This window comes from Amycolatopsis lexingtonensis, from assembly GCF_014873755.1.
Taxonomy (GTDB): domain Bacteria; phylum Actinomycetota; class Actinomycetes; order Mycobacteriales; family Pseudonocardiaceae; genus Amycolatopsis; species Amycolatopsis lexingtonensis.
In genome coordinates, this window is record NZ_JADBEG010000001.1 from 4275258 (window position 1) to 4388806 (window position 113549).

The 113549-nt window shown below is 71.7% G+C and carries 107 protein-coding genes and 1 pseudogene (2 of these 108 cut by a window edge); 40 read left to right on the forward strand and 68 right to left on the reverse strand.

All coding sequences use genetic code 11. The features are described 5' to 3' along the window. The 4 genes in view from H4696_RS18835 to H4696_RS18850 are tightly spaced (at most 8 nt apart) and all read right to left on the reverse strand, a layout consistent with a single transcriptional unit that may run on beyond the window. Window positions 1-873, reverse strand: the 5' portion of a protein-coding gene (locus H4696_RS18835; RefSeq protein ID WP_086858633.1) for a sulfotransferase family protein. Its footprint begins 285 nt before the window's first position; the window shows 873 of its 1158 coding nt (coding positions 1-873); the start codon lies at window positions 871-873; the stop codon falls past the left edge of the window. Between the two features lie 8 nt (window positions 874-881). After that, entirely contained in the window at window positions 882-1670 is a 789-nt protein-coding gene (locus tag H4696_RS18840; protein ID WP_086858634.1) for an SDR family oxidoreductase, read from the reverse strand. Next, window positions 1667-2857, reverse strand: a complete 1191-nt coding sequence (locus H4696_RS18845) for a hypothetical protein (protein WP_192782403.1) — start codon at window positions 2855-2857, stop codon at window positions 1667-1669. Before H4696_RS18845 ends, H4696_RS18840 begins: the two co-directional genes overlap by 4 nt. Beyond that, window positions 2854-3333 (reverse strand): nuclear transport factor 2 family protein, encoded by a 480-nt coding sequence (locus H4696_RS18850; RefSeq protein ID WP_169734929.1) that lies wholly within the window; start codon window positions 3331-3333, stop codon window positions 2854-2856. The genes H4696_RS18845 and H4696_RS18850 overlap by 4 nt, the downstream gene beginning before the upstream one ends. A 39-nt stretch (window positions 3334-3372) precedes the next feature. On the opposite strand from H4696_RS18850, the gene cysD reads away from it, so the two are divergent. After that, window positions 3373-4302, forward strand: coding sequence for a sulfate adenylyltransferase subunit CysD (gene cysD / locus H4696_RS18855; RefSeq protein WP_169734930.1), 930 nt, complete (start codon window positions 3373-3375; stop codon window positions 4300-4302). After that, window positions 4302-6110 (forward strand): adenylyl-sulfate kinase, encoded by a 1809-nt coding sequence (gene cysC / locus H4696_RS18860; protein WP_086858637.1) that lies wholly within the window; start codon window positions 4302-4304, stop codon window positions 6108-6110. The genes cysD and cysC overlap by 1 nt, the downstream gene beginning before the upstream one ends. Here the strand turns inward: cysC and H4696_RS18865 are convergent. The 4 genes and pseudogenes from H4696_RS18865 to H4696_RS18880 all read right to left on the reverse strand — a co-directional run bounded on the left by H4696_RS18865 (window position 6107) and on the right by H4696_RS18880 (window position 9266). Beyond that, window positions 6107-6811 (reverse strand): class I SAM-dependent methyltransferase, encoded by a 705-nt coding sequence (locus H4696_RS18865; protein ID WP_086858638.1) that lies wholly within the window; start codon window positions 6809-6811, stop codon window positions 6107-6109. The genes cysC and H4696_RS18865 overlap by 4 nt on opposite strands. Window positions 6812-6815: 4 nt before the next feature. Then, a pseudogene (locus H4696_RS18870) lies at window positions 6816-7461 on the reverse strand (response regulator). After that, window positions 7458-8681 (reverse strand): histidine kinase, encoded by a 1224-nt coding sequence (locus H4696_RS18875; protein WP_192782404.1) that lies wholly within the window; start codon window positions 8679-8681, stop codon window positions 7458-7460. The pseudogene H4696_RS18870 and the gene H4696_RS18875 overlap by 4 nt, the downstream one beginning before the upstream one ends. A 54-nt stretch (window positions 8682-8735) precedes the next feature. Continuing rightward, a complete protein-coding gene (locus H4696_RS18880) occupies window positions 8736-9266 on the reverse strand; it encodes a snapalysin family zinc-dependent metalloprotease (RefSeq protein WP_192782405.1) in 531 nt (176 codons plus the stop codon). A 169-nt stretch (window positions 9267-9435) separates the two neighbouring features. On the opposite strand from H4696_RS18880, the gene H4696_RS18885 reads away from it, so the two are divergent. Continuing rightward, complete coding sequence (locus tag H4696_RS18885) at window positions 9436-11355, forward strand: ABC1 kinase family protein (protein WP_086856747.1); 1920 nt, start codon at window positions 9436-9438, stop codon at window positions 11353-11355. Here H4696_RS18885 and lepB read toward each other — a convergent pair. Both lepB and H4696_RS18895 read right to left on the reverse strand, forming a co-directional pair. Beyond that, a complete protein-coding gene (gene lepB / locus H4696_RS18890) occupies window positions 11279-11974 on the reverse strand; it encodes a signal peptidase I (RefSeq protein WP_249026860.1) in 696 nt (231 codons plus the stop codon). The genes H4696_RS18885 and lepB overlap by 77 nt on opposite strands. 93 nt (window positions 11975-12067) lie before the next feature. Continuing rightward, window positions 12068-12400 carry a YnfA family protein gene (locus H4696_RS18895; RefSeq protein ID WP_086856745.1) on the reverse strand — a complete coding sequence of 111 codons (333 nt, stop codon included), beginning with the start codon at window positions 12398-12400 and terminating at the stop codon, window positions 12068-12070. 17 nt (window positions 12401-12417) lie between these two features. On the opposite strand from H4696_RS18895, the gene H4696_RS18900 reads away from it, so the two are divergent. After that, window positions 12418-13173, forward strand: coding sequence for a DUF4184 family protein (locus H4696_RS18900; protein WP_169734835.1), 756 nt, complete (start codon window positions 12418-12420; stop codon window positions 13171-13173). On the opposite strand, the gene H4696_RS18905 is transcribed toward H4696_RS18900, so the two are convergent. Genes H4696_RS18905 through H4696_RS18935 form a run of 7 tightly spaced genes read right to left on the reverse strand, consistent with a single transcriptional unit; the run spans window position 13163 to window position 19541 of the window. Further along, the gene (locus tag H4696_RS18905; protein WP_013224702.1) at window positions 13163-13564 is read right to left on the reverse strand and encodes a metal-sulfur cluster assembly factor; all 402 of its coding nucleotides are present in this window, start codon (window positions 13562-13564) and stop codon (window positions 13163-13165) included. The two genes, H4696_RS18900 and H4696_RS18905, sit on opposite strands and share 11 nt — an antisense overlap. Beyond that, window positions 13561-14010: a Fe-S cluster assembly sulfur transfer protein SufU gene (gene sufU, locus H4696_RS18910; protein WP_086856744.1), complete on the reverse strand. Its 450-nt coding sequence runs from the start codon at window positions 14008-14010 to the stop codon at window positions 13561-13563. Before sufU ends, H4696_RS18905 begins: the two co-directional genes overlap by 4 nt. Then, on the reverse strand, window positions 14007-15296 hold the full coding sequence (locus H4696_RS18915) for a cysteine desulfurase (protein ID WP_086856743.1): 1290 nt from the start codon (window positions 15294-15296) through the stop codon (window positions 14007-14009). Before H4696_RS18915 ends, sufU begins: the two co-directional genes overlap by 4 nt. Before the next feature lie 42 nt (window positions 15297-15338). Next, window positions 15339-16109 (reverse strand): Fe-S cluster assembly ATPase SufC, encoded by a 771-nt coding sequence (gene sufC / locus H4696_RS18920; RefSeq protein ID WP_086856742.1) that lies wholly within the window; start codon window positions 16107-16109, stop codon window positions 15339-15341. Window positions 16110-16141: 32 nt separating this feature from the next. Next, window positions 16142-17314 carry a Fe-S cluster assembly protein SufD gene (gene sufD / locus H4696_RS18925; protein WP_086856741.1) on the reverse strand — a complete coding sequence of 391 codons (1173 nt, stop codon included), beginning with the start codon at window positions 17312-17314 and terminating at the stop codon, window positions 16142-16144. 2 nt (window positions 17315-17316) lie between these two features. Beyond that, a complete protein-coding gene (gene sufB / locus H4696_RS18930) occupies window positions 17317-18765 on the reverse strand; it encodes a Fe-S cluster assembly protein SufB (RefSeq protein ID WP_086856740.1) in 1449 nt (482 codons plus the stop codon). Further along, window positions 18762-19541: a helix-turn-helix transcriptional regulator gene (locus H4696_RS18935; protein WP_192783044.1), complete on the reverse strand. Its 780-nt coding sequence runs from the start codon at window positions 19539-19541 to the stop codon at window positions 18762-18764. The genes sufB and H4696_RS18935 overlap by 4 nt, the downstream gene beginning before the upstream one ends. 165 nt (window positions 19542-19706) lie before the next feature. Between H4696_RS18935 and mptB the strand changes: the two genes are divergently transcribed. The 6 genes from mptB to H4696_RS18965 all read left to right on the forward strand — a co-directional run bounded on the left by mptB (window position 19707) and on the right by H4696_RS18965 (window position 25362). After that, window positions 19707-21332, forward strand: a complete 1626-nt coding sequence (gene mptB, locus H4696_RS18940) for a polyprenol phosphomannose-dependent alpha 1,6 mannosyltransferase MptB (RefSeq protein WP_086856738.1) — start codon at window positions 19707-19709, stop codon at window positions 21330-21332. Between the two features lie 6 nt (window positions 21333-21338). Beyond that, entirely contained in the window at window positions 21339-22265 is a 927-nt protein-coding gene (locus H4696_RS18945) for an ABC transporter ATP-binding protein (RefSeq protein WP_086856737.1), read from the forward strand. Further along, complete coding sequence (locus H4696_RS18950) at window positions 22262-23044, forward strand: ABC transporter permease (protein WP_086856736.1); 783 nt, start codon at window positions 22262-22264, stop codon at window positions 23042-23044. The genes H4696_RS18945 and H4696_RS18950 overlap by 4 nt, the downstream gene beginning before the upstream one ends. A gap of 93 nt (window positions 23045-23137) precedes the next feature. Beyond that, window positions 23138-23332 (forward strand): hypothetical protein, encoded by a 195-nt coding sequence (locus H4696_RS18955; protein WP_086856735.1) that lies wholly within the window; start codon window positions 23138-23140, stop codon window positions 23330-23332. A gap of 83 nt (window positions 23333-23415) precedes the next feature. Continuing rightward, entirely contained in the window at window positions 23416-24381 is a 966-nt protein-coding gene (locus H4696_RS18960) for a COX15/CtaA family protein (protein WP_086856734.1), read from the forward strand. Window positions 24382-24444: 63 nt separating this feature from the next. Further along, on the forward strand, window positions 24445-25362 hold the full coding sequence (locus tag H4696_RS18965; protein WP_086856733.1) for an acyl-CoA desaturase: 918 nt from the start codon (window positions 24445-24447) through the stop codon (window positions 25360-25362). A 555-nt stretch (window positions 25363-25917) separates the two neighbouring features. Here the strand turns inward: H4696_RS18965 and H4696_RS18970 are convergent. After that, entirely contained in the window at window positions 25918-27081 is a 1164-nt protein-coding gene (locus tag H4696_RS18970) for a hypothetical protein (RefSeq protein WP_225955740.1), read from the reverse strand. 100 nt (window positions 27082-27181) lie between these two features. Between H4696_RS18970 and H4696_RS18975 the strand changes: the two genes are divergently transcribed. Continuing rightward, window positions 27182-27358 (forward strand): hypothetical protein, encoded by a 177-nt coding sequence (locus H4696_RS18975; RefSeq protein ID WP_158104267.1) that lies wholly within the window; start codon window positions 27182-27184, stop codon window positions 27356-27358. Here the strand turns inward: H4696_RS18975 and H4696_RS18980 are convergent, their stop codons facing one another. Together H4696_RS18980 and H4696_RS18985 are read right to left on the reverse strand one after the other, a co-directional pair. Continuing rightward, window positions 27359-28219: an ATP-grasp domain-containing protein gene (locus H4696_RS18980; protein ID WP_086856732.1), complete on the reverse strand. Its 861-nt coding sequence runs from the start codon at window positions 28217-28219 to the stop codon at window positions 27359-27361. After that, a complete protein-coding gene (locus H4696_RS18985; RefSeq protein ID WP_249026859.1) occupies window positions 28216-28509 on the reverse strand; it encodes a hypothetical protein in 294 nt (97 codons plus the stop codon). Before H4696_RS18985 ends, H4696_RS18980 begins: the two co-directional genes overlap by 4 nt. Window positions 28510-28600: 91 nt before the next feature. Between H4696_RS18985 and H4696_RS18990 the strand changes: the two genes are divergently transcribed. Next, window positions 28601-29569, forward strand: coding sequence for a quinone oxidoreductase family protein (locus H4696_RS18990; protein ID WP_086856730.1), 969 nt, complete (start codon window positions 28601-28603; stop codon window positions 29567-29569). A gap of 62 nt (window positions 29570-29631) precedes the next feature. Here H4696_RS18990 and H4696_RS18995 read toward each other — a convergent pair whose 3' ends face one another. From H4696_RS18995 to H4696_RS19015, 5 genes are all read right to left on the reverse strand, one after another. Next, on the reverse strand, window positions 29632-30201 hold the full coding sequence (locus H4696_RS18995) for an FKBP-type peptidyl-prolyl cis-trans isomerase (RefSeq protein ID WP_086856729.1): 570 nt from the start codon (window positions 30199-30201) through the stop codon (window positions 29632-29634). Between the two features lie 10 nt (window positions 30202-30211). Further along, window positions 30212-32449 (reverse strand): HelD family protein, encoded by a 2238-nt coding sequence (locus H4696_RS19000; protein ID WP_192782406.1) that lies wholly within the window; start codon window positions 32447-32449, stop codon window positions 30212-30214. Between the two features lie 60 nt (window positions 32450-32509). Then, a complete protein-coding gene (locus H4696_RS50225; protein ID WP_225955741.1) occupies window positions 32510-33115 on the reverse strand; it encodes a hypothetical protein in 606 nt (201 codons plus the stop codon). Beyond that, window positions 33112-33522, reverse strand: coding sequence for a hypothetical protein (locus H4696_RS19010; protein ID WP_086856727.1), 411 nt, complete (start codon window positions 33520-33522; stop codon window positions 33112-33114). Before H4696_RS19010 ends, H4696_RS50225 begins: the two co-directional genes overlap by 4 nt. 77 nt (window positions 33523-33599) lie before the next feature. After that, a complete protein-coding gene (locus tag H4696_RS19015; protein WP_086856726.1) occupies window positions 33600-34580 on the reverse strand; it encodes a heme o synthase in 981 nt (326 codons plus the stop codon). A gap of 295 nt (window positions 34581-34875) precedes the next feature. Between H4696_RS19015 and tkt the strand changes: the two genes are divergently transcribed. The 6 genes from tkt to pgl are packed head-to-tail and all read left to right on the forward strand — an operon-like array spanning window position 34876 to window position 43027. Further along, window positions 34876-36975, forward strand: coding sequence for a transketolase (gene tkt / locus H4696_RS19020; RefSeq protein WP_086856725.1), 2100 nt, complete (start codon window positions 34876-34878; stop codon window positions 36973-36975). A 17-nt stretch (window positions 36976-36992) separates the two neighbouring features. Further along, entirely contained in the window at window positions 36993-38105 is a 1113-nt protein-coding gene (gene tal, locus H4696_RS19025; protein ID WP_086856724.1) for a transaldolase, read from the forward strand. Window positions 38106-38113: 8 nt separating this feature from the next. After that, window positions 38114-39736, forward strand: coding sequence for a glucose-6-phosphate isomerase (locus H4696_RS19030; RefSeq protein ID WP_086856723.1), 1623 nt, complete (start codon window positions 38114-38116; stop codon window positions 39734-39736). Continuing rightward, window positions 39733-41256 carry a glucose-6-phosphate dehydrogenase gene (zwf, locus tag H4696_RS19035; RefSeq protein ID WP_086856722.1) on the forward strand — a complete coding sequence of 508 codons (1524 nt, stop codon included), beginning with the start codon at window positions 39733-39735 and terminating at the stop codon, window positions 41254-41256. Before H4696_RS19030 ends, zwf begins: the two co-directional genes overlap by 4 nt. Beyond that, window positions 41253-42251: a glucose-6-phosphate dehydrogenase assembly protein OpcA gene (opcA, locus tag H4696_RS19040; protein ID WP_086856748.1), complete on the forward strand. Its 999-nt coding sequence runs from the start codon at window positions 41253-41255 to the stop codon at window positions 42249-42251. The genes zwf and opcA overlap by 4 nt, the downstream gene beginning before the upstream one ends. After that, on the forward strand, window positions 42248-43027 hold the full coding sequence (pgl, locus tag H4696_RS19045; RefSeq protein WP_086856721.1) for a 6-phosphogluconolactonase: 780 nt from the start codon (window positions 42248-42250) through the stop codon (window positions 43025-43027). Before opcA ends, pgl begins: the two co-directional genes overlap by 4 nt. A gap of 60 nt (window positions 43028-43087) precedes the next feature. Here the strand turns inward: pgl and H4696_RS19050 are convergent, their stop codons facing one another. Next, complete coding sequence (locus H4696_RS19050; protein WP_086856720.1) at window positions 43088-43651, reverse strand: TetR/AcrR family transcriptional regulator; 564 nt, start codon at window positions 43649-43651, stop codon at window positions 43088-43090. A gap of 125 nt (window positions 43652-43776) precedes the next feature. On the opposite strand from H4696_RS19050, the gene H4696_RS19055 reads away from it, so the two are divergent. Together H4696_RS19055 and H4696_RS19060 are read left to right on the forward strand one after the other, a co-directional pair. Further along, the gene (locus tag H4696_RS19055) at window positions 43777-44847 is read left to right on the forward strand and encodes an FAD-dependent oxidoreductase (RefSeq protein ID WP_086856719.1); all 1071 of its coding nucleotides are present in this window, start codon (window positions 43777-43779) and stop codon (window positions 44845-44847) included. A gap of 291 nt (window positions 44848-45138) precedes the next feature. Next, complete coding sequence (locus tag H4696_RS19060; RefSeq protein WP_192782407.1) at window positions 45139-46338, forward strand: sensor histidine kinase; 1200 nt, start codon at window positions 45139-45141, stop codon at window positions 46336-46338. A gap of 314 nt (window positions 46339-46652) precedes the next feature. Here the strand turns inward: H4696_RS19060 and H4696_RS19065 are convergent, their stop codons facing one another. From H4696_RS19065 to H4696_RS19090, 6 genes are all read right to left on the reverse strand, one after another. Continuing rightward, complete coding sequence (locus H4696_RS19065) at window positions 46653-46997, reverse strand: RNA polymerase-binding protein RbpA (RefSeq protein WP_086856717.1); 345 nt, start codon at window positions 46995-46997, stop codon at window positions 46653-46655. A gap of 104 nt (window positions 46998-47101) precedes the next feature. Next, complete coding sequence (gene secG / locus H4696_RS19070; RefSeq protein ID WP_003071471.1) at window positions 47102-47332, reverse strand: preprotein translocase subunit SecG; 231 nt, start codon at window positions 47330-47332, stop codon at window positions 47102-47104. A gap of 127 nt (window positions 47333-47459) precedes the next feature. Further along, the gene (tpiA, locus tag H4696_RS19075; protein ID WP_086856716.1) at window positions 47460-48245 is read right to left on the reverse strand and encodes a triose-phosphate isomerase; all 786 of its coding nucleotides are present in this window, start codon (window positions 48243-48245) and stop codon (window positions 47460-47462) included. Then, the gene (locus H4696_RS19080) at window positions 48245-49459 is read right to left on the reverse strand and encodes a phosphoglycerate kinase (RefSeq protein WP_192782408.1); all 1215 of its coding nucleotides are present in this window, start codon (window positions 49457-49459) and stop codon (window positions 48245-48247) included. The genes tpiA and H4696_RS19080 overlap by 1 nt, the downstream gene beginning before the upstream one ends. 5 nt (window positions 49460-49464) lie before the next feature. Next, a complete protein-coding gene (gene gap, locus H4696_RS19085) occupies window positions 49465-50466 on the reverse strand; it encodes a type I glyceraldehyde-3-phosphate dehydrogenase (RefSeq protein ID WP_086865673.1) in 1002 nt (333 codons plus the stop codon). Window positions 50467-51041: 575 nt separating this feature from the next. After that, a complete protein-coding gene (locus tag H4696_RS19090; protein ID WP_192782409.1) occupies window positions 51042-52223 on the reverse strand; it encodes a DNA glycosylase AlkZ-like family protein in 1182 nt (393 codons plus the stop codon). Window positions 52224-52294: 71 nt separating this feature from the next. Between H4696_RS19090 and H4696_RS19095 the strand changes: the two genes are divergently transcribed. After that, window positions 52295-52939 (forward strand): LysE family translocator, encoded by a 645-nt coding sequence (locus H4696_RS19095; RefSeq protein WP_192782410.1) that lies wholly within the window; start codon window positions 52295-52297, stop codon window positions 52937-52939. Here the strand turns inward: H4696_RS19095 and H4696_RS19100 are convergent. Genes H4696_RS19100 through H4696_RS19120 form a run of 5 tightly spaced genes read right to left on the reverse strand, consistent with a single transcriptional unit; the run spans window position 52920 to window position 60802 of the window. Next, a complete protein-coding gene (locus H4696_RS19100; protein WP_086865581.1) occupies window positions 52920-53246 on the reverse strand; it encodes an ArsR/SmtB family transcription factor in 327 nt (108 codons plus the stop codon). The two genes, H4696_RS19095 and H4696_RS19100, sit on opposite strands and share 20 nt — an antisense overlap. Continuing rightward, a complete protein-coding gene (locus H4696_RS19105) occupies window positions 53243-54034 on the reverse strand; it encodes a TIGR03620 family F420-dependent LLM class oxidoreductase (protein WP_192782411.1) in 792 nt (263 codons plus the stop codon). The genes H4696_RS19100 and H4696_RS19105 overlap by 4 nt, the downstream gene beginning before the upstream one ends. A 37-nt stretch (window positions 54035-54071) precedes the next feature. Next, window positions 54072-58532: a coiled-coil domain-containing protein gene (locus tag H4696_RS19110; RefSeq protein WP_086860825.1), complete on the reverse strand. Its 4461-nt coding sequence runs from the start codon at window positions 58530-58532 to the stop codon at window positions 54072-54074. A 10-nt stretch (window positions 58533-58542) separates the two neighbouring features. Beyond that, complete coding sequence (locus H4696_RS19115) at window positions 58543-59343, reverse strand: hypothetical protein (RefSeq protein ID WP_086860823.1); 801 nt, start codon at window positions 59341-59343, stop codon at window positions 58543-58545. Window position 59344: 1 nt separating this feature from the next. After that, the gene (locus tag H4696_RS19120; protein ID WP_086860821.1) at window positions 59345-60802 is read right to left on the reverse strand and encodes a hypothetical protein; all 1458 of its coding nucleotides are present in this window, start codon (window positions 60800-60802) and stop codon (window positions 59345-59347) included. A gap of 83 nt (window positions 60803-60885) precedes the next feature. Between H4696_RS19120 and H4696_RS19125 the strand changes: the two genes are divergently transcribed. The 3 genes from H4696_RS19125 to H4696_RS19135 all read left to right on the forward strand — a co-directional run bounded on the left by H4696_RS19125 (window position 60886) and on the right by H4696_RS19135 (window position 65038). Further along, window positions 60886-61323: a PPOX class F420-dependent oxidoreductase gene (locus H4696_RS19125; RefSeq protein WP_086860819.1), complete on the forward strand. Its 438-nt coding sequence runs from the start codon at window positions 60886-60888 to the stop codon at window positions 61321-61323. Between the two features lie 39 nt (window positions 61324-61362). Beyond that, window positions 61363-62178 carry a coproporphyrinogen III oxidase gene (locus H4696_RS19130; protein ID WP_086860817.1) on the forward strand — a complete coding sequence of 272 codons (816 nt, stop codon included), beginning with the start codon at window positions 61363-61365 and terminating at the stop codon, window positions 62176-62178. Window positions 62179-62473: 295 nt separating this feature from the next. Continuing rightward, window positions 62474-65038 (forward strand): PQQ-dependent sugar dehydrogenase, encoded by a 2565-nt coding sequence (locus H4696_RS19135; protein ID WP_086860815.1) that lies wholly within the window; start codon window positions 62474-62476, stop codon window positions 65036-65038. Between the two features lie 48 nt (window positions 65039-65086). On the opposite strand, the gene H4696_RS19140 is transcribed toward H4696_RS19135, so the two are convergent. Next, window positions 65087-65455: a hypothetical protein gene (locus tag H4696_RS19140; protein ID WP_086860813.1), complete on the reverse strand. Its 369-nt coding sequence runs from the start codon at window positions 65453-65455 to the stop codon at window positions 65087-65089. 162 nt (window positions 65456-65617) lie between these two features. On the opposite strand from H4696_RS19140, the gene H4696_RS19145 reads away from it, so the two are divergent. Further along, window positions 65618-66130 (forward strand): hypothetical protein, encoded by a 513-nt coding sequence (locus H4696_RS19145; protein WP_225955743.1) that lies wholly within the window; start codon window positions 65618-65620, stop codon window positions 66128-66130. Between the two features lie 327 nt (window positions 66131-66457). On the opposite strand, the gene H4696_RS19150 is transcribed toward H4696_RS19145, so the two are convergent. Then, the gene (locus H4696_RS19150) at window positions 66458-67066 is read right to left on the reverse strand and encodes a TetR/AcrR family transcriptional regulator (protein ID WP_249027127.1); all 609 of its coding nucleotides are present in this window, start codon (window positions 67064-67066) and stop codon (window positions 66458-66460) included. A gap of 70 nt (window positions 67067-67136) precedes the next feature. Between H4696_RS19150 and H4696_RS19155 the strand changes: the two genes are divergently transcribed. Then, complete coding sequence (locus tag H4696_RS19155) at window positions 67137-67997, forward strand: sterol desaturase family protein (RefSeq protein ID WP_086862989.1); 861 nt, start codon at window positions 67137-67139, stop codon at window positions 67995-67997. A gap of 3 nt (window positions 67998-68000) precedes the next feature. Here the strand turns inward: H4696_RS19155 and H4696_RS19160 are convergent, their stop codons facing one another. The 5 genes from H4696_RS19160 to uvrC all read right to left on the reverse strand — a co-directional run bounded on the left by H4696_RS19160 (window position 68001) and on the right by uvrC (window position 74181). After that, window positions 68001-68975 carry a glucosyl-3-phosphoglycerate synthase gene (locus H4696_RS19160; RefSeq protein WP_192782412.1) on the reverse strand — a complete coding sequence of 325 codons (975 nt, stop codon included), beginning with the start codon at window positions 68973-68975 and terminating at the stop codon, window positions 68001-68003. 365 nt (window positions 68976-69340) lie between these two features. Next, window positions 69341-70333 (reverse strand): DNA-binding protein WhiA, encoded by a 993-nt coding sequence (gene whiA, locus H4696_RS19165; protein ID WP_086862988.1) that lies wholly within the window; start codon window positions 70331-70333, stop codon window positions 69341-69343. Further along, the gene (locus tag H4696_RS19170) at window positions 70333-71325 is read right to left on the reverse strand and encodes a gluconeogenesis factor YvcK family protein (RefSeq protein ID WP_086862987.1); all 993 of its coding nucleotides are present in this window, start codon (window positions 71323-71325) and stop codon (window positions 70333-70335) included. Before H4696_RS19170 ends, whiA begins: the two co-directional genes overlap by 1 nt. A gap of 1 nt (window position 71326) precedes the next feature. Further along, a complete protein-coding gene (rapZ, locus tag H4696_RS19175; RefSeq protein WP_014466867.1) occupies window positions 71327-72184 on the reverse strand; it encodes an RNase adapter RapZ in 858 nt (285 codons plus the stop codon). Window positions 72185-72225: 41 nt separating this feature from the next. Continuing rightward, entirely contained in the window at window positions 72226-74181 is a 1956-nt protein-coding gene (gene uvrC / locus H4696_RS19180; RefSeq protein ID WP_086862986.1) for an excinuclease ABC subunit UvrC, read from the reverse strand. 165 nt (window positions 74182-74346) lie between these two features. On the opposite strand from uvrC, the gene H4696_RS19185 reads away from it, so the two are divergent. The 3 genes from H4696_RS19185 (at window position 74347) to H4696_RS19195 (ending at window position 77019) form a co-directional block, all read left to right on the forward strand. Further along, entirely contained in the window at window positions 74347-75069 is a 723-nt protein-coding gene (locus H4696_RS19185; RefSeq protein WP_086862985.1) for a S1 family peptidase, read from the forward strand. A 66-nt stretch (window positions 75070-75135) separates the two neighbouring features. Further along, window positions 75136-75912, forward strand: a complete 777-nt coding sequence (locus H4696_RS19190) for an exodeoxyribonuclease III (protein WP_086862993.1) — start codon at window positions 75136-75138, stop codon at window positions 75910-75912. Window positions 75913-75954: 42 nt separating this feature from the next. Continuing rightward, complete coding sequence (locus H4696_RS19195; RefSeq protein WP_086862984.1) at window positions 75955-77019, forward strand: toll/interleukin-1 receptor domain-containing protein; 1065 nt, start codon at window positions 75955-75957, stop codon at window positions 77017-77019. A 14-nt stretch (window positions 77020-77033) separates the two neighbouring features. Here the strand turns inward: H4696_RS19195 and H4696_RS19200 are convergent, their stop codons facing one another. From H4696_RS19200 to rpe, 5 genes are all read right to left on the reverse strand, one after another. Then, window positions 77034-77477: a PH domain-containing protein gene (locus H4696_RS19200; RefSeq protein ID WP_086862983.1), complete on the reverse strand. Its 444-nt coding sequence runs from the start codon at window positions 77475-77477 to the stop codon at window positions 77034-77036. Continuing rightward, a complete protein-coding gene (ribH, locus tag H4696_RS19205) occupies window positions 77474-77980 on the reverse strand; it encodes a 6,7-dimethyl-8-ribityllumazine synthase (protein ID WP_086862982.1) in 507 nt (168 codons plus the stop codon). Before ribH ends, H4696_RS19200 begins: the two co-directional genes overlap by 4 nt. Beyond that, window positions 77977-79305 carry a bifunctional 3,4-dihydroxy-2-butanone-4-phosphate synthase/GTP cyclohydrolase II gene (locus H4696_RS19210; RefSeq protein ID WP_086862981.1) on the reverse strand — a complete coding sequence of 443 codons (1329 nt, stop codon included), beginning with the start codon at window positions 79303-79305 and terminating at the stop codon, window positions 77977-77979. Before H4696_RS19210 ends, ribH begins: the two co-directional genes overlap by 4 nt. Further along, entirely contained in the window at window positions 79302-79931 is a 630-nt protein-coding gene (locus H4696_RS19215; RefSeq protein WP_086862980.1) for a riboflavin synthase, read from the reverse strand. Before H4696_RS19215 ends, H4696_RS19210 begins: the two co-directional genes overlap by 4 nt. A 79-nt stretch (window positions 79932-80010) precedes the next feature. Further along, window positions 80011-80682 carry a ribulose-phosphate 3-epimerase gene (rpe, locus tag H4696_RS19220; protein ID WP_086862992.1) on the reverse strand — a complete coding sequence of 224 codons (672 nt, stop codon included), beginning with the start codon at window positions 80680-80682 and terminating at the stop codon, window positions 80011-80013. A gap of 122 nt (window positions 80683-80804) precedes the next feature. Between rpe and H4696_RS19225 the strand changes: the two genes are divergently transcribed. From H4696_RS19225 to H4696_RS19240, 4 genes are all read left to right on the forward strand, one after another. Next, window positions 80805-82004, forward strand: a complete 1200-nt coding sequence (locus tag H4696_RS19225) for a sensor histidine kinase (RefSeq protein ID WP_086862979.1) — start codon at window positions 80805-80807, stop codon at window positions 82002-82004. Then, on the forward strand, window positions 82001-82660 hold the full coding sequence (locus tag H4696_RS19230) for a response regulator transcription factor (RefSeq protein ID WP_086862991.1): 660 nt from the start codon (window positions 82001-82003) through the stop codon (window positions 82658-82660). Before H4696_RS19225 ends, H4696_RS19230 begins: the two co-directional genes overlap by 4 nt. 157 nt (window positions 82661-82817) lie before the next feature. Beyond that, window positions 82818-84212 carry an alkaline phosphatase gene (gene phoA, locus H4696_RS19235; protein WP_192782413.1) on the forward strand — a complete coding sequence of 465 codons (1395 nt, stop codon included), beginning with the start codon at window positions 82818-82820 and terminating at the stop codon, window positions 84210-84212. Between the two features lie 102 nt (window positions 84213-84314). Next, window positions 84315-85406: a serine hydrolase domain-containing protein gene (locus tag H4696_RS19240; RefSeq protein WP_192782414.1), complete on the forward strand. Its 1092-nt coding sequence runs from the start codon at window positions 84315-84317 to the stop codon at window positions 85404-85406. A 93-nt stretch (window positions 85407-85499) separates the two neighbouring features. On the opposite strand, the gene H4696_RS19245 is transcribed toward H4696_RS19240, so the two are convergent. From H4696_RS19245 to ggt, 4 genes are all read right to left on the reverse strand, one after another. After that, window positions 85500-85997: a flavoprotein gene (locus tag H4696_RS19245; RefSeq protein WP_086856789.1), complete on the reverse strand. Its 498-nt coding sequence runs from the start codon at window positions 85995-85997 to the stop codon at window positions 85500-85502. Continuing rightward, window positions 85994-87418, reverse strand: a complete 1425-nt coding sequence (locus tag H4696_RS19250) for an RsmB/NOP family class I SAM-dependent RNA methyltransferase (RefSeq protein ID WP_086856790.1) — start codon at window positions 87416-87418, stop codon at window positions 85994-85996. The genes H4696_RS19245 and H4696_RS19250 overlap by 4 nt, the downstream gene beginning before the upstream one ends. Then, the gene (gene fmt / locus H4696_RS19255) at window positions 87415-88341 is read right to left on the reverse strand and encodes a methionyl-tRNA formyltransferase (RefSeq protein WP_086856791.1); all 927 of its coding nucleotides are present in this window, start codon (window positions 88339-88341) and stop codon (window positions 87415-87417) included. The genes H4696_RS19250 and fmt overlap by 4 nt, the downstream gene beginning before the upstream one ends. Window positions 88342-88524: 183 nt before the next feature. Beyond that, window positions 88525-90324 (reverse strand): gamma-glutamyltransferase, encoded by a 1800-nt coding sequence (gene ggt / locus H4696_RS19260; RefSeq protein ID WP_086856140.1) that lies wholly within the window; start codon window positions 90322-90324, stop codon window positions 88525-88527. A 206-nt stretch (window positions 90325-90530) separates the two neighbouring features. On the opposite strand from ggt, the gene H4696_RS19265 reads away from it, so the two are divergent. From H4696_RS19265 to H4696_RS19290, 6 genes are all read left to right on the forward strand, one after another. Beyond that, window positions 90531-91346: a lysozyme gene (locus H4696_RS19265; RefSeq protein ID WP_086856141.1), complete on the forward strand. Its 816-nt coding sequence runs from the start codon at window positions 90531-90533 to the stop codon at window positions 91344-91346. Between the two features lie 79 nt (window positions 91347-91425). Next, entirely contained in the window at window positions 91426-92775 is a 1350-nt protein-coding gene (locus H4696_RS19270; RefSeq protein WP_086856142.1) for a C15 family peptidase, read from the forward strand. Between the two features lie 28 nt (window positions 92776-92803). Then, on the forward strand, window positions 92804-93475 hold the full coding sequence (locus H4696_RS19275; RefSeq protein WP_249026824.1) for a Crp/Fnr family transcriptional regulator: 672 nt from the start codon (window positions 92804-92806) through the stop codon (window positions 93473-93475). Window positions 93476-93568: 93 nt separating this feature from the next. Further along, window positions 93569-94369 (forward strand): hypothetical protein, encoded by an 801-nt coding sequence (locus tag H4696_RS19280; RefSeq protein ID WP_086856144.1) that lies wholly within the window; start codon window positions 93569-93571, stop codon window positions 94367-94369. 5 nt (window positions 94370-94374) lie between these two features. After that, the gene (locus H4696_RS19285) at window positions 94375-96246 is read left to right on the forward strand and encodes a hypothetical protein (protein WP_192782415.1); all 1872 of its coding nucleotides are present in this window, start codon (window positions 94375-94377) and stop codon (window positions 96244-96246) included. Continuing rightward, complete coding sequence (locus H4696_RS19290; RefSeq protein ID WP_086856146.1) at window positions 96246-97487, forward strand: hypothetical protein; 1242 nt, start codon at window positions 96246-96248, stop codon at window positions 97485-97487. Before H4696_RS19285 ends, H4696_RS19290 begins: the two co-directional genes overlap by 1 nt. A 319-nt stretch (window positions 97488-97806) precedes the next feature. Here H4696_RS19290 and H4696_RS19295 read toward each other — a convergent pair whose 3' ends face one another. The 5 genes from H4696_RS19295 to H4696_RS19315 form a co-directional block, all read right to left on the reverse strand. Next, window positions 97807-99195, reverse strand: coding sequence for a trehalose-6-phosphate synthase (locus H4696_RS19295; RefSeq protein ID WP_192782416.1), 1389 nt, complete (start codon window positions 99193-99195; stop codon window positions 97807-97809). After that, window positions 99192-100424 (reverse strand): MFS transporter, encoded by a 1233-nt coding sequence (locus H4696_RS19300; RefSeq protein WP_158104261.1) that lies wholly within the window; start codon window positions 100422-100424, stop codon window positions 99192-99194. The genes H4696_RS19295 and H4696_RS19300 overlap by 4 nt, the downstream gene beginning before the upstream one ends. Window positions 100425-100899: 475 nt before the next feature. Next, window positions 100900-101670: a HisA/HisF-related TIM barrel protein gene (locus H4696_RS19305; RefSeq protein ID WP_086856334.1), complete on the reverse strand. Its 771-nt coding sequence runs from the start codon at window positions 101668-101670 to the stop codon at window positions 100900-100902. Continuing rightward, the gene (locus tag H4696_RS19310; protein WP_249026834.1) at window positions 101667-103115 is read right to left on the reverse strand and encodes a DHA2 family efflux MFS transporter permease subunit; all 1449 of its coding nucleotides are present in this window, start codon (window positions 103113-103115) and stop codon (window positions 101667-101669) included. The genes H4696_RS19305 and H4696_RS19310 overlap by 4 nt, the downstream gene beginning before the upstream one ends. Beyond that, window positions 103112-103723 carry an NADPH-dependent FMN reductase gene (locus H4696_RS19315; RefSeq protein ID WP_086856335.1) on the reverse strand — a complete coding sequence of 204 codons (612 nt, stop codon included), beginning with the start codon at window positions 103721-103723 and terminating at the stop codon, window positions 103112-103114. The genes H4696_RS19310 and H4696_RS19315 overlap by 4 nt, the downstream gene beginning before the upstream one ends. Window positions 103724-103826: 103 nt before the next feature. On the opposite strand from H4696_RS19315, the gene H4696_RS19320 reads away from it, so the two are divergent. Then, window positions 103827-104471 (forward strand): TetR/AcrR family transcriptional regulator, encoded by a 645-nt coding sequence (locus H4696_RS19320; RefSeq protein ID WP_086856336.1) that lies wholly within the window; start codon window positions 103827-103829, stop codon window positions 104469-104471. Between the two features lie 3 nt (window positions 104472-104474). On the opposite strand, the gene H4696_RS19325 is transcribed toward H4696_RS19320, so the two are convergent. The 10 genes in view from H4696_RS19325 to H4696_RS19370 are tightly spaced (at most 12 nt apart) and all read right to left on the reverse strand, a layout consistent with a single transcriptional unit that may run on beyond the window. After that, the gene (locus H4696_RS19325; RefSeq protein ID WP_249026835.1) at window positions 104475-105794 is read right to left on the reverse strand and encodes an NDP-hexose 2,3-dehydratase family protein; all 1320 of its coding nucleotides are present in this window, start codon (window positions 105792-105794) and stop codon (window positions 104475-104477) included. Window positions 105795-105806: 12 nt separating this feature from the next. Next, on the reverse strand, window positions 105807-106694 hold the full coding sequence (gene rfbA, locus H4696_RS19330; protein ID WP_086856337.1) for a glucose-1-phosphate thymidylyltransferase RfbA: 888 nt from the start codon (window positions 106692-106694) through the stop codon (window positions 105807-105809). Continuing rightward, complete coding sequence (gene rfbH / locus H4696_RS19335; RefSeq protein ID WP_086856338.1) at window positions 106691-108004, reverse strand: lipopolysaccharide biosynthesis protein RfbH; 1314 nt, start codon at window positions 108002-108004, stop codon at window positions 106691-106693. The genes rfbA and rfbH overlap by 4 nt, the downstream gene beginning before the upstream one ends. A gap of 9 nt (window positions 108005-108013) precedes the next feature. After that, window positions 108014-108994 carry a dTDP-glucose 4,6-dehydratase gene (gene rfbB, locus H4696_RS19340; protein ID WP_086856395.1) on the reverse strand — a complete coding sequence of 327 codons (981 nt, stop codon included), beginning with the start codon at window positions 108992-108994 and terminating at the stop codon, window positions 108014-108016. After that, complete coding sequence (locus H4696_RS19345; protein ID WP_249026836.1) at window positions 108994-109974, reverse strand: Gfo/Idh/MocA family protein; 981 nt, start codon at window positions 109972-109974, stop codon at window positions 108994-108996. The genes rfbB and H4696_RS19345 overlap by 1 nt, the downstream gene beginning before the upstream one ends. After that, window positions 109971-111254, reverse strand: coding sequence for a nucleotide disphospho-sugar-binding domain-containing protein (locus tag H4696_RS19350; protein WP_086856339.1), 1284 nt, complete (start codon window positions 111252-111254; stop codon window positions 109971-109973). The genes H4696_RS19345 and H4696_RS19350 overlap by 4 nt, the downstream gene beginning before the upstream one ends. Continuing rightward, window positions 111251-112015 carry a class I SAM-dependent methyltransferase gene (locus tag H4696_RS19355; protein WP_086856340.1) on the reverse strand — a complete coding sequence of 255 codons (765 nt, stop codon included), beginning with the start codon at window positions 112013-112015 and terminating at the stop codon, window positions 111251-111253. Before H4696_RS19355 ends, H4696_RS19350 begins: the two co-directional genes overlap by 4 nt. Continuing rightward, window positions 112012-112233: a ferredoxin gene (locus tag H4696_RS19360; protein WP_086856341.1), complete on the reverse strand. Its 222-nt coding sequence runs from the start codon at window positions 112231-112233 to the stop codon at window positions 112012-112014. Before H4696_RS19360 ends, H4696_RS19355 begins: the two co-directional genes overlap by 4 nt. Continuing rightward, window positions 112230-113450 (reverse strand): cytochrome P450 family protein, encoded by a 1221-nt coding sequence (locus H4696_RS19365; RefSeq protein ID WP_211299593.1) that lies wholly within the window; start codon window positions 113448-113450, stop codon window positions 112230-112232. The genes H4696_RS19360 and H4696_RS19365 overlap by 4 nt, the downstream gene beginning before the upstream one ends. Window position 113451: 1 nt before the next feature. Further along, window positions 113452-113549, reverse strand: partial view of a putative quinol monooxygenase gene (locus H4696_RS19370; protein WP_086856342.1) — the final stretch only. 547 nt of this gene lie beyond the right edge of the window; only the last 98 of its 645 coding nucleotides appear in the window; the start codon falls outside the window, past its right edge; it ends in the stop codon at window positions 113452-113454.

The following is a 113549-nucleotide window of genomic DNA, read 5'->3' on the forward strand; positions in this document are numbered from 1 at the left end:
GCGGGCCCACAGCTCGAGCTGCCCGCGGCCGATCACCTCGCCGCGGAACTTCGTCGACCAGCCGTCCGCGGCTTTCTCGGCGAGGCTGCACATCGAGCCCATGATCGTCCGCGGCGCCCGGTGCGTCTGGATCACCAGCGCGTCCGGGTAGTTCGCCATCAGCGCGTCGAGGGCGAAGAGGTGGCTCGGGTTCTTGAGCACCCAGCGTTTGCCCGCGTCCGGCAGCCCGATCAGCTGCAGGTTGCGCCGGTGCCGGGCGTAGGCGTCGGTCCAGTCCTGCTTCGCCAGCCAGCGCGAGTAGCGCGGCAGGTGCGCGAGACACTCGAACGAGACCGAGCGCATCGACTGGCGCAGCAGCTGCCAGCACTCCTCCACCTGGTCGGCGGACATGTGGTGCACGCCCATGAACTCCGGGTGCTCGACGTGGTGGCGTTCGTACCCGGCTTGAATCCCTTGGAAGATCGGGTTTTCCGCCCACGTCTCGCGCGGCGGCCGCGGCTGCGGGACCTCGGCGAGCCACACCTCGAGGCCCTGGTGCGCGGGGTCCTCGACGAGCAGCCGGTGCAGCGCGGTGGTGCCGGTGCGGGGCAGGCCGGTCACGAAGATCGGCCGCTCGACGCGAACGTCGGCGTGCGCCGGGTGCTGCTTCCAGGACGCCTCGCTGAGCAGCCGGGCGACGAGCGCGCCGCGCAGCATCGCCCGGTGCACCTTGTTGCCGAACGGCGTGAGGTCCTCGTCGGCCTCGTACGACTCGAGCAGCACGCTCAGGCCCTCGACGTACTCGCCGCTGCCGAAGTCGTCGAGCCCGGTGAGCTTCGACGCCGAAGCGTGCAGGTCCTCGACGGTGCCGACGTCTTCGCGGCCGGGAAGCATCGAACCTCCTAGTGGTGGTACTCGCCGCCGTTGACGTCGAGGCACTGCCCGGTGATCGCGCGCGCCATCGGCGAGGCGAGGAACACCACGGCGTCGGCGATCTCGTCGGGCTCGGGCAGCTTGCGCAGGTCTATTGTGGACGCGGTCTCGGCGTACACCTCTTCGGGCGTGATGCCGCGTTCCTTGGCGAGGTAATTGAAGTACCACTTGAGGTTCGGTGCCCAGATGTAGCCGGGGGCGACGGTGTTGACGCGGATGCCGTCCGGGCCGACTTCGCTCGCGAGGCTCTGCGACAGCGACAGCAGCGCCGACTTCGCCATCTTGTACGCGCCGAACGTGCGCCGGGAATGCCGCAGCACGGCGGAGTTGATCATCACCAGCGAGCCCTTGCTCTCCTTGAGCGCGGGCAGGAACAACCGGGTCAGCCGGAGCACGGAGATCGCCGCGGTTTCGAAGCCCTTGCGGACCGCGTCGAGGTCCACTGTGGCCAGATCGGTCAGCGGCGGGACGGCGAAGGCGTTGTGCACCACCGCGTCCACGCGCCCGAACGCCTCCACCGCCTCGTTCACCAGGTTCTCGGCGGAGTCCGCGTCGTCGATGTCGGTCCGGATCGCGACCGCGCGGCGCCCGAGGTCGGTGACCTCCTTGGCCACCTCGGTCAGCCGCGATTCGGTGCGCGCGGCGAGCACGACGTCGGCGCCGGCCTGCGCGCTGCGCACGGCGATCGACCGCCCGAGCCCGGGACCGATGCCCGAGACGACGACGACCTTGTCCCGCAACAGGTTCTCCACGCTCACCCCAGCATCCGGGCGGCGACGGCGTCCTGCCGGGCCGCGATCCGCGCCGACCACTCGGCCGGCGTCACGCGCGCTTGCTCGTGGTAGGGCAGCCGGTCCGGCAGCTCGTCGACCTTGACGACCTCGACGACCGGGCCGTCGTCCGGGCCGAGGTCCCGCGCCAGCCGCTGCCAGCGGATCTGGATGTACCCGCGGTCGTGCCCGGTGCGCTCCAGCCAGTTCGCCAGGCCGGGGTCGCGCTCGCTGACGACGAACCGGATCTTGCCGTCCGGGTCGACGCGTGCCTGGTCCGCGGTGAGGCTCGTCTGGTGGTTGATGTAGTCGAGCGAGACGTACCAGAGGCTGCCGAGCTGGATGCCCTGGTAGGGCGCGTCCGCGCAACGCGGCACGGTGACGATCATCGCCTCTTCCTCGCCGAGGTCGTAATGCCCGGCCGAGGAGAACTGCGTGGTCAGCCCGCCCGGCGTCGACCGCGGCTCGGTCATCGTGTTCACCGGCAGGTTGTCGTAGAACCACTTCGGGAACGCCAGGAAGGTCTTCAGCCGGCTCAGCAGGATCTTGCCGGTGACGCCGTAGCGCTTGGCCATGGCCGATCGGTCCGGCACCGGCGGCGCCTGGCCCGCCGTGTCGACGCACTGGATCCGGATTTCGCCGCGCTTCTCGGTGGCCCAGTCGCTGTGGACCTCGCGCACGACGAGCATCGACGAGCCCTCGCCGAGGGTGAAGTAGTTCGGCCCCGGGTTCTCGCGGGCCGGGCCGAACCGCAGCTCGAACCGGCCGTCTTCGCCGATTTCGATGGCCCGGTCGTCGAACGCGGCGAGGCTGTCGGGCACCACGACCGGCGAGTAGTCGCCGTTGAGGATCTGGAAGCTCAGGTCGGCGGTGGTCCCGCGGACGCCGGTGACCAGGTACTCCCGGTCGGGGCGGATGTTCGCGTTGAAGTAGAGCGTGTCCGGGTTGTCGAGGCCCATCTTCGTGTATGGCCCGGTGGACGCGGTGAAGTACGGGAAGTCGCGCTGGTAGGCCCAGGCCATCTGCAGCGACGCGCGGATGCTCCCGGCGAGGTAGTCGTAGCCCTCCAGCAGGCCCTGCTCGGTCTGCGCCGGCGGCGCTTCGGCGATCAGCTTCTCGGCCTCGGCGATCGCGTCGGCGAACGGCCGGGTCAACGAGAACTCGTTCTCGATCATGCCGGAACGGCCCAGCGGTTCGCGAGCAGCCGGAAGCCGGGGTTGCCTTCCCACGACAGCATCGACTCGTAGGTCCGGACGTACCCGATGTGCGACATCCGCCAGGCGCCGTCGGCGTCCCGGCGGTAGGTGTCCTCGTAGAAGGCGGCGCCCTCGATGATCACCTTGTGGTCGGGGACGATCACCTTGTCGGTGAACGACCACCGCCCGGTCGCGGTGTCGCCGTCGACCTCGATCTCAGGCTGACCTGCGTGGTGGACGGTGATGATGCCGTTGCCGAGGCTCTTGGTGAGGAACTCGAGGATGGCGTCGCGCCCCTCGAACTTCTTCCCGTCACCACCCACGGCGTGCGTCCCGTAGTCGGCCGTGGCGTCGACGGTGAACGTGTCGGCCACCTCGTCCCACAGCTTCAGGTCCACCCCGCGCAGGTACCGGTACTTCAGCCGGCGGATCTCTTCGAGTACGACCAGGTCCATGTTCACAGGGTCTCGCACCGCTTGACCAATGACAAGAACATGTTCTACTTTTTTCCGGTGTCCGTGGCCTATGAGCTGTCCCACCTGGCCGCGCTCGAAGCGGAGGCCGTACACGTCTTCCGTGAAGTCGCGGCGACCTTCGAACGCCCGGTGCTGCTCTTTTCCGGCGGCAAGGACTCGGTGGTGATGCTGCACGCCGCCGCCAAGGCGTTCTGGCCGGCGCCGCTGCCGTTCCCCGTGCTGCACGTCGACACCGGCCACAACTTCGACGAGGTGCTGCGCTTCCGCGACGAGACCGTCGCCGCGCTGAACCTGCGCCTGGAAGTCGCAAGCGTGCAGGACGACATCGACGCCGGCCGCGTCGTCGAGGAGACCGGCCCGGGCGCGAGCCGCAACCGGCTGCAGACCGTGACGCTGCTGCGCGCGATCCGCGAGGGCGGGTTCGACGCCGTGTTCGGCGGGGCCCGGCGCGACGAGGAGAAGGCTCGCGCGAAGGAACGCGTCTTCAGCTTCCGCGACGAGCACGGCCAGTGGGACCCGCGGGCGCAGCGCCCGGAGCTGTGGAACCTCTACAACGGGCGGCACCGCCGCGGCGAGCACATCCGCGTCTTCCCGCTGTCGAACTGGACCGAGCTGGACATCTGGCAGTACATCCGCGACGAGCGGATCGCCTTGCCGCCGTTGTACTACGCGCACCGGCGCCCGGTCGTCCAGCGCGACGGCATGCTACTCGCGGCGACCCGATTCCTGTCCCTTGTGGACGGAGAGAAACCGTACGAGGCGACCGTGCGCTTCCGGACCGTCGGCGACGCCACGTGCACCGGCTGCGTCGAATCGTCGGCGGCGACACCGTCCGAAGTGGTCGCCGAGGTGGCCGCGACCCGCGTCACCGAACGCGGCGCGACGCGGGCGGACGACCGGATTTCCGAAGCAGGCATGGAAGACCGCAAGCGGGAGGGCTACTTCTGATGCAGCTGCTGAGGATCGCCACGGCGGGCAGCGTGGACGACGGGAAGTCCACGCTGATCGGCCGGCTGCTGTTCGACTCGAAGGCGATCTTCACCGATCAGCTCGCCGCCGTCGAACGCGCCAGCCGCGAACGCGGCGAGGACTACCCGGACCTCGCGCTGCTCACCGACGGCCTGCGGGCCGAACGCGAGCAGGGCATCACGATCGACGTCGCCCACCGCTACTTCGCCACGCCCAAGCGGAAGTTCATCATCGCCGACACCCCGGGCCACCTGCAGTACACGCGCAACATGGTGACCGGCGCGTCGACGGCGGACCTGGCGCTGATCCTGGTGGACGCGCGCAAGGGCGTGCTGGAGCAGTCGCGGCGGCACGCGTTCCTCGCGTCGCTGCTGGGGATCGGGCACCTCGTGGTGTGCGTGAACAAGATGGACCTGGTCGGCTGGTCCCAGGAGCGGTTCGACGAGATCCGCGAGGAGTTCCGGCGGTTCGCGATGAAGCTCGACGTCGCCGACCTGACGTTCGTGCCGGTTTCGGCGCTGCACGGCGACAACGTCGTCCACCGCAGCGCGAGCATGCCGTGGTACGAAGGGACTTCGCTGCTGCACCAGCTCGAAGAGGTGCACGTCGCTTCCGACCGCAACCTGATCGACGCCCGGTTCCCGGTGCAGTACGTGATCCGCCGCCCGGACTTCCGCGGCTACGCGGGCACCATCGCGGGCGGGGTGTTCAAGCCGGGCGACGAGGTCGTGGCGCTGCCGTCGGGGTTCACCTCCCGCGTCCGGGCGGTCTGGGGCCCCGGCGGAACGCCGCTCGCGGAAGCGTTCACCGGGCAGGCGGTGACGGTCGAGCTGGCCGACGACCTGGACCTGGGCCGCGGTGCGATGCTGTGCCGCCCGGGCAACCGCGCGGAGTCGGCGCGCGAGGTCGACGCGCTGGTGTGCTGGTTCTCCGCGCGGTCGTCGCTGACCCCGGGCGGCTCGTACGCCGTCCGGCACACGACGACCGAGACGCGCGGTTCGGTGGAGAAGCTGGAGTACCGCCTGGACGTGACGACGCTGCACCGCGACGCCGCGGAGTCGTTGTCCTTGAACGACATCGGCCGCATCCGGCTGCGCACGCGGGCACCGCTGCTGTTCGACCCCTACCGCCGCAACCGCGCCACGGGCGGCTTCCTGCTGGTGGACGAGCACACCGGCGACACGGTCGCGGCGGGCATGATCACCGGCGCGGTCGCGTCCCCGGTCGTCTGGCACACCGCGGCGGTCCGCCGCGAGGACCGCCCGACCCGCGGCGCGACGGTGTGGCTCACCGGCCTGTCGGCGTCGGGCAAGTCGTCGGTGGCGGTCGAGCTGGAACGCCGCCTGGTCGCGGCCGGCCGGCCCGCGTACCTCCTCGACGGCGACAACCTCCGCCACGGCCTCAACGCCGGCCTGGGGTTCAGCCCTTCGGATCGCGCCGAAAACGTGCGCCGGGTGGCGGAGGTGGCGCGCCTGTTCGCGGACGCGGGCGTGGTGGCGATCGCGTCCCTGATCAGCCCGTACGCTTCGGACCGGGCTCGCGCGCGGGAGGTGCACGCGGACCTGCCGTTCGTGGAGGTCTTCGTGGACACGCCCCTGGAGGTGTGCGAGGCCCGGGACCCGAAGGGCATGTACGCGAAGGCGCGCGCCGGGGAGATCAAGGGGTTCACCGGCATCGACGCGCCCTACGAGCGCCCGGAGTCCCCGGACCTGGTCCTGCACCCGGCCGACGGCGACCCGGCGACCATGGCCGCCGCCATCCAGGCCCTGCTGGACGACCTCGGCTAACCGGCTTCGAGCACGAAGAACAGGAAGCTCGGGAAGGTGTCGAGGATCGGGAAGTCGTCCGGGAACAGCTCGCGCGCGGCCGCCGTGGGCCGCGGTTCGTGGACGACGGCGATCCGGAACCCCGCCGCGGTGAAGGCATCGGTCATCGCGTGCAGCGGCTTGTTCCAGAAGGTCATCCGCGCGATCCGGCCGTGCATCGGGAATTCGTCGGTCCAGGTGTAGTGCGCGAAGTAGTCGGGCCGGGGCCCTTCCTGGCGGTGCGTGAGGTTGACCATGAGCGGGTGGTTGACCGAGGCGATCAGGCGGCCGCCGGGCTTGAGCACCCGTTTCAGTTCACCCAGCGGAGGCGCCCAATCGCGCAGGTAGTGCAGCACGAGCGAGGCGGTGGCGAGGTCGAACTCATCGTCGGGGAAGGGCAGCGGCTCGGCGAGATCGGCGACCCGCAGATCGGCGTCGTCGCCGAGCCGCTGCCGGGCGAGGTCGACCATGCCGGCGCTCTGGTCGAACCCGGACACCACGGCACCCCGGTCCCGTAAGGCGGCGAAGAGCGGGCCGGAGCCGCACCCGGCGTCGAGCACCCGCTGCCCGGCCACGTCCCCGGCCAGCGCCAGCGCGGCGGGCCGTTCGTAGTGGGCGTTCATGAGACTGGACTCGTTCTCGGCCGCGTAGGCCTCGGCGAAGCTGTCGTACTGGGCGGTCATGCCTTCATCCTGCCGGAATCACGAAGCCCGAGTCGTAAGCCCGGATCACCGCCTGGGTCCGATCGCGGGCACCCAGCTTCGCGAGCACGTTGCCCACGTGGGTCTTCACCGTCTGGACGCCCAGGTACAACTGCCCCGCGATCTCCACATTGGACAGCCCGGCGGCCATCAGCCGCAGGACTTCTTGCTCCCGCTCGGTCAGGTGCACGCCCGCCAGCCCGTCCCCGGCCGGCGCGTGCCCGGCGGCCAGACGCCGGATCGCGGCGGGGAACAGCAGCGACTCCCCCGCCACCACGGTCCGGATCGCCGCCACGATCTCCTCCGGCCGGGCCCGCTTTGAGCAGGAACCCGCTGGCCCCGGCGCGCAAGGCGTCGTAGACGTAGTCGTCGTTCTCGAAGGTGGTCACCACGATCACCTTCGGCGGGTCCACAGTGGACATCAGGTGCGCGGTGGCGGCGATCCCGTCCACCGCGGGCATCCGCACGTCCATCAGCACGACGTCCGGCCGCAGCCGGGCGACGAGGCCGGGCACCTCGGCGCCGTCGGTGGCCTCGCCGACCACGGAGAAGCCGTCTTCGCTGTCGACGATCGCCCGCAGCCCGGCCCGGATCAGCGGCTCGTCGTCGACCAGCAGCACGCCGACGCTCACCGCCCGCTCCCCCACGGCACCCGCACCACGACCTCCCACCGCTCGTCCACCCGTCCCGCCGACAGCTCGCCCCCGAGCACCGCCGCCCGCTCGGCCATCCCGCGAACCCCCCGGCCGCCACCAGCCCGGCCGGACCCGGGCGAAAGCGGGTTCGTCACCCGGGCCACCAGCTCCTGCCCCGCGACCGACACGACCACCGCCACCGGGACCCTACCGGCGTGCCGCACCGCGTTGGTCAGGCATTCCTGCAGGATCCGGTACACCTCCCGGGACACCACCGCCGGCACCGCGGCCAGGTCACCGTCGAGCGAGGCCGTCACCGGGGTGCCCGCCAGCCGGGTCGTCTCCAGCAGCGTCGGCAGCTCGGTCAGCGCCGGCCGCGGGGTGCGGGCCGCCGCCTCTTCGCGCAGCAGGCCGAGTACGTGGTCGAGGTCGTCGAGCGCCGTGCGGGCCGAGTCCTCGATCGCGCCCAGCGCGCGCTCGGTGAAGGCCGGGTCGGTGCGCAGCGTCCGCCGGGCCGCGCCCGCCTGAAGGGTGACGACGCTCAGCGCGTGCCCCACCGAGTCGTGCAACTCCCTGGCCAGGCGGTTGCGCTCGGCGAGCTGCTCGGTCCGCCGCTCCAGCCGGGCGATGCGGTCGGCCGCGCTCATCCCGAGCAGCCCCGTCGCGGCCCGGCGCAGCAGGCCGCCGGTCGCCCAGACCGCGTACACCAGCAGCACCCCGCCCAGCACGAACACCGCGGGCAGCCACGCCGACGCCCAGCCCACCGGTACCGAGATCCCGCCCTCGGTGGTCTCGACCAGCCGTCCGGTGAACACCGCGCTCACCGACAGCCCGATCGCCACCGGCGCGAGCAGGCTGAAGAAGCTGACGACGAACCCGGCCACGACGTGCAGCACGAACATCCCCGCGGCCTGCCGCCGGCCGCGCCGGGTGTGCGGTTTCGCCGGGGCATCCGGCACCGGGTCGTCCAGCAGCTCGCGGACGGCGGTGGATTCGAGCACGTGCACCGCGGGCAGGAACGCCGTGCCGGCCAGCACGAGCAGCGTCAGCCCGCCGCCGAGCACGGTCGCCCGCTCCATCGTCGTGACGAAGGGCAGCACCGACGGCACGGCGACCGCGGAGAACAGCAGGTAGGGCACGCTGATCGCGCCGCCGAGCACGAGGTAGACCCACCGGCGGTAGGTCGCCTTGGCCGTCAGGGGGCGGAGGACGCGCACCGGCCGATCTTCGCAGCCGGAAGCAGCGCGCGCCTCCCCCTTGAGATGGACGCGCTAGCGGACCGAAACCCGGGTCTCGGTCCGCGCCGCCGCGAAGCCGTTCACCCACAGGGACTGGACCTTCGCGGCCTCGGTCGCGTCCGGGTTCGCGTTCTTGCACGCCGTGCCCGGGCCGTGGCCGGACATCAGCTCGGTGCACGGGCCGCTGTAGTGGTCGGGCAGGCCGAGGTTGTGGCCGAGCTCGTGCGCGGCGATCCGGGTCGGGTCGTAGCCCTCGGCGACCTGGCTGGTGTCGAGGTAGATGTCGCCGCGGCCGTGGCCGTTCGTGTTCGTGTACGAGCCGCCGCTGTGGGTCTCGTGGAACGAGATCGTCGCGCTCGTGTTCCGCTTGACCAGCTTCACGTCGGTGACGGCGGCGTTCCAGTTGGCCGCGCCCTGGTCGATCTGGGCGAGGTAGTCCGGCGCGCCCGAGGAGCTGTAGTACAGCGTCGTGACGGTGGCCGCCGAAGCTTCGGGAGCGAAGCCGAGGGCCAGCGGGGCCACCAGCGCCAGGGCCGCGACCCGGGCGATCACGCGTGCGTCCATCGTGTCTCCTTCGTCCGATTCAGAGAACACTTCACCGTGGTTCGAGCGATCAGGTTAGAAGTCCACCAACCGCGGCGGCCACGGCCGAAAGTAGTTCCCTCGCGGGAGGGAGCCGGGTCCCGCCGCCGCGTGAGCCGCCCGGGCCCGCCGCCGTGGTCTGCTCTCCGGCGTGGACATCCTGCTGGGCCTGCTGACCCTCCCTCTGTACGCACTGGTGCTGTGGCCGCTCGTGGTGGCGTCGCGGCGGGTGCTCGGCGTCCGGATCGGCGCCGTGCGGGCGTTGTGCGGCGCCGGCTTCGGCTGGCTCGTCGCGGGCGGAATCGCCCAGGCGTTCCCGGTTTCCCTGCTGCGCAACGGCGGCGCGGCGCTCGGCCTGCTGATCCCGTTGGCGGGCAGCGCTTTCCTCGCGACGCTGATCTTCCTCCTCGTCGCCGAGATGGCCCTGCCGGACGGGCTCCGGCTGCGCGCGCTGGGCGCCAAGATCACGCGCGCCCGGCGGTACTCGCAGATCAGCCGGATCGCCCTCAAGCACGGGCTCGGCCGCTACCTCACGGGCCGCCGCGACCCCGACCTCGCACCGGGACGGCACGCCAAGCTCGCCCGGTCCCTGCGCCAGGCGCTCGAGGAGGGCGGCGTGACGTTCGTGAAGCTCGGCCAGCTGCTCTCGACCCGCGCGGACCTGCTGCCACCGGTGTTCGTCGACGAGCTCGCGAAGCTGCAGGACAGGGTCGCGCCCGCCCGCGCCGACGCGGTGTGGGCCGTGCTGACCGCCGAACTCGGCGGCTCGCCCGACGAGATCTTCGCCGAGTTCGACCCCGAGCCGCTCGCGGCCGCGTCGGTCGCGCAGGTCTACCGGGCGAAGCTGCGCGGGGGCGAGGACGTCGTCGTGAAGGTCCAGCGCCCGGGCGTGCGGGAGCAGGCCGAGCGCGACATCGACATCGTCCGGCGCGTCGCCGCGGCCCTCGAGGAACGCGCGGACTGGGCGCGCTCGCTCGGCGTCACCGACCTGGCCGACGGCTTCGCTGAGGCACTGTCCGAGGAGCTCGACTTCACCATCGAGGCCCGCAACATCGCCGCCGTGGCCGCCACTTCCCACCCCGACGTCGTGCTGCCGACCGTCCACAAAGCACTGTCCACGGAGCGCGTCCTGGTGATGTCCCGGCTGGCGGGCAAGCCACTGGAGCAGGCGCCGGCGGCCGACCGCGCGCGGCTGGCGCGGTCCCTGCTGCGGTGCCTGCTCGACCAGGTGCTGCTCGGCGGCGTCTTCCACGCCGACCCGCACCCGGGCAACCTCATGCTGCTGCCCGGCGGCCGCCTGGGCCTGCTCGACTTCGGCTCGGTCGGCCGCCTCGACGCGGGCCTGCGCGGCGGCCTGCAGAACCTGGTGCTGGCCCTGGACCGCGGCGACCCGGCGGCCCTGCGCGACGGGCTGCTGGAGATCGTCGACCGCACCGGCGACCTCGACGAGCAGCGCCTCGAACGCGCTCTCGGCGCCCTGGTCGCCCGCCACTTCGGCCCCGGCCGCGGCCCCGGCATCGACCTCTTCACCGGGCTGTTCCGGGTGGTCGCGGACTTCCGGCTGAGCGTGCCGCCCCCGGTGGCCGCGGTGTTCCGCGCGCTGGCGACGGTGGAGGGCACGCTCGCCGCCCTCGACCCCGGCTTCGACGTCATGGCCGAGTCCCGCGCGTTCGCCGCCGAGCAGGTCGGCGCGGGCCTGCGCCACACCGCGGCCAACGAGGTGGCGGCCCTGCTCCCGGTGCTGCGCCGCCTTCCCCGCCGCATCGACCGCATCGGCGCGGCCCTGGAGGAGGGCCGGCTGTCGGTGAACGTCCGCCTGTTCTCGGACGAGCGCGACCGGGACGTGGTGACGGGGCTGGTCCACGAGGTCCTGCTGGCGTTCGTGGGCGCGGCGACCGGCTTGATGGCGGTGCTCCTGCTGGGCAGCACGGGCGGCCCGCGGATCCTGCCGGACCTGACGCTGCACCAGGTGTTCGGCTACAACCTGCTGGTAATCAGCGCACTGGTGGGCCTGCGGCTGCTCTTCGTCGTCTTCCGGCGCTCCGGACGGCGGCCACGATCAGCCCGCTGAGCCCGGCCGCGGACAGTGCCGCCCCGCCGAGGATCCACCACCGCAACCCGGTCAGGGTTTCGTCGGCGTACGGGGTTCCCGGCAGGCCCGCGTCGGTGAACGCGGTCGTGGGGGCCAGCGGTGCCGGGTGCAGCACCGACCCGGTGCCGACCACGAAGCCGGTGACTGCGGACAGCGGGACGACCCCGAGGAGGCGCGAATCGCGGGCCCGGCCCCGCTCGTCCCCGAGCACGAACACCGTGCCCTCGTGCATGCGCGTGAGGTACGGCGTGGTGGCGGCCGGATCGTGCGCGTACTCGTCCTGGCTGAGGTAGGTCTCGGTGATCGGCTCGCCGTCGACCGACAACCGCCCGCCGGTGCAGCACGCGACGACGTCCCCGGCGACCGCGACGACCCGCAGCGCCGAGGGCCCGGCGGAATCCGGGTGGGCGAACGCGCCGCGGTCGAACAGGACCAGGTCCCCGCGGTAGACCTCCTCGCCGTGCCGGACGCGCACGACGGCCGAATCCCCCGGCTTCACGGTGGGGCTCATCGCCACCCCCGGCACCCGGTAGGCCCGGTAGTCGCCGAAATCCGTGCCCAGGCCGTACCCGGTGACCCCGAACCCGAGCAGCAGCACGACGATCCACCCGACGAGGACCGGGGATATCCGGCGGCGCTTCGGCGGCGCGAGTTTCGGTCACGGTGATCTATCGAGCCCTGAGGTGCGCCGTTACCCCGTCCGCGGCGCGTACATGATCACCGCGACCCCGGCCAGGCACAGCAGCGCCCCGATCACGTCGAACCGGTCCGGCCGGTAACCGTCCGCCACCATGCCCCACGCCAGCGATCCCGCCACGAACACCCCGCCGTAGGCGGCGAGGATCCGGCCGAAGTGGGCGTCCGGCTGGAGGGTCGCCACGAAGCCGTACGCACCCAAGGCGAGCAGGCCGCCGCCGATCCACAGCCAGCCCCTGTTTTCGCGGACGCCCTGCCAGATCAGCCAGGCGCCGCCGATCTCGCACACCGCCGCCGCGAGGAACAGGAAGATCGAGCGCAGGACCACCCCGGGATACTAACCGCGTGCCGTTCACGCTGAGTCATCCCGCCGCCGTGCTGCCGCTGGCGCGGCGGCCGCTGGTGGGGTCCGCGCTCGTCGCCGGGTCGGTCGCGCCGGACGTCTTCTGGTTCGTGCCGCGGCTACCCGGGATCGGGCTGACCAGGACCCACGAGTTCGCCTCGGTGCTCTGGCTCGACCCGCTCCTCGCCCTGGCGATCCTGGCCCTGTTCCAGCTGCTGCTGAAGCGGCCGCTGCTGGCCCTGGCCCCGAGTCGGCTGGCCGAACGGCTCCCCCGCCACTTCAGCTGGAAGCGGCCGTGGTGGATCGCCCTCTCGCTGGTGCTCGGCGCCGCCACGCACGTCGGGTGGGACGCCTTCACCCACGAGAGCGGCGGGCTGCCGTTCCTGCGGATCCCGCTCGTCACCGGCGTCGACGTCGGGCGGCTGATCCAGCTCGTCAGCACGATCGCCGGGGCCGCGGTCCTCGCCTGGTGGCTGCGGAACTGGTACCGCACCGCGCCCACCCGGCCGACGCCGGAAGCCATCCGGCACCGCAAGCACGTGCTGGCGTTCCTGGCCGCCGGCGCGCTCACCGGCATGGCCGCCGAACTACTGCCGTTCCTGGCCCACCACGACCCGATGACCCGCGCGGGTGTGGTCGGCAACGCGACCTACCTGCTGGTCACCGGCTCGTGCAGTGGGTTCCTCACCGCGCTCGTCCTCTACGCGCTCGCCTGGCACGCCCGGAAAAGCCGTGAAGCAGACGAGATCAGACGGTGAAGCCGAGGGCGCGCAGCTGCTCGCGGCCGTCCTCGGTGATCTTCTCCGGGCCCCACGGCGGCATCCAGACCCAGTTGATCCGGAAGTCCTTGACCAGCCCGCCGCTGGTCAGCGCGGCCGACGTCTGGTCCTCGATGACGTCGGTCAGCGGGCAGGCCGCGGACGTCAGCGTCATGTCGATGGTGGCCGTGTTGTCCGGCTCGACGCGGATGTCGTAGACCAGGCCCAGGTCGACGACGTTGATGCCGAGCTCCGGGTCGACGACGTCGCGCATGGCTTCCTCGACGTCCTCGAGCTTGGCGAGGTCGAGGTCCTGCGTCGCGGTGGTCTCGGCGTCGAGGTCGGCGGCGGTCCGGCCCTCGCGAGCGTCGGTGGCGGTGTCTTCGGTCATGCTTTCTCAGCTCCGTTGGTGGTCCGGGCGACGGCGTCCTTGAAAGCCATCCAGCCGAGGAGGGCGCACTTGACGCGAGCCGGGTACTTGGCGACGCCCGCGAAGGCGACCCCGTCCTCCAGCACGTCCTCGTCCGGTTCGATCTTTCCCTTGCCCTGCATCAGTTCCACGAAGGCGTCCATGGTGGTGAACGCCTCCTCAAGCGTGTGGCCGACGACGAGATCCGTCAAGACCGACGTCGAGGCCTGGCTGATCGAGCAGCCCTGGCCGTCGTAGGAGACGTCGGTGACCTTCCCGTCGTCGAGCTTCACCCGCAGCGTCACCTCGTCGCCGCAGGTCGGGTTGACCTGGAACGACTCGGCGTCGAACGGGTCGCGCAGGCCGCGCCCGTGCGGGTGCTTGTAGTGGTCCAGGATGATCTCCTGGTACATGCTCTCCAGGTTCACTGCGCCACCCCGAAGAACTTCTGCGCCTCACGCACCCCGGCCACCAGTGCGTCCACTTCGGACAGGTCGTTGTAGAGGTAGAACGACGCGCGCACGGTCGCCTGCGCGCCGCAGGCCCGGTGCAGCGGCCACGCGCAGTGGTGGCCGACGCGCACGGCGATGCCGAGGCTGTCGAGCACCTGGCCGGCGTCGTGCGGGTGCACGCCGTCGATCACGAACGACACGGTCGCGCCGCGGTCCTTCAGGTCCGTCGGCCCGATGATCCGGACGCCCGGGATGGCGCCGATGCCCTCGATGGCCGCCGCGGCGAGCTGGTGCTCGTGGGCCGCGATCCGGTCCATGCCGAGGGCCGAGAGGTAGTCCACGGCCGCGCCGAGGCCGATGGCCTGCGACGTCATCGGGACGCCGGCCTCGAACCGCTGCGGCGGCGGCGCGAAGGTCGAGCCCTCCATGCGGACCATCTCGATCATCGACCCGCCGGTGAGGAACGGCGGCATCGCTTCGAGCAGCTCGGTACGCCCGTAGAGGACGCCGATGCCGGACGGGCCGAGCATCTTGTGCCCGGAGAACGCGGCGAAGTCGACACCCAGCGCGTGGAAGTCGACCGGGAAGTGCGGCACCGACTGGCAGGCGTCGAGCACGGTGAACGCGCCCACGGCCTTGGCCTTCTCGACCAGCACCGAGACGGGGTTGACCGTGCCGAGCACGTTCGACTGGTGCGCGAACGCGACCACCTTCGTGCGCGACGTGATCAGCTCGTCCACATCGGACAGGTCGAGGCGGCCGTCTTCGGTGACCTTGAACCACTTCAGCGTCGCCCCGGTGCGCTGGCAGAGCTGCTGCCACGGCACGAGGTTCGCGTGGTGCTCCATCTCGGTGACGACGATCTCGTCGCCCGGCCCGACCCGGAAGCGCTCGGCCTCCGGGCCGGCCGTGGCGGCGTTGCTCATCGAGTACGCGACGAGGTTGATGCCCTCGGTCGCGTTCTTGGTGAACACCAGTTCCTCGGGGTCGGCGCCGACGAACTCCGCGACCTTCGCGCGCGCGGACTCGTAGGCGTCGGTGGCCTCTTCGGACAGCTGGTGCGCACCGCGGTGCACGGCGGAGTTCGACGTGAAGACGTAGTCGCGTTCGGCGTCGAACACCGCGGTCGGGCGTTGCGAGGTCGCCCCGGAGTCCAAGTACACCAAGGGTTTCCCGTCGCGGACCGTGCGCGACAGGATCGGGAAGTCGGCCCTCAAGGCCGCCACGTCGAGTGGCACAGAGCTGGCCGAGGTGGTGGTCATCGGGCCGACTCCTCTCGTTCTCGGTGTAGTGCTAGCGGATTGTCAGAGCGCGGCCGGCTCGGGCTTGCCGGCGTACTTGACGTAGCCGTGCTCCTCGAGCTCGTCCGCCAGCTCCTTGCCGCCCGACTCGACGATCTTGCCGCCGGCGAAGACGTGCACGAAGTCCGGCGTGATGTGCCGCAGGATCCGGGTGTAGTGCGTGATCAGCATGACGCCGACCTCGCTCGAAGCCTTGTACGCGTTCACGCCCTCGGAGACGACGCGCAGGGCGTCGACGTCCAGACCGGAGTCGGTCTCGTCGAGGATGGCGAACTTCGGCTTGAGCAGCGCCAGCTGCAGGATCTCGTGGCGCTTCTTCTCGCCGCCGGAGAAGCCCTCGTTGACCGAGCGCTCGGCGAACTCCTGCGAGATCTCGAGCTTGCCCATCTCCTCCTTGACCTCCTTGACCCAGTGGCGCAGCTTGGGGGCCTCGCCACGGACCGCGGTGGCCGCGGTGCGGAGGAAGTTGGACATGGACACGCCGGGCACCTCGACCGGGTACTGCATGGCCAGGAAGAGGCCGGCGCGGGCGCGCTCGTCGACGCTCATCTCGAGGACGTTCTCGCCGTCGAGCAGCACCTCGCCGGAGGTGACGTCGTACTTCGGGTGCCCGGCGATGGCGTAGGACAGCGTGGACTTGCCCGAGCCGTTCGGGCCCATGATCGCGTGCGTCTCGCCCGACTTGATGGTCAGGTTGACGCCCTTGAGGATCTCCTTGGCGCCTTCGTCGGTCGTGACCGAGGCGTGGAGGTCCTTGATTTCCAGGGTAGCCATTCTTCGTTTCCTAAAGTCTGTGGTGGACGGCGTCAGGCGCCAACGGCTTCGAGCTCGGCCTCGATCGCGGCTTCGAGGCGCTCGCGCACCTCGGGGACGTCGATCTTCACCAGGATCTCGTGGAAGAACCCGCGCACGACCAGGCGCCGCGCGGCTTCTTCGGCGATCCCGCGCGACTGGAGGTAGAACAACTGCTCGTCGTCGAACCTTCCCGTCGCGCTCGCGTGGCCGGCGCCTTCGATCTCGCCGGTCTCGATCTCGAGGTTCGGCACCGAGTCCGCGCGGGCCCCGGGCGTGAGCACCAGGTTGCGGTTGAACTCGTAGGTGTCGGTGGCCTCGGCCGCGGCGCGGATCAGCACGTCGCCGATCCAGACCGTGTGCGCGCCCTCGCCCTGCAGCGCGCCCTTGTAACCCACCCGCGACTTGCAGTTCGGCACCGCGTGGTCGACGAAGAGGCGGTGCTCCTGGTGCTGGCCACCGTCGGCGAAGTAGACGCCGAGCATGTCGACGTCGCCGCCCTTGTCGGTGAAGGTCGCCGTCGGCGAGACGCGGACCAGGTCACCGCCGAGGGTGATCACGGTGTGCCGCAGCGCGGCGTCGCGGCCCAGCTTCAGGTGCTGCTCGGAGACGTGCACCGCGTCGTCGGCCCAGTCCTGGACGCTGACCACGGTGACCTTGGCGCCGTCGCCGATGACGAACTCGACGTTGTCGGCGTAGGTGCCGGAGCCGACGTGGTCGAGCACGATCACGGCTTCGGCGAACGCCTCGGCACGGACCTGCAGGTGCCCGTAGGCGACCTTGTCCTCGCCCGGGCCGTGGATGCGCAGCACGGACGGCTTCGACGCCTTCGTCTCCTTGGGCACCGTCACGACGGTCGCCTTCTGGAACGAGGAGTACGCCTGGGCGGCGATGCGGTCGCTCGGGACGCCGGCCTGGCCGAGCCGCGAGTCGTCGCGGCCGACGGTCTCGATGGTCAGCTCGGGGGCGGCGTCGGCTTCCAGCGTGATCTCGCCGGTGGCGGGCGCGCTGCCGTCGTGCAGGCCGCGCAGCCGCTTCATCGGCGTGAAGCGCCAGTTCTCCTCACGGCCGCCGGGGACCTCGAAGGCCTCGACGTCGTAGGAGGTGAAGCGCTCCGCGCGGGAGGCCGCCGGAATGACGGCCCCCTCGCGGAGCGACTCCGAAACGTTGTTCTCGGTAACCGACATGACTAGCCGACGGACCCTTCCATCTGGAGCTCGATCAGGCGGTTCAGCTCGAGCGCGTACTCCATCGGCAGCTCACGGGCGATCGGCTCCACGAAGCCGCGCACGATCATCGCCATCGCTTCGGCCTCGTCGAGACCGCGCGACATCAGGTAGAACAGCTGGTCCTCGCTGACCTTGGACACCGTGGCTTCGTGGCCCATGGACACCTCGTCGTTGCGGATGTCCACGTACGGGTACGTGTCCGACCGCGAGATGGTGTCGACGAGCAGCGCGTCGCAGACCACGCTGGAGCGCGAGTGGTGCGCCCGCTTCGCCACGCGGACCAGGCCGCGGTAGGAGGTGCGGCCGCCGCCGCGCGCCACCGACTTCGACACGATGGTCGAGGAGGTGTGCGGCGCGAGGTGCTCCATCTTGGCGCCCGCGTCCTGGTGCTGGCCCTCGCCCGCGAACGCGACCGACAGGACCTCGCCCTTGGCGTGCTCGCCCATGAGGAACACCGACGGGTACTTCATCGTCACCTTGGAACCGATGTTGCCGTCGATCCATTCCATGGTCGCGCCCTCTTCGCACTTGGCGCGCTTGGTGACCAGGTTGTAGACGTTGTTCGACCAGTTCTGGATGGTCGTGTAGCGGCAGCGGGCGCCCTTCTTGACGATGATCTCCACGACCGCCGAGTGCAGCGAGTCGGACTGGTAGATCGGCGCCGTGCAGCCCTCGACGTAGTGCACGTACGCACCTTCGTCGACGATGATCAGGGTGCGCTCGAACTGGCCCATGTTCTCGGTGTTGATCCGGAAGTAGGCCTGCAGCGGGATGTCCACGTGCACGCCCTTCGGCACGTAGATGAACGAGCCGCCGGACCAGACCGCCGTGTTCAGCGCGGAGAACTTGTTGTCGCCGGCCGGGATGACCGAGCCGAAGTACTCCTCGAACAGCTCCGGCTGCTCGCGCAGCGCGGTGTCCGTGTCGAGGAAGAGCACGCCCTGCTTCTCGAGGTCCTCGCGGATCGAGTGGTAGACGACCTCGGACTCGTACTGGGCCGCGACACCGGCGACGAGGCGCTGCTTCTCCGCCTCGGGGATGCCGAGCTTGTCGTACGTGTTCTTGATGTCTTCGGGCAGGTCTTCCCAGCTCGCAGCCTGCTTCTCGCTGGAGCGGACGAAGTACTTGATGTTGTCGAAGTCGATCCCGGAGAGGTCGGCCCCCCAGTTGGGCATGGGCTTCTTCTCGAAGAGCTTGAGCGCCTTGAGTCGCGCTTCGCGCATCCACTCCGGCTCGGACTTCTTCCCGGAGATGTCGGTGACGACATCTTCGTTCAGCCCGCGACGGGCGCTGGCGCCCGCCTCGTCGGAGTCGGCCCAGCCGAACGCGTACTTGCCAAGGGACTCGATGGTCTCTTCCTGGCTCAGTGGCGCGGTGGTGGGAGTGCGCTGCTCGGCAGCGGCAGTCATGCGGGTTTCCCTCCATTCGGGATCCGTGCTGTGCGCCCTGAGGGCACCGTGCTGCCCGGCTCGGGATGGGCCGGGTTGTTACCCGCCGGAACGGGAACGTGTGTGGTGCACGCGGAGTCACCGCGCGCGATGGTCGCCAGTCGCTGGACGTGGGTGCCCAGCAGCTGCGCGAACGCCTCGGTCTCGGCCTCGCAGAGCTGCGGGAACTCCGCGGCCACGTGGGCGACCGGGCAGTGGTGCTGGCAAAGCTGCGCTCCGACGTTCTGACCGGGCGCCGGAGCACCGACCTGACGGGTCGACGCAGCGTAGCCCTCCCTGGTCAACGCGGTCGCCAGGGCCTCGGCGCGTGCCGCGGGATCACTCGATCCGGTGATCGCCGAGCGGTGCGGCCCGACCAGCTTCTCGATGCGGCGCTCGGCGAAGGCGCGTACGGCGTCTTCACCGGCGTGCTCGGCGAGGAAGCGGATGGCGGAGACGGCGAGGTCGTCGTAGGCGTGACCGAACCGGGCGCGGCCGGGCTCGGTGAGCAGGAACAGCTTCGCGGGACGACCCCGGCCCCGGGGTCCGCGGCGCGGCGCGTCCCGGCTCTCGGCCTCGCCGTCGGCGAGCAGCGCGTCCAGGTGCCGGCGGACGGCCGCCGGGCTGATGCCGAGCTGCTCGGCGACCACGACGGCGGTCATGGGACCCTGTTCCAGGAGCAGCCGGGCAACCTCTTGGCGGGTCTTGCCCTCGGCGCTGACCTGCGACGGGACAGCGGGGAGCGCGGCACGCGGCATGTCGCCGCCCGCCTGGTCACCCGCCTCCGTCTTTTTCACAACACAAGTGTGTCTTATTTCCCCCCGGTCGGCAAAGGCGGGGTGTCCGGCAGTGATCCGACTCACTCCGGGCCGGACCGATACCCTGCACCCGTGGCAGTGGGCGAACAGGATCAGCAGGCGACGGTGATCGCGACCGAACGTGCCCACCCCGTGACGCTTTCGCCCGTCCACCCCCGCGAACCGCTCCCCCTCGAGGCCGCCGAGCAGCGCGGGCTCAACGTCGTGCGCCGGTTCGGCACGGTCGGGTCGCTCTTCCTCGCCCTCGGCTCGCTCGGCGCCGGCGCCGCCCCGGTGATCAACCCGGTGCAGGAGATCCCGGTGCTGCGGCTGTTCACCCGGATCCCGACGGTGTCGCTGGCCATCGCCATCTCCGGGATGGGCATCCTGGTGCTGAGCTGGCTGATGCTCGGCCGGTTCGCCCGCCCCGACCGCGCGCGGCTCGCGTCGCAGGGCCAGCTCGCCCGCACCATCGCGCTGTGGGTGCTGCCGCTGCTGGTGATCCCGCCGCTGTTCTCCCGCGACGTCTACAGCTACCTCGCGCAGAGCGAGATCGTGCACCGCGGGATGGACCCGTACGTGCTCGGCCCGGCGCAGGCGCTCGGCGTCGCCGACCCGTACACCGCGGGCGTGTCGAACATGTGGCGCGAGACCCCGGCGCCGTACGGGCCGCTGGTGCTGCGCCTCGGCGGCTGGCTGGCGCCCCTGGCGGGCAACAGCATCGCGGTCGGCGTGCTGCTGCAGCGCGTGCTCGCGCTGGCCGGCGTCGTCCTCATCGTCTGGGCGCTGCCGCGGCTGGCGCGCCGCTTCGGCGTCCAGCCCGCGACCGCGCTGTGGCTCGGCGCGCTGAACCCGCTGCTGATCTTCCACTTCGTCGCCGGCGCCCACAACGACGCGCTCGCCGTCGGCCTGATGCTCGCCGGGCTGGAGGTGGGCATCCGGCGGCTGCCGATCCGGGTGAAGGGCGACACTCCCCCGCCACTGGCGCGGGGCGAGCTGCTCTACATCGGGCTCGGCGTGGCCATCATCACGCTCGGCGTCGCGGTGAAGCTGCCCGCGGTGTTCGCGCTGCCGTTCTTCGCCGTGATGGTCGCGCGGCGCTGGCACGGCAGGCTCAAGGACCTCTTCCTGGCGGGCGCGCCGATGGCGGCGTGGTTCGGGGTCGTGCTGGTCGCCGTCTGCTTCGGCACCGGGCTCGGCTTCGGCTGGTTCGGGGCGACGTTCAACACCCCGGGCCTGGTCCGCTCCTGGATCTCCCCCACCGCCGAGCTGGCCAACCTCTCCGGCGTCCTGGGCATCGCGCTCGGGCTCGGCAACCACACCAACGGCCTGGTGCCGATCCTCGGCGCGCTCGGCTACCTCGTCGCCGTCGCCATCACCTTCAAGTTCCTGTGGGACAGCTTCAAGTGGCGCTACCGGCCGATCATCGGGCTGGGCGTGTCGCTGGGCGCGGTGATGATCCTGCAGATCAACCTGCAGCCCTGGTACGTGCTGTGGGCGGTGATCCCGCTGGCCGCCGCGGCCGGGACGTCCCGCTTCCGGGTGGCCGCGACGGTGCTGTCCGCCGCCCTGCCGTTCCTGCTCCCGCCCACCGGCAGCACCTTCGACGGCCGCCCGTACGTGCTGCCCTTCGCCTACGTCGCGGCGATCGTCGTCTGCGGCGGCGGGATGCTGATCGTGCGGCGGCTGGCGCCCGTGCTGCTGTCCAGGCCGTCCCCGCGGCTGCCCGCGCGGGCCGAGCCCGTATCGTGACCCGATGTGAGTGCCCCCGCCGTCGAGATCACCGGGCTGGTCAAAAGCTACGGCTCCACCCGCGCGGTCGACGGTCTCGACCTGCGGATGGAGCGCGGCAGCCTGCTCGCCCTGCTCGGCCCGAACGGGGCCGGCAAGACCACCACCGTCGAGCTCTGCGAAGGCTTCCTCAAGCCTGACGCGGGCACGGTGCGCGTCCTCGGCCTCGACCCGGTCCGCGAGTCGGCGGCCCTGCGCCCCCGCGTCGGGATCATGCCCCAGGGCGGCGGCGCGTACCCGGGCGTCCGGGCCGACGAGATGCTGCGCCTGGTGGCGTCCTGCGCGGCGTCCCCGCTGGACCCGGCCTGGCTCCTGGAGACCCTCGGGCTGACGTCGGTGCGCCGCACGCCGTTCAAGCGCCTCTCCGGCGGCCAGCAGCAGCGGCTGTCACTGGCGTGCGCCCTGATCGGCCGGCCGGAGCTGGTGTTCCTCGACGAGCCGACCGCGGGCATGGACCCCCAGGCCCGGCGCCTGGTGTGGGACCTGCTGGCGGCCCTGCGCCGCGACGGCGTCTCGGTACTGCTGACCACGCACCTGATGGAGGAAGCGGAGGCGCTGGCCGACACGGTGGTGATCGTCGACCACGGCAAGGTCGTCGTTTCGGGCGCGCCCCAGTCGCTGACGATGGACGAAACCGGCGCGGCGGGGCTGCGGTTCAAGGCCCGCACGAGGCTCGACACGGCGTTGCTGACGGCGGCGCTGCCGGAGGGCTACACGGTCCGCGAGTCGGCCCCCGGCACGTACGTCGTGGTCGGCTCGGTCGACCCGCAGGTGGTCTCGACGGTCACGGCGTGGTGCGCCCAGCAGGGCGTGCTGCCCGAGGAACTGCAGGTGGGCAAGCGGACGCTCGAAGAGGTCTTCCTGGAACTGACCGGACGGGAGCTGCGGGCATGACTTTCGCTCCGGGCACGTTCACCCCGGCCCCGGGCCGCGGCTCGCTGGGCCGGATGCTGCGCACCCACGCGCGGGTCGAAGCGAGCCTGACGCTGCGCCACGGCGAACAGGTGCTGCTGACGCTCCTCATCCCGCTGGCGCTGCTGATCGGGCTGTCCCTTTTGGACATTCTGCCGGCGTCGTCACTGGGTTCTGTTCCGCGCGTGGACTGGATCACGCCTCGCATCCTGGCGCTGGCGGTGATGTCGTCGGCGTTCACCGGCCAGGCGATCGCCCTGGGCTTCGACCGCCGGTACGGCGTGCTGAAGCGCCTCTCGGCGACGGCGCTGCCACGCTGGCTGCTGGTGGCCGGGCGCGTGGTGGCGGCGCTGGTGGTGGTCGCGCTGCAGTCGGTGATCATCGGCGTGGTCGCGGCGTTCCTGGGCTGGTCGCCTTCGCTGTCCGGTCTGTTGTCGGCTCTTGTGCTGCTCGTCTTGGGGACGCTCGCGTTCGGCGCGTTGGGCGTGCTGCTGGGCGGCGCTTTGCGGGCCGAGGCGGTGCTGGCGCTGGCGAACGTGGTGTGGTTCGTGCTGCTGCTGGCGGGCGGGATCCTGCTGGCGCCGTCGTCGTTGCCGTCGGGGCTGGCTCGCGTGGTGGAGCTGCTGCCGTCGGGGGCGCTGGCGGAGGGAATGCGAGCGGCCCTGGTGGACGGGGCTTTCGCGCCCGGTCCGATGGCGGTGCTGGCGGTGTGGGCGGTGCTCGCGGGAGCGCTGGCTTCGCGGACGACGAAGCTCACCTGAGTCCGAACGGCACCGGGTAGAACTGACCTCACGAACCGGCCGCCGCTGCGCCAAGGTCGTCCGGACACATCCGGGACCGAGGGGGCAGTTCACATGGTTTCGAAAACCCGCGTCTTCCTGATCCTGCTCCTCCTGCTGGTGGTGGCGATCGGCGTGCTCGTCCTGCTTCTCAAGCTGGACGCGGGCGCCTTCTGGATCAAGACCGCGCCGATCGCCGTCCTCGGGTTCGGCGCCGTCTTCGCGCAGTCGATGGGCTTCTTCCAGAAGAAGGCCAAGAAGACCGAGTGACCTTGGTCCCTTGCGCCGGCTGAGCCATTGTGGGCGCCGGGACCTGCCGAAAGCCGCGTTTCCGCGCGCTCTACCATCGATGTGTGCCGTTCACCAGCCTCGTCGCCCGTCTGCCGTTTCCGTCCGCCGCCGTGCAGCGGGCCGTCGGGATCGCCGCGGTCCTCGCGCAGGCGCTGATCGGCGTCACCGGCTCCATCGTGCGCGTCACCGGGTCCGGGCTCGGCTGCCCGACCTGGCCGCAGTGCGTCGCGGGCAGCCTCGTGCCGAAGCACGACTCCGGGATCGACGCGCTCAACCAGTGGATCGAGTTCGGCAACCGGATGCTCACCGGCGTCGTCATCGCCGTCGCCGCGGTCGCCGTCGTCACCGCGTGGCGCGTGCAGATCGACCACCCGGGCCGCAAGCGGCTGGTGAAGCTGGCCTGGACGATGCCTGGCGGCGTCGTGCTGCAGGCCGTCGTCGGCGGCCTCACCGTGCTCGCGAAGCTGGAGTGGTGGACGGTCGCGATCCACTTCCTCGCCACGACCCCGCTCGTCTGGCTCGCCGTGCTGCTGCTGCGCGCGTTCCGCGAAGGCGACGAGCCCGCGAAGCCGCTGGTCCCCGCCGCCGGCCGGGGCATCCTGGTCGCGCTGGCCGTCGTGATGTGGCTCGTCCTCGCGGCGGGCACCACGGTCACCGGCGCCGGCCCGCACAGCGGCGACATCAACACCCACCGCCTGAACGCCCCGGTCGAAGCACTCGCCCAGGTCCACGGCGGACTCCTGGTGCTGTACCTGCTGCTGCTCGCGGTGTTCGGCCTCCAACTGATGCGCGTCGGCGCGCCGAAGAGCCTGTGGCGGCGCTACACGGCGGTCTGGGTGATCGCGCTGGCACAGGGCGGACTCGGGTCGCTGCAGTACGCGCTGGGCGTGCCGGAAGCGATGGTGTCCTTCCACGTGCTCGGCGCGATGGCGGTCATCATCGCGACGGCGACCCTGTGGACGGGCAGCCGCGACCGCGGCCCGGTGGTCTCACTGGAACCCGCCCCGCGCGAACTCGCCGCCGCCTGACCGCAACGAACGCTTAACTCCACGTCGGCGTGCCCGTTTCGCCCGTGGGTTACTGTTCGCGCCATGACCTCGCGCGCCGCCCCCAAGCCGCTGATCTCCCATCGCCGCGGCACGGGCGAGATGATCGTGCTCAAGACGTTCCTGCTCGTGCCGTTCGCGGCGCTGCTCATCGCGATCCCGCTGGTCTGGGGCTGGGGCATGACCTGGCTCGACCTGATCCTCGCCGCGGTGTTCTACGTCTTCGCGACGCTGGGCGTGACGGTCGGCTACCACCGCTACTTCACCCACGGCGCCTTCAAGGCCTCGCGCCCGCTGCGGGTGGCGCTGGCCATCGCGGGCAGCATGGCGGTCCAGGGTTCGGTGATCTTCTGGGTGGCCAGCCACCGCCGCCACCACGCGTTCGCCGACCGCGAGGGCGACCCGCACTCCCCCTGGCTGTTCGGCACCTCCCCGGCGGCGCTGCTGCGCGGCTTCTGGCATGCGCACATGGGCTGGATGTTCGGCCGCGAGGTCACCAACGCGGACCGCTTCGCCCCCGACCTGGTCGCGGACGACGACCTGCGCTGGGTGAACCGCTACTTCTGGCTGTGGATCACGCTGAGCCTCGCGCTGCCGGCGGTCTTGGGCGGCCTGCTTTCGTGGTCGTGGTGGGGCTTCGTGACGGCGTTCTTCTGGGCCGGGCTGGTGCGGATCGCGTTCCTGCACCACGTTTCGTGGTCGGTGAATTCGGTGTGCCACTTGATCGGTGAGCGGCCGTTCGCGAGCCGCGACAAGGCGGCGAACTTCTGGCCGCTGGCGGTGTTGTCGATGGGCGAGTCGTGGCACAACTCGCACCACGCGGACCCGACGTGCGCGCGGCACGGGGTGCTGCGGGGGCAGGTGGATATCTCGGCGCGGGTGATCCGGACGTTCGAGCAGCTCGGCTGGGCGACGGACGTGCGCTGGCCGCGGGCGGATCGCCTCGCTGCTAAGCGGGCCTAGGCGATCGCCTAGGACCTACACTGCGTCTCGTTTCGTTGGGCTGTGCGCGGTAACTCACAGCCACCCCGCAGATCGGTAGACAATGGCGAGCCAGGCCGCGCCATTGCTCGAGCAGGTTTGAACCGGCGTTCGACGACATTGCGCCCGTGGTAGTCCACCGGGTCGAGACCAGTGGACGCCCGCCGCGGAAACCGCGACACACCTCGGAGCATCCCAGTCGTCAATCGAGGCCTTTGCCAGGCACGCCCTAGCACCTGGTTCGTGCAGCTCGTAGCCGAAGCGGAAACCTGCAGCCCGAAGAGCGTAGCCGAAGTCGATCCGGCTACTCCATTTAGTCCAGTCGATTACGCGCAACTAGGCCGAATGGTCTAGTCTTCCGCTCGCAGGCTTCGGGCTGTACTTGAAAAGCGAACAGAGGGAGAGAGCGCGTGGTGCATCACGACCACGCCGGTGGTGGCGGCGAAGGCGGCGGCAACACCGGTAACTGACCTGGCCAGGTGCCAGCGCTCTCCAGGGAAGGGAATGAAGCCACGTTGGCGTGATGTGGCTTCGTTTTCACCGCCGCGGCCACCGGAAGGCGATCCCGTACTCCTCCCTCGGCTGGCAGCCCCCTTCGAAGGTGTGCTGCACGAACCCGTCGCCGACGTCGCGCAGGCGGGGATCACCCGGCGCCGGCCGCCGCAGCCGCTCCACCTCGAGCTGCTCCGCGTACCACCAGCAGGCTTCCGGCAAGCAGGCCTCGTCGAACTTCACGCGGATCGTCAGCCCGCCCGGCGCCACCCCGTGGTGATCGATCTTGACGTTGATCCACCTCCGCACTTCGTCGAGTTTCCCGTCCAGCGCTTCGGAAACGAACGCGTAGGGCTCGTCCAGCCGCAGCTTCCGCCGGAAGCGCAACCTGGCCGCCACGGGGTCGACCGGGTCCTCGCCGGGCACCGCGACCAGGCGGCAGTTCCAGAGGGCGACCACCGGCAGCTCGGCCAGGTTCCCGGTCCACCCCGTTCCCGCTTGGACGTCGTAGCCGTCGAGGCCGTCTTTGCGAGCGACGATGTCCCGCTCGGTGATGCGGCGCAGCACCGTCCGCCGGTGCATGACGACGGTGATGAGCATCCGCTCTACGAACACCGGCTGCGCGCCCTCGGACGGAGCGCGGAACCCCTCCGGGCTGCCGGCGGCGGGCGGCGTTCCCGTCATGGCCGAGCGCCCGATCTCCACGTAGGGCAACCAGTCTTCGCCTTTCAGGTGCTCGAGCTTGCCCGCCACGGCGGCGGCCAGCATCTCAAGCGCGCCGGCCCAGGCCTTGTTCATCGGCGTGTTCGACAGCGGTTTCCGGCCTCCGAAAAGACCTCGCACCTCGGCCAACTGACCGAACCGCTCGCCGAGGGTCGGCGCCCAGCCGCTGTCCGGAACGGGCGGCAACCGGAACGCGGCCAGCAGGACGAAATGCTCTCTCGGTTCCACCACCGCGCCCAATTTGCCGATTTCGTCGACGACGAGTCCCCAGATCGCGTATGCGCGGGTTTCCGGGGTGGCGGACGGCAGTGAAGCGGTCGGGCCGACGAGACAGCCGAGCACGGTCGCGGAGCCACCCGACGACGATTCGGCCGCGCGCCGCAGGGCTCCGAGCAGGTCTTCGTCGCGACGCCGGGCCAGCGATCCCAGCGCCGCCTTTTCGGGAAGCCCCGGTAAAGATCGACAATCCGCAGAAAAGTCCGGCAAGCAGAAACACCTCCGCACCACCAAAGATCATTTCCGATCGCAGCCCCCGCGCGGCACCCTGTTAGAGGCGTACTAGTACACCATAGAGAGGGGTAGTACAGTGGGCAATGACGAGCTTTCGCCCGGCCGGGACGATTCCCGGGGGCTGCGGAAATTGATCAAAGCCGGGCTGAGCGGAATCGGCGGGCTCTATTTGATCACCGGCTCGATAACGGTGACTGCCATCGGCGCGGTCGTCGCCTTGGTGCTCGCCGCGGTGCAGCGAGCCGCCAAGTGACTACGCCAGCTGCTGCCGCACCGCCGAAGCGAATCGCATCGCCGCGCTCGGGTCCGTCTGGCGGAAGCCCAGGGACGGCTCCGTCAGCTCCAACTCCAGCAGCAACGGCTTCCCGTCCGCCCCGCGCACCAGGTCCACCCGCGCGTACAGCAGCTCCGCCCGCAGAATCCCCAGCAACGCCGAAGCCGCGTCGAGGACGTCTTCAGCCAACGCAACCGCCTCTGCGGGCGGCGAAGCCGAAGCCAGCTTCTCCGTCAGGTACAGGCCCGAAGCATCCATTGTGGACCCCAGCATCGCGCCCTTCGAGAAGGCGTGCGAGTAGATCCCGCCCAGGTAGACCAGCGCCAGCTCACCCGAGGTGTCCACACTGGACTGATACGGCTGGATCAGCGCCGTGTGCCCCTCGGCGTGCAACGCGGCCAGGCGCGAAGAGGCATCGGCCCCGGCGGCGAATCGGGCCGCGCCGCGCGAGCCCGCTCCCACCGACGGCTTCACCACGAAATCGGACGCCGGGAACCGCGCCGTTTCGCCGGGCTCAACCAGGGAAGTCGGCACCACGGCCAGGCCCGCGCCGAGCAGCTCGGCCAGGTACGACTTGTCCGTGTTCCACCGGACGACATCGGCGGAATTCAGCAGCGAAGGGACCGATTCGCACCAGTCCAGGAACTCCTGGCGGCGCGCTGCGTAATCCCAGGTTGCCCGCAGGATCACCGCGTCCGCCGTCGAAAAGTCGAACGAAGAGTCCCACGGGGCCCACGACACCGAGAAGCCCAGCGAGGACAACGCGGGCACGACGGCGTCGTCGTCTCCGTCACCCTCGGGAAGCTCCGAACAGCTGACCAGGACCGCGGTCGGGCTCACCGGCCCGCCATCTTGCGGCGGTGCTCCGGGCCGATCTTCGCCTGGTTGACCGTCTCCGCGTCCCAAGAAGCGGCTTCGAGGTCCTCGACGGCCTCGACCAGCGCCTCGCCGGTCTCGACGGTGGGCACCACGACGTCGCCGAGCGCGCCGTCGGCGCCGACGAGCACGACCCGGGCGCCCGCCCGGCCGATGTTCTCCACCACCGCGCGGGACGGCTTGCCGTGCGCCTTCACGAACTTGCGGGCCGCGGCCAGCTGCGCGCTGGTCGGCGGAACAGTCTCTTCAGCCACATTCCGAACCATAACCAAAGACCGGCCGGAACGCGGAACAGCGTGGCGTCGGCCATAGTTGCACCGGGAGAACCCGACCCGAGGAGGACCCATGCCCACCGCAGTGCAGGTGACGAAGACCGGCGGCCCGGAGGTGCTCGAACCGGCCGAAGTGGACGTCGCGGCCCCGCAGGCCGGCGAGCTGCTGGTCGACGTCGCCGCGGCCGGGGTGAACTACATCGACACCTACCAGCGCCAGGGCATCTACCCGATGGAGCTGCCCGTCGTGCTCGGCCTCGAAGGCGCCGGCACGGTCGTCGAGGCGGGCGCCGGCACGGGCTTCGAAGCCGGTGACCGCGTCGCGTGGCAGGGCTCGATCGGCAGCTACGCCGCCCGCAAGCTCGTCCCGGCGTCGATCGCCGTCCGGGTGCCCGACGGCGTCTCCCTCGAGACCGCCGCCGCGACGATGCTGCAGGGCATGACCGCGCACTACCTGGTCGCGTCGACCTTCGAGGTCAAGCCGGGCCATGACGTGCTGGTGCACGCGGCCGCCGGCGGGGTCGGGCTGCTGCTGGTCCAACTGGCGAAGGCGCGCGGTGCCCGCGTCATCGGCACGGTGTCGACCGAGGAGAAGGAGAAGCTCGCCCGCGAAGCCGGCGCCGACGAGGTGATCCGCTACGACCGCGACGACTTCGCCAAGCTCACCCGTGAGCTGACCGGCGGCGAAGGCGTGGACGTCGTCTACGACGGCGTGGGCAAGGACACCGTGGACGGCAGCCTCGCCAGCCTCAAGGTCCGCGGCCTGCTGGCGCTGTTCGGCGCCTCCAGCGGCCCGGTCCCGCCGCTGGACCCGCAGCGACTGAACTCGGGCGGCTCGCTGTACCTGACGCGCCCGACGTCCGCGCACTACACGCGCACGCGCGAGGAGATCGACTGGCGCGCGAAGGAGCTGTTCGACGCGATCCTCGCGGGCGAGCTGACCATCCGCGTCGGCGGCAAGTACCCGCTGGCCGACGCCCGCCAGGCCCACGAAGACCTGCAGGCCCGCCGCACCACCGGCAAGCTCCTGCTCATCCCCTGACCGCAGCTTTCACGTGAAAGCTCCGCCCCCAGGTGGGAGCTTTCACGTGAAAGCGACGCTGGTCAGCCCTGGTTGCCGGGCACCGAGACGGCGTCGGTGACGAACACCAGCGTCTCGTTCGGCTTGATGCCCCGACCGCCCTCGCCGTACGCGAGGTCCGGCGGGATGATCAGGAGGCGGCGGCCGCCCTGCTTGATGCCGGCCAGGCCCTGGTCCCAGCCCGGGATGACCTCGCCCGCGCCCAGGTTCAGGTCGAACGGCTCACCGCGGTCGTAGGAGTTGTCCAGGACCTTCTTGTCCGACCACGTCACCAGCAGGTAGTTCATCTTCAGCTGCTGGCCGGTCTTGGCCGGGTTGCCGGTTCCCTCGGACAGGTCCTTCGTGATCAGCTTCTTGGGCGGGTCGCAGTCGTCCGGGACGGTGATCTCGGGCTTTTCGCCGAACTTCCCCGTCGTCTTGATGTCGTCCGCGGTGCACTCGCGGCCCTTGCTCTGGGTCGCCTGGGCGGCGTTCGACGACGGCGGCACCGACGGGCCCGCCGGGGCGGCCGTCTCGGTCTTGGCGTCCTGGCCGCACGCGGCCAGCGACAGCGCCGCCGCGGCGACGACCACGAACTTCCCGATCTTCTGCATGCGAGGCACCCTAGCCAAGCACGGAGAGTGCCGGTACCTCGTCACCGGTCCGGACCACGCCGAGCCGCCGGGTCGCGCGCGTCAGGGCCACGTACAGGTCGTTGAGCCCGCGCTGCGAACCCGCCACGACCTCGTCCGGCGCCACCAGCACCACCGAGTCGAACTCCAGGCCCTTCGACCGCTCGACCGTCAGCACGCTCAGCCGTTCGTCCGACGCCCCGAGCAGCTCCGAAACCGCCTCGAGCCGGGACGGCGGCACCAGCACCGCCACCGTGCCACCGTCCACTTCGGACAGCTCGCGCGTCACCAGCGCCGGCAGCTCCCCGGGCAGCGAGGCCACCTGCACCGACCACGGCGGAACCCCGGTCTCCCGCACCGAAGACGGCACCGCCAGCCCCGGCGAAACCTCCGCGAGGACCCGCGCGGCCACGGCCATGATCTCGGCCGGCGTCCGGTAGTTCACGGTCAGCTCTTCCAGCCGCCACCGGTCCGCGACGTACGGCGAGAGCACCTCGCCCCACGACCGCGCCCCGCCCGCCGCGCCGGTCTGGGCGACGTCGCCGACCAGCGTCATCGAGCGGTTGGGCGAGCGGCGCATGAGCAGCCGCCAGTCCATCGCCGAAAGCTCCTGGGCCTCGTCGACGATCACGTGCCCGAACGTCCAGGTCCGGTCCTGCGCCGCCCGCTGGGCCGCGGTCAGCTCACTGCGCGCGACCTGGCGCTCGGCGAACAGCTCGGCGTCGAGGACGTCGGAGACGCGCAGCAGCTCCTCGTCGATGATCTCCTCGTCCTGCTCGAGGATGTCGAGCACGCCCTCGGCATACGCGCGGTCCTCGCGCTCACGGCGTTTGCGCTCGACGCGGGCTTCGGTGTCGTCGACGCCGATCAGCTCGGCCAGCTCGTCGAGCAGCGGCACGTCGGCGGGCGTCCAGCGCGCGTCGCGGCCGCTCTCCAGGAGGGCCTGGTCCGAAGCGGGCAGCAGCTTCCGGGCCGCGCTCGAGAGCCGTTCGCGATCGGCGAACAGGTCGTCGAGCACACCTTCCGGGGTCAGCACCGGCCACAGTTCGTTCAGCGCCGCGGCGACGTTGTCGTCGGCGGCCAGCTCGGCCCGGATGTCGGCCACGTCCTGCCCGTCGAGCAGGTCGTCCCCCAGCTTCCGCGCGGCCTGCCGGGTCAGCGCGTCGAGGACGTCGGAGACGAACAGGCGCCGCGCCGGGTTGTGCGGGCGGCGCGAGCGGCGGGCGCGGGTCCGGGCGTCGGTGCACGTCTTGCGGTCCAGCCGCAGCACGTCGTGCTCGTACTCGATCTCCAGCACCGGCTCGGGCACGCGCTGGCGGTCGCGGACGGCGTTGGCGAGCACGTCGGCCATGACCAGGCGGCCCTTGACCTCGGTGGTTTCGCGCGATTCGGTGCCGTCGGCGTCCAGGCCCGGGTAGAGCTGCCCGATGGTGGCCAGCAGCACGCCGGTCTCGCCGAGCGACGGCAGCACCTGGCCGATGTAGCGCAGGAAGGTGCTGTTCGGCCCGACGACCAGCACGCCGCGGGTGGTGAGCTGCTGCCGGTGCGTGTAGAGGAGGTAGGCCGCGCGGTGCAGGGCGACGGCGGTCTTGCCGGTACCCGGCCCGCCCTGCACGACCATGACGCCGCCCAGCGGGGCGCGGATGATGCGATCCTGCTCGGCCTGGATGGTCGCGACGATGTCGCTCATCTCACCCGTGCGCCGCTGCTCCAGCGCCGCCAGCAGCGCGGCTTCACCCGCCAGCCCGAGGTCCTGCCCCTGGTCGGCGGCGGTGAGGTCGAGGATCTCGTCGTCGAAGCCGGTGACCTTGCGCGTCAGCGACCGCAGGTGCCGCCGTCGGCGCACCCCTTCGGGTGACGCCGCGGTGGCGAGGTAGAACGGCCGCGCGACCGGCGCCCGCCAGTCGACGAGCAGCGGCTTGTAGTCGTCGTCCTCGTCGAACAGCCCGAGCCGGCCGATGTAGGTGGTTTCCTCGGCGCTCTCGGGGACGAAGTCGAGCCGGCCGAAGGCGAGCCCCTGCTCGACGGAGCCGAGCTGGGCGAGCCGGTCGGTGTAGAGCGTGGTGGCGACGTCGCGCTCGGTGCGGGCCTGCGGGGTCCCGCCGGTCTGGCGCAGCGTCGCGTCGAGGCGGCGCTGGGCGTCGACACGCTCGGCGTCGAGCTTCGCGTAGAGGGTGGTGACGTACGCCTGCTCGCGGGCGAGCTCGGCGGAGAAGTCGTCCGAAGACAAAGATCCTGCTTTCGCCTCAAGGAAAAGAGCCAACCGAGTTTAACGGCGGCCGCCGCGCGATCATTCCGAGCCGAGGGCGCAGTACGGGTAGACCTCGGCGCCCGCGCCGGGAAGAACGTGGTCGCCCGGCGCGCACGACACGCTCGCCGACGGCAGCCGGTCGCCGCCGGTCAGGTGGCCGGCGGGGTCGCGGTGGAGGACGGCGGCGCCGCGGCTGGTCAGGGCGCGGCAGTTCGCCGAGTGGTAGCGGATGCCGCCCGGTACGACGGACGCGGTCACCGGGGTGAACCCGCCCAAGGCTTCGGGCGCGAGCCAGGTGACCGGGCCGACGGCAGGCCGGTCGAGGACGACGCCGATCCGCTGTCCCGGGGTGAGCACCGGCACTTCCGCGGTCCGGCCGCCGGACGTGACGACGATCCGGTAGGCGGCCAGGGTGCTGGTGTTCTCCAACACGGCGGCACCCGGGCCCTGTTCGGCGACGCGGACGGCGCCGCCGTCAGGGGCCGGGCCGGGGACCGCGGTGATCTTGGCCGGGATGGCGCAGCCGGTTCCGAGCAGCTGGTTCTGGTCGAGCGACACCCTTCCGCGGCCGAGGAGGGCCAGCAGCCCGAACACGGCGACCGCGACCACGCCCACCCCGATCTTCTTGAGCAGCGCGGTGCTCACGGGATACCGGTGCTCGAACTCGCGACGCGGTAGAGGTCGCCGGCCCGCCCGTAGTACGACCCCTCGACGACGGAGATCACGATCTGCGCGTCCGGCTGCCAGTACGCGCGCAGCTCGCCCGCTTCGGCCGGGTACGGCACCTCCCGCAGCGGCACACCCCGATCGGCGAGCAGCGCGCCGACTTCGTCGAACGTCACCAGGCCGGGGAAGTCGCCGTAGCGGTCCCGGACCACCCGGTTGACCAGCCCCGCTTCGGGATACCGGAGCCGGTGGGCCTGCACCGAGAAATGGGTCCCCGCCCAGCGCCCCTCGACCCGCTCCCAGAAGAACTCGACCAGGCCGTGGTCGCGCCACATGGACTTTTTCGAGCGGTTTTCCGCGAAGTCGTCGCCCAGCAGTTCCGCCACCCGCTCGGGTGACCACGTGGGGTCGGCGCCCAGAACCGTTCCGGACTCGATGACGTCGGCGAAGAACTCCGCCGGGCTCAGAACGGCAGGCCGAGGGTGGGCAGGCCGATCGCCGAGTCCACCGCCAGCGCCACGAACACGATCATCAGGTACGTGTTCGACCGGTGGAACAGCGCCATCGGCTTGGTCTCTTCGCCGCGCCGCACCGCGGCCTGCAGGCTGTGCGCGTAGAAGAGGAACCAGCCGCCCGCCAGGATGGCGAACGTGCCGTACAGCCAGGACGTCACCGGGAGCAGCAGCAGCGTCCACGCCACCATCACCCACGAGTAGATGACGATCTGGCGGGCGACGTGCTGGGCGGTGGCGACCACCGGCAGCATCGGGACGCCGGCGCGCTCGTAGTCGTCGCGGTACTTCATGCCCAGCGCCCAGGTGTGCGGCGGCGTCCAGAAGAAGATGACGCCGAACATCACGAACGCCGGCCACTGCACCGTGCCCGTCACGGCTGCCCAGCCGATGACCACCGGCATGCAGCCCGCCGCGCCGCCCCAGACGACGTTCTGCGACGTGCGCCGCTTGAGGCCGAGCGTGTAGACGAAGATGTAGAAGAGGATCGTCGCGACCGCCAGGATCGCCGACAGCAGGTTCACCGTGAGGTACAGCACGGCGGCCGACGCGACGCCCATCACCAAGCCGAAGATCAGCGCGCCGCGGCGGGGCACCGAGTCCTTGACCAGCGGGCGGCGCTTCGTGCGGTTCATCACCTTGTCGATGTCCGCGTCGATCACGCAGTTGAGCGCGTTCGCGCTGCCCGCGGCCATCGTCCCGCCGACCAGCGTGGCCAGTACCAGCCACGGCGAGGGGATCTGACGGCCGGCGAGGAACATCGCCGGGATGGTGGTGACCAGGAGGAGCTCGATCACCCGCGGTTTCGCCAGCGCGGCGTAGGCGCCGACGACCCGGCGGATGCTTCGCCGGTCACCGTGCGGTCGTTCACCGGTCGGGTGCACGGCGCTGGTGTCGTCACTGCGTCCGTGCGCAGCGTTCACCAACGACATTTCACTCCCTGCGTCAGGTTCGGGTGGGCCACAGCTCGGTTAGGCGTGGTGGAGCCGAGGAACCCGCCGGACTGAACCCTGAACCGATGTTAGACGTGGTGAATCCCGTGGGTGATCGCGGGTCCTCGACGGGCCGAAGCACTAGGCTGACCGCGACGGGCCGAGATTGCCCCTGCGCATGGCCGCGAGCAGGAATATCGTCCCTTCGGGATCGATTGAGATAGGTAGCCGCGCGCACGGGTAACCGGAACGAGGAAGACCAGCCGCAACCATCATGACCGGGAGTTGGAGTTCAGTGTCCGAAACCGCCACTACCAGCGAGAACAACCCACTCCTCCGGCGCAATGTGCCCGCCGACTGGACCGACGCCGACACCCGCGCCGTGGACACCGTCCGGGTGCTGGCCGCCGACGCGGTCGAAAACTGTGGCAGTGGCCACCCCGGCACGGCGATGAGCCTGGCGCCGCTGGCCTACACGCTCTTCCAGCGCACGCTGCGTCACGACCCCGCCGACCAGAACTGGCCGGGCCGCGACCGGTTCGTCCTCTCGGCGGGCCACTCGAGCCTCACCCTCTACATCCAGCTGTTCCTCGCCGGCTACGGCCTCGAGCTCGAGGACCTCAAGCAGCTGCGCAAGTGGGGTTCCAAGACCCCGGGTCACCCGGAGTACCGCCACACCGACGGCGTCGAGACCACCACCGGCCCGCTCGGGCAGGGCCTGGCCAACGCCGTGGGCATGGCGATGGCCGCGCGCCGCGAGCGCGGCCTGCTGGACCCGGACGCCGCGCCCGGCGAGAGCATCTTCGACCACCACATCTTCGTCGTCGCTTCCGACGGCGACATCGAAGAGGGCGTGACCTCGGAGGCCTCGTCGATCGCGGGCCGCCAGGAGCTGGGCAACCTGATCGTCTTCTGGGACGACAACAAGATCTCGATCGAGGACGACACCAACATCGCGCTGTCCGAGGACACCGTCGCGCGCTACGAGGCCTACGGGTGGCACACCCAGGTCGTCGAGGGTGGCGAGGACGTCGTCGCGATCGAGGAGGCCATCAAGGCCGCCAAGGCCGAGACCGGCCGCCCGTCGTTCATCGCGCTGCGGACCGTCATCGGCTACCCGGCCCCGAAGAAGATGGGCACCGGCAAGGCGCACGGCGCCGCGCTGGGCGCCGAAGAGGTCGCCGCGGTCAAGGAGATCCTGGGCTTCGACCCGGAGCAGTCGTTCCAGGTCGAGGACGAGGTGCTCAAGCACACCCGCCAGGCGCTCGACCGCGGCAAGGCCGAGCACGCGGAGTGGACGAAGAAGTTCGAGGCGTGGGGCGCCGCGAACCCGGAGCGCAAGAAGCTGGCGGACCGCCTGTCCACCCGCACGCTGCCCGAGGGCTTCGCCGACAACCTGCCGAAGTGGGAGCCGGACGCCAAGGGCATCGCCACCCGCAAGGCCTCCGGTGAGGTGCTCAACGCCCTCGCCGAGCCGCTGCCGGAGCTGTGGGGCGGCTCGGCCGACCTGGCCGAGAGCAACAACACGACGATGAAGGGCGCCGACTCGTTCGGTCCCGAGAAGGCCGCCACGGACATGTGGGCCGCCACCCCGTACGGCCGGACGCTGCACTTCGGCGTCCGCGAGCACGCCATGGGCTCGATCCTCAACGGGATCGCGCTGCACGGCGGCACCCGCCCGTACGGCGCGACGTTCCTCATCTTCTCCGACTACATGCGCCCGCCGGTCCGGCTGGCCGCGCTGATGAAGGCGCCGGTCACCTACGTCTGGACGCACGACTCGATCGGCCTCGGCGAGGACGGCCCGACGCACCAGCCGATCGAGCAGCTCTCCGCGCTGCGCGCGATCCCGGGCCTCAACGTCGTCCGCCCGGCGGACGCCAACGAGACCGCGTACGCGTGGAAGGCCGTGCTGGAGGACATCCACCACCCGTCCGGCCTGGCGCTCACCCGCCAGAACGTGCCGGTGCTCGAGGGCACCAGCGCCGAGGGCGTCGCGAAGGGCGGGTACGTCCTGGCCGACTCCGACGGCACCCCGGACGTGGTCCTCATCGCCACCGGTTCCGAGGTCCAGCTGGCCGTCGAGGCGAAGAAGACCCTGGACGCCGACGGCGTCAAGGCGCGCGTCGTGTCCATGCCGTGCGTCGAGTGGTTCGACGCGCAGGACGCGGCCTACCGCGAATCCGTCATCCCGGCCGGTGTGAAGGCCCGCGTGTCCGTCGAGGCGGGGATCGCCCAGTCGTGGCACCGCTTCACCGGTGACGCCGGGGTGAACGTTTCGATCGAGCACTTCGGCGCCTCCGCCGATGCCGCCACACTGTTCCGTGAGTTCGGCTTCACCGCGGAAGCAGTCGTCGAGGCCGCGCGCCGCTCGATCGCCAACACCAAGAACTGAAGGGGATGACGCAGCAAATGAGCACCGACAAGCTCGCGCAGCTGTCCGAAGCCGGCGTATCGATCTGGCTCGACGACCTCTCGCGCGAACGCCTGAACACCGGCAACCTCGCGGACCTGATCCGCGACAAGCACGTCGTCGGCGTGACGACCAACCCGACGATCTTCGCCAACGCGATGTCGAAGGGCGACGCCTACGACGAGCGGACGCGGGAGCTCGCGGCCCAGAACGCCGACGTCGAGGCCACCATCCGGGACCTGACGACGACCGACGTGCGCAACGCCGCCGACCTGTTCCGCGACGTCTACAACGCCACGAACGGCGTCGACGGCCGCGTCTCCATCGAGGTCGACCCGCGCCTGGCCAAGGACACCGACAAGACGGTGGCCGAGGCGAAGGACCTGTGGAAGACCGTCGACCGGCCGAACGTGCTGATCAAGATCCCGGCCACCCAGGAGGGCCTGCCGGCGATCACCGCCACGCTCGCCGAGGGCATCAGCGTCAACGTCACGCTGATCTTCTCCGTGGAGCGCTACAAGGCGGTCATCGAGGCCTTCTTCGCCGGCCTGGAGCAGGCGAAGGCCAACGGCCACGACCTGCGCGGCATCCACTCGGTCGCGTCGTTCTTCGTCTCCCGCGTGGACACCGAGATCGACAAGCGGCTCGACTCCATCGGCACCGACGAGGCCAAGGCGCTGCGCGGCAAGGCCGCCGTCGCCAACGCCCGGCTCGCCTACGCGGCCTTCGAGGAGCTGTTCTCGTCCGACCGCTGGAAGGCCCTCGCGGCCGACGGCGCGAACGCGCAGCGCCCGCTGTGGGCTTCGACCGGTGTGAAGAACCCGGACTACTCGCCGACGCTCTACGTCGACGACCTGGTGGTCAAGGACACCGTCAACACCATGCCGGAGAAGACCCTGGACGCCGTCGCGGAGCATGCTGAGCTCAAGGGCGACCAGGTCACCGGGCGCGGCGCCGAGGCGCAGGAGGTCTTCGACAAGCTCACGACCGTCGGCATCGACATCACCGACGTCTTCCTGGTGCTGGAGAACGAAGGCGTCGAGAAGTTCGAGAAGTCGTGGACCGAACTTCTGGAGACCGTGAACGGGCAGCTCGAGAAGGCGAAGGGCTGAAGCACGACATGACGACAGGGGAAAAGACCGGCGTCGAGATCGTGGACGCCGCACTGGCGGAGCGCGCCGCGCCGCTGGCCGACCGGCTGGTCGCCGACCAGGCCGCGTCGAAGCTGGCGGCGCAGGACGCGACGCTGTGGGGACCGGACGCCGAGCCCGAAGCGTCGATCCGGCTGTCGTGGACGACGCTGCACAAGTCGTCACGGCCGCTGATCGGCGAGATCGAGGCGCTGCGGACCGAACTGCGGTCCGAAGGCGTCGACCGCGTCGTGCTGGCCGGCATGGGCGGCTCGTCGCTGGCGCCCGAGGTGATCACGGCGACCGACGGCGTGCCGCTGACCGTCCTCGACACCACCGACCCGGGCCAGGTCGCCGACGCGCTCGCCGGCGACCTCGAGCGCACGGTGATCGTGGTGTCGTCGAAGTCGGGCGGCACCGTCGAAACCGACAGCCACCGGCGGATCTTCGCGAAGGCCTTCGCCGACGCGGGGATCGACGCGGCGCGGCGGATCGTGGTCGTCACCGACCCGGGCTCGCCGTTCCAGGAACTGTCCGAAAAGGAGGGCTACCGCAAGGTCTTCCTCGCCGACCCGCACGTCGGCGGCCGCTACTCGGCGCTGACCGCGTTCGGGCTCGTCCCGGCCGGCCTCGCCGGCGCGGACGTCGCCCGGCTGCTCGACCAGGCCGCTTCGGTGGCTGAGGAACTCGCCGCGGACGACGCGGCCAACCCAGCGGTCAAGCTGGCCGCCGCGTGGGCCGCCGCGCACGAAGCGGGCGCCGAAAAGGTCGTGCTGGCCGACACCGGCTCCGGCATCAAGGGCTTCCCGGACTGGGCGGAGCAGCTGATCGCCGAGTCCACCGGCAAGCAGGGCACCGGCCTGCTGCCGGTCGCGGTCGAGAGTCCGGAGGCGCCCGGCTTCGCCGACGCCGGCGACGACGCCACGGCCACCGCGGTCGGCGCCCCGCAGGGTGCGGCGAAGATCTCCGTGACCGGCTCGCTGGGCGCGCAGTTCCTGCTGTGGGAGTTCGCCACGGCGCTCGCCGGCCGGCTGCTCGGGATCAACCCGTTCGACCAGCCCGACGTCGAGGCCGCGAAGAAGGCGGCGCGCGCGCTGCTGGACGACCCGGAGAAGCTGAAGGGCGGCGAGACCGCGTCCAATGTGGACGGTGTCGTCGAGATCTTCGGCAGCGACGGGGTGGCCACGGACGGCAGCCTGACCGACGTGCTCCGGGCGTTCTTCGCCTCGGCGCCGGACGCGGGCTACATCGCCGTGCAGGCCTACCTCGACCGCCTCGACGACGCCTCGACGTCCTTGCTGCGCGGCGAAATCGCCAAGCGCACCGGGAAGCAGACGACGTACGGCTGGGGACCGCGGTTCCTGCACTCCACCGGCCAGTACCACAAGGGCGGGCACCAGAACGGCGTGTTCCTGCAGCTGACCGGCGCCGTCGAGCAGGACCTCGACGTGCCCGACCGGCCCTACACGCTGGGCCGGCTCCAGCACGCGCAGGCCCTGGGCGACGGGCAGGTGCTCGCCGAGCACGGCCGCCCGGTGCTGCGCCTGCACCTGACCGACCGGGCCGCGGGCCTCGCGGCGGTCGTCCGCGCGGTACAGGAGGTCGGCGCATGACGTGGAGCAACCCCCTTCGCGATCCGCGGGACAAGCGGCTCCCCCGGATCGCCGGGCCGTCCAGCCTGGTGATCTTCGGTGTCACCGGCGACCTGGCCCGCAAGAAGCTGATGCCCGCCATCTACGACCTGGCCAACCGCGGGCTGCTGCCCGCGGGCTTCTCGCTCGTCGGGTTCGCCCGGCGCGACTGGGAGCACCAGGACTTCGGCGAGCTCGTGCACGACTCGGTCAAGGAGCACGCGCGGACGCCGTTCAAGGAGTCGGTGTGGAACCGGCTCGCCGAAGGCATCCGGTTCGTGCAGGGCACTTTCGACGACGACGACGCCTTCGACCGCCTCGCGCAGACGGTCAAGGACCTCGACCAGGAACGCGGCACCGGCGGCAACACCGCGTTCTACCTGTCGATCCCGCCGAGCGCGTTCCCGGTGGTGACCAAGCAGCTGGCCCGCTCCGGGCTGGCGAACGCCGACGACAAGACGTGGCGGCGCGTGGTCATCGAGAAGCCCTTCGGGCACGACCTGAAGAGCGCCGAAGAGCTGAACGCGATCGTCAACGACGTCTTCCCCGAGGAGTCGGTGTTCCGCATCGACCACTACCTCGGCAAGGAGACGGTGCAGAACATCCTGGCGCTGCGCTTCGCGAACCAGCTGTTCGAGCCGATCTGGAACGCCAACTTCGTCGACCACGTGCAGATCACCATGGCCGAGGACATCGGCCTCGGCGGCCGCGCGGGGTACTACGACGGCATCGGCGCCGCCCGGGACGTCATCCAGAACCACCTGCTGCAGCTGCTGGCCTTCACCGCGATGGAGGAGCCGCTGTCGTTCGAGCCGCGGGCCCTGCGCGCGGAGAAGATCAAGGTGCTCTCGGGCACCAAGCCGCTGGGACCGCTGAACAAGACGAGCGCGCGCGGCCAGTACGCGGGCGGCTGGCAGGGCGGCACGAAGGTGCCGGGCCTGCTGCAGGAAGAGGGTTTCGCGAAGGACTCGAAGACCGAGACCTACGCGGCGGTGACCCTCGAGGTGCAGAACCGCCGCTGGGCCGGGGTGCCGTTCTACCTGCGCACCGGCAAGCGGCTCGGCCGCCGCGTCACCGAGATCGCCGTCGTGTTCAAGCGGGCGCCGCACCTGCCGTTCGATTCGACGTCGACCGAGGAGCTGGGGCAGAACGCCCTGGTCATCCGGGTCCAGCCGGACGAGGGCATCACGCTGCGGTTCGGTTCGAAGGTGCCGGGCACCACCATGGAGGTCCGCGACGTCACGATGGACTTCGGCTACGGGCACGCGTTCACCGAGTCGTCCCCCGAGGCCTACGAGCGCCTGATCCTCGACGTCCTGCTGGGCGAGCCGTCGCTGTTCCCGGTGAACGAAGAGGTCGAGCTGTCCTGGAAGATCCTGGACCCGATCCTGGAGCACTGGGCCAAGGAAGGCGCGCCCGAGCAGTACCCGCCGGGCACCTGGGGCCCGCCGTCCGCCGACGAAATGCTGGAGCGCACCGGCCGGAAATGGAGGCGCCCGTGATCATCGACCTGCCGTCCACCACGACGTCGGCGTTGAACAAGAAGCTGGTGGAGATCCGCGAACAGGGCGGGCAAGTCGCGCTCGGGCGGGTGCTGACGCTGGTGATCGTGGCCGACGACGACGCCAAGCTCGAAGAGGCGATCGAAGCGGCCAACGGCGCGAGCCGCGAGCACCCGTCGCGGGTGATCGTGGTGGCCAAGGGCGCCCGCACCGCGGCCCCGCGCATCGACGGCCAGATCCGCGTCGGCGGCGACGCCGGCGCGAGCGAGGTCATCGTGCTGCGGCTCTACGGCCCGCTGGCCGCGCAGGGCCAGAGCGCGGTGGTGCCGCTGCTGCTGCCGGACGCGCCGATCGTCTGCTGGTGGCCGGGCGCCGGCCCGAAGGACCCGGCGAACGACCCGCTGGGCCAGCTGGCGCAGCGCCGGATCACCGACTCCGCCGCGGAGAAGAGCCCGGTCCGGGCCCTGACGACGCGCGCGAAGGCGTACACCGCGGGCGACACCGACCTGGCGTGGACCCGGCTGACCCGCTGGCGGGCGCAGCTGGTGTCGGCGCTGGACCTGCCGCCATTCGAGAAGATCACCGGCGCGACGGTGACCGGCGAGGCCGACTCGCCGTCCACCGAGCTGCTGGCCGGCTGGCTGGCGGAGTACCTGAAGGCGCCGGTGAAGCGCGTGAAGAGCGCGGGCGCGGCCGGGATCATCTCGGTGACCCTGGACCGCCGCTCCGGGCCGGTGGAGCTGCACCGCCCGGACGGCCGCGTCGGCACGCTGACCCAGCCGGGCCAGCCGACCCGCCGCATCGCCCTCCAGCGCCGCAACAACCAGGACTGCCTGATCGAGGAGCTCCGCCGGCTCGACCCGGACGAGATCTACGAGGCGGCCCTGCACGGCCTCGGCAAGATCGCCACGGGCACGAACGGCAAGACGGGAGCCCCGCCGAAGGCCGAGGTCACCTCGCCTGCTGCCGCCGCCGCGGCCGGTGCCAAGAAATGAGCAAGACGGAAGTAGTCGTCTACGCGAACCAGGACCTCCTGGCCGCCGCGGCGGCCGCCCGGCTGGTCACCCGGCTGGTGGACGTCCAGGCGGCCAAGGGCACGGCGTCCCTGGTGCTGACCGGCGGCGGGACGGGCATCGCGGTGCTGTCGGAGCTGCGTGCTTCCTCGGCCCGCGACGCGATCGACTGGTCCCGCCTCGACATCTACTGGGGCGACGAGCGGTTCGTCCCGGCGGATTCGGACGAGCGGAACGAGAAGCAGGCCCGCGAGGCGCTGCTGGACCACGTTCCGCTGGACCCCAAGCGGGTCCACGCGATGGCGGCGTCGGACGGCGAGTTCGGTTCCGACGTCGACGCGGCGGCGGCGTCCTACGCGTCGGTGCTGGCGGACAACGCGGGACCGGAGGACCACGGCAACGTGCCGACGTTCGACATCATGCTGCTCGGCCTGGGCGGCGAGGGCCACACGGCGTCGGTGTTCCCGGAGTCGCCTGCGGTGTACGAGACCGAGCGGTCGGTGGTGGCGGTGCGCAACTGCCCGAAGCCGCCGCCCACGCGGGTTTCCCTGACGCTGCCGGCCATCCGGCGGGCGCGTGACGTCTGGCTGATGACGGCCGGCGAGGCGAAGGCCGACGCAGTGGCGCTGGCGCTGTCGGGCGCCGGGGAAGTCCAGCTGCCGGTGGCCGGGGCTCGCGGGCACCGGCGGACGCTGTGGCTGCTCGACCGGGCCGCGGCGGGGAAGCTGACGAAGGTCTACCAGCCCCCCACGGCGTAGCTTTCCGGTGGTTCGTGAAGGCCCTCTGCTTCGGCAGGGGGCCTTCCCGTTTTTCCGGGCTCACTCCGTGCGCCAGCCGCGCTCCAGGCAGCCGAAGATCTCCTCCGCCGCCCAGCGCGGGTTTTCGTGGGCCGTGATCAGGTCGCGGGACGCCAGTGCGAACCTCGCGAGGGCCGCGGACCGGATGTCGTCCGCCGGGGCGCCCGACTCCTCCGCGATGGCGCGGGCCAGCGCCGTCTCGTGGCGCATCCACATGCGCCTGCCGTACTCGCGCAGGGCCGGGGTGCTCTCGATCAGCCGCAGGAACTCCTCGTCCGGGCCGCCGTCGGAGACGTCGCGGAGAATGTGCTTGCGCAGGGCGTCCACGATCGTGTGGCCCGGCGGGCGGCCGTGGACCGCGGCGACCAGGGCCGCCTCGATGTCGTCGTCCTGGTCGAACAGCAGCGCTTCCTTGCTGGGGAAGTACTTGAACAGCGTCGTCACCGAGACGTCGGCGGCGTCCGCGACCTCCTTCACCCCGACCTCGTCGTAGCCGCGTTCGAGGAACAGCTTCAGCGCGGCGTCGGCCAGTGCCTGCCGCGTCTGCGCCTTCTTGCGCTCGCGGCGCCCGATCACTTCGGTCATGCCGCCAGCCTACGTGATGGTGGACTCACTTCAAAAGTTGAGTCGTTGCACTTTTTGAGTCACTGTGCTTTTCTGGCTTCAGGCCGCCGGACGAGCCGGCGGCCCCGGACTTCCAGGGGGAAGCCATGAACTCCATCGCGATCGTCGGCGCCGGCCTCGGCGGCCTGGCCTGTGCCCGCGTCCTGCAGCTGCACGGCGTCGACGTCACCGTTTTCGAACAAGAAGCGTCGGCCGAGGCCCGCCCCCAAGGCGGCACGCTCGACATGCACGGCGACACCGGCCAGGTCGCCCTCCGCACCGCCGGCCTGCACGACCGGTTCCGCGAACTGGCCCGCCCCGAGGGGCAGCAGATGCGCGCCCTCGACCCGCACACCGCCGAAGTCGTCATCGACGAAACCCCCGAAGGCGACTTCCGCCCCGAAATCGACCGCGGCCAGCTCCGCGGCCTCCTCCTGGACTCGCTCGCGCCCGGCACCGTCCAGTGGGGACAGGCGATCACCGGCGTCTCCGGCGCCCAGCTGGCTTTCGCGGACGGCGGGACCCGGGACTTCGACCTCGTCATCGGCGCGGACGGCGCGTGGTCGCGCGTCCGCCAGGCCCTGACCGGCGTCCGGCCGGTCTACAGCGGCGTCACGTTCGTCGAGTTCGGCCACGACGGCGCCTCGGACCTCGCGGCACTGACCGGCCACGGCACGATGGTGACCAAGACGGGCGGGCACGCCCTCTTCGCGCAGCGCACGAGCAACGGCGACGTCCGCTGCTACGCCGTGTTCTACGCCCCCGAGAACTGGCACGCGGGCCTCGACTTCGCCGACACCGAAGCTGTGCGCGCGAACCTGCTCGAGCGCTACGCCGGCTGGCACCCGGAGGTGCTCCGGTTCCTGGCCGACGTCGACGGCGGGTTCACCCACCGGCCGCTGCACGTCCTGCCGGTCCCCCACGCGTGGACGCACACGCCGGGCCTCACGCTGCTCGGCGACGCGGCCCACCTGATGCCGCCGCTCGGGGTCGGCGCGAACCTCGCCCTCCTCGACGGCACCGAGCTCGCGACCGCGCTGGCGACGGCGCCGAGCGTGGACGAGGCGGTCATGGCGTACGAGGCCGGGATGCTGCCGCGGTCGATCGAAACCGCGAAGGCGTGCGCGAGCGGTCTAGACGACCTGCTCAGCGACGACCTCCACTCGATGGCGGCCTGAAGAACTTCCGCCGGACGACCACACGTGGGTAACATGATTCCCACGATGTGGTCGTCCGGGTACACGCAGAGCAGCACTAATCCCACTCTGGGTAGCACCCACTGGCGGCTATCCCCCTTTCGGACCAAGTCGTTACGGAATCCGGACGCCGGAACACCGACGGCGGGTGAAACTTACTGTCTTCGTACGTGACCTCGTTAGCATCCGCACATTTGTTCGTTGCTGCGCGTCCCGATCGGGCCCTGAGCACCTCTCACCAACAAGTCCACAAGACGAATGGGGTCGCCAGCGATGAGTACAGAGGGACTCTCGATTCCAGGCATCTCGATCGCGAGCTCGGGGCCGTCGGCCGCCGAGCGGGTTCGGAAGCGGGGGCTGAGCGTGTTCGGCTCGCTACCCCGGCCCGCCGTGGTCACGTTCGCCATCGAGGCGGCCGCGGTCATCCTGGCGGTGCTCGACGTCTGGCTGGTGATCCCCGAGAAGGCCCAGCCGTATTCGATCTGGCTCTCCGGCGCCGCCTGCCTCGCGGTGGTGTTCCGGCGGAAGTTCCCCTTCCTCGCGGTGCTCGTCGCGGTCCCCGGCTTCCTGGCCGGCTGGGCGCAGCTCGCCTCGATGATCACGCTCGGCATGCTCGCCACCCGCCGCCAGCTGCACTGGCAGGTCTGGGTCGGCGCGGCGCTGGTGTGGATCTGCCGCTTCGTGCAGTGGCCCCTGGAGGACTTCGCCGAGCTCAGCTGGCGTGAGCACATCCTCGACGGCATCTACGGCGTCCTCGTCGCCGGCATGCCGATCGCAATCGGCCTCCTCATCGGGGCGCGGGCCGAGGTCGCGAACAAGCTCGCCGAGCTGGCCACGAGCCGCGACCGCGAGCGCCGCTTCCACGCCGACGCCGTCCGCGCCGAAGAGCGCGCCCGGCTGGCCCGCGAGATGCACGACGTGGTGTCCCACCAGATCACGCTGATCGCGATGCAGGCCGGCGCGCTGCAGGCCCAGACGACGGACGACCGGGCGCAGGAGACCGCGCAGGTCATCCGGACGCTGTCGAAGCGGACGCTCGAGGAACTGCGTTCGCTGCTGAGCGTGCTGCGCGCGGGCGCCGACGACGACGGCCCGCGTCCCGGGATCAACGACCTCGACCGGCTGATCCGGACCTCGGAGGTCCCGGTGCACCTGTCCGTGGAGCACCTCCCGGAGGCCCTCCCCAACCAGGTCTCGGCGGCGGCGTACCGGACGGTCCAGGAGTGCCTGACGAACGTCCACAAGCACGCCCCGGGCGCGACGGCGACCATCCGCATCCAGGGTGAGCACGGCGCGCTCAAGATCGAGGTCCGCAACGACCGCGCGAGCCGGCCGGGCGAATCCCTCCCCTCGGGCGGCCACGGGCTGACCGGCCTGGCGGAGCGGGCACGCCTGCTGGGCGGCAGTTTCGAGACGTCGAAGTCGAAGGACGGCGGCTTCCGGGTGCGGGCCCGGTACCCGCTGGACCGCTGAAGCCGCGCTGAGCACTCAGCTTGGCGGCAACCGGCGAATGCGACCCAATGTGGCCTTCGGTGCGTCTGACGCACCGAAGGCCACATTGGGTGCGTCCAGACCTGCAACACCAGACCGAGCAGCCACACCCACTGTGGGGCGAGCGGGTCACCGGCGGCTGAGTTCATGGCGTTCCGGGAGCGCGCGGCCGTCCCCTTTCGGCGCGCGGAACTGTCGGTGCTCCCCGGTAACGTGGAAAACGGGGGCTGCTCAGGTCCAGGCGCGCGAAAAACCACCCCGAGGAGTCCCGCGGGGTGGTTTCCTACTCGGTCCGCTTAGAGGATTTCCCGGCGCTTGCGCAGGCGCTCCAACGCCTCCGCCAGGATGGCCTCGCCGTCGGAGTCGCTGCGGCGCTCCTTCACGTAGGCCAGGTGTGTCTTGTAGGGCTCCGTCCGCGGCGCGGCCGGCGGGTTCTTCTCGTCCTGCCCACCCGGAAGCCCGCAGCGGGGGCAGTCCCACTCGTCGGGGATTTCCGCGTCGAGCGCGAACGACGGCCGGGCCTCGTGGCCGTTGGCGCACCAATAAGCTACGCGGCGCCGTGGCGCCGATTCACCCCGTTCCGATTCGCCCGTAGGACCGGCACCCACCCTGGTGCCCCGAATCGCGTTACCGCCAACCATGAATCCTCACACCTAGGAATCGGCGGCGCGCCCCCCTATAGGCACGCCGAATCGCGCGTTCCGCCGTCGGATCCGGTCGCGATCGCGGCGGGACGCCGGACGCGTCACACCTTGAGCAGCAGACCCAGGCCCACGATGCTGATCAGCCAGACCGCGCCCAGCAGCAGGGTGATCCGGTCGAGGTTCTTCTCGGCCACGCTCGACCCGGCCAGGCTCGACTGCATCCCACCGCCGAACAGCGACGACAGGCCACCGCCCCGGCCACGGTGCAGCAGCACGGCGACCACCAGCAGGACGCTGGAGACGATCAACAGGATTTGCAGGAACAGCTTCATGTCATCCTCTGGGCTCTAGGAGAATGCAGGGGTACGGCATGGTCGTTTCCGACCTCCACCGTACCCCTGGACTCGTCCACTGCTGTGTGACGGACCGGATACACAGGTTACCCGGTCGTGGCCTCGATCAGGGCAGCGGCCCGCCCGCGGCGAGTGCGCAGAGTTTCGTGAACTCCTCGCCGTCGAGGCTCGCTCCGCCGACCAGGGCACCGTCGATGTTCTCGCAGCCCACCAGCTCGCTGATGTTGCCCGACTTCACCGACCCCCCGTAGAGCACCCGGACGGACGAAGCGACCTCGTCGCCGTACTTCTCCTGGAGGGTCGCCCGGATGGCTTTGCAGACCTCTTCTGCGTCGGCCGAGGAGGCGACCTTGCCGGTGCCGATCGCCCAGACCGGCTCGTACGCGACGACCACGCTCTGGACCTGCTCGGCCTTGAGGCCCTTCAGACCCTCGATCAGCTGCGTCGTGGTGTGGTGGATGTGCTCGCCGGCCTCGCGGACCTCGAGCTTCTCCCCGATGCAGAGGATCGGCGTGATGCCGTGCTTGAGCGCGGCCTTGACCTTCTTGTTGACCAGCTCGTCGGTCTCGGCGTGGTACTCGCGCCGCTCCGAGTGCCCGACGGCGACGAACTTGCAGCCCAGCTTCGCCAGCATCAGGCCGGAGATGTCACCGGTGTAGGCGCCCGAGTCCTGCGGCGCGATGTCCTGGGCGCCGTAGGTCAGCGACAGCTTGTCGCCGTCGACCAGGGTCTGCACGCTGCGGATGTCGGTGAACGGCGGCAGCACCGCCACGTCGACCTTCGCGTAGTACTTCTCCGGCAGCGCGAAGGCGATCTTCTGGACGAGCGCGATCGCCTCGAGGTGGTTCTGGTTCATCTTCCAGTTGCCGGCGATGAACGGCTTGCGTGCCACTAGTTCTTCTCCTCCAGGGCGGTCACGCCCGGCAGTTCCTTGCCTTCGAGGTACTCCAGCGAGGCACCGCCGCCGGTGGAGATGTGCGAGAAGCCGTCTTCGGGCAGGCCCAGCTGCCGCACCGCGGCGGCCGAGTCGCCGCCGCCGACCACGGTGAACGCGTCGCTCTTCACGAGCGCCTCGGCGACGGCACGCGTGCCGCCCGAGAACGCGTCGAACTCGAACACGCCCATCGGGCCGTTCCAGAACACGGTCTTGGCGTCGGCCAGCTTGCTCGCGAACAGCTCGCGGCTGCGCGGGCCGATGTCGAGACCCTGGCGGTCGGCCGGGATGGCGGTGGCGTCGACGACCTCGTGCTCGGCGTCGGCCGAGAACTCCGTCGCGGCCAGGACGTCGACCGGCAGGACCAGTTCGACGCCGCGCTTCTCCGCCTCGGCGAGGAAGCCCTTGACCTGGTCGAGCTGGTCGGCCTGCAGCAGCGACTGGCCGACCTCGTGGCCCTGGGCCTTGAGGAAGGTGTACGCCATGCCGCCGCCGATGAGCAGCCGGTCGACCTTGGTCAGCAGGTTCGCGATGACGCCGAGCTTGTCGGACACCTTCGCGCCGCCGAGCACGACCACGTACGGCCGCTTGACGTCGTCGGTCAGCTTCTTCAGCACGTCCAGCTCGGCCAGCACCAGGCCGCCCGCGTACGCCGGGAGCACCGAAGCGACCTCGTAGACCGAGGCCTGCTTGCGGTGGACGACGCCGAAGCCGTCGGACACGAACGCGCCGCCGGGGACGAGCGCGCCCAGCTCGGCGGCCAGCTCGGAGCGGTCCACGGCGTCCTTGCTGGTCTCGCGCGCGTCGAAGCGCACGTTCTCCAGCAGGACGACACCGCCGTCGGCCAGGCCGCCGGTCAGCGCCTTCGCGGACTCGCCGACCAGGTCACCGGCCAGCGCGACCTCGGCGCCGAGCAGCTCGGAGAGCCGCTTGGCGACGGGCGCGAGGGTGTACTTCGGGTCCGGCTCGCCCTTCGGGCGGCCGAGGTGCGCGGTGACGACGACCTTCGCGCCCGCGTCGGCGAGCTTCTTGATCGTCGGCAGCGCCGCGCGGACCCGGCCGTCGTCGGTGATGCGATCCCCGTCGAGCGGGACGTTCAGGTCGGAACGCACGAGTACGTACCGGCCCTGAACGCCCTCGCCCAGCAGGTCGTCGAGGTTCTTGACGGTCATCCGGCTCAGAGCTTCGAACCGACGAGCTTGATCAGGTCCGCGAGGCGGTTGGAGTAGCCCCACTCGTTGTCGTACCAGCCGACGACCTTGACCTGGTTGCCGATGACCTTGGTCAGCGGCGAGTCGTAGATGCAGGACGCCGGGTCGGTGACGATGTCCGAGGACACGATCGGGTCGACCGAGTAGCGCAGGATGCCGGCCAGCGGGCCCTCGGCGGCGGCCTTGTAGGCGGCGTTGATCTCGTCGACCGTGGCGGACTTCTTCAGGGTCACGGTGAGGTCGGTGGCCGAGCCGGTCGGGACCGGGACGCGCAGCGCGTAGCCGTCCAGCTTGCCCAGCAGCTCCGGCAGCACGAGGCCGATCGCCTTGGCCGCACCGGTCGAGGCCGGGACGACGTTCAGGGCGGCGGCGCGGGCGCGGCGCAGGTCCTTGTGCGGGCCGTCCTGCAGGTTCTGGTCCTGCGTGTAGGCGTGGATCGTGGTCATCAGGCCCTGCTCGATGCCGAACTCGTCGTTCAGCACCTTGGCCAGCGGGCCGAGGCAGTTGGTGGTGCAGGAGGCGTTGGAGATGATGACCTGCGAGCCGTCGTACTTGTCGTCGTTGACGCCGAGCACCACGGTCAGGTCCTCGCCCTTGGCGGGCGCGGAGATGATGACCTTCTTGGCACCGCCGGCGATGTGCGCCTTGGCGGCGTCGGCGTTGGTGAAGAAGCCGGTCGACTCGACGACGACGTCCACGCCCAGGTCGCCCCAGGGCAGGTTGGCCGGGTCGCGCTCGGCGAGAGCCTTGATGGTCTTGCCGTCCACGACGATGCCCTCGTCGCTGACGCTGACCTCACCCGGGAACCGGCCCAGGATGGAGTCGTACTTCAGCAGGTGGGCCATGGTGGCGACGTCGCCGAGGTCGTTGAACGCGACCACCTCGATGTCGTGGCCGCTCGCCTTGACGGCGCGGAAGAAGTTGCGGCCGATCCGGCCGAAGCCGTTGACACCTACGCGAACGGTCACTGCTGCCACTCCTCTGAGGATCGGCCGGGGCGTCCGGCCGTGACTTGCGGGCTCGCGGCAACCCTAGCGTGCGGGCATGCGCGTCCCTGACTGCCCTGACGAGACTTCCACCACTTGGCGAACGGGTCAAGAATCGATTAAGAAGCCTGGTGATTTTGCTGGAGTTCCCGGGGGTGGACCACGGCGGACCGGTGGGGGTGGGTGGTCGGGGGGCCGGGACCGGTTCCGGCTGGGTGTGCGGGGTGCGGCGATTGCCTGGCGGCCGACGGCGGGGAGACGGCTTTCGCGACTGGATCGATTCAGGCGATGGCGGGATTTCGAGGCGGGTTTCGGGGGTGGGGCGGGCGCGCTCCGGGCCGGGCGTGAGGTCCATGACTCGACCGATCCAGCGGCGGCCGAGACGGCGGGTGCGCTCGGGTGTGGGACCCGTCGGGCCGCTCGGCTCGCGGCCGAGTGTGGCTCGGCAGCTCACCCGCGAACGGCGGGTGAGGTTCGCGAGGGATTCGGGAGCGAGCCGGCCCGCTCCGGGGACGGTTCGGCGACCGAGAGGAACTGCAGGGTGCGAAATGCCAGAGCTAGCCCGACAGCTCCCGTTCCAGCGGGGTCCGGAACCGGGGCACCGCCCGGACCTCGCCAAACCAACCCGCGCAGCGCTCCGCCTCCTCCGCCACCTTCGCCGAGACCTCCGTACCCACGTCCTCCAGCAGCCGCCAGACGATCTCGCCCGAGGGGTGCTGGGCCCAGCCGCCGACCACCCGGCCGGCGGACCAGATCGTCGGGCCGATGTTGCCGCTGCGGTCGAACAGTGCGGGCCGGTGGGGGCCCAGGAACCAGTCGCGGTCCTGCCAGCCCATCGGGGTCGGGTCCAGTGCCGGGAGGAACGCCACCCACGGGTCCGGCTCCGGCACCGGCTCCAGGTCGTCCGTCAGTGCCACCCCGGGCGTGCCCTCGAGGTCGACCTCGGTGACCGGCAATCCAGCGAGAGCCTTCTTCGTTTGCCCCGCCGTCCAGCCCGTCCACCACCGCAGGTCGGACACCGGTGCCGGGCCGTACGCGCGTAGCCAGCGGCGGGCCAGTTCGACGCGGGCATCGTCCGGCTCCCACGAGCGCAAGCCGCCCGGTACCCACTCGTCCAGGGGGTGCCAGACGTACTGCGTGCTGAGCCAGCTCCCGCGCGGCCTCCCCCGCGCGATCCGGCCGCCCGCGGCCAGCAGGAACAGGACCCGGCTCGTCACGTTGCCGATCGCTTCGTACGGCTTCCCCGCCGCCATCAGCAGCTGCTGGCGCAGGCGGGGCTCGTCCTCGCTCAGCTGCTGCGCCGACGCCGAACCCCGCGCGCGCAGCGCCTCTTCCACCGAAGCTTCGACCGAAGCCAGCCACTTCTCCGGCTCCGGGACGTTCTCCGGATGCCCCTGCCTGCCGAGGTGCTGCTCCAGCAGTTTCCGTTGCTTCACCAGGATGTCCGTGGCGCACCCGGCCTGCACGAGCGCCGCCGTCTCCAGGTCCGTCACGAAGACCGTGCGCCGCATGCCGAGCAGCCGGAGCAGTGTCCGGTCGGCGTACAACGCCTGCTCCACAACGGACACCGCGGGAGCGGCCAGCCGCGCGGAGGCCGAGAGGTGGACCGTCGCCGGGTCGGTCGCGTGCAGGGCGACGATCCCCGCCACCGCTTCCGCCACGCTCGAGGCGGGCGCGGCGAGGTGGTGGCGGCGGGCGAGGCGGGCCCGGCGCTGCTCGGTACTGATCTTCGGAGGCACCCCGTTTTCCTACCACCCCGCACCGACAAAAACGCCTGGTCACCCCCGCGACCAGCGGATAGTCTCGCGCCATGGTCTCCGGTGCGCACTTGGCGGCGTTCGCCGCGCTGACGTTCCTCATGGTCGTGGTCCCCGGGCCGAGCGTGCTGTTCACCATCAGCCGCGCGCTCACCGTCGGGCGCCGGGACGCGCTGCTCACCGTCGTCGGCAACTCCGTGGGCGTGTACACGCAGGTCGTCGCCGTCGCGTTCGGGCTCGGCGCGCTCGTCACGACGTCGGCCGCGGTGTTCACCGCGGTCAAGATCGCCGGTGCCGCCTACCTCGTCTACCTTGGGATCCAGGCGGTCCGGCACCGCCGGAAGCTCACCGACGCGATGGCCGCGAAGGTGCGCGCCACGCCGGGGCGCGTGCTCACCGTCCTGCGCGACGGCTTCATCGTCGGCTTCGCGAACCCGAAGTCGATCGTGTTCCTGGCGGCGCTGCTCCCCCAGTTCGTCGACCCCGCGGCCGGCTCCGTGCCCGCGCAGATGCTGGTGCTCGGGCTCTGCCTGCCGGCGATCGCGCTCGCGACCGACAGCGCGTGGGCGCTGGTCGCCGGCACCGCGCGCGCCTGGTTCGCCCGCTCGCCGAAGCGGCTCGAAATGGTCGGTGGCACCGGCGGCCTGGTCATGATCGGCCTCGGCACCGGGCTGGCGTTCACCGGCCGGGGTGACTGAGCACCAGGTCGAGCAACCCGGGGAAGGCCGCGTCGAATTCGGGGCGCCGCAACCGGTTCAGCCGCCGCGAACCCTCGTCGCGCTGCTCGATCAGGCCCGCCGCGCGCAGCACCGCGAAGTGGTGGCTGCGGGTCGCCTTCGCCACCGGCAGGTCGAACGTCCCGCACGCCTTCGTCCACTCCGGCACGGCGGCCAGCTCGCGCAGGATGCTGCGGCGCACCGGATCGGCGACCGCGGCCAGCGCGTCCTGCAGCGAGACCTCCGCCGGGGGCGCGTGCGAGAGCCCCCGGGCCCGGGCCGTGCTCACCGGATCGCCTCCACCAGTCCCGGCCACCACTCCCGCGGCAGCGCGGCGAGCGGGACGACCACCTGATCCGCCCCCGCGGCCCGGAACTCCCGCAGCCGCGCCACGACGGCGTCGAAGTCGCCCCACACCGTGACGCCGTCGACCAGCCGGTCCGACAAGCCCGCGACGTCCTCATCGGAGAAGCCCATCCGCCGGAAGTTGGCCGCGTAGCCCGGCACGCCGGCCAGGAACTTCAGCGACCCGCCGCGGACGGTCTCCCGCATCGCGGCGACGTCGGTCTCCGCCACCACGTTCAACAGCACCGAAAGCTGCGGGCCCGTGCCGAGGATCTCCCGCGCCGACGCGACGTAGTCCGTCGTGACCAGGTACGGGTAGGCGCCCGAAGCGCGGTCGCGGGCCAGCCCGAGCATCCGCGGCCCGAGCGCCGAGAGGATCCGCGCGGACGGCGGCACGACATCCTCGATCTCGTCGAGGTAGTCGTTCAGCGCCGCCAGCGGACGCGGCCCGTGCGCGCCGCCGAGACCGACGGTGAACCGGCCGGCGGGCAGGTCCGCGTACGTCGCGGCCACCGCGGCGGCCGGCACCCGGTCGACCGACAGGATGCCGCTCGCCACCTGGACCCGCGAGGTCCCGCGGACCACCTCGGCGATGCGCGGCAGGTTGTTCCCCTGCCCGCCGGGCAGCCACAGCGTGGAGTAGCCCAGCTCCTCCAATTCCGCCGCGGTCGCCACGGCGGCATCGGTGTCCAGCGCGGTGTGGGTGGCCCCCAGCGGCCCCAGCTTCGTCATGCGCGGAGGAACCACCGGGCGCCGCGGCTTGTTCCCGTCACGCCGTCTGTTCGTCCTCGGCGGAATCCTCGCCGTCCTCGGCCGGCCGCGTGAACATCCGTGTCGCGGACAGCCGCGCGACGCCGTCCGGGTCGCCCAGGTCGTCCATCGAGGTGCGGATGGTGGCGTCGACCGACAGGTACTTCCGGCCCGCGCGCAGGTCGGCGTCGTTGCGCAGCCGCACGATGAGGGGGAACTCCGACAGCGCGCCCGCGTCGAACAGGCCGGTCGTGTAGATCAACTGCACGCCCAGCGCTTCGGCCACCGCCCGCTGCAGCTCCAGGAGATACCCGGCCGACGCGCGGCCGATCGGGTTGTCCAGGAACAGCACGCCCGAGTGCCGGTTGCGGGCCTTGCCGCGGTTGTTGGCGCGCAACGCCGCCAGCGTGCAGTACAGGATGATCGCCGCGGTCAGCTGCTGGCCGCCGGAGAACACGTCCCGGATCTCCGAGACGCGCTGGCGTTCGGTCCGCAGCACCGAGTCCGGCTTCAGCATGTCGACGCGGAACCCCTTGGGCGCCGCGGCCCGGACCCCGCGCAGCACCAGGGAAAGCCCGTCGCGCTTGACGTCCCGCCCGTCGGCGGTCTTGCCGGCGGCGGCCTCGTCGACGACCTCGCCGAGCTTCTCGGCGAGCGCGTTGTCCTCCAGCTCGGTGAAGCGGATGCGGAGGAACTCCTGCCCGGACCAGTCGCCGAGGCCGTCGGGCAGCCGGGAGACGCGCTGCGCCGAGCGCAACGTCCGGAGCGCGCCGTCGACCATGCCCTGCAGGCGCGTGATGATGCCGCCGCGGTGCCGGTCGATCTGCGCGAGGTCGTCGGTCAGCGACCGCAGGCGCGGCCGCAGCGCTTCGGCCCACTCCGCGGCGTGTGCCGGGAGCTGGTCGCGCTTGACCGAGATGACCTGCTGGCGCACCGGCGTGCTCAGCTTCTCGAACCGCTTCTCCGTCGCGTACTGCGCCAGCTGGTCGGCGGCCGCGCGCACCCGCCGGTCGCCCGCGTCGGCGGCTTCCTGGGCCTCGGTGAAGGTCGCGTTCAGGCGGGTGTGCTGGGCGCGCGCGGTCTCGACGTCGCCGTCGTAGGCCGCGGCGTCGGTGTCGGTGACCAGGTGCGCCATCGACTCCGCGAGCAGCGAGAAGCCCGACGCCGAGTTCTTCGCCGATTCCAGCGTCGCTTCCGCCGCCGCCCGGCGTTCCTGCAGCTCTTCCCACTTCCGGGCGGCCGCGGACGCCTCCAGCCCGGCCGCGTCGATCAGCTCCAGGCCGTGCTCGATGTCGCGCGGCTTCTCCCCCGTCGCGCCGGTCTGCACCGGCAGCGAGTCCAGCTCCGCGCGCCGCGTCGAGACGAGCCCGATGGCCTCGGTGCGCTCGTCTTCGCACCCGTCGACGACCCGGCGAGCGCGCGCCAACGCGGCCGCGCGGGCTGAAGCGTCGGACCCGTCGGGGGTCTCCAGCAGCTCCGCCGCCCGCGCCCGGACGGCCGCGTCGAGCGACTCGACGGCCGAGCCCGCCGCGGCTTCGGCGGATTCGGCCTGCTCCAGCTCGGCCCGCAGGTCACTGCCGACCTCGACCTTCGCGTAGGACTCCGACGCCGACAGGTAGGTCCGCCGCAGCGCGTCGACCGGCTCGGACGGCACCGGGCCGTCGGCCGCCTCGGCCGCGCCCGGCACCTCAGCCAGCTCCGCCCGCGCCGTGGTCGCGGTCCGGCGGTGCCCGTCGGCGGTGCGCTGCTCCTCCCCCGCCTGTTCGCGCAGCCGTGCGGCCTTGCCCGCCGCGTCGGACGCCTGGAGGTCGGCGCGCTCGGCGATCTCGGTCGCGCGCTCGACCTCTTCGGTCCACTCCGCGATCCGGGCGCTGCGCGCACCCAGCTCGCCGAGCCGCCGGGCCCGTTCCTCCGCCTCGGCCGCGGCCGCCCGCAGCTCGGGGACGCGCTCCCGCAGCGACGCCGCTTTTTCGCTCAGCCGCGCGAATTCCGCCTCGGCCTGCTCCAGCGCGGTGCGCGCGGTCTCCCGGGCGGACCGGGCCGCGTGCGCCTGCTCGGCCAGCGTCGCGACGGCGCCGGGCGGGTAGTCCTCGCGCCAGGTGGTGAGCTTCCACGTGAGGGCACCGTCGGCGGACAGCTTGGCGGACAACGCCTCCAGCCGCCGCTGCCGCTCGGTGTGCCGCCGCGCCACGGCTTCCCGCTCGGCGTCCGCGGCTTCTTCGTCGTACATCGCGGGGTTCGGCGGCACCAGGAACTCGACGCCGGGCGCGGCGGGCACCTCGGCCAGGAGCGCTTCGGTGGTGCCGACGGCGATGGTCGCGGACGGCAGCAACCGCCGCTTCGTGAGCACTTCGCGGGCGCGATCCACGTGCGCGGCGTCGTTCAGGAGGACGCCGGACACCAGCTGCGGCAGGCTTTCCAGGACCTCGGACCGCCGACCAGCGTCCAATTTGGACAGATAACGCCAGCCGGACCACGCCGTGATCCCGGCTTCTTCCAGCGCGTCCAACGCGGCCTGGACGTCTTCGGGCGGCGGCAGCAGCCCGCCCGACCCCAGCGCCGCGAGGGCCCGCTCGTCCGCGGACTCCTCCATCCGCAGCGCGGTCTGCTCCTTCTCCACGGCCGCGCTCGCTTCGCGCAGCCGTTCCAGCAGCACCGGCAGGTCGCTTTCCAGGGCGACGTCGTCCGCGCCGAGCAGCTCGACCAGCCGGCTTTCGGCGGCGAGCGCGTCGGTCCGGCGGTGGGCCCGGTCGAGGTCCTCGGTGGCGCGCTCGAAGCGGTCCTGGGTGGTGCCCGCGAGCTGGTGGGCCTCGTTCACGGCCCGTTGCGCCGCCTGGAGATCCGCGGCGACGCGGTCGAGTTCCTGTTCCCGGCGGGCCAGTTCCGAAGCGGCCTGCTCAGCCGCAGAGCGAGCGGTGCGCGAAGCGTCGGCGACGTCGGCGCCCGAGGGCAGCAGCCCGGCGCGGACGGCGTTCTGGACCTCTTCGCGCAGCTCGGTGATCCGCGTGGTCAGCCCGCGCGCCTCGGCCCGGCGGGCGGCCGCGAGGTTGGCGGCTTCGTCGCGTTCGGTCTGCGCCTTCTCGGCTTCGGCGCGCAACGCGCCCGCGTGCGCCTCGGCCTTGTCCGCCTGGCGCTGGGCGTCCTGCGCCAGCGCGTGCAACCCGCGGGCGAGCGCGGACGCGGCGTCGTTGCGCGCCTGCAGAGCCGGCCGTGCCTTCTCTTCCCGGCTGCCGACGAGCTCGCGCAGGTCCTTCGCCTTGCGGGCCGCGTTCAGCTGGTTGAGCACGGTCGCCGTCTCGCGCCAGGCTTCGGCTTCGGTTTTCGCCGCGGCCAGTTCGGCGTCGACGCGCTTGCGGGCTTCCTGGGCCTCTTCCAGGCGCAGCACGGCGACCAGGCGGCGCAGCTCCGTGACGGCCGCGGCGAGCCGCCGGTGGTCGCCCTCGGCGAGCTTCTCGGCGGACTTGACCTCGGTGACGTGGTCTTCGAGCCCGGACAGCCGCGCGTTCTCGAGCTCGTTCCGCGCGACGACGCGGCCGGCGAGCGCGGCCATGTCGGCCTTCGCGGCCGCGGCGATCTTCCGCGACTCCGCGGCGACGCCTTCTTCGGCGGCCAGCGGACCGAGCAGTTCCAGGGCGCCCGCGACGAAGTCCCGCTCCGACAGCAGGTCTCCGCGCTGGGCCAAGTTGTGGGCGTAGGTCGCGACGACCTCGGCGAGGTCCTTCGGCTCGTCCTCGGAAACGACCGCGCGCAGCAGGAATTCGACGAACGCGTCGTCGGTGCCGAAGGCGAACGCGTCCGCCGCCTCGCCTTCGCCGGCGTTCATCGCGCGCTGATAGCGGAACAGCTCGGTGTCGAGGCCGAGGCTGTCGAGCCGGCCGGTCCATTCGTGGTGGCGGCGGGTCCAGGACAGCTCCAGCTCGGGCTCGGCCAGCTGCGCGGCGGTGAGCTTGTCGTGGAAGCCGGACATGGTGAGCAGCCGGCCGTCCTGCGTCATCGGCAGGGAATCGAGCCCCAGCGCCGGCGTCGGGCGGAAGCAGTACCAGGAGTCGACGAGGTTCTCGGAGTCGGCGGACACGACGTGCCCGCGCCACTCGGAAACCTTCCCGGTGATGATCCGGTGGCCGCTCTCGACGTGCAGCCACTCCAGCACGACGTGCGAAACGTCCTTGGCGGCGACGAACTTCTCGAGGACCTTCGTGCTCGTGGTGCCGACGACCTGGCGGCGGCCGGGCAGCATCACCGAGAAGATCAGCTTGATGAGCACGGACTTGCCGCCGCCGTTCTCCAGGAACAGCACGCTCGCCGGCGACGGGCGGCGCAGCTCGGCCGGCCCGGTCGCGTGGATGCCGGCGCTGAACAGCGCGTCCTGCTGCGGCGCGGTGATCTTGGCGCCGACGCCGCTGAAGTCGAGCACGACGTCCTGGTAGCGGGCACCCGCCGGGCCCACCGAATGCAGGCGGACCCGCGAAAGCTCGTACATCGATTCCCCTCTACAGCGTGTCCGAGGACGCCGCGCGCAGCGTGCCCCCGGCGTTCGCGACCGCCACGACGTCGAGCGCGAGCAGGTCGTCGAAGGCGGCGTCGGCCGCGAGCTCGCGGACCTGGATCTGGTAGCGCGGCGTGGTCCGGTAGGTGCCGCCCTGCTCGTCGCTCACCGGGACCAGGAAGCCCTGGTCGGCGAGGAAGCGCAGGGCGCGGCTGACCATGCCGCGGGTGGTGTCGGCGGCGAGGCGCCCGTCCTTGGTGGCGGCCGCGGCCGGACGGCGGGCGTAGGCGCGCCACGCCTGTTCCAGCTCGGGTGCGTCGGCCAGCGGGTCGTTGTTGGCTTCGGCCGCCGCGGCGCGTTCGTCGAGCATGCGGGCGGCCTCGCGGACCATCGCGTCGACCTGCTCGACGCTGACGCGGCCGATGTAGGTGTCGTTGGCCAGGTCGTCGGGCCGCGGGTAGCCGAGCGCGGCGGTGGCGAGGTGGATCAGGCCGTGCAGGACCTTCTCCGTCTCGCGGCGCTCGCGGATCTTGGCTTGGCGCGCATAGGAGTCCATCTTGATCTCGAAGACGGACTCGTCGGTGGCCGCGAGGACCGCGCCGGCCTGCTGGTTGACCTCCAGCACCATGAGCCCGAGCCCGGCGGCGACGGCGTGGGTGAGCGCCTTGAACGCGTTGTCCTCGCCGTAGCGGCGCACGAGGTCGCCGTAGACGACGTCACGCGCGGGCAGCTGCTTCGGCCGCATGCCGAAGGCGACCAGCCGGGCCGCGGCTTCGGCGTCCACGCTGCTGTGGGACAGCGCCATGTCAGGCGACCTCCTCGTTGTCTTCTTCGTCGGCGCGCTCGACGGCGGCCGTGTACAGCAGCAGGTCGGCGCCGCCGAAGTCCGGGTCGTCCAGGAGGGTGCCGTCGTCGACGGCGAGCAGCACCTGGCGGTCGCCCTGGCGGCGGGCCGCGCCGACCCCGGGACTGTAGGCGTGCACCGCGCGCAGCGCGACCAGGGCGGGCAGCCCGGGCCGGCGGGTGCGGCGGGCCTCTTCGAGCAGCCCGGACAGCCGTCGCGGCACTTCGGGCAGGTCGAGCAGCTCGTCGGCGGCACGCCAGACGTCGTCGCCGAACTTGTCGGTGACCTCGGCGGGCATCAGCTCGGGCTCGGGGACCTCGCCGATCAGCTGGTCGCGCTCGGGCGCGGGCCGCAGCAGCAGCGAGACCAGCGCGGACAGCGACGGCACGACCGGTGGCGTGATCCCGGCGACGGCGTGGAAGAAGTGCTCGGCCGGGGCGACGGCGTCGGCCAGCGGGAGGCCCAGGGTGGGCACGAGGAGCTGGCCGAACAGGTCGAGGGTGGCGCGCTGGGGCGGGCCGGAGAACTGCTGGCGGTCCTGCTCGGCGCGGAACACCGCGCCCGCGTCGGCGAGCCGGGACTGCAGGCGGGTGTGGCGGCGGATGCAGTCGCCGACGATGTCGACCAGCTCGGCGGCGCGGCGCTTGCGGTCGAGGTCCTCGGTCTCGTCGCGGGCGGTGGTGATGTTCTTGAGGATGGCGTTCTCGGCGCGGAACCGGGTCTCGATGTGGCTCAGCGCGCTGTCGAGCAGCTCTGGGACCTCGCGTTCCCAGTCGACCGACCGGACGTCGCGGCGGGTCGAGTCGAGCTTCGCGCGCAGCGTCTCGCCGTATTGGACGGTCCGGTAGCGGGCCTGCTCGGCGGCGAGCTTCGCGTCGGCCAGCCGGCCGCGGTTGATGAGGTTCTCGAGCTTGACCTCGGCGGCGATCTGGGCCGACTCGACGTCGGTGTCGAGGGCGCCGACGAGGACGTTGATGGCCTCGTCGGTGGCGCGGAGGTAGACCTCGCCGTCGCGGGCGGCCAGCTCGACGAGCAGCTTGAAGTCGAACTGGCGGCGCTGGTAGCCGCCCGGGCCCATCGAGCCGTAGACGCGCCGGAAACCGCGCTCGGTGGTGCCGACGTTGATCAGGTTGTCCAGCACCCACTTGGCCACGCGGACGTGCTCTTCGGGCATCCGCGACGGCGCCTGCTGCGCGATGAACGGCAGCAGCCGGTCGATGACCTCGTCGTGGCCGGCGCCGGTGTCGAAGTCCATCGCGATGGTGACCTGGTCGATCGTGTGCAGCGCGATCTCGGCCATCTGGTAGATCGTGGCGTCGGCCCAGTCGAGCTTCGCCTTCCGCGCGTCCAGGTCGTGCAGCGGCGCGGTGCAGGCCAGCGCCTTGAGGCGGCGCGTCAGCCCCTCGTCGGCCAGTCCCATTACCCCGGTGTCGTCTCGCACAGCAGGCCAGGCTAGTCGGCCACCCTCTGCGCACGCCCGGGTGACGGGCTAACGTCGCTCACATGCGTGAGATGAGCCGTGACGAGTGGTGGCAGTTCGCTTCTGAAGGCACCCGCACGGGCATGCTGGGCCTGGTCAGGGCCAACGGCGCCCCGATCGTGACGCCGGTGTGGTTCCTGCTGAACGAGGGCCCGGACGGCGACGAGCTGATCTTCACGACCGGCACCGAGACGCTGAAGGGGAAGGCCATCGCCCGCGACGGGCGGATTTCCCTCGCCGTCGACGACCAGCGGCCGCCGTATTCGTACGTCCAGTTCACCGCCGAGGCGCGGCTCACCCACGACTTCGACGACATGCTGGCGTGGGCGACGAAGCTGGGGGCGCGGTACATGGGCGCTGAGCGCGCCGAGGAGTACGGGAAGCGCAACGCCGTGCCCGAAGAATCCCTCGTCCGGGCGAAGATCACCAAGGTGATCGCGCGCGCCGACATCGCCGGCTGAGCGCGTTTCGCTGGTAATCTGCCTCCCGGGGGTGGGGGCATGCCTGAAGGGGACAGACGCGACGCCGTCAAGGCGATGGTGCGGGCCGGGCAGCGGGAGCTCGTGGCCGAACTCGAACGCCTCGACGGCGAAGCCCGGTTCAGCCGATCGGGCCGGGCGCGGCTGCTGGAGAACGGCGCGGTGTTCGAGCGGGCCTGCGTCGTCGTCGCCGAGGGCGGCGAGACCGTCGGGCTGACCGTCGCGATCCACCCGCGCAACCCGTACGTCCCGGCGTTCCACGCCCGGTTCCGGTACTGCGAATACTCGGGGTCGTGGTGGTTCGCCGGCACGGTGGACCTCCTGCCCTGCTACGGCTTCGCCGAGGACGCGGCGCACTTCCACCGGACGCTCAAGACCTGCTGCGACACGCTCGACCCGGCGTTCCACGCCCAGGCGAAACGCGCCTGCGACGACCTCTTCCGGCTCCCCCACCACGACGAGCCGCGCGGCATCGGCGGCATCGCGTTCGACCACCTGCGCCCACCGGGCCCGGACGGCTGGCGGCGCGCGGCCGCGTTCACCGCGACGGGCATCGCCGCCCTCGCTCCCGCGTACCTGCCGATCGTGCGGCGCCGCAAGGACCGGCCGCACGGCGACCGCGAACGGCAGTGGCAGCTGCACCGCCGCGGCCGGTTCGTGGAGTCCGCCCTCGTCCACACCCCGGCGGCCGACGCCGAGACGGTGCTGCTGACGCTGCCGCCGCTGGCGCGGTGGGAAACCGGCGGTCCACCGGAGCCGGGGAGCGCGGAGGCGGAGCTGGCTTCGTTCCTGGTGCCGCGGGACTGGGCGGCCGAGACCGCGGTGGCCGCGAGCTGACTCCCGGGCCGCGAGGTGCCGGCCGCTCGGCACAGGTCTTGAATGAGTCATTCAGGACCTCCGAAGACCTGAATGAGTCATTCAAGACACGCGCCGGGCGAAAGCGCACCGGTGAGCGGGAAACCCTTCTTCACCAAGGGTGAGTGACCGTGTCGAGTATTGACACACCTCACCCGGAGGGTGTGTGATCTGTCCCATAGATAGGAAACTTTCCTAACTATTTACCACCGGTGGTCCGCCGAACCATCTCCGCCCCGGTCACCCCCTGTCCCCCGACCCACGCAGGAGGCTCCCAGTGGCACCCCGTCCACCGTGGCGCGTGGTACTGGCCGGTACCGCAGTCGCGGCGCTCGGCCTCACCGCGCTCAGCCCGGTAAGCGCTTTCGCCGCGGACACCGACTACGAGTCCGAAACCGCCGTGATCTCCCAAGGCGCCGTCGAGTCGAACCACGCCGGGTACTCCGGCACCGGGTTCGTCAACTTCGACAACGTCGTGGGCAGTTACGTCGAGTACGCCGTGAACGCCGCCCAGGCCGGCACGCACACCCTGACTTTCCGCTACGCCAACGGAACCGCCGACAACCGGCCGGTGAAGCTCACCGTCGACGGCGGGGACAAGGGCACCGTCGACTTCCCCGGCACCGGCTCCTGGACCACCTGGAAGACCGCCACCGCGACCGTGCAGCTGACCGCCGGCGTCAACAAGGTCCGGACCACCGCGACCACCGCCAACGGCGGCCCGAACGCGGACAAGCTCACCGATACCTTCACCGCGCCGGTCGATCCCGAACCGCCGACGCCGCCGACGAACCTCAAGGCGAGCAACATCCTGCCCACCGCGGCGACCTTCAGCTGGACCGCCGCGACCGACAACGTCGGCGTCGTCCGCTACGAGATCAACCGCGGCGGCAACACCCTCAAGACCGTCGACGGGAACACCACGACGGCGACCGTGGACAACCTGACGCCGAACACGGCCTACGACATCTCGGTCGGCGCGTTCGACGCCGCCGGCAACCCGTCGCAGCAGAGCAACGTGGTCACCTTCACCACGCCGCCGAGCAACGACACCACCCCGCCCTCCGTGCCGGGCAGCCTGCGCTCCACCGGCGTCACCGCGAACAGCGTTTCCCTGGCGTGGAACGCTTCCACCGACGACAGCGGCACGATCGCGGGCTACGACGTCTACCAGGGCAGCGCGAAGGTGGCCACGACGACGTCGCTCGGCACGACGATCACCGGGCTCGACCCGAACACCTCATACACCTTCACGGTCAAGGCGCGCGACCCCGACGGCAACAGCTCCGCGGCCAGCAACGCGGTCACCGTCAAGACGTCCGCTCCGGGCGGCGCAGGAGGCATCCCGGAGTACGACAAGGACATCGCGAAGGTCGACCTCGGCTGGTCGGTGGCCTTCCTGCCGAACGGCAACGCGCTGGTGACCGAGCGGGACCGGTTCGAGCTCGTGCTCGTCACGCCGTCCGGCCAGAAGACCACACTGGGCAAGGTGCCGGGCGTGGTCACGACGAGCGGCGAAGGCGGCCTCCTCGGCGTCGCGATCTCGCCGAACTGGTCGAGTGACCACGCGGTCTACCTGTACCACACGGCATCCGGGGACAACCGGATCGTGAAGATGACCTACGACGGCACCACGCTGTCCTCGACGTCGACGCCGGTGCTGACCGGGATCGCCAAGAACCGCTACCACAACGGCGGGCGGATCAAGTTCGGCCCGGACGGCAAGCTGTACGCCACCGTCGGCGACGCGAAGAACAGCGACAACGCGCAGAACAAGAGCTCGCTCAACGGGAAGATCCTCCGGCTCAACCCGGACGGCTCGGCGCCCGGCGACAACCCGTTCTACGCCACCGGCGGCAACGCGCGGTACGTCTGGAGCTACGGGCACCGCAACCCGCAGGGCCTGGCCTGGGATTCGCGCGGCCAGCTGTGGGCGGCGGAGTTCGGCGAGAGCAGCCAGGACGAGCTGAACCTGATCCAGAAGGGCGGCAACTTCGGCTGGCCGAGCTGCGAAGGCACGCAGGGCAGCTGCAGCGGCTTCATCGCCCCGAAGAAGACCTGGCCGACGTCGCAGGCGGGGCCGTCCGGGATCGAGATCGTCAACGACTGGATCTACATCGCCGGCGTCACCGGCCAGCAGATGTTCGCCACGCAGATCAACGCGGCGGGCACGGGCATCGGCACGGTGTCCACGCTGTTCTCCGGCCGCTGGGGCCGCCTCCGCTCGGTCACGAAGACCCCGGACGGCGGGCTGTGGCTCACCTCGACCAACAACGACAAGAACGGCGGCACGCCGTCGGTGCTGGACAACGTCATCGTGCGGCTGAAGTTCCCGGGCGGCAGCACCCCGGGCGCCTTCAAGCTGACGAGCTCCGCTTTCGCCGACAACGCCACCATCCCGGACAAGTACACCTGCGCCGGGGACGGCACGGCGGGCCAGGACCCGTCGCCGCCGCTCGCGTGGGGCGCCGCCGAGGGCGCCAAGGGCTACGCGGTCGTGTTCGCCGACACCGCGAACGGCGGGAACAAGCTGCACTGGGCGATCTGGGACGTCCCGGCGTCGGCCCGCGCCCTGCCGGAAGGGCTCGGCGCCGGGTACAGCGTGCCGGACCAGGGCGGGGCCAAGCAGAAGGCGATGGGCAGCGGGGCGAACGCCCAGAAGTTCTTCGGCCCCTGCCCGGGCGGGTCCAGCCACCCGTACGCGTTCACGCTCTACGCCCTGAACACCGCGACCGTCCCCGGCCTGTCGTCGTCCTCGACGATGGCCCAGATCGAAACGGCGATCAAGGGCGCGTCGACGGCCAACGTGGTGCTGCGCGGCAAGTCCAGCGCGGCCGCCTAGAAGCCGCGGCAGGGGTGACCGGAGCGGCGCCGGTCACCCCTGCCGCCCTCACCCCTGTTCAGCGAGGCTGCGCAGGTGTGCGTCGACGTCGAAGCCGTGTTCCTCCAGCCGCCGCCGGGCGAGCAGGAGCTCGTCCGGGGTGAACAGCTCCGAGTACTCCGCGCGGAGCATCGTCGCCTCCGAGCTGCGGCCGAGCTGGTTCTTCTCCCAGAGCACGGTGAACCCGCCGGCGGTCCCGGCGCCGCGCAGCAACAGGCGGGCCGCCTCGACGCCGCCGTGCTCGCGCACCATCCGCTCGAACTGGGCCGGCCGGTAGCCGTAGTCCTTGGCCAGGACCCGGCAGCCGTCGAGCAGGTCCTCGGTGAACCGCGCGGCGAGGCGGGGATCGGCCGGGACGGGAGTGGCGGGTTCGGGCATCGGGCACCTCTCGACGGGACGGCTTCCCTGATTAATCGCGAACGGGGCCGGTTTCGCTACGCCGTTCGGGAAGGCAATCTGCGAATGCCACTCTCTGTGCCCAGAATAACGGACAAATACGGCGAACGGGAACTGCCGGTGTCCTCTGCCATGCTGGGCGGCATGCGAACCGTGGTCCACGGCGAGATTCCCGTCCACTATGGACAGATCTACGTCCACAGCGCGGGCGGCGAGCCGTTCGAAGGCGATCTTTCGGCGTGCTTCGCCGGTCAGCGCAACGGGCTGTGCGGCGCCGCCGTGGCCGGGACGTTGTTCCTGCTCACCGGCTTGCACACCGGGGAGGTCGGGTTCACCGCCGAGGTGCACGAAACCGAGCCGCCCGACGCCGGCGGCGAGGACGTCGTCGAGGCGCCGTTCCCCGTGGCGGGCCCGGCGAGGCTCGTGACCTGGAGCGGCGAGGACTGGTGGGACCTGGAGCTGCCCCCTGGCGACTACCGCGTCCGGTACAGCGGGACGGGCATGGACGCCGGCGACGGTCCCGGGCCGGAGAGCTATCTGCTGCAGTTCTGGCCCGCGCCGCCCGCGCCCGACGCGGTGGTCCGGCACCACAGCGCGGCCGCCGCGTACTGGCACGACTTCGCGCGGAAGCTGCCCGCGCCGGGCGGGGTCACCTGAGTCGGGCGGCTCGCGCCGGACCCCGCGGCCGCCGTCCCCGGGCTCGGCGAAGTCGCGGCGGCCCCTCGGCGGCGGCTCCGCCGATGTCTTGAATGAGTCATTCAAGACGCCGGAGGTCGGGGTCCCGGCAAAGTCACGCGGCTGGGCCGCTCTGCCGCCGGTGACCCGCTCGCCCGACGTCTTGAATGACTCATTCAGGTCTTCGGAGGTCCTGAATGAGTCATTCAAGACGCTGGTGCAACGCTGCGGGCTGCACCGACGCGACTTTGCCGGAGCCCTGACGCCGGAGGTCCTGAATGACTCATTCAAGACCATGCGAACCCGCGGTCACCAGCCGAACAAGCCGCCCATGATGCGGGCGCAGCGGGACGTCATCGCGGCCGCGTCCTCGTCCGGGCGGTCGATCCACCAGCTGATCAGCGAGTCGACCACGCCGGTCCAGACCTGGGCGATGGCCTCGATGTCGACCGGGTCGGCCAGGCCGCGCGAAGTCATCAGCTCCGTCGCGCCCAGCAGCGCGAAGGCGTCCAGGCGGCGCCGGTAGTCCGCGGCCGCGCCGGCGATGTCGCCCGTCGCCGGCACCGTCGCGTCGCGCAGCAGGCGCCACGCGTAGCGGTCGTGGTCGAACGTCGTGAAGATCGCGGACAGCACCTTGAGCGGCATCTTCTCGGGCTCGCCGCCGCCCGCCATGGTCGTCGCGACGCCCTCGGTGAGCCGGTCGCCCGCGCGGTGGAGGCAGGCCAGGTAGAGGCCGTCCTTCGAGCCGAAGTACTGGTACAGCAACGGCTTCGTGACCCCGACGCGGCGCGCGATCTCGACCATCGACGCGCCCGCGTACCCCGCCCGGCCGAACTCCTCGGTGCCGGCCACGACGAGCTGGGCCTCGCGTTCCTCGCGGGGCATCCCCTTGGTCCCGACCGCCCTTGACTCCGTCACGCCGCAGAGCCTAGCGTTCATGAAGTGACCCTTGGGTAAGTTACCGTATGGTCAGATACAAGGAGGCGACGTGGCCGAGTTCCTGGCGCACCTGCGCGACCCCGTGTTGTTCGCGACCCCGGTGTTCCTGCTGTTCGTGGCGATCGAGATCGTCGCGGTGCACGTGCTCGGCCACGACGACAACGTGGTCGGCTACAGCGTCGCCGACACCCGCACGAGCATGCTCATGGGCACCGTCGCGGTCGGCGTCAACGGGCTGTTCCGGCTGGTGATGCTCTTCGTCTTCGCGGCGCTGTTCGAACTCGCGCCGGTGCGGCTGGATCCGCACGACTGGTGGACGTGGGTGCTCATGCTGCTCGGCCAGGAGCTGGTGTTCTACGCCTACCACCGGGCCAGCCACCGCGTGCGGCTGCTGTGGGCCGGGCACCAGGTCCACCACTCCAGCGAGCACTACAACTTCTCGACGGCGCTGCGCCAGAAGTGGACCCCGTACTTCCAGCTGCCGTTCTGGTCGGTGCTGGCGCTGTGCGGGATCCCGCCGTGGATGATCCTGACCGGGCTCTCGATCGACCTCGTCTACCAGTTCTTCGTGCACACCGAGAAGGTCGGCAAGCTGCCGCGCTGGTTCGAGTACGTCTTCAACACCCCGTCGCACCACCGCGTCCACCACGGCAGCGACGCCGAATACCTCGACGCCAACTACGGCGGCATCCTGATCATCTGGGATCGGCTGTTCGGCAGCTTCGTCCCCGAGGGCAAGCGGCCGACGTACGGGCTGACGACGAACATCGGGACGTACAACCTGCTGAAGGTCGGCTTCCACGAATACGGCTCGATCCTGCGCGACCTCCGCGGCGCGCGGACCTGGCGCGAGCGCGCGGGCTACGTGTTCGGGCCGCCCGGCTGGCAGCCCGAACACGCGCTCGTCTGAGGGCTACGCCGTGTGCCGCAGCGCGAGGCTGTTCAGCGGCGGGCGCTGCGGCGACGTCAGGTCGGTCAGCACCAGCTCGCGCTCCACCCCGCTGTCCGAAGCGCCCCGCTGGAACTGGGCGAGCATGGTGGCCGGCGGGACGGCGGTCACGAGCCGGTCGTAGCGCTGCAAGCGGTCGAACAGCGTCTGCATGATCTGCCCGGCCATCCGGCCCAGCGCCTGCGTGCTCTGGTGCCGGTGGACGCGGTGGCCGAGGTCGACCTGGGCGAGCGCGTCGAGGCCGCGCAGCTCCAGCAGGTCGATGAGGTGCCCGATCTCGACGCCGTAGTTGGCGACGAACGGGATGCTCTCCAGCACCTCGCGGCGGCCCGCGTACTCGCCCGCGAGGGGCTGGACGAAGCCGGACAGCTCCGGCCAGAACATGTTGAGCAGCGGCCGCGCGACGAGTTCGGTGACGCGGCCGCCGCCGTCGGCCTCGGTGCCCAGCGGGCGGTGGTAGAAGCCCTTGACGTAGGCGACCGACGGGTCCACGAGGAGCGGGCCGAGCAGCCCGGTCACGTAGTCCGTGGTGAAGTCGTGCAGGTCGCCGTCGACGAAGACGACGAGGTCGCCGGTCGTCGCCGCGACGCCCTTCCAGAGCGCCTCGCCCTTGCCCGGCAGGCCGCCGAGGTCGGGGAAGACGGCGTCCTGCGCGACGACGTCCGCCCCCGCGGCGGCGGCGACTTCGGCGGTGGCGTCGGTCGAGTGGCTGTCGACGACGAGGATCTCGTCGACGAGCAGGCCCAGGAGCTCGTCCCGGATGGCGGCGACGATCGCGCCGACGGTGGCTTCTTCGTTCCGCGCCGGGATGACGACGGAAACAGTGGTCCGTCCCTTGGCCGCGACGAGTTCCGCGAGGGTCCGGTCCCCCGCCTTGCTGCTGCGCCGGGTGAGCCAGGTGCCGACCTCAGGCGACACCTGCAGGCGTGCGTTGCGCATGCTTTCCCCTTCCCTCGATCACTTCCGAGGTTCGAGGTGCCGCGTTTCGGGCACGGCTCCCCGGCGCTACCGCGGTGTTACGAGATGGCGCTTCTCGTTAACCGCGTACGGCTTGGCGGAGGGAATCACCGCATACGAGCCGGACCGGCGCCCGGTCGGCAGAACACGGTGTTCACCTACCTGGGCCTGGAAGCCTGGGGCGACGACTACGCGCCCGGCGAGCTGCTGGCGACCCGCCGGCGACAGCTGACCCGCAGCGCCCCAATGTGGCGTTGGTTGCGTCCAGCGCACCCAATGTGGCGTTCGGTGCGTCCAGCGCACCCAACGCCACATTGGGGCGCTTGGGGCCAAGCGCGGTCAGGAGGTCAGGCCTCTTCTTCCTCCAGCATCTCCGGCGTGACCGCGGACTCGGTGTCCGGGATGCTCAGGTCCTTCGCCCGCTTGTCCGCCATCGCAAGCAGCCGCCGGATACGCCCGGCGACCGCGTCCTTCGTCATCTGCGGGTCCGACAGCTGGCCCAGCTCCTCCAGCGACGCCTGCCGGTTCGACAGGCGCAGCTTGCCCGCCGCCAGCAGGTGGTCCGGGGCCGTCTCGCCGAGGATCTCCAGTGCGCGCTCCACCCGGGCCGCCGCCGCCACGGCCGCGCGGGCCGATCGGCGGAGGTTCGCGTCGTCGAAGTTGGCCAGGCGGTTCGCCGTCGCGCGGACTTCGCGGCGCATCCGGCGTTCTTCCCACTGCAGGACGCTCGTGTGCGCGCCCAGGCGGGTCAGCAGCGCGCCGATCGCGTCGCCGTCGCGGACGACCACGCGGTCCGCGCCGCGGACCTCGCGCGACTTCGCCTGGATGCCCATCCGGCGGGCCGCGCCGACCAGTGCCAGAGCCGCCTCCGGGCCCGGGCACGTGACCTCGAGCGACGACGAACGGCCCGGTTCGGTCAGCGACCCGTGCGCGAGGAACGCGCCCCGCCACGCCGCTTCCGCGTCGGCCACGCCGCCGGACACCACGGCCGCGGGCAGGCCGCGCACCGGGCGGCCGCGCTGGTCGATCAGCCCGGTCTGGCGGGCCAGGCCTTCGCCGTCCTTCACCACGCGCACGACGTAGCGGGTGCCCTTGCGCAGCCCGCCGCTGGCGGTGATGACGTGGACGTCCGAATGGTGCCCGTACAGCTCGTGGATCTCCTTGCGCAGCCGTCGCGCGACCGAACCCGTGTCCAGCTCCGCTTCGACGACCACCCGGCCGGCCACGATGTGCAGCCCGCCGGCGAAGCGAAGCAGCGACGCGACCTCCGCCCGGCGCGGCCCGATCTTCGTGATCTCCAGCCGGCTCAGTTCGTCCTTCACCGCGGCGGTCATCGCCATTACTGCCCCTCCCTGCCTTTCGCTCCTCCCCCGTGCTCCCCGTCCCTGCCGAGACCGAGAGCCTCCCGCATGCACCGCGCGAGCGCATCAGGATCATGCCGTCCCGCCACTTCCGGGTCGGCCACCGCCCCCAGGTGGGCCCGCGCGCCCAGCCGGGCCGCCGCGCGCCGGAGATTCGCCGGGTCGGGCACGGAATCGCGGTCCGCGATCACCGCGTCGACCCGCAGCAAGGGGGCGTGCTCGGAGAGTACGTCCAGGTGCCGCTCCGGGGAGAATCCCGCGGTTTCCCCCGGCTGGGGGACAAGGTTGAGGACGATCGCCTTCGTGGCGGTCGTGCGCACCAGCGCGTCGTGCAGCCCCGGCACGAGCAGGTGCGGTAAAACGCTCGTGAACCACGAACCCGGACCGAGGAAGACTACGTCGGCGGCGAGCACCGCTTCGACCGCTTCCTCGCACGCCACCGGCGGCCGCGCGGAGGTGCCCGGGGAGCGCAGGCTGACCCGCCGCACCTGCCCCGGGGTCGAGGCCACCGCGACCTGGCCGCGGATCCGGCGCAGCGCCGACGGGTCCTCGCTGTCGAGGCCGCTGACCTCGCCTTCGATCTCCAGCGGCTCGGGCGACATCGGCAGCACCCGGCCCGAGACGCCCATCAGGCGGCGGGCTTCGTCGAGCGCGGCGACCGGGTCGCCGAGCACCTCGAAGAGGCCGGCCAGCAGCAGGTTCCCCACCGCGTGCCCGGCCAGTGCGCCGTCGCCGCCGAAGCGGTGCTGGAAGACCTCGGCCCACAGCGTGCCGCCGTCCTCGGCGGCGAAGGCCGCGAAGGCCTGCCGGAGGTCGCCCGGCGGCAGCAGCCCGAGTTCGCGCCGCAGCCGGCCGGACGATCCGCCGTCGTCGGCCACGGTGACGATCGCCGTGACGTCGGGGGTCACCCGCCGCACCGCGGACAACGTGGCGTGCAGCCCGTGGCCGCCCCCGAGGGCGACCGCGCGCACGTTATTCACGACCAAGGTCGCGGTGCACCACCTTCACGGCCATACCGTCCTCTTTGGACAGACGCTCGGCGAGCTCGACGGACAGCGCCACGCTGCGGTGCTTGCCGCCGGTGCAGCCGACGGCCAGCGTCAGGTACCGCTTGCCCTCCCGCTTGTAGCCGGCGCCGATCAGCCGCAGCAGCTGGTGGTAGCGGTCCAGGAACTCCTCGGCGCCCTCCTGCGAGAGGACGTAGTTGCGGACCTCGCCGTCGAGGCCCGTGTGTTCGCGCAGCTCCGGGATCCAGAACGGGTTCGGCAGGAACCGGACGTCCATCACCAGGTCGGCGTCCATCGGCAGGCCGTACTTGTAGCCGAAGGACAGCACGGTGACCCGGGTCTGGGTGCTCGCCTCGGAGCCGAACGCGTCCTCGATCTTGGCGCGCAGGTCGTGCACCGACAGCGACGACGTGTCGAGCACCAGGTCGGCTTCTTCGCGCAGCGGCTCCAGCAGCGTCCGCTCCGCCGTGATGCCGTCGGCGAGCCGGCCGTCGCCCTGCATCGGGTGGCCGCGGCGGACGGCTTCGAAGCGGCGCACCAGCACCGCGTCGGTCGCCTCCAGGAACAGCACGCGCGGCTTGTAGCCCCGCGCGTCCAGGTCCTTGATGACCGAGGCGAGGTCGTCGGTGAACGCGCGCGAGCGCACGTCCATGACGACGGCCACCTTCGTGATCGCGCCGCGCGCCTGCGCGCCCAGCTCGACCATCGTCGCGATCAGCTCCGGGGGCAGGTTGTCGACGACGAACCAGCCCAGGTCCTCCAGGCACTTGGCCGCCGTGCTGCGGCCCGCCCCGGACAGCCCGGACACGACCGCGACCTCCATGCCGGACCCGCGGATCTCCTCTTGCGCACTCACTGTGTTCCCTACTCCCCTGCTTTCGTGCCGTTGCCCGCACCGGACTCCCCGGCCAGCGCGGCGACCACGGCCTCCGCGGTGCGCCTGCCGAAGCCGGGCACCGCCTCGATCTCCTCGACCCTGGCCTGCTTGAGCTTCTTCACCGAGCCGAAGTGCTTGATCAGCGCGGTCCGGCGAGCCTGCCCCAAGCCCGGCACACTGTCCAATTCGGACGTCACCAGCCGCTTGGAGCGCTTCTCGCGGTGGTAGGCGATGGCGAACCGGTGGGCCTCGTCCCGCAGCCGCTGCAGCAGGTACAGCCCCTCCGACGTCCGCGGCAGGATCACCGGGTCGGGGTCGGCGGGCAGCCACACCTCTTCGAGCCGCTTCGCCAGCCCCACCACGGCGATGTCGGTGATGCCCAGCTCGGCCAGCACGTCGGCGGCCGCGGTGGCCTGCGGGCCCGCACCGTCGACGACCAGCAGGTTCGGCGGGTAGGCGAACTTCTTCGGCCGCCCGGTCTCCGGGTCGAGGCCGGGCTTGCTCGACTCCTCCGCGGTTTCCTTGAGGTAGCGGTGGAACCGCCGGCGCACGACTTCGGCGATCGAGGCAACGTCACCCTCGGTGGCCGCCTCCCGCAGCGCGAAGCGGCGGTACTCGGACTTGCGCGCCAGCCCGTCCTCGAAGACGACCAGCGACGCCACGACGTCGCTGCCCTGGATGTGGCTGATGTCGATGCACTCGATGCGCAGCGGCGCGGTGTCGAGGGCCAGGAACTCCTGCAGCTCGGTCAGCGCCGCCGAGCGGGCCGTCAGGTCGCCGGCGCGCCGCAGCTTGTGCTGGGTGAACGCCTCCCCCGCGTTGCGCTCCACCGTCTCCGCCAGGGCTTTCTTGTCACCGCGCTGCGGCACCCGCAGCTGCACCCGCGAGCCGCGCAGCCCGCTCAGCCACTCCGCGACCGCGTCGGCGTCCGCGGGCAGCTCCGGGACCAGCACCTCGCGCGGGACGACCGGACCGGCGTCGACGTCGTCGCGCGCGTCGAGCTCGGCCTCGTCGCCGTAGAACTGCGTGAGGAAGTGGTCCACCAGGGCCGGGACGTCCATCTCCTCGGCCTTGTCGATCACCCAGCCGCGCTGGCCCCGGACCCGGCCGCCGCGCACGTGGAAGACCTGGACCGCGGCTTCGAGCTCGTCGTGGGCGAACGCGACGACGTCGGCGTCCGTGCCGTCGCCGAGCACCACGGCCTGCTTCTCCATCGCGCGGCGCAGCGCGCCCAGGTCGTCGCGCAGGCGGGCGGCGCGCTCGAACTCGAGCTCTTCGGAGGCCGCGGCCATCTCGGTCTCGAGCCGCTTGATCATGACGTCGGTCTTGCCGGCGAGGAAGTCGCAGAAGTCCTCGACGATGTCGCGGTGTTCGTCCGCCGAGACCCGGCCGACGCACGGCGCCGAGCACTTGTCGATGTAGCCGAGCAGGCAGGGGCGGCCGATCTGGCCGTGGCGCCGGAACACCCCCGCCGAGCAGGTGCGCGCCGGGAAGACGCGCAGCAGCAGGTCGAGCGTCTCGCGGATGGCCCACGCGTGCGCGTACGGGCCGAAGTACCGGACGCCCTTCTTGCGCGCGCCGCGGTAGACGTGCAGGCGGGGGAACTCCTCGTTCAGCGTCACCGCGAGCACCGGGTAGCTCTTGTCGTCGCGGTAGCGGACGTTGAACCGGGGGTCGAACTCCTTGATCCAGTTGTACTCGAGCTGGAGCGCCTCGACCTCGGTGGTGACCACGGTCCACTCGACGCTCGCGGCCGTGGTGACCATCTGGCGCGTGCGCGGGTGCAGGCCGGAGAGGTCGGCGAAGTACGAGTTCAGCCTGCTGCGGAGGCTTTTCGCCTTGCCGACGTAGATGACCCGCTTGGTCGCGTCACGGAATTTGTACACGCCAGGGGCATCCGGGATGCTCCCCGGCGAGGGACGGTAGGTGGTCGGGTCAGCCACGTTGTCAAGACTATGGGTCGGCACCGACAGTTCTCGCAGACCCCCGGCCGCACCGCCGGAAGTAGGGTGTTCGTCCGCTTCCGACTTTGGAAGGTGTCCCCCTGGGTGACGCGGTGGTTACTTTCCGACCGGCCGATCCGGCCCCCGTCCGAAAGGATCCCCACCGTGAGCTCTCTCCGTCTTCTCGGCGCCGCCTCGGCGGCCGCCGTCGCGCTGACTCTCGCGGGTGGCGCCGTGGCTTCCGCCGGCGTCCAGCCGAACATCGTCGGCGGCTCCACCGCCCCCACCGTGTCGTGGGGCGCCCAGGTGTACGTCAACACCCCCGGGCGCGACTACCAGGGCTTCAACTGCTCGGGCACGGTCATCGCGGCGCGCTGGGTGCTGACCGCGGTGCACTGCCTCGACCAGGACGGCTCGGGCATGTACGTCCGGGTCGGCAGCAACACGCTGCTCTCGGGCACGAAGATCGCCGTCGACAACGAGTACGAGTCCCCGAACGGCGACATCGCGCTGCTGCACCTGGCGTCGTCGACCAGCACCGCGCCGATCGCGCTGGGCAGCTCGGACCCGGCCACCGGCAGCACCAACCAGATCTACGGCTGGGGCCGCACCACCCCGACCGGCCCGCCGGCGACGTCGCTGAAGACGGCGAACGTCCAGGTGACCGGCCGGTCCACGGACGCCTACGGCGGCCGCGCGATCCAGAGCGTCGGCATCGACGGCTCGGCGTGGAAGGGCGACTCGGGCGGCCCCGAGGTGGCCAACGGGGTCCAGGTCGGCGTCGCGTCGACGGTCCAGAACCAGAGCGGGTCGAACACGCGCGGCACGAACAACTACGCGAGCGTGGCCGCGAGCCGCTCGTGGATCCGGACGACCGCGGGCGTGTGATCGTCGCCGGGGCGGCGCTTCGGCGCCGCCCCGGTTCCGTCGGTGGCGTGTGGGATGCTCGCGGGCATGCGGATCGCCACGTGGAACGTGAACTCCATCGTCCCCCGCCTGCCGCGCGTGCTGGGCTTCCTGGAGGAGACGGCGCCGGACGTGCTGTGCCTGCAGGAGCTGAAGACCACGACGGAGAAGTTCCCGCTGGCCGAGGTCGAGGCACTGGGCTACGAGGTGGCGGCGTACGGGCTCGGGCGCTGGAACGGCGTCGGGATCGTGTCGCGCGTGGGGTTGTCCGACGTCGTGCGCGGGCTGCCGGGCGAGCCGCGGTTCGAAGACGCCGCGGAGGCGCGGGCGATCGGCGCCACCTGCGGCGGCGTGCGGGTGTGGTCGGTGTACGTGCCGAACGGGCGCGAGCCGGACAACCCGCACTACGCGTACAAGCTGGAGTGGCTGTCGTCGCTGCATTCGTTGGTGGCTTCGGAGATTTCGTCCGGGCCGTTCGCGGTGCTGGGCGACTTCAACGTGGCCCCGACGGACGCGGACGTGTGGGACATCGCGGTGTTCGCGGAGTCGACGCACGTGACTCCCCCGGAACGCGAAGCACTGGCACGCCTGCGGAAGCTGGGGCTGTCGGACGTGTTCCCGCGGCCGTTGAAGTACGACCACCCGTTCACGTACTGGGACTACCGGGCGGGGAACTTCCCGAACAACAAGGGGATGCGGATCGACCTGGTGTACGGGAACGAGGCGTTCACTTCCGCGGTGACGGATTCCTATGTGGACCGGAACGCGCGGAAGGGGAAGGGGCCTTCGGACCACGCGCCGATCGTGGTGGACCTGGACCTCTGAGCCGGGCGTAACGGGCGGGGCCACGCCGCCGACTTGGGGCGCATGGCCGATGCCGAAACCGTACGCCATCTCGCTCGCGGTGCCGAAGAGTGGAATTCCCACCGCCGGACGGCCGCTCTCGGGCACCCGGATCTCACGGGCATCAAGATCTTCAATTCGGCGCTGCCGGGCTTGGACCTGAGCGCCGCCGATCTCGACGGCGCGGAGCTGTGGAACGTCGACCTCCGGGGCGCCTGCCTCGACCATGCCCGCCTCAACGGCGCCAGGATCGTCGGCACCCGCCTGGACGAGGCCTCGCTGAAGGCGGCCGAAATCAAGGGCAGCGACTTCGACCGCGTCTGCCTGCGCCGGACCGACTTTTCGGACGTGGAAGCCTTCGAACTGCGCATTCGCCGGTCGATCCTGACCGGGGCCGATCTGACCGGCGCCTCCTTGCGCGGGTACACGCATTTCTACAACTGCGAGCTGTCCGGCGTGACGCTGACCGGGGCGACCATCGAAATCGGCATGGTCAAACGGCCGACCGCGGACCGGGAAACGTTGACCCGGCTGAGCGCCATCGGGTGCCGGGCGATCGAGCTCGCCAACCTGCCGCTGGCGCAGGATCGCCCGGTCTGCGACGCGTTCCGCATCGACGTGCCCGACGATCAGTACGGTGTCCTCGTCGCCGACGGCTCGGCTTACTGGATCAGCGAAGGCCGGTACGACGTGTTCATCAGTCACGTGAGCAGGTACAAGACCGAGATCGCCACGCCGCTGGCCGGGCAGCTGGAGCGTCGCGGACTCCGGACCTGGATCGACGACCGGCGCCTCACCATCGGTGACGACCTGGCCGAAACCATCGGGTTCGGGATCAGGTCGTCGCGCTTCGGCGTCATCGTGGTCACGCCGGACTTCTTCGGCCGGAGGTGGCCGGACCGCGAGTTCGGGCTCTTGCGCGACAAGCGCCTGTTCCTGGTGCTGCACCAGGTGGAACCGGCTCGGCTCGGAGACCTCCACCCCGGCCTGGAAGACTCCCGGCTCAGCCTGCCCTGGCGGCTCGGCGAGGAAGAGGTGGCCGACCGGATCCACCACGCGATCCGCCGGCCGCCGAGGGTGCTGGGCTGACGCGGCAGAAGTGGCTAGCCGCCGGTGGCCGCGCGGTGCAGTTTTCGCAGTGCCCGCACCGCTTCCACCGCCCGGTCCCGGTCCACCGCCTGCACCGCCATCACCGCGTGGTACTCGTCGTCCGGCAGCTCCAGGCGCGCCCACGAAGCACCGTCCGGGAAGCTCACCGACAGCACCTCGCTCCACGCGAACCGCCGGGTCATCACCACGTTCCGGACCTCGATGCCCTCTTCGTCCGCGCGCACCCGGGCGATCGCGAACAGCATCACGCCGCACGCGAGCAGGATGCCGATGCCGATCATCGCGGCCTGGTCGGACCGCTGGAAGCGGACGCCCGTGTCGCCGTTGCGCAGCAGCACCGCCACGACCACGAACACCGCCAGCAGCGCCACCGCCAGGACGCTGCACACGATCAGCGCGCGCCGCGGGCGGATCACCAGGAGAGTCTTCACGGTCACACGAATCCCCGCTCGGTCCACGGCTGGCGCAGGCTCTTCAGCACGTGCGCGGTGTCCAGTGCCGCGACCGTCGCCTCGTAGCCCTTGTCCTCCTTGGCGCCCGGCCGGCCCGACCGGTCGACCGCCTGCTCGTGCGTGTCGCACGTCAGGACGCCGTTGCCGACCGCCGTGCTCTCGTCGAGCGCCACCCGGGTCAGGCCCGCCGTCACCGCGTCGCACACGTACTCGAAGTGCGGGGTGCCGCCGCGGATGACCACGCCCAGCGCGACCACCGCGTCGTGGTTGCGGGCCAGTGCCTGCGCCACCACCGGGAGCTCGACCGCGCCGGCGACGTGGACCACGGTCGGGTCCTCCTCCAGCTCCGCCTCGCGCGCCGCGACCAGGGCGCGCTCCAGCAGGACGTCGGTGATGTCCGCGTTCCAGCGCGTCGCCACGATGCCGAGCTTGAGGGACTTGCAGCCGGTCAGGTCGAGGGAAACGTCAGGACGGCCTTCGCCGCTCACTGTGCTCCTCCATCCGCGTGCTCGGTGCCCGCGCCGACCTGGTCGTAGTGCTCGAGCTGGGCCAGGTCGTGGCCCATCCGGTCGCGCTTGGTCCGCAGGTAGCGCAGGTTCTCCGGGTTCGGCGAGATCGGCAGCGGCACGCGCCCGGTGACGCGCAGGCCGTAGCCCTCGAGGCCGATCCGCTTGGCCGGGTTGTTCGACAGCAGCCGCATGGTGCGGACGCCGAGGTCGCACAGGATCTGCGCGCCGGTGCCGTAGTCGCGGGCGTCGGCCGGGACGCCCAGCGCCAGGTTCGCGTCGACCGTGTCGGCGCCGTCGTCCTGCAGCTGGTAGGCCTGCAGCTTGTGCAGCAGGCCGATGCCGCGGCCTTCGTGGCCGCGGATGTAGAGCACGACGCCGCGGCCTTCGGCGGCCACCGCTTCCAGTGCCGCGTCCAGCTGCGGGCCGCAGTCGCAGCGCAGCGAGCCGAAGACGTCGCCGGTGAGGCACTCGGAGTGCACGCGCACCAGGATGTCCTGACCGTCGCCGATCTCGCCGTAGACGAACGCGACGTGCTCGATGCCGTCCAGCAGCGAGTCGTAGCCGACCGCGCGGAACGTGCCCGCGGCCAGTGGGATCCGCGCCTCGGCGACGCGCTCGACCTGCTTCTCGGTGCGGCGGCGGTAGGCGATCAGGTCGGCGATGGTGATGATCGCGAGGTCGTGGTCGGCGGCGAACACCTCGAGCTCGTCGCGGCGCGCCATGTCGCCTTCGTCCTTCTGCGACACGATTTCGCAGAGCACGCCCGCCGGCGCGAGCCCGGCCATCCGGGCCAGGTCGACCGACGCCTCGGTGTGCCCGGGGCGGCGCAGCACGCCGCCCTCCTTGGCGCGCAGCGGCACGACGTGGCCGGGGCGCCGGAAGTCCTTCGCCGTCGACGCCGGGTCGGCCAGCAGCCGGATCGTGTGCGCGCGGTCGGCGGCCGAGATGCCGGTGGTGATGCCGTCGGCGGCGTCGACCGTGACGCTGTACGCGGTGCCCCGCGCGTCCTGGTTGGTGTGGTACATCGGCGGCAGGTCCAGCCGGTCCGCTTCGGACTCGGTCAGCGCCACGCAGACGTACCCCGAGGTGTAGCGGACCATGAAGGCCAGCAGCTCCGGCGTCGCCTTCTCGGCGGCGAAGATGAGGTCGCCCTCGTTCTCGCGGTCTTCGTCGTCGACCACGACGACCGGGCGCCCGGCCGCGATGTCCGAGATCGCCCGCTCGATGGCGTCGGCGTCGAACACCGCCCCGGTCCCACAGGGCGTCCAGCCCGCTTCGGGCTCTGCCGCACTAGTCTCACTCATGGCCGCTCCTCCGTGCCGCTGTCCCGATTCTGCACCTGATCGCGGATATGCGCTTCGGCCAGCTTCTCCACGTACTTCGCGACCACGTCGACCTCGAGGTTGACCGGGTCGCCCGCTTCGCGCCCGCCGAGCGTGGTCGCCTCGAGCGTGGTCGGGATCAGCGCCACCTTGAACTGGTCGGCGGTGACCGCCGCGACGGTGAGCGAGATCCCGTCGACCGCGATCGACCCCTTCTCGACCACGTACCGGGACAGGTGCGCCGGCAGCGAGAACGTCGTCACGCCGTTCTCGTCGCGGGAGAGGAACACGCCCGTGCCGTCGACGTGGCCCTGCATGATGTGCCCGCCGAGCCGCCCGCCCGCCGGGGTCGCGCGCTCCAGGTTGACCCGGTCGCCGGTGGCGACCTTGGCCAGGCTCGAGCGCCGCAGCGTCTCGTCGACGACGTCGACGGTGAACTCGCCGTCGGCCACCTCGACGACCGTGAGGCACACGCCGCTGACCGCGATGGAGTCGCCGTGCCCGGCGTCGCTGGTGACCAGCGGGCCGCGGATCCGCAGCCGCGCCGCGTTGGTCAGCTGCTCGACCGAGGTGATCTCGCCGATCTCCTCGACAATGCCGGTGAACACGTCCTGCCTCCTTGTGAGCCGCTGCTCCCCATCCAACACCCGCCGCGGCCCGGTGGCTTCTCCGGTGCCGCCCGGCCGGTCAGCCGGCGCGGCCGCGGGCCGCCTGCTCGCGCAGCGCGGCGACCGCTTTGCCCGGGTCGGCGGCGCCGTAGACGGCGGACCCGGCGACGAAGCAGTCGACGCCCGCCTCCGCGGCCTGTTCGATGGTGTCGGCGTTGATGCCGCCGTCGATCTCGACGACCAGCTTCAGGTGGCCGGTGTCGACCAGCCGCCGCGCGGTGCGGACCTTCTCCAGCACGTCGGCGATGAACGATTGCCCGCCGAAGCCCGGCTCGACCGACATGACCAGCAGCGTGTCGTAGTGCTTGAGCGCGTCGAGCCACGGCTCGAGCGCGGTGCCCGGCTTGAGCGACAGGCCGGCCTTCGCCCCGGCGGCGCGCAGGTTCTTCGCCAGCGTGATGGGGTCCTTCGCGGCTTCGGCGTGCACCGTGACGTTGTAGGCGCCGGCCTCGGCGTAGCCGATCGCCCAGCGGTCCGGGTCGTCGATCATGAGGTGGCAGTCGATCGGCACGTCGGTGCTCTTCAGCAGTGCCTTCACGACGGGGAGGCCGAGGGTCAGGTTGGGCACGAAGTGCGCGTCCATGACGTCGACGTGGACCCAGTCGGCGCGGGTCTCCCCGCCGGCGGCGACGGCGGCGATCTCCTCGCCGAGCCGGGCGAAGTCCGCGGACAGGATGCTGGGGGCGATCAGGGGTCGGTCTGCCACGTCCCGAGTGTAGGAGGCCGCTGCTAACGGTCGCTAACCGGTTGTGACCAGGATCTGGCTCCGCGGAGGGAGGTGTGCGCCACTCCGGCCGCAATAGGCTCGCCGGCATGTCCGGTTTCGTGAAGTCCCTGGTCCGCCCCGGTGGCTACCGCGGCTTGCCCTACGCCGTGCTGGGCGCGGCGCTGACCGTCCCGGTGGCGCCGTTCGCCGTGCCGTGGGCCTTGCTGAGCCCGGCGGGACGGCCGCGCGTGCTGCTCGCCCTGCTCGGGCTGGCGGTGCTGCTGGGCCTGCTGGGGTTGCTGGGACCGGTGCGGCGGTTCGGCGTCGCCGCGGCGAACGGGCTGCTGGGCACGGCGCTGCCGTCGCCCGGCCGAGCCCGGCCCGCCTGGTCGGACCGCCTGCGGTCCGGGACGTGGCTGGTCCTGCACGCCGGGTTCGGCGGCCTCCTGGTGGCCGTCGACCTCCTGCTGGTCTTCGGTCTCTTCTCCATCGCGATGTGGCTGCGCGGCGACCAGGACGAGTTCTCGTTCTTCGGCGCGACCACCGTCGCCGGGCCGTGGACGGTGCCGGCCTCGCTGATCATGCTGGGGCTCGCGATGGTCCTCACGGCCGCCGCCACCCGCGGTTTCCGGACCGGCGCGACCGCGCTGCTGGGCCCGTCCGACCGCGAACGCGCGGTGCTGGCCGAACGCCACGCGGCCGTGCTCGCCCAGCGCAACCGGCTGGCCCGCGAGCTGCACGACTCGATCGGGCACACGCTCACGACGTCGACGATCCAGGCGGCGGCCGCGGCCGAGCTGGTCGAGGCCGACCCGGCCCAGGTGCGGCGCGCGCTCGGCACGATCGAAGAAGCCTCCCGCAGTGCGCTGGAGGACCTCGACCACGTGCTGGGCCTGCTTCGCGAAGAACCCGCGGCGAAGGAGCCGGCACGCACCCTGACCAAGGTCGACGTCCTCGCGGTGCGCGCCCGCGAAGCCGGGCTAGACGTGCGGCTGGCCGTCACCGGGCCGGTCGCCGCGCTGCCCGCCGCGGTGTCGCGGGAGGGCTACCGGATCGTCCAGGAGGGACTCACCAACGCCCTGCGCCACGCCGGTCCCGGCGCGGTGGACGTCCGGGTCGAGGCCGGGCCGGACGCCCTCGCCATCGCCGTGGTCAACGCGCTGGCCGGCGCGGGCCCGCGCCCCGGCCGCCGCGGGCTGGCCGGGCTCGCCGAGCGCGTCGAAGCCCTACGTGGCGAGCTCGCCGCCGGCCCGGACGGCGAACGGTGGCGGCTGCGCGCGACCATCCCGCTGCGGGCGGGCGCATGAGCCCCGCGGTGCTGCTCGCCGACGACGAACCGCTGGTCCGGGCCGGGTTGCGGGCGCTGCTGGAGCAGCAGGGCCTGCCGGTGGTCGGCGAGGCCGCCGACGGCGCCCAGGTGCTGCCCGAGGTGCGCCGGAGCCGGCCGGACGTCGTGCTGATGGACGTCCGGATGCCCGGCACCGACGGCATCGAGGCCACCCGGCAGGTGCTGGCCGCGCTCGAGGACCCGCCGAAGATCCTGGTCGTCACGACGTTCGACAACGACGACTACGTCCACGAAGCGCTGCTGGCCGGGGCCAGCGGGTTCCTGCTGAAGCGGGCGCGCAAGGAGGAGATCGCGCACGCCGTCCGGACCGTCGCCGCCGGGGATTCGCTGCTGTTCCCCGAAGCGATCCGGCGGCTGGTGACCGCCCGGCCGCCGGGCGGGAAGCACGCGCGGGCGGCGAAGACGCTGACCCGGCGCGAGGCCGAGGTGCTCCGGCTGATCGCCGGCGGACTGTCCAACCAGGACATCGCGGCCGCGCTGGTGATCAGCCTGGAGACGGTGAAGACCCACGTGGGCAACATCTTCGCGAAGCTCGGCGCGGGCAACCGCAGCCACGCCGTCGTGATCGCCTACGAAGCCGGTGTCGTGCGGCCCGGACACCTCGCCGGCCGGTAGCCGACGTGCTCCCCGTCACCCGCGGGAAGCCATGAGTTCGATCAGCGGACGCCCCGCGGTCACCTCGTGTCCCTTCGCGGAACACATGCACGGGGACTAATGGGCCATGCCCGAAATCCGGGCGGAAAACCCCCGAAGTCCCCATCCGAGGAGAACCATGGCTTCGCTGTTCGCCGGCCGCCGCCGGTGGCTGATCGCGGGCGCGCTCGGCGCCGCACTGGTCGCCGCCGCCCCGGTCGCACTGGCCACCGGCGGTTCCGGCAACGCCGACGCGCGCGCGTCGGCCGGCACCGGTGACCGCACGAACGACGTCCGCGCCGCGATCCAGGGCGGGCACGCCCGCAACGTGATCCTGTTCATCGGCGACGGCATGGGCCAGTCGGAGATCACCGCGGCCCGCAACTACGAGCGCGGCGCCGCCGGCCGGCTCGCGATGGACGAGCTGCCGCTGACCGGCGACTACACCACCTACGCCGTGGAGCGGGACAACCCGGCCAAGCCGGACTACGTGACCGACTCGGCCGCGTCCGGCACCGGCTGGGCCACCGGCACCAAGACCTACAACGGCGCCATCTCCGTCGACGCGTACGGCAACGACGTCCCGACGATCCTCGAGATCGCCAAGCGCAATGGCCTGCGCACCGGCGACGTCACCACCGCCGAGGTCCAGGACGCGACCCCGGCCGTGCTCGGCTCGCACGTCGTCAGCCGCGACTGCAAGGGCCCGGTCGAGACGACCGCGAAGTGCGCGAAGAACGCCAAGGAGAACGGCGGCCTCGGCTCGATCGCCGAGCAGCTGGTGCAGACCCGCCCCGACGTCCTGCTGGGCGGCGGCGCGAAGTACTTCAACCAGCCGGTGACGGCCGGGAAGTTCCAGGGCAAGACCGTGCTGGAGCAGGCCAAGGCGGCCGGCTACACCGTCGCGAACACCGCGGCGGACCTGGCCGCGGTCAAGAAGGGCAAGCCGGTCCTCGGCCTGTTCGCCGACGGCAACATGCCCGTCAACTGGACCGGCCCGGCGGCCGTCCACGGCGGCACCGCGCCGGCCCGGTGCACCCCGAACCCGAAGCTGCCGGCCACCCAGCCGAAGCTGGCCGACCAGACCCGCAAGGCTCTCGAGCTGCTCGACGACCGGCGCAGCGACAAGGGTTTCTTCCTGCAGGTCGAGGGCGCGAGCATCGACAAGCAGGACCACGCGGCCGACCCGTGCGGCCAGATCGGCGAGACGGTCGACTTCGACGCGGCGATCGCGGCGGGCACGGCGTTCGCCCGCAGCCACCCCGACACCCTGGTGCTGGTGACCGCCGACCACGGCCACAGCAGCCAGATCGTCGAGCCCACCGCCACCCCGGGCCTGACCGCGACGCTCGTCACCAACGAGGGCGCGAACATGACCCTGGCCTACGGCACCGCGGAAACCGGCGGCTCGCAGTCGCACACCGGGACCCAGGTGCGCATCGCGGGCCTCGGCCCGCAGGCGGCCAACATCGTCGGGCTGACCAACCAGACCGACCTGTTCGGGACTCTCAAGCGGGCCCTGAAGCTGCGCTGAGTGGTGGGGTGAACCCCCGGGTTCTTCGGGTGGTCTCCCCGATTCCCCCTGGTGTCCGGTGTCCCTAGCGTGGGGAAAACCACGACACCAGGGGGTTTTCTCATGCGAAAGTCACTGCGGATCGCCACCGCCGGCACGCTCGTCGCCCTGCTCGCCGCCACCACCGCGGCACCGGCGTTCGCGACCGGTTCGGTGCAGGACAGCCTGGACGCCCTGACCGCCCAGGACGGCGTGCCGGGCGCGGCGGCGGTGGTCCAGGACGGCGCCCGGACGCGGGTCACGCGCAGCGGCACCGGGGACGTCACCACCGGGAAACCCTTCCCGCGCAACGGTTCCTTCCGCGCGGGCAGCGTCACGAAGACGTTCGTGGCGACGGTCGTGCTGCAGCTCGTGGGCGAGGGCCGGGTGAAGCTGGACGCGCCGGTCGAGCGCTACCTGCCGGGCCTGCTCCCGGACCGGCGGATCACCGTGCGGCAGCTGCTCCAGCACACCAGCGGGCTCTACAACTACACCGACGACCTCGACCTGGCCGACCCGGAAGCCCTGCGCCACCGCGGCGCCGAGCCGGCCGAGCTGGTGGCGATGGCGCTGAAGCACCCGGCGCTGTTCCCGCCCGGCGCGGGCTGGTCGTACTCGAACACGAACTACATCGTGGCGGGGATGCTCGCCGAGCGCGTGACGGGCCGTCCGCTGGACGATCTGATCGCCCGGCGGATCACGCGGCCGCTCGGCCTGCGCGACACGTACCTGCCGCGCCGGGGCGACGAGAAGCTGCCCGACCCGCACGCGGTCGGCTACGCCCCGATCGGCGGGCGGCTGGTCGATTTCAGCGACTTCGACGCGACGATCGCGGGGGCGGCGGGCGGCCTCGTCTCGACTCCGGCGGACCTGGACCGGTTCTACGGCGCACTGCTGGAAGGTCGGTTGCTGCGCCCGGCGGAGCTGGCCGAGATGCGGCGCACGGTGCCGGCCGATCTGGGGGTGCCCGGGGCCCGGTACGGGCTGGGCATCGGCAGCATCCCGGTGTCGTGCGGCGAGTTCTGGGGTCACGAGGGCGGGATCATCGGCTTCACGAACCTCGCGGGGGTGGGCCCGGGCGGCCGCCGGGTGACGGTGGTGCTGAACGAGAACCCGACCCCGGCGGACACGAACCAGCACCTGCTGGCGGCGACGGACGCGGCGGTGTGCTCGTAGCTGAAGCGGCGCGGAATTTGTCGGTGGTGACCGGTAGCGTGGAAAACGGGGGCGCCCCCGCGGCCGGGTGCTCCACTCGGCGCGGGCGGCGGCTCAGGGCAGCAGGTCCAGCGCCTCGGTCCACGGCCGCCGGATGTCCAGCCGGTGCAGCGTCACCCCGGCCTCCGCCAGGGTGTCGAGGTGGCGCTGCCACGCCGGGTGGTGCACCCGGGTGTCCTGGATCTGGTACGCCACCACGATCGTGATCCCCGGCGCGCCCAGCACGTCGCCGAGCACTGTCAGGGCCTGGTTGTCCGCGACGCCCAGCGCCAGCTTCGCCACCGAGTTGGCCGACGCCGGCGCGAACAGGAACACGTCCGGATCCGGGTGCGGCCGCGGCTCCCCCGGCAGCCGGGAGACGCTGCGCACCGGCAAGTCGGTGCACGCCGCCACCTCGGCGAGGCCGCCCGTGGACTCCAGCCAGCGCTGGGCCGTCGGCGTCAGGGTGATCGCCGTCCGCCAGCCGCGGTCGGCCGCCGGGCGGGCCAGCTCGGCGGCGAAGCGGGTGTCGAGCCCGCCGCACGAGCCGGCCACCAGGCCGAGGTCCCTCACGGTTTGCGCAGCACGGCGCAGAACATCGCGTCGGTGCCGTGGCGGTGCGGCCACAGCTGGACATACGGCCCGTCGCCCAGCTCCGGCACGCCCGGGAACAGCTCGCGCGCGTCCAGCACCTCGGCCTTGAGCCGCCGCGCCGTCTCGCCGATCACGCCCTCCGTCTCCGCGAGGTGCGGCGAGCAGACGACGTAGGTGAGCGCGCCGCCGGGCCGCAGCAGCGCGTACGCCGCGTTGATCAGCTCACCCTGCAGCTTCGTCAGGTCCGCGACGTCGGACGGCTGGCGGCGCCACCGCGCTTCCGGCCGCCGCCGCAGGGCGCCGAGGCCGCTGCACGGCGCGTCGACGAGGATCCGGTCGTAGCCCGGCTCCAGGCCGCTTTCGCGTCCGTCGGCGACGTGCACCTTCACCGGCAGCCCGCTCGTGGCCTTCTCGACCAGCTTCGCGCGGTGCGGCGCCTTCTCGACCGCGTCCACGGTCGCCCCGCTCAACGCCGCCAGCGCGCCGAGCAGCGCGGCCTTGCCGCCGGGCCCCGCGCACAGGTCGAGCCAGCGCTCGTCGGAGCCCTCGACGGGCACCTTCGTCGCGGCGATCGCGCACAGCTGGCTGCCCTCGTCCTGCACCGCGGCCAGCCGCTCGCGGATCGGCTCCGCGTCGGCCGGGTCGCCGGCGCCGGCGGGCAGGCGCACGCCGTACGGCGAGTACGGCGCCGGGTCGCCGCCGGTGATCGCGGCGAGCTCGTCGGCGCTGATCTCGCCGGGCCGGGCGACCAGGTGCACCTCGGGCCGCGCGTCGTCGGCTTCGAGCGCGGCCTTGAGCCCGGCACCCTTGTCGCCCAGCGCTTCGGCGAACGAGCGGGCGATCCAGCGCGGGTGCGCGGTCCGCAGCGCGTAGGCCCCGATCGGGTCGGCGGCGTCGTCCGGCGCGAGCTCGTCGAGCCACGCCGCTTCGTCCTTTTCGGACACCTTGCGCATGATCGCGTTGGCGAACCCCGTTGCCCACGAACCGGCTTCCGCGCGGACCATGTCCACAGTGGACGTCACGGCGGCGTGCTCGGGGATGCGCGTGCGCAGCAGCTGGTAGGCGCCGAGGCGCAGCGCGTCGAGCACCGCGGGGTCGGTCTGCGAGAGCGGGCGCTCGGCGCAGGCGGCGATCACGGCGTCGAGCAGGCCCTGGGCCCGCGAAGCGCCGTACGCGAGTTCGGTGGCCAGCGCGGCGTCGCGGCCGGTGATCCGCCGCTCGCGCAGCAGGTCCGGGAGGACGAGGTTGGCGTAGGCATCCTTGGTCCGCACGGCGGCGAGGACGTCGAACGCGGCCTGCCGGGCCGGGTCGATCTCCGGCGGGCGGCGCGGTCCCTCCTTGCGCGGTGCCGGGCGGCCCCGCTGCGGCCGTGACGGACGTCGTTCCCTGTGGTCGTTCACCGGAGGCGCTCTCCCTGGTCGATCCTCGTACCGCGCGCCCAGTCGGTGGCCGCCATCCGTTTCTTGCCGGGTGCCTGGACTTCGCCGAGCCGCAGCGGCTTCGTCGCCGTCCCGACCAGTACCCGTTTGCGCTCGACCACGATCTCGCCCGGCGGCGGGCCGGGTTCGTCGAGCACCGTGACCGGGCCGAGCTTGAACCGCTCGCCGCGGAACTCCGCCCACGCGCCCGGGTCCGGGCTGACCGACCGGATCTGCCGGTCGACCGCCGACGCCGGGTCCGCGAACGACACCCGCGCGTCCTCGACCGTCACCTTCGGCGCGTAGCTGATGCCCTCGGCGGGCTGCTCGCGCGCGACCAGGCTGCCGTCGGCGAGACCGTCCATGGTGGACAGCAGCAGCTTCGCCCCGGACTCCGCGAGCCGCCCGAGCAGGCCGCCCGCCGTGTCGGTGGCCCCGATGGCCTCGGTGACGACGCCGTAGACCGGGCCCGCGTCCAGCTCCTTGACTATCCGGAAGGTGGAGGCACCGGTGATCTCGTCCCCGGCGCGGATCGCGGCCTGCACCGGCGCGGCGCCCCGCCACGCGGGCAGCAGCGAGAAGTGCAGGTTCACCCAGCCCAGCCGCGGGATGTCGAGGGCGGCCTGCGGCAGCAGCGCCCCGTAGGCGACGACCGGGCAGGCGTCCGGCGCGAGCTCGGTGAGCCGCGCGAGGAAGGCCGGGTCGCTCGCGCGCGCCGGCGTGAGGACCTCGATGCCGTGCTCGTCGGCGAGCGCGCCGACCGGGGAGCGGACGACGCGGCGGCCGCGCCCGGCCTGCGCGTCGGGACGGGTGACGACCGCGACGACCTCGTGCCGTCCGGAGTCGAGCAGGGCGCGCAGCGCGGGGACCGCCGGGTCGGGCGTGCCGGCGAAGACGAGCTTCATCGGCCCACCCCCGGCGGGAGCGGGGATTCAGGTGGCTGGAACATCGGAGCCGAGTCTAGAAGGCCCTCTTCAGCAAGGCGCGCCAGCGCCCCAATGTGGCCTTCGGTGCGTCAGACGCACCCAAGGCGGCCTTCGGTGCGCAAGACGCAACCAAGGCCACATTGGGGCGCTCGGGCCGCGTCGCTACCAGCGCGTCGGCCACACCACCTGCGCCGAACCCGTACCACGCCGGACCGGTTCCGCCGCCGCCAGCCAGCGGCCGTCGCGCAGGCGCTCCACGCCCGTGGCCGCGCCGATTTCGGCCGGCGCCGTCGAGAAGCCCTGGCCACGGGCCCGCAGCTCCGCCGTCTCGGGCTGGTCCAGGAACGCCTGCTCGACCTGGGCGGCCGCCGAGTTGCGCTGCGAAGCGCGCGGGGCCGCGATCGCGTCCTCCAGGGACAGGCCCCGGTCGAGGCGGCCGAGGATCACCTGCAGGGCCGTCGTGATGATCGACGCACCGCCCGGCGAGCCGGTCGCGAAGAACGGGCGGCCGTGGTCGAGGACGATCGTCGGCGCCATGGACGAGCGCGGCCGCTTGCCGGGGCCCGGCAGGTTCGGGTCGGGCACGCCCGGCGTCACCGGCGTGAACGAGAAGTCGGTCAGCTCGTTGTTGAGCAGGAACCCGCGGCCCGGCACGACGATGCCGCTGCCGCCCTCCTGCTCGATCGTCAGCGTGTAGGCGACGACGTTGCCCCACTTGTCGGCGACCGTCAGGTGGGTGGTGTTCTCGCCTTCGTACGGCGTCGGCGCGGCCGTCGTCCCGGCGGCGCACGGTGTGGGGTGGCGAGGGTCGGCCGGGGCGACCGGGCTGGTCGCGGCCTTGTCCTTCGAGATCAGGCAGGCCCGCGTGTCGGCGAAGCGCTGGCTGAGCAGCTCGCGCGCCGGGACGTCGACGAACGCCGGGTCGCCGATCCAGCGGTTGCGGTCGGCGAAGGCGAACCGGGTCGACTCGAGGAAGTACTGCAGGTAGTCGGCCTTGCTCGCGTGCTTCAGGTCGAAGTTCTCGAGGATGTTGAGCGCCTCGGCGACGGTCAGCCCGCCGGACGACGGCGCCGGCATGCCGTAGACGTCGAGGCCGTGGTAGCTGGTGTGCGTCGGGCGGCGCTCGATCACGTCGTAGGCGGCGAGGTCGGCGGTGGTGAGCTTGCCGGGCCGGACGTTCAGCGTCGAGGCTGGATCCACCGGAGGCTGCTGCACGGTCTTGGCGATGTCCGCGCCGATCGGGCCGTCGTAGAGCGCGTCGACGCCGTGGCGTTCCAGCTGCGCGTACGTCGCGGCCAGGTCGGGGTTCTTGAAGACCGTGCCGGGCACCGGCGGCGCACCGCCCGGCAGGTAGAGCGAGCGCGTCGACGGGAACGCCGAGAACCGCGCGGCGTTGTTCGCGATCTGCGTCTGGAACGTCGAGTCGACGACGAAGCCGTTGCGCGCGAGGTTCTCCGCGGGCTTCAGCGACTTCGCCAGCGAGCGCGTGCCCCACTTGCGCAGCGCCTCGGACCAGGTCGCCGGCGTGCCGGGCACCCCGACGCTCAACCCGCTGGTGACCGCGTCGGCGAACGGCAGCGGCTTGCCGTTCTCGACGAACAGGTTCTCGTCGGCGGTCGCCGGCGCGGTTTCGCGGCCGTCCAAGGTGTGCACGCGGTGCGTCGCGGCGTCGTAGTAGACGAAGAACCCGCCCCCGCCGACCCCGGCGGAGAACGGGTCGGTGACCCCGAGCGCGGCGGCGACCGCGACCGCCGCGTCGACGGCGTTCCCGCCGTCGCGCAGGACCTGGGTGCCGATCGCGGTGGCGTCGGCGTCGATGCTGGCCACGGCCCCGCCGAAGCCGACGGCGACCGGCGACTTGGGGGTGGGGGTGGCCGCGGAAGCGGGCCCGCTCGCGACGGTGGTGACGAGCGCGGCGGCAGCGGCGATGACGAGGGTTCGGCGGCATCTGAGCGCGGGCATGCGGGCGAGTCTGCCTCTTGGCTTCCCCCGCTACAAGACGCCAACAGGGCCGATACACCCGTTTCGTCAGCTTTTCACACAGTTCAGGGGTTCCGGAAATTAAATCACATGGAGCAGTGACGTTGCCGGACCTGCTGTAACAGAATCGTGCGGCGCGGCCCTGCACAGCCGCGCACAGCGAGGGCAACCGGAAGGAACAACTCAAGATGACTGCACCACGACCGTGGCGCCGCCTGCTCGGCGCCGCACTCGCGGTCTCGACCTCCCTGCTGGTCGCGACCGCCACCGGCGCCGAGGCATCGCCGCCGCTCCCCCAGCAAGACGCCACCGGCAACCACGAAATGGGGGCGGCGATCCGCGCCCACGACGGGGTGGCCCCGGCCGGCCTCGCGCCGGCGTCGGTGGACTCGAGCGTCCCCGGCATCGATGTAAGCGCTTACCAGGGCAACGTCAACTGGGCTTCGTACTGGAGCGCGGGCAAGAAGTTCGCCTACGTCAAGGCGACCGAGGGCACCGGCTACACGAACGCGTACTTCAGCCAGCAGTACACCGGTTCGTACAACGTCGGCATGATCCGCGGCGCGTACCACTACGGCCGCCCGGACACCTCGGGCGGCGCGGCCCAGGCCGACTACTTCGTCGCCCACGGCGGCGGCTGGTCGAAGGACGGCAAGACGCTCCCGGGCACGCTCGACATCGAATGGGGGCCGAACAACGCCTGCTACGGCAAGACGCCGTCGCAGATGGTGGCGTGGATCAAGGCGTTCAGCGACGAGTACCACGCGAAGACGACCCGCTGGCCGGTGATCTACACGGCGACGAGCTGGTGGAGCCAGTGCACCGGCAACACCGGCGACTTCAGCTCGACGAACCCGCTGTGGGTGGCGCGCTACGCGTCCACGGTGGGCACGCTGCCGTACAACTGGGGCTTCTACACGTTCTGGCAGTACAGCTCCTCGCCGATCGACCAAGACACCTTCAGCGCGGACATCACGCGCCTGAAGGTGCTGGCGACCGGCTGATCCCGACTTAAAGGGGTTACGCGGGTGGCGCGGTCGGCGGAAGACTCGACCGCGTCACCCACGCCGTGGAGGGAACCCCGTGCGCCTGACCGCCCTGCTCCCCCTGCTCGCCGCCGTCCCGCTCTTCGCGCTCCCCGGCACGGCCGTGGCCGCGCCCGGCTGCTTCGACCCGGCCGCGCCGCTGACCGTGGAAGAACAACGCCTGACCGCGACCCTGCCGGCGGGCGGTCCCGCCGTCGGGCCCGAACTCGTCCGGCTGGCCGGGCTCGACCCGCTCGTCGCCGAGGTGAAGCACGATCTCTGCGCGGCGCGCACCCCGCGCCGGGCCGAGCGCCTGGTCACGCAGGCGGGCGACCGGCTGTGGCGCACAGCCGTCGACCGCGCCCAGGGCCGCCGTCCCGACCTCGGCACGCTCGACCGCTTCGACGACCGGCCGCTGTACTGGGCGAGGCTGCAGCTGAGCAGCGCGATCCGGCAGTGGCGGCCGACATTCGGATTGCCCGACCGGGCGGCCCTGCTCACGGCGTTCGACCGGGGCTCCCGCGGCCTGGACGACGTCCGCTTCCCGCTCGGCAAAACGCGGCGGGTCATGGTGAGCGGCTTCGACCCGTTCCAGCTGGACGGCCGCGGCCTCTCGATTTCGAACCCCGCCGGGGCGTCGGCGCTTCAGCTCGACGGCCGCGTCCTCGACACGCCGTCGGGCCCCGCGGTGGTCCAGGCGGTGAGTTTCCCGGTGGTGTGGGGCTACTTCGACGACGGCATCGTCGAAGCGGCGTACGGCTCCGCGCTGCGCGACCGCGCGCGGCGCCCGGACGTCGTGCTGACGATCAGCCAGGGCCGCCCGGGCCGCTTCGACGTCGAACGCTGGGCGGGCGCTTGGCGCGGCGGCTTCCCGGACAACAACAACGTTTCGGTGACCGGCGGGATCCCGCCGGCCGCGGGCTGGCCACAGCCGGACGTCCAGTTCATCGAGACGACGCTGCCGTACTCGCGGATGCTCGCGGTGCCGGGTGCGTACCCGGTGAACTTCAACCAGGCGTTCTGCGTGTGGCCGGACTCTTCGCACCCGGGTACCGGGACGGAGGTGTGCCGTTCGGACGCCCCGGCCCCCGGCGAAATCGCGGCTTCGGGCGGCGGCGGGAACTACCTGTCGAACGAGTCCATGTTCCGGGCGAACCGGGTCCGGCTGGGACTGGGCCTGACGTCGGTGGCGGGCGGGCACCTGCACACGCCGGTTTTGGGCCAACCGGCCGATCCGGCGGCGCTGACGGACCCGGCGTTCGAGTCCCGCCGCCAGGCGATCGCGGCCCAGGTGATCGCGTTGACTGCAGCGGCGGCGGGCGGCCCGGACGCGGGAATCCAGCCGCGGCAGGCGGAATCCCCGCGAGCGGCGCTGGAGTCCTTGCCGGGCACGGTGTTGAGCCGCTGAGCACGATCCCTCATTGTGCGCACGAGTCGTGAAGGGTATATCACCAAGTGTGACACGAGGGTTTCGCGCGCTTCTGGGTGACGATCGCTGGACCGGACTCCTGGAATATGGGGTCGAGCAGGTGTACCCGCCGGGTCGCTGCCTGTTCCGGCAAGGTGATCCGGGCTCAGCGGTCCTCGCCCTGGTTTCGGGACGCGTCAAGGTCCTCGGTGCCGAACCCGACGGCGGGCAACTGCTGATCACGTTGCGCGGAGCCGGCGACCTGATCGGCGAGGTCGCCGCCCGGCGGTTGTCCAAGCGCACTGCCACCGTCGAAACGATCGATCACTGCACGGCACGAGTGCTTTCCGTCGACCGGTTCAACGCCTTCCTGAACCGGCACGACGGACACTCGGTGCTCACCGACTACTTGGTCACCAAGCTTTCCCAGACGGTGCCCTACCAGGTGGAACTCGTGCACTTCAGCCCCGAACGCAAGATCGCGCGGTTGCTCCTGGAGGTCGTGGCCCTCGCCGACCGGTCCTCGGCCAACCCACACCACATTCCCTTCTCCCAGCGGGAAGTCGCCGACGCACTGGGCATGGCTCGCAGCACTGTCGCCCTGCACCTCCAGCGGCTCCGCGAGATCGGTGCGCTTCGATCCGGACCGCGACTCGCGGTCTCCGACCTCGACACACTGAAAATCTCCGCCGGAGTGTGACGCACGCCACTTTCCAACTGTCCGACGCCGGACAACGCACGTTCGCGAATCTCGACACCCTCGTCCTCGAAGCTCGACGACGAGGAGAAGCAAGTGACGCGAACACCCACCGAACTGCCTCCCTACCGGGCCCTGCTCGCCGTGGACATCCGGGACTTCAGCGGGACCCTCGCGAGGGACCACGCCCGGATCACCGATGCGGTGCCGACCATCCTGCGTTCCGCGTTCCAGCGGTGCGGGCTCGCCGAGACGTGGCAGGAGATGCGGTTCGGCTTCGGCACCGGCGACGGCTACGCACTCGGCCTTTCCTCGGCCGCGTTGCCCTTCCTGCTGAACCCGTTCCTCCCGGCGCTGCAGGAGGAACTCGTCTACCGCGACGAGGTGAACGCCGATCCGGTGCCGTTGCGGATGCGCGTCAGCATCCACGTCGGCCCGGTGACGGATTCGGGACAGGGGCTGCTCAGTGAAGGCAGCGGAACCGCTCGCATCGAAACCCACCGGCTGCTCGACGCGGCGCCGGTGCGCGAGCTGCTGAACCGGTCCGGTCCCATGACCCGGGTCGCGGCGATCGTGTCCGCCCGAGCGTACGAAGACGCCGTGCTCTCGGGGTATGCGGCGGACGCACCCGAGCACTACGTGCCCGCGCCGGTGGAGGTCAAGAAGCTGGTCGACACCGGCTACCTCCGGGTGCCGTCCCCCAGCGGGGACCTGCTTCGCGATGGGTTCCTGCCCCGCATCACCGACCCCGCGGTCGTCGGGGACGAAGGCCACCGCGACAGCGGAGCGGACCGGTCGGGGGAAGCAGCCCGGAACACGTACACCTTCCACGGTCCCGGCTTCGTCCACGGGGGCACCGGAGACCAGCACAACGAACCCGACTTCACCAAGCCGTGATCACCGTGCCGAGCACCTACACGTTCGAAGGCCCGGGTTTCGTCCACGGCGGCACCGGAGACCAGCACAACCACTTCGTCCTCGAGATGCGGCGACGGCGACCCGCGCAGTTCGTGGCGGGGGAACACATCAAGTGGCTCGCCGAGCGGTTCGTCTGGCCCGCACCGCTCGGCCGGCGCGCGTTGCGGGACTCGCGCACCCTCGTCCTCACCGGTCCAGAGGGCTCGGGCCGCCGCAGCGCCGCGCTGATGTGCCTCACCGAGCAGGCGACGCTGGACGCCGGACGCCTGCGCGAGCTTTCCGACCGCAGCGAAGACGACGGACCCGCCTTGGATCCGGCCGACATCAGGCCGGGTGAACGCCTGCTCCTCGACCTCACGCACACCGACGACCACCACGTCCGCGAACTCCGCCGCGAACTCGAAGGGTTCCGCGCCGCCGTGGACGACCAGGACGCCCGGCTCGTCGTGGTGATCCGGCGTGAGCAACGGATCCTGTTGCCCGAATCGCTCATCGCCACGGTCATCCCGATCGACCGGCCGTCGGGACCCGAGGTGTTCGAGGCGTACCTGTCCGCCGAAGGTCTTTCCCTGCCCAAGCCGCTTCCGCCGCTCGACGCCCCCGCTCCGTTCCTGGCGACGTCACCCATGCGCGAAGTCGTCGAACTGGCTTCGTTGACCACGGCGGTGGCTCGCAGAACCGGACGTGGCACGCTCGCCGAGTGGGCACGAGAAGCCGTGGCCGCGCACTCCGAGCGAGGCGAGCAAGCCGCCGCTCTGTTCCGCGAGCACCAGGATCCCGTCCTCCGGGCGCTCCTGGTGGTATCGGCGTTCCTCCCGGGCGCGACGCTGGACGCGATGGTCGAGGCCGAAGGCGCTTTCAGCCGGCTCGTGAACCTTCCCCGCGAGGAGAAGCACGTTCTCGACGGGGCTTATCTCGCCGAGCGGATGGCGATGGTCCGGCTCCACACCGACGGCCGCAAAGCCGTCGAATTCAAGGACCTGGCCCTGGACAAGGCCGTGCGAACGCACTTCTGGACCTACTTCCCCGAACTGCGCGACAAGATGTCCGAGTGGGTGGCGGTGGTGACCGCGCTTCCCAATGTCGGTATGCCCGCTGCCTCGGCCCTCGCGGACCACTACGCGGACCAAGTCCTGACGACGGGCCCGGTCTCGCCCCTCCAGGACCTCGCACGCCGGTGGTCCGCGAACGACGGCCAGAAGGTCCTCGCCCTCCAGGTGCTGGACGCCGGCCTGCAACACAGCACCTACTCGCCGGAGTTCCGCAAGTTCGTCTACCACCGGGCCAAGAACCCGAACACCGAAGCCGGCTTCGCCGAAGTGCTGATCGAAGCGTGCACCGAAACGATCGCCCCGGAGCGGCCGACCCAGGCGATGGTGCGCCTGCACTACTTCACCGGGCACAGCAACCCTTCCGTCCGGGCTCTGGCACACCGGCGCCTGCTCGCCCTCGTCAGTGCGCGGGGTTTCGAGCGATGGCTGCTCCACCGCTTGGCCACCGTCAGTCCGCGGCCGACGGACAGTGCGCTCCTGCTGGCGCTGGACATCCCCGCCCGGCTCGCCGCCGAACGCAGCGCCAAGACCAACCTCCGCGTCCTTTGGCACCGGCTGCTCGCGGAAGGGATCAGCACGTTGCCCGAGGCGCCGGTGCAACGCTGGCTCGACCAGCACCCCGCCTTGCTCGTCGAAGCGTGTGATGGGCAGGTACGCCTGCTCAGCACGCTGTACGCGTTCGCCCGTGACCAGGTGGACCGTGCGGTCGACGGTGAAGCGCGGCAGGTCCGGCGGGAAAGCGCCTTGACGCTCCAACACTTCATCGATGCCGCAATGGCACCCGTCCAGCCCGAGGAGCTGTGATGAGCAAGAACACCACCGAAACGATCGCGGGTGGCGCGATCGCCTTGCTCGTGCCGCTGTGCGTGGGCTTCGCCGCGGATTGGCCCGTCTGGGTCACCGCCTTGGCGGCCGTGACCGTCTTCCTCATCACGCTGTGGGGATTGCGCAGTTACCACTTCCGCACCGAGCAGGCGCAGCTCCGCGCGGAAAACGCCTACCGCCAGCAGATGGCAGCGCAGCAAACACCACCGCCCCCTCCGCCGCCGGCACCCGGACCGCCGCCGAGCCGGGCCGTCGCCCCGATGTCACTGCCCAGCTCGCTGGAAGGCATCCCGTTCACGTTCGGGTGCACGGTGCACTGGGATCCCGCGGAGCTCCGTCACAACCAAGGTCACGCCGATCCGGCCGCGGTCGCCACCGCGGCGATCGTGGAACGGGCCCGGCAGATCAGCCGGTCCCACCACCCGGACGACGACGCAGTGGTCCACTCGCTGGCCGCGTCACTCGGGCGGCCCGCTGCCACTTCCGATCGGTCGCTGCAAGCGTGGGCGACCGACGTGAAGACCCAGGTCGGCCAGCACCACCGCGAGCACCTCAATGCCCTGGCCGCCTTGCGACGGCAGCAACAGCTGCAGGAACAACGCATCGCGAACCAGCGCATGATGCGCGCGTACCTGGGCGACGAGGTCCTGACCGACGTCGGCAGCACCGTCGTGTGGTGGCTCGCGCGCAACGAAGAGGAAGTACGCGAGACGGTCGACCTCATCGGAACGCTGGCACGGCTGTCCGCGGCGGCCAACAACCAAGAGGTCGACGAGTTGTTCCGCCACCTCGTGCCGGAAAACGCCGCTCCGCGGCCGGCAGTCCCGCCGCCGTCATTCTTCACCCCGCCGGAGCCGGCGTTCTTCGTCGACGCTGCAGGCGAAGTCAACCCGGCGGCGGAGGACCGGGGCGCCAAGGTCGACCTGCTGCCCGATCCCGACGATGCCCAGAACAGTCTCTTCGGGCACCAGCTGGCGGATCTCGCCGAGCGGCACGGGCACTCCGACCTGGCACAGGAGTACCGCGAGCGATACCGGACGGTCGACGCAACCGGACCTTCCGGCTCAGTCGCTCCCCCTGAAGAGCAAGGTGGCTTCTTCGGGCACGAGCCGCCCTTGGCCGAGCCTCCGACGGGGAACGGCGGCGCCCCCTCGTACCCGGATGCCCCGGATCGGGAACCGGGGAGCGAAGACCGGCGTGACTGGGGTGCGGGCGGCTAGATGAGGTCGAGCGGGTCCGCCTGGACGCGGATCGGTTCCGTCGCCTTCTTCGTGTCCCGCCGGGCCGCCGCCGCGTGGATCAAGGCGTTCAGCGACGAGTTTCCCGCGTAGACGACCCCCGCTGGCCGGTCAGCTACGCCGCGGCCGGCAGGTGGAGCCAGTGCACCGGCAACACCGGCGACTTCAGCTCGACGAACCCGCTGCGGGTTCGATCGACCAGGACAGCAGCGCGGACATCTCGCGCCCGAAGGTGTCGGCGACCGGCTGACTCCCGGGCCGGGAACGCGCCCGTGCGCGTTCCCGGCCGCGGGATCCCCGGTCAGAGCCTGAAGACACCCTTCACCCAGCCGGCCACGGTTTCCTCGCGCAGGGCCGCGCGGCGCTCGCTCCGCAGTGACGATCCGGGCCGGGTCAGCGCTGCCTCCATCGCTTCGCCGGTCGCGGTCAGGTCGAACGGGTCGATCCCGACGGCGAAGCGGCCCAGCCCCTCGATCACGCCGGCGTTCTCCGACAGCAGCAGCGTCGCGTCGTCCGGCAGCAGGTACGCGGCTTCCTTGGCGAACAGGTTGAGGCCGTCGTAGGTCGAGTTGACCAGCGCCGCGTCGCTCATGCTCAGGCCGGCCAGGACGCAGTGGCGGGAGTCGTCGTCCGCGGCCGGGCGGATCAGCGAAACCGCCTCCTGGCCGCCGGTCGCGAACCGGGCGTTGATCCGGCGCACGATCTCCTCGGTCTCCTCCGCGTGGGCGAGGTGGCGGCCGGCGGCGCGGCTCGGCGTCGTCACGACCGCGGCGAACCAGCACTCCGCCGCCAGCTCCGGGCGGCGTTCGAGCAGCAGCTCGTAGGCGCGGAACCCGCGGGGCAGGTTCTTCCACAGGTCCAGCCGGTCGGCGCGCAGCATGATCCGGCGCCCCTGCGACCACCGCGCCAGCCGGGTGCGCCACCGCTTCATCGCGGCTTCGCCGGTCATGCGGTCGATCGTGCCGGTGTCGAGCGGGAACGGCGTCGCGACGAGCTCCGTCCGGTGGCCGCCGAGGAGCACGCTCCGCCCGTCGACGACGGCGCCCGGCACGTACCGGGCGCAGCAGCGCAGGAACGCGTCGGCCCAGCGGGTCGCGTGGAAGCCCACGACGTCGCAGCGCAGCAGGCTGGTCAGGAGCCGGACGCGGATGCGGCGCGGGAGGAGCGAAAAGTAGTCCGGCTCGCACCAGGGGGTGCCGAGGAAGTAGGTGAGCTTGCCGCGGGCGGGCTGCTCCGCGGTGAAGAACTCCGGGACCAGCATCAGGTGCGGGTCGTTCAGCAGGACGAGGGTGTCCCCGGCGCCGGCGGCCAGTTCGGCGAGCCGCTTGGCGTAGGTGCGGTTGACCTCTTCGTAGCCGGCCCAGGCGGCCCACAGCGCGTCGTCGAACACCGGCTGGGCCGACGTGTCGTGCATGTAGTGCAGCAGGCCCAGCAGGAGCCGGATGGAGATTTCGTCGTAGTGCTTGCGCCGCAGGTCTTCCCCGGGCTCGATCGGGTGCAGGAAGACGTCCTCGCCGATCCGCACGGTGTCCGGCGCGTCCGGCCGGTCGGGCGGCGCGGTGAAGATCCAGTGCCCGCCGTGCTGTTCGAGCAACGCGACGAGCATCGGCGCGAGACCGCCGGGCGAGCGGGGCGCGAGCACCCCGCCGTCCCAGCGCGGGCAACTGTTGCTGCAGGTCAGAATCCTCATGAAGGTCGCCTCCTGGCGCGCGTGCAGGTGAGGGCCAGACCGGCGGCGGCGAAGACGCCGAACCCCGCGGCCAGGCCGCGGTAACCGCCGATCGCCGAGACGACGCCGGCCAGGGGCGCGGCCACCACGGCCGCCAGTCCCATCGCCGCCTCGCCGATTCCTTCGAGGTGGGTGCGCAGTCCGGGCGACGCGGTCGCGCCGAGCAGGGCGCTGCCGCCGACCACGCCGCCGTTCCACCCCAGCCCGACGAGGACGAGGTGGAGGGTCATCACCACGGGGTCGTGCTCGCCGGCCATGGCGCCGAGCACGCCGGCGCCGAGCAGGAGCACACCCCCGGCCGCGATGAGGTGCACCGGGCCGAACCGGTCCGCGAGCGCGCCGGTGACCGCGGACGGGCCGAACATGCAGACGACGTGCAGCGCGACCACGAGCCCGACCGCGGTCAGGCCGTCGCCGCCCGCGCTCAGGTGGACCGGCGCCACGGTCATCACGCCGACCATGGCGAAGTTCGTCAGCGCGAGCGCGGCGATCGCCGGCCATGCGCGGGACGAGCGCAGGGCCCGCAGGACTCCCCCGGTCGCGGTGCCTTCCGGACGTCCGCCGGACAGGCCGAAGCGGGACAACACGGCGAACGCGAGGGCCGCGGCCCCGAAGGCCACGAGGGCCACCAGGTACGCGCCGGATTCGCGGACCAGGCCCGCGTGCGCCGCCAGCGCCGCGCCCGGGCCCAACAGCAACGGGCTGACGACGGCGCCGACGGAGGTCGCGGACAGCACCCGCCCCAGGGCGCGGCCGCGGCGGTCTGGGGGTACCACCGCGGCCGCTGCGTACCGTGCCAGGAAGACCGCCGCGTTGGCGGCGCCCAGCAGGACGCTCCCGAGGAGAACGAGGGGGAAGCTCCCGGTCGCGGCGGCCGGCACGACCAGCGCGGCACCGGCCGCGCCGACGGCGAACCCGGCCGCCAGCCCCGGGCCGCGGCGGCCCTGGGAAGCCAGCCGTGACACCAGGATGGCGGCGCCGGCCTGGCCGGCGAGGTTCATCGCGACCGGAAGCCCGGCCGCCGCGGCCGACCCGGTCATCGCGGTGGCCAGCAGCGGACCGGCCGTGCCGCCGGCCGCGAGCCCGGTACTGCCGACCGCGGTGGCGAGCGCCACCAGTGCCGGGACCGCGGCGGTGCCCCGCGGTGGCGGGACGGGCCGGTGCGGGCGCACCGGGACTTCCGACGACAAAGCTTCCCCCTCGTTTCCCCGTACCGCCGCGCCAACCCGCGGCGGCGATTTCCGGCTGCCGCGTGGTGCGGCAGCGAGTTCGTGGTGGCGGACCGGGTGGCCCGGCACCAGGCGCGGCTTCGGTTGCCGCGCCGGTGGTGGTGCCGCCTTGGCTTGGCGGCGACTTCGGCTGCGACGCCAAGGCGCGGCAGCGAGCTCCGGCGCCGGACTGGGTTGGCCCGACACCAAGCGCAGCTTCGACAGCCGCGCCGAGACGCGGCGGCAATTTCGGCTGCCGAGGCAGGGCGCGGCAGCGAATTCCGGTGCCGGACCGGGCTGCCCGACATCAAGCGCGGCAACGACTTGCGGCACCGGCCGGACTTGCGAAGCGCACCCCGGGCGACACCGCCACCACGCCGAAGCGCCGTGGTTCCGTTGTCCGCCCGGGCAGTACCGGCAACCGCGGCAAGGCACGGCAGTGGCAGTCGGCGCCGGGTCAGACCGCTGCCGCTACCTCCGGCATCGGGCCGGACTCGTACGACAGCAACCCCGCCAAAGCCGCCTGGCGCATTGCCGCCGCCATCAACAACGGAGACTCCGCGCGGACCAGCGCCGTGTTCACCAGGGTTGCCGATGCTCCCAGTTCCATCGCCTCCGCGACGTGCCGGGCGCTGCCGATGCCGCCCTCCACGACCACCGGGATGCGGACCTGGTCGATCACCTCCCGGACCGCCGCCGGGTTCGCGATGCCGCGGCCCGAGGCGACCGGGGACGCCATCACGCGCAGCGCGGCGCAGCCCGCCTCCTCGAGGGCGCGGGCGGTCGCCGGGTCGGGGAGGATGAACGGGAGCAGTTCCATGCCCTCGGCGCGCAGCTCGCGCGCCGCCTCGACGGTGCCCGCGTTGTCCGGCATGTTGTCTTCGCCGCGCACGTCGAGCTTCAGGATCTCGATGCCCAGCGATTCGCGCAGGATCCGGGCGCTGCGCAGCGCGCTTTCCCGGGAACGGGCGAAGGACGTCGTGCCGACCCACGTGAAGTCGTCGAGCGGCAGCTCGTCGGCCAGGTCCATCAGGAGCAGGCTCGAGCGGCGGTTGTCCGGGTCCACGGTGGTGATGAAGACGTCCGCGCCCGCCGCCTTGAGGACGTCGCGCACGAGGGGGACCGAATCGTACTGCTCGATGCCGACGATCACGCGGGAGCGGAACTCGCGGGCGCCGATCTTCAGCCACGGTTCGTCGGCGACGACGCCGATGTCCGGAATGGTCACTGTTCGTCCGTCCTTTCCAGCGGTTCACGGGTGGTGCGGGCGCGGTGGAGGGTGATGCGGAGCCACTGCGAACAGATCAAGGCGAGCACCGCCGAGCCGGTCAGCCACCAGAACACCCCGCGGAACGCGTGCTCTTCGCCTGCCGCGAGGCCGTTGGCGATGGTGACCGTGTACAGCGAGCCGCCGAGGGCGCCGCCGATGCGCTGGACGATGTTGACCTGCGTGGTGGCGTCGGGGAGCTGGTCCGGGTGCACCGTCTGGTAGGCCGCGATCCCGGGCGGGACCGCGGTCGCCGCGACCGACGCGCCGAGCAGGACCAGCAGGACCTCGATCAGCACCGGGTCGGCGTCGGCGTCCGCGCCGGCGACGAGGAACACGATCGTGGTCGCGAGCGCGGCCACGCTGCCCCACGTGGCGACCACGCCGCCGCCGTAGCGGTCGGTCAGCCGGCCGGTGACCGGCAGCGCGACCGCCGTGCCGATGCCGAGCGCGAGCATCCGCAGCCCGGTGCCGATCACGCCGTCGTGGTGCAGGATTTCGAAGTACAGCGGGAAGACCAGGGCCGCGCCGAACATCAGGGCGCCGCTGAACACGGCCGCGCCGCTGGCCGCGACGTACACCGGGCGCCGGTAGAGCCCGAGGTCCATCAGCGGGTTCGCCCGTCGCCGGGTACGCAGCACGAACACCGTCAGGCCCGCGACGCCGAGCACGAGCGGGACCAGGACTGACCACGCGGCCATGGTGCCCGCCGAACTCCACGCCGTCAGCGCGTACACCAGCAGCGGGAGGCCGCCGCCGATCCACACGAAGCCCCACCAGTCGAGCGGGGCCGCGCCGCCGCGTTCGCCGCGGGGGACGTAACGGAGGCCGAACAGCAGCCCGATCGCGCCGATGGGCAGGTTGATCAGGAACAGCCACTCCCACGACAGCGCGTGCAGCACCAGGCCGCCGACGACCGGGCCGAGCGTCGGGGCCAGCGCCGCGGCGATGCCGAGCGTCGACATCACCCGGCCCAGCCGCGCGGCGCCGACCGCCTGGCCGATGATCGTCTGGCCCGCCGGGACCATCAGGCCCGCGGCCAGGCCCTGGACGACGCGCAGGCCGATGAGCCAGCCGACGTCCGGCGCGGCCGCGCACAGCCCGGAGGAGACGGTGAAGGCCACCAGCGCCATCAGCCAGAGCCGCCCGGGACCGAGCCGGCGGCCCAGCCAGCCGCACAGCGGCAGCGAAACGGCGAGCGCGACGATGTAGGCGGTCGCGACCCACTGCACCTCGGCGAGCCCGGCGTGCAGGTCGGCGCCGATGGTGTCCAGTCCGATGTTGGTCAGCGAGGCGTCGAGCCCGGACGCGAACGCCCCGAACACGATGACCAGCGCGAGCCGCCAGACCGGCCAGCCGATGCGGTCATCCGTGGCCGGTGCGGCGGTCGCGTCCGCGCGGGTCACGCCCGCACCTCTCCCGCCGCCGCGCGGCCGGCGCGCAGCGGAGCCAGTGCCGCCGACCACGCCACGACCTCGTCGATCATCCGGGTGAGCGTCGGCTCCTGGTGGTCGCCGGGCGCGAACTCGCCCGGCTGCGTCATGTCGGTGATCTTGAAGTCGGCGAAGAGCGACAGCGCCACGCACGAGCGCACGTCCGCGAGCTTGACCTCGGACACGGCGGCCCGGAGGTGCTCGACGGCGCGGATGCCGCCGTGCAGGCCGTAGCTGACGAACCCGGCCGCCTTGTCGCCCCACTCGGCGAAGAGGTAGTCGATCGCGTTCTTCAGCGCGGCCGGGTAGGAGTGGTTGTACTCCGGGGTGACGAAGATGAAACCGTCGAACCCGTCGATCACGCGCGCCCAGCGCCGCGTGTGCTCGTTCGCGTAGTCGCCGATCGCCGCCGGCACCGGCTCGTCGAGCAGCGGCAGGTCGAAGTCGGCCAGGTCCACGATTTCGAAGCTGACGTCGCCCGAGCCGGCGTGCCGTTCGGCGACCTCGAGCACCCAGGCGGCGACCAGTGCCGCGCGGCGGCGCGGCCGGGTGCTGCCGGTGATGACGGCGATCCGGGTCATGGTGACTCCTTTTTGCTGCGGAAACTCGGGAGGCTTCGCCAAGTACAGTACACGTTGTACTTTACCGATGCAACGGGCGTTGTACATCGGCTAGGATCAGCGCATGAACAGCACCGAAGCGGCGGCGCGCCGCCCCCAGCGCTCCAGCGACAAGCGCCGCGCGATCCTCGACGGCGCCCGCGTCACCTTCGCCCGCGAGGGCTACAGCCGGGCGAGCATCGACGCGATCGCCGCCGCCGCGGACGTCTCCACCCGCACCCTCTACAACCACTTCGGCGACAAGGCGCGGCTGTTCCAGGAGGTCATCCAGACCAGCGCGACCGAGGTCGCCGAGGCCCAGCTCGCCCTGATCGAGCACCACTTCGGCGCCGTCACCGACGTCGAGGCGGCCCTCACCGCGTTCGCCGGCGCGTGGGCCCGGCCGAACCCGGAGTTCGCCGACCACTTCGCGCTCGTGCAGCAGATCCGGGCCGAGGCCGGGCACCTCCCGCCCGCGGTGCTGACGGCCTGGCAGCAGGCCGGCCCGCATCGCGTCCAGGCGGAGCTGGCCTCGCGGCTGGGGCAGCTGGCCGAGCGCGGCCTGCTGCGCGTCGAGGACCCCGAACGCGCCGCGTTCCACCTGTCGCTGCTCGCGGCGGCGGAGGTGGACAGCCGCAGCTACCACGGCGCGATCCCCATCCCCGACGCCGAAGTCGCCGAGCTCGCCACCGCGGGCGTCCGGGTGTTCCTGCACGGCTACCTCCCCTGACCCTCAGGCGGCGACGCGCGGGCGCGCGCCGTCCAGTACCGGGCCGGCGGCCAGGTTCAGGCACGCCAGCAGGCACCGGGCCCCGACGTTGACGTAGCTGCCGTGGCCGACGAACCCGGCGAGCTCGGCCGGGGTCATCCAGCAGAAGTCGTCCGGGACGTCGAGGGCGGCGTCCGGCTCGGTTTCGACGACGAGGTACCGGTTCTCCGCGTGGTGGAACCGGCCACCCTCCTCCGAGTGGACGACGTCGAGCAGCCGCGCGGACGCCGGTGCCGCGAGCACCTCGTCGAGGAACCGCGGCCGGGCCCCCGCCGGGTAGTTGGCCGGGATGCAGTGCACCGTCGGCGCCATCTCGACGACGTCGTGCGTCCCCGCCTCCGTGCGGGCCTGGACCAGCACCTCGAGCCGGCCCGCCACCCGGCGGCCGAGGAACGCGACGACCCCGCGCCCGTGCGGCGCGATCATCGGCTGCGACCAGCTCTTCACCTCGCGGTGCCCGGCGGTGACGTCGACCCCGATCACCGAGAAGTGCCGTCCGTCGCAGTGGCGGATCTCGTGCGGCCCCCGCTCCCAGTCCGGCAGCACGGCCAGCGGCGTGCGCGTCCGGCTCAGCCGGTACCGCGCCTTCACCTCGGTGAACCAGCTGACCAGCTCGGCCGTGCGGGCCGGGCCCGGCGCCGCCCCGGCGGCGAACGAGAGCCCGGACAGCACCGTCCGGGCGTCCATGTTCACCACGTTGTCGGCCAGCAGGAGCTCGCCCAGCTGCGCCAGGGTCAGCCAGCAGAAACCGGGCCGCACGGGCACGTCCTCGGTGACTTCGATGATCATGTTGCGGTTGCGCTTGCTCAGGAACCACGAGCCCTGCTCCGACTGCAGCGAGTCGAAGACCACCCGCCCGCGGCGCGGGCTCCGGAAGTGCTCGAGGTAGGGCACCGGGCTGCCCTGGTGCACGCGCGTGTAGTTGCTCTTGGTGGCCTGCACGGTCGGGGAGAGCTGGACGCCGTTGACGTTGCCCGGCTCCACCTTGGCCTGCATGAGGTAGTGCGGCTCGCCGCCGATCTCGCGGGTGAGGATGCCGAGGATGCCGATCTCGGGCTGCACGATGATCGGCTGGGTCCACGACTCGACGTCGCGGTGGTCGGTGCCGATCGCCAGCCCCTCCACGGTGAAGAACCGCCCGCTGCGGTGGGCCAGGTTGCCGGTGACGGGATCGACCGCCCAGCCCGGCATGCGGTCGAGCCGGGTGCGGGTGACGGTGAAGTCCTGGGCCCGGTCGCGCTCGGCGAGCCAGTCCAGGCACTCCCCGCTGTCTCGGAACAACACGGTTTTCCCTCCCTACGCGGGCGCCGGGGCGCCGGCCGCTTCGGCGATCTGCATGACGTACCGCCCGTAGTCCGAACCCGACATCGCCGCGCCGAGCCGGTGGCACGCGGCCGCGTCGATGAACCCCATGCGCAGCGCGATCTCCTCGATGCAGGCGATCCGCACGCCCTGGCGGTTTTCGATGATCTGCACGTACTTCGCCGCCTCGGCCATGGCGTCCGGGGTGCCGGTGTCGAGCCAGGCGTACCCGCGGCCGAGGTCGACCAGCGTCGCGCGCCCGCGCTCGAGGTAGGCCCGGTTGACGTCGGTGATCTCCAGCTCGCCCCGCGCCGACGGGCGCTGCCGCGCGGCGATCGAGACGACTTCGCTGTCGTAGAGGTACAACCCGGTGATCGCCCGGTTCGACCGCGGCCGCGCCGGCTTCTCCTCCAGCGACACCAGCCGGCCGGTCTCGTCGGCCTCCCCGACGCCGTAGCGCTCGGGGTCGGCGACCGGGTAGCCGAACAGCGTGCAGCCGTCGAGGTTCTTGATCGCGTCGGCCAGGATCGTCGGGAACCGCGGGCCGTGGAAGATGTTGTCCCCGAGGATGAGCGCCACCGGCTCGTTCCCGATGTGCGCGGCGCCGAGCCGGAACGCGTCGGCGATCCCGCGCGGCCGGTCCTGCACCGCATAGGAGATGGTCATCCCCAGCGCGCTCCCGTCGCCGAACAGCCGCTCGTAGGCCGGCCGGTCGGCCGGGGTGGTGATGAGCAGGATGTCGTGGATCCCGGCGAGCTGGAGCACCGAAAACGGGTAGTAGATCATCGGCTTGTCGTAGACCTGCAGCAGCTGCTTGGACGTCGCCTGCGTGACCGGGCCGAGCCGCGAGCCGGTCCCGCCGGCCAGGATGATGCCCTTCACCGCTTCGCCGCCCGCCCGCCGACGAAGTCCTTCACCGACGACGAGACGTAGTCGATCATCTCGTCGGTCAGCCCCGGGTAGACCCCGACCCAGAACGTGTTCTCGGTGACGACGTCGCTGTTGGCCAGCTCGCCCGAAACCCGGTAGTGCTGCCCTTGGTAGGCGGGGTGGCGGGTGAGGTTGCCGGCGAACAGCCGCCGGGTCCCGATCTTGCGCTCTTCCAGGAACGACACCAGTTCCGCGCGGGTGAACGGCGCGTCGGGCGTGACGGTCAGCGCGAACCCGAACCAGCTCGGGTCGCTGCGCGGGGTCGCTTCCGGGAGCAGCAGGTGCGGCAGCCCGTCGACGGCGTCGCGCAGGCGCCGCCAGTTCCGCCGCCGCGCCGCGCAGAACTCGTCGAGCTTCGCCAGCTGCGAAAGCCCGAGCGCGGCCTGCAGGTCGGTCGTCTTCAGGTTGTAGCCGACGTGGGAGAAGATGTACTTGTGGTCGTAGCCGGCCGGCAGGTCGCCCAGCCGGTAGCCGAACCGCTTGAGGCACTTGTTGCTCTCCCCCGGCTCGCACCAGCAGTCCCGGCCCCAGTCGCGCAGGGACTCCACGATCCGGGCCAGGCCCAGGTCCGCGGTGAGCACGCAGCCGCCCTCACCCATGGTGAGGTGGTGGGCCGGGTAGAAGCTGACGGTGGCGAGGTCGCCGAAGGTCCCGGTGAGCCGCCCGTCGTAGGTCGAGCCGACGGCGTCGCAGTTGTCCTCGACGAGGAACAGGTCCTTCTCTTCGGCCAGCCGGGCGATTTCCGTTGCCTCGAACGGGTTCCCGAGCGCGTGCGCGACCATGATCGCCCGGGTCCGGTCGGACACCGCGGCCGCGACCCGCTCCGCCGTGGTGTTGTAGGTGCCCAGCTCGATGTCGACGAACACCGGCACCAGGCCGTTCTGCAGGATCGGGTTCACCGTGGTCGGGAACCCGGCGGCGACGGTGATCACCTCGTCGCCGGGGCGCAGCCGCCGCTCGCCCAGCTGCGGCGAGGTGAGCGCGGACAGCGCGAGCAGGTTGGCCGACGAGCCGGAGTTGGTCAGGTGTGCCTTGCGGCGGCCGAGCTTGCGGGCGAAGCGCGATTCGAACGTCCTCGACGCCCCGCCCGCGGCGATCTTCAGGTCGAGCGCGGCCGCGGCCAGCGCGACGCGGTCGTCGGCGTCCAGCACGGCGCCGGAGGGCCAGATTTCGGTTTCCCCGGGCACGAACCCGCGCCCGGTCTCGGCTTCGGCGTGGTAGGCCCGGACGTCGTCCAGGATCGAGGTCCTGCGGTCGGTCATGCGTCCTCCTCACAGCGCGGCGGCGCGGCTCGCGGAAGCGGCCCACCAGCCGGGGTTTTCGCGGTACCAGGCGACCGTGGCGGCCAGCCCGTCGTCGAACGGGACGCGCGGGGCCCAGCCCAGCTCGGTGCGGATGCGGCTGTCGTCCAGCGCGTAGCGCCGGTCGTGCCCCTTGCGGTCGGGCACGCGGCGCACCAGCCGCTCGCCGGCCCCGCACAGCTCGAGCAGCCGCCGGGTGAGCTCCAGGTTGCTCAGCCCGGTCCCGCCGCCCACGTGGTACACCGCGCCGGCGCGGCCGCCGGTGAGCACGGCGTGCACGGCGCGGCAGTGGTCGTCGACGTGCAGCCATTCGCGCACGTTGCGCCCGTCGCCGTAGAGCGGCACGGGCCGGTCCTGCAGCAGGCTGGTGACGAACCGCGGGATGACCTTCTCGGGGTGCTGGCGGGGCCCGTAGTTGTTGCAGCAGCGGGTGATCGAGACGTCGAGACCGTGGGTGCGCCAGTACGCGCGCGCCACCAGGTCCGAAGCCGCCTTGGACGCCGCGTACGGCGAATTCGGCAGCAGCGGCGAGTCCTCGGTCCAGGCGCCGTCGTCGATGGAGCCGTACACCTCGTCGGTGGACACGTGCACCACCCGGGCCACGCGGGCGTCGAGGCACGCCTGCAGCACCGCGCCGGTGCCCTCGACGTTGGTGCGCAGGAAGTCCCCGGCCACGGCCAGTGATCTGTCCACATGGGACTCCGCGGCGAAGTGCGCCACCAGGTCGTGCCCGGGCACGAGAGCGGCCAGCAGCGCGGTGTCGCGGATGTCGCCCTCGGCGAACTCCAGCCGCGGGTGCGCGGCGGGCAGGTTGTCGCGGCGGCCGGCGTAGCCGAGGTGGTCGAGCACCGTGACCCGCGCGCCGTCCGTGCCCGGGTAGGCGCCGTCGAGCAGGCCGCGGACGTAGGCGGAGCCGATGAACCCGGCTCCCCCGGTGACCAGGATCCGCATCACGCCACCGCCCCGCACACCCGCGCGGCCGCCGCGACCTCGTCGGACAACGCGGCCAGCCGCAGCACGTTGTGCCCTTCGAGCTCGCCGGGGACGCCGGTCCGCACCGACCGGGCGAACTCGGCCAGCACGTTGCCGAACTGGTCGTCGGCGGGCAGCGTCCGCCGGTCGATCCGGTCCTGGGTCTCGATCCGCAGCACCGGCCGGTGCTCGGCGGGCGGCGTGTACGCCCACTCCACGACGATCCGGCCGGTCTCGCCCCAGAGTTCGTAGCTCGCCCGGTAGGCGTGCTCCATGCCCCAGGTCAGGTGCGCGGTGCGGCCGGCCGGGTCGGTGAGCAGCGCGGCGCCGGACAGGTCGACGCCGTGCTCGGCGCTGTGCCGCACGACCGCGCCGGCGACCGAAAGCTCTTCGCCCAGCAGCATCAGCGCCGTCCGCAGCGGGTAGCCGCCGATCTCCACGAGCGCGCCGCCGCCGGCCGCGGTGTAGCGCATGTCGCCGGCGGGCTTGGGCGGGAAGGCGAACTCCGCGGTGAGGCTGCGGATCTCGCCGATCGTGCCGGCGGCCACCAGCTCCCGGACCACGGCGTGCTGGCGGTGCCGGGCGAACATGAAGTTCTCGACCAGCGAAAGCCCGCGCTCCTCGGCGAGGCGGACCAGGCGCAGGCTGGCCGGCAGGGTCCCGGTCAGCGGCTTTTCGCACAGCACGTGCAGGCCGGCCCGCAGGGCGCGCTCGACCCACTCGGCGTGCAGGGCCGCCGGGAGCGGGACGTAGACGGCGTCGAGGTCGCGGCGGGCGAGCAGTTGCTCGTACCCCTCGACCGCTTCCCCGCCGAACTCCGCGGTGACGCTCTTCGCCTTCGTCTCGTCCCGGCTCGCGACGGCCACGAGCTCGACGTCGCCGCTGCGCGCCACCGCCGGCAGCATCCGGCGCCGGACGATCGACGCGCAGCCGAGCACGCCGAGCCGCACGGGCGTCACCGGGTCACCCCGCGGTGCTCGGCGGTCAGCCGTTCCAGCGCGGGGACGACCTCGGTGGGCGCCGGCACGGCCAGCGCGTCCCGCCGCAGTTCGGCCGCGCCGTCGGCGAACGACGGCTCGGTCATGATCCGGGTGAGCTGCTTGCGCACCACGTCCGCGGCGAACGGCTCGTCGTCCACGACGAGGCCGGCTCCGCTCGTTTCGACGAGCCGGGCGATGTCGTCGTAGTAGACGCTGCGTTCCTTCCAGACCAGCTGCGGCACCCGGTGCGCGACGGCGGCCGCGAACGTCCCGCCCCCGCCGTGGTGGATGATCGCCGCGCAGGTCGGCATGAGCAGGTTCAGCGGCAGGTAGTCGACGACGCGGACGTGGTCCGGCACGTGCCCGACGGACGCCAGCTGCGCCTCGTTCAGCGTCGCCACGACCTCGACGTCCAGCCCGCCGGTGACTTCGAAGAGCTCTTCGGCCGCGACTTTGCTGGTGCCGCCCGGGAAGAAGCTCCGGATCCCCGCTCCCAGCGACACCGCGACGCGCGGGCGCTCGCCCGGGTCGTCCAGCCAGTCCGGCACGGTCATCGTGCCGGTGTAGGGCACCGGCCGCAGCGGGACGTACCGCAGCTCCGGCGCGGGCGTGCGCAACCGCACGCCCGGGTAGGCGTCGAGGGTGAACTGGCCCAGCAGGAGGTCTTCGCCGAACTCGACGCCGAAGCGCTCGAGCATCGGGCGCATGTGCGCGAGCATCGGGTCGGCCGGCGCGCCGGGGCGGGCGGTGACCCGGTTGAGCACGGCCCGCAGCCAGGCGACGTCGTCCACCGACCACAGCACCCGCGCGTGCGCGGCACCGGAAACCCGCGCGGCGATGGCGGCGGGGAACGAGATCGAGTCCCAGACGATGAGGTCCGGCCGCCACCGCAGGGCGAACGCCACCAGGTCGTCGGCGAGCAGGTTCCCGCGCGCGCCCGGCGGTTCCGGGTCGTAGTAGCGGCGGAACCCGCGCAGCACCATCTTCGACGGCGGCCGCCCGGGCGCGCGGTCGCGGCCCTCGTCGCCGATCAGCTCCAGGACCCGCTCGTACAGCGCGTCGCTTTCGTGCGCGTTGGCCTTGGGGAAGTCCCACTCCCCCGCCGCGACCGCGGTCAGGCCGAGCGCGCGCACCGCGTCGGTCATCTCCGGATGGGTCGCCACCCGGACCTCGTGGCCGGCGCCCTGCAGCGCGCCCGCCAGCGGGACCAGCGGGTTGAGGTGCGCGAACGCCGAAGGCGCGCAGAAGAGGACCTTCATCGCCGCCCCCGCACCGAAAACAGCAGCGTGGTGACGTCCCGGACCTCGGGCCGGTCGAGCGTCGCCACGAACTCGGCGACGTCCTCGGCGGACACCAGGCCGTTTTCCACCAGGGGCGCGCCCTGCAGGTTCATCCGCGCTCGCATCAGCTCGTTCTCCTCCTCGCCCTGCCCGGGCCCGAGCGGCCGGACGGTCTGCTCCACCGCTTCGAAACCGGTGCGCGCCAGCAGCGACGGCAGCCGGCGGGCGAGCCGCCAGTCCAGGCCCGCGCCCGCAGCGGCCTTCGCGTAGCCCTCGACGACCCGGCGGCCCAGCGGGGTCGCGCAGTCGTCGCTCGGCATGAAGTAGAAGTCTTCGGCGACCAGGTACCCGCCCGGCGCGAGCCAGCGGTGCACGCGGCCGAGCACCGCCTCGGGATCCGGCAGGTACGACAGCACCGCCCGGGCCAGCACGAGGTCGAACGAGCCGTCGGGGAAGTCGGCTTCGGCCAGGTCGGCTCGCCGCACGGTCAGGTTGTCCGCCGCGGCGGCGGAGAGGTGGCTGGTGTCGCGGTCGAGCGCGAGCACCGAGCCCCGCGGGACCTGCCCGGCCAGCCAGCGTGACATCGACCCGAGGCCGGCCCCGAGGTCGAGGCAGCGCCAGTCCGGGCGGATGCCGAGGCCGGTGATCATCCCGCGGGTCCCCGGGTCGTAGTTGCGTTCCCACAGCCTGCCGATCACCTGCTCGGCGTCTTCGGCGACCTGTTCCGCTTCCTGGGTCATCGGGCACTCCCTTCGTCGGTCCCGTGCACCGTGATCGCGCCGGTGGGGCAGCACCGGGCGACGTCCTCCAGCAGTTGCGCGTCCCACGCCCCGGCCGCCGGGGGCCGGAAGACGGCGAACCCGTCGCCGCCGACCCGGAACAGCCCGGGCGCCATCACCTCGCACGACCCGGACCCGCAGCACAGGGCCCGGTCGACGCGGACGGCCGGCCCGCTCATCGCGCCGCGTCCACCGGCAGCGCGGTCAGCCGGCGCATCGCCCAGTTCTCGATGTAGCGCACGTCGGCTCGGCCGGTCGCCAGCCGCAGGCCGGGGAACCGGCGGAACAGCGCCGTCACCGACAGCCCGATCTCCAGCCGGGCGAGCGCGGCGCCGAGGCAGTTGTGCAGGCCGTGCCCGAAGCCGACGTGCCGCGGCCCGGTCCGGGCCAGGTCGAGCCGTCCGGGGTCGGGGAACCGCGCGGGGTCGCGGTTGGCCGCGAGCAGCCCGGCGATCACCGGCGAGCCGGCGGGCAGCCGGGTGCCGGCGAAGTCGACGTCTTCGGTGGTCACCCGGAACAGCGCGGTGGTCAGCGCGCCCTCGTAGCGCAGCAGTTCTTCCACCGCGGCCGTGGTGTCCGCGCCGGCGGTCAGCGCGGCCCGCTGGTCCGGGTGGTCGAGCAGCGCGAGCACGGCGTTGCCGAGGAACGCGCGGACGGTGTCGCTGCCCGCCATGATCATCGCCGCCACCATCGCGACCAGTTCGCGCTCGTCGAGGCGGTCGCCGTCCTCGGAGGCCTCGACCAGCGCGGACGTCAGGTCGTCGGCCGGCGTGCGGCGCTTCTCGGCGACCAGTTCTTCCGCGTACTCGCAGATCCGCGCGAACCCGGCGGGCACCTGGTCCATCAGCGCCGGGTCCGAGGGGAACGCCTGGGTCAGCGCGTCGACCAGGTCGCGGTGGCGCTCGATCCGCAGGCCGAGGATGGCGCCGAGCATCTCCGAGGAGACGACGCCGGCGAAGTCGTCCATGACGTCGAACGTGCCGAGCGCGGCGCAGCGGTCCAGGGTCCGGTCCACCAGCCCGGTGAGCGCGTCCCGCCACCGCTCGACGCGGCGGGTGGTGAACGCGCTCATCGCGAGCCGGCGCAGCCGCGTGTGCGCGGGCGGGTCGACCACGGTGACCGCGCGTTCGAGGACGCTGCCCGCCCCGCTGACCAGGCCGGCCTCGCGGAACTCGCGGTTGCCCCAGGTGCCGCCTTCGGAGCTGAAACGCGGGTCGGCCAGCAGGGCGCGCACGTCGTCGTAGCGCGTGACCAGCCACATGCGCACGTCCCCGACCGGGAAGCGGAATTCGTGCACGGGGTCGTGCTCGCGCAGCCGGTCGAGCGTCGGGTACGGGTCCTGGTAGTAGCCGGCGGTGAACAGCCCGGCCGGGGGTGCTTCGGCGGGGGTGGTCATTTCAGCTCCTTTCCACGGTGATCACCTCGGCGACGACCGAGCAGCGCACGATGACGGGCTCGGCCGCTTCGAGCCGGGCGATCGCCGGCTGGCCGGCGG

What these genes read in the sequence shown, in the direction of transcription:
- H4696_RS19365 (WP_211299593.1), bottom strand. Translation starts at nt 113,450, where the DNA reads ATGACCACCCCCGCCGAAGCACCCCCGGCCGGGCTGTTCACCGCCGGC.
- H4696_RS18845 (WP_192782403.1), bottom strand. Translation starts at nt 2,857, where the DNA reads ATGATCGAGAACGAGTTCTCGTTGACCCGGCCGTTCGCCGACGCGATC.
- H4696_RS19225 (WP_086862979.1), top strand. Translation starts at nt 80,805, where the DNA reads ATGTCCGGTTTCGTGAAGTCCCTGGTCCGCCCCGGTGGCTACCGCGGC.
- sufB (WP_086856740.1), bottom strand. Translation starts at nt 18,765, where the DNA reads ATGACTGCCGCTGCCGAGCAGCGCACTCCCACCACCGCGCCACTGAGC.
- ggt (WP_086856140.1), bottom strand. Translation starts at nt 90,324, where the DNA reads ATGCCCGCGCTCAGATGCCGCCGAACCCTCGTCATCGCCGCTGCCGCC.
- H4696_RS18995 (WP_086856729.1), bottom strand. Translation starts at nt 30,201, where the DNA reads ATGCAGAAGATCGGGAAGTTCGTGGTCGTCGCCGCGGCGGCGCTGTCG.
- whiA (WP_086862988.1), bottom strand. Translation starts at nt 70,333, where the DNA reads ATGGCGATGACCGCCGCGGTGAAGGACGAACTGAGCCGGCTGGAGATC.
- H4696_RS19110 (WP_086860825.1), bottom strand. Translation starts at nt 58,532, where the DNA reads ATGTACGAGCTTTCGCGGGTCCGCCTGCATTCGGTGGGCCCGGCGGGT.
- H4696_RS19290 (WP_086856146.1), top strand. Translation starts at nt 96,246, where the DNA reads ATGAGCAAGAACACCACCGAAACGATCGCGGGTGGCGCGATCGCCTTG.
- H4696_RS18965 (WP_086856733.1), top strand. Translation starts at nt 24,445, where the DNA reads ATGACCTCGCGCGCCGCCCCCAAGCCGCTGATCTCCCATCGCCGCGGC.
- H4696_RS19105 (WP_192782411.1), bottom strand. Translation starts at nt 54,034, where the DNA reads ATGACGAAGCTGGGGCCGCTGGGGGCCACCCACACCGCGCTGGACACC.
- sufD (WP_086856741.1), bottom strand. Translation starts at nt 17,314, where the DNA reads ATGTCGGTTACCGAGAACAACGTTTCGGAGTCGCTCCGCGAGGGGGCC.
- H4696_RS19080 (WP_192782408.1), bottom strand. Translation starts at nt 49,459, where the DNA reads ATGACCGTCAAGAACCTCGACGACCTGCTGGGCGAGGGCGTTCAGGGC.
- H4696_RS19120 (WP_086860821.1), bottom strand. Translation starts at nt 60,802, where the DNA reads ATGGGACTGGCCGACGAGGGGCTGACGCGCCGCCTCAAGGCGCTGGCC.
- sufC (WP_086856742.1), bottom strand. Translation starts at nt 16,109, where the DNA reads ATGGCTACCCTGGAAATCAAGGACCTCCACGCCTCGGTCACGACCGAC.
- H4696_RS18950 (WP_086856736.1), top strand. Translation starts at nt 22,262, where the DNA reads ATGACTTTCGCTCCGGGCACGTTCACCCCGGCCCCGGGCCGCGGCTCG.
- H4696_RS19295 (WP_192782416.1), bottom strand. Translation starts at nt 99,195, where the DNA reads ATGAGGATTCTGACCTGCAGCAACAGTTGCCCGCGCTGGGACGGCGGG.
- rapZ (WP_014466867.1), bottom strand. Translation starts at nt 72,184, where the DNA reads ATGGAGGTCGCGGTCGTGTCCGGGCTGTCCGGGGCGGGCCGCAGCACG.
- H4696_RS19160 (WP_192782412.1), bottom strand. Translation starts at nt 68,975, where the DNA reads ATGCGCAACGCACGCCTGCAGGTGTCGCCTGAGGTCGGCACCTGGCTC.
- secG (WP_003071471.1), bottom strand. Translation starts at nt 47,332, where the DNA reads ATGAAGCTGTTCCTGCAAATCCTGTTGATCGTCTCCAGCGTCCTGCTG.
- rfbH (WP_086856338.1), bottom strand. Translation starts at nt 108,004, where the DNA reads ATGACCGACCGCAGGACCTCGATCCTGGACGACGTCCGGGCCTACCAC.
- H4696_RS19055 (WP_086856719.1), top strand. Translation starts at nt 43,777, where the DNA reads ATGAACTCCATCGCGATCGTCGGCGCCGGCCTCGGCGGCCTGGCCTGT.
- H4696_RS19350 (WP_086856339.1), bottom strand. Translation starts at nt 111,254, where the DNA reads ATGAAGGTCCTCTTCTGCGCGCCTTCGGCGTTCGCGCACCTCAACCCG.
- H4696_RS19125 (WP_086860819.1), top strand. Translation starts at nt 60,886, where the DNA reads ATGCGTGAGATGAGCCGTGACGAGTGGTGGCAGTTCGCTTCTGAAGGC.
- H4696_RS19265 (WP_086856141.1), top strand. Translation starts at nt 90,531, where the DNA reads ATGACTGCACCACGACCGTGGCGCCGCCTGCTCGGCGCCGCACTCGCG.
- H4696_RS19315 (WP_086856335.1), bottom strand. Translation starts at nt 103,723, where the DNA reads ATGACCCGGATCGCCGTCATCACCGGCAGCACCCGGCCGCGCCGCCGC.
- H4696_RS19065 (WP_086856717.1), bottom strand. Translation starts at nt 46,997, where the DNA reads ATGGTTGGCGGTAACGCGATTCGGGGCACCAGGGTGGGTGCCGGTCCT.
- H4696_RS18905 (WP_013224702.1), bottom strand. Translation starts at nt 13,564, where the DNA reads ATGACCGAAGACACCGCCACCGACGCTCGCGAGGGCCGGACCGCCGCC.
- H4696_RS19230 (WP_086862991.1), top strand. Translation starts at nt 82,001, where the DNA reads ATGAGCCCCGCGGTGCTGCTCGCCGACGACGAACCGCTGGTCCGGGCC.
- H4696_RS19195 (WP_086862984.1), top strand. Translation starts at nt 75,955, where the DNA reads ATGGCCGATGCCGAAACCGTACGCCATCTCGCTCGCGGTGCCGAAGAG.
- H4696_RS19320 (WP_086856336.1), top strand. Translation starts at nt 103,827, where the DNA reads ATGAACAGCACCGAAGCGGCGGCGCGCCGCCCCCAGCGCTCCAGCGAC.
- phoA (WP_192782413.1), top strand. Translation starts at nt 82,818, where the DNA reads ATGGCTTCGCTGTTCGCCGGCCGCCGCCGGTGGCTGATCGCGGGCGCG.
- tal (WP_086856724.1), top strand. Translation starts at nt 36,993, where the DNA reads ATGAGCACCGACAAGCTCGCGCAGCTGTCCGAAGCCGGCGTATCGATC.
- fmt (WP_086856791.1), bottom strand. Translation starts at nt 88,341, where the DNA reads ATGAAGCTCGTCTTCGCCGGCACGCCCGACCCGGCGGTCCCCGCGCTG.
- H4696_RS18865 (WP_086858638.1), bottom strand. Translation starts at nt 6,811, where the DNA reads ATGACCGCCCAGTACGACAGCTTCGCCGAGGCCTACGCGGCCGAGAAC.
- cysC (WP_086858637.1), top strand. Translation starts at nt 4,302, where the DNA reads ATGCAGCTGCTGAGGATCGCCACGGCGGGCAGCGTGGACGACGGGAAG.
- H4696_RS19015 (WP_086856726.1), bottom strand. Translation starts at nt 34,580, where the DNA reads ATGTCGTTGGTGAACGCTGCGCACGGACGCAGTGACGACACCAGCGCC.
- H4696_RS19140 (WP_086860813.1), bottom strand. Translation starts at nt 65,455, where the DNA reads ATGCCCGAACCCGCCACTCCCGTCCCGGCCGATCCCCGCCTCGCCGCG.
- zwf (WP_086856722.1), top strand. Translation starts at nt 39,733, where the DNA reads ATGACGTGGAGCAACCCCCTTCGCGATCCGCGGGACAAGCGGCTCCCC.
- H4696_RS19030 (WP_086856723.1), top strand. Translation starts at nt 38,114, where the DNA reads ATGACGACAGGGGAAAAGACCGGCGTCGAGATCGTGGACGCCGCACTG.
- rfbB (WP_086856395.1), bottom strand. Translation starts at nt 108,994, where the DNA reads ATGCGGATCCTGGTCACCGGGGGAGCCGGGTTCATCGGCTCCGCCTAC.
- H4696_RS18935 (WP_192783044.1), bottom strand. Translation starts at nt 19,541, where the DNA reads ATGCCGCGTGCCGCGCTCCCCGCTGTCCCGTCGCAGGTCAGCGCCGAG.
- H4696_RS19355 (WP_086856340.1), bottom strand. Translation starts at nt 112,015, where the DNA reads ATGACCCAGGAAGCGGAACAGGTCGCCGAAGACGCCGAGCAGGTGATC.
- H4696_RS19240 (WP_192782414.1), top strand. Translation starts at nt 84,315, where the DNA reads ATGCGAAAGTCACTGCGGATCGCCACCGCCGGCACGCTCGTCGCCCTG.
- H4696_RS19130 (WP_086860817.1), top strand. Translation starts at nt 61,363, where the DNA reads ATGCCTGAAGGGGACAGACGCGACGCCGTCAAGGCGATGGTGCGGGCC.
- H4696_RS19115 (WP_086860823.1), bottom strand. Translation starts at nt 59,343, where the DNA reads ATGGCGCTGTCCCACAGCAGCGTGGACGCCGAAGCCGCGGCCCGGCTG.
- H4696_RS19210 (WP_086862981.1), bottom strand. Translation starts at nt 79,305, where the DNA reads ATGAGTGAGACTAGTGCGGCAGAGCCCGAAGCGGGCTGGACGCCCTGT.
- H4696_RS18955 (WP_086856735.1), top strand. Translation starts at nt 23,138, where the DNA reads ATGGTTTCGAAAACCCGCGTCTTCCTGATCCTGCTCCTCCTGCTGGTG.
- H4696_RS18880 (WP_192782405.1), bottom strand. Translation starts at nt 9,266, where the DNA reads ATGGACGCACGCGTGATCGCCCGGGTCGCGGCCCTGGCGCTGGTGGCC.
- H4696_RS18915 (WP_086856743.1), bottom strand. Translation starts at nt 15,296, where the DNA reads ATGACCACCACCTCGGCCAGCTCTGTGCCACTCGACGTGGCGGCCTTG.
- cysD (WP_169734930.1), top strand. Translation starts at nt 3,373, where the DNA reads ATGTTCTACTTTTTTCCGGTGTCCGTGGCCTATGAGCTGTCCCACCTG.
- H4696_RS19095 (WP_192782410.1), top strand. Translation starts at nt 52,295, where the DNA reads ATGGTCTCCGGTGCGCACTTGGCGGCGTTCGCCGCGCTGACGTTCCTC.
- pgl (WP_086856721.1), top strand. Translation starts at nt 42,248, where the DNA reads ATGAGCAAGACGGAAGTAGTCGTCTACGCGAACCAGGACCTCCTGGCC.
- H4696_RS19145 (WP_225955743.1), top strand. Translation starts at nt 65,618, where the DNA reads ATGCGAACCGTGGTCCACGGCGAGATTCCCGTCCACTATGGACAGATC.
- H4696_RS19060 (WP_192782407.1), top strand. Translation starts at nt 45,139, where the DNA reads ATGAGTACAGAGGGACTCTCGATTCCAGGCATCTCGATCGCGAGCTCG.
- H4696_RS19360 (WP_086856341.1), bottom strand. Translation starts at nt 112,233, where the DNA reads ATGAGCGGGCCGGCCGTCCGCGTCGACCGGGCCCTGTGCTGCGGGTCC.
- H4696_RS19190 (WP_086862993.1), top strand. Translation starts at nt 75,136, where the DNA reads ATGCGGATCGCCACGTGGAACGTGAACTCCATCGTCCCCCGCCTGCCG.
- H4696_RS18850 (WP_169734929.1), bottom strand. Translation starts at nt 3,333, where the DNA reads ATGGACCTGGTCGTACTCGAAGAGATCCGCCGGCTGAAGTACCGGTAC.
- H4696_RS19050 (WP_086856720.1), bottom strand. Translation starts at nt 43,651, where the DNA reads ATGACCGAAGTGATCGGGCGCCGCGAGCGCAAGAAGGCGCAGACGCGG.
- H4696_RS18990 (WP_086856730.1), top strand. Translation starts at nt 28,601, where the DNA reads ATGCCCACCGCAGTGCAGGTGACGAAGACCGGCGGCCCGGAGGTGCTC.